Annotated in this window: 94 protein-coding genes and 1 tRNA gene; 34 read left to right on the top strand and 61 right to left on the bottom strand. The window is 63.1% G+C overall.

The window, feature by feature from the left end:
* A partial coding sequence (locus B5D38_RS18340) for a helix-turn-helix domain-containing protein (protein ID WP_131829941.1) occupies positions 1–247 on the bottom strand: 247 nt, incomplete at its 3' end.
* A gap of 96 nt (positions 248–343) precedes the next feature.
* Between B5D38_RS18340 and B5D38_RS18335 the strand changes: the two genes are divergently transcribed.
* The 4 genes from B5D38_RS18335 to mazG all read left to right on the top strand — a co-directional run bounded on the left by B5D38_RS18335 (position 344) and on the right by mazG (position 4,613).
* Positions 344–2,011 carry an ADP-ribosylglycohydrolase family protein gene (locus B5D38_RS18335; RefSeq protein WP_245319362.1) on the top strand — a complete coding sequence of 556 codons (1,668 nt, stop codon included), beginning with the start codon at positions 344–346 and terminating at the stop codon, positions 2,009–2,011.
* Positions 1,947–2,498, top strand: a complete 552-nt coding sequence (locus tag B5D38_RS22605; RefSeq protein WP_245319360.1) for a hypothetical protein — start codon at positions 1,947–1,949, stop codon at positions 2,496–2,498. The genes B5D38_RS18335 and B5D38_RS22605 overlap by 65 nt, the downstream gene beginning before the upstream one ends.
* A 120-nt stretch (positions 2,499–2,618) precedes the next feature.
* On the top strand, positions 2,619–3,671 hold the full coding sequence (locus tag B5D38_RS18330; RefSeq protein ID WP_078709892.1) for an ABC transporter ATP-binding protein: 1,053 nt from the start codon (positions 2,619–2,621) through the stop codon (positions 3,669–3,671).
* A 93-nt stretch (positions 3,672–3,764) separates the two neighbouring features.
* The gene (gene mazG, locus B5D38_RS18325; protein ID WP_078709891.1) at positions 3,765–4,613 is read left to right on the top strand and encodes a nucleoside triphosphate pyrophosphohydrolase; all 849 of its coding nucleotides are present in this window, start codon (positions 3,765–3,767) and stop codon (positions 4,611–4,613) included.
* A 36-nt stretch (positions 4,614–4,649) separates the two neighbouring features.
* Here mazG and hflX read toward each other — a convergent pair whose 3' ends face one another.
* The 8 genes from hflX to dusB form a co-directional block, all read right to left on the bottom strand.
* The gene (gene hflX, locus B5D38_RS18320; protein ID WP_116002829.1) at positions 4,650–6,035 is read right to left on the bottom strand and encodes a GTPase HflX; all 1,386 of its coding nucleotides are present in this window, start codon (positions 6,033–6,035) and stop codon (positions 4,650–4,652) included.
* Positions 6,036–6,281 carry an RNA chaperone Hfq gene (gene hfq, locus B5D38_RS18315; RefSeq protein WP_078709890.1) on the bottom strand — a complete coding sequence of 82 codons (246 nt, stop codon included), beginning with the start codon at positions 6,279–6,281 and terminating at the stop codon, positions 6,036–6,038.
* A 282-nt stretch (positions 6,282–6,563) separates the two neighbouring features.
* On the bottom strand, positions 6,564–7,940 hold the full coding sequence (gene trkA, locus B5D38_RS18310; RefSeq protein ID WP_078709889.1) for a Trk system potassium transporter TrkA: 1,377 nt from the start codon (positions 7,938–7,940) through the stop codon (positions 6,564–6,566).
* Positions 7,941–8,204: 264 nt separating this feature from the next.
* Positions 8,205–9,566, bottom strand: coding sequence for a nitrogen assimilation response regulator NtrX (gene ntrX, locus B5D38_RS18305; protein WP_078709887.1), 1,362 nt, complete (start codon positions 9,564–9,566; stop codon positions 8,205–8,207).
* Positions 9,556–11,814, bottom strand: coding sequence for a sensor histidine kinase NtrY-like (locus B5D38_RS18300; RefSeq protein ID WP_078709885.1), 2,259 nt, complete (start codon positions 11,812–11,814; stop codon positions 9,556–9,558). Before B5D38_RS18300 ends, ntrX begins: the two co-directional genes overlap by 11 nt.
* Before the next feature lie 74 nt (positions 11,815–11,888).
* A complete protein-coding gene (gene ntrC, locus B5D38_RS18295; RefSeq protein ID WP_078709883.1) occupies positions 11,889–13,337 on the bottom strand; it encodes a nitrogen regulation protein NR(I) in 1,449 nt (482 codons plus the stop codon).
* Positions 13,337–14,497, bottom strand: coding sequence for a two-component system sensor histidine kinase NtrB (locus B5D38_RS18290; protein WP_078709882.1), 1,161 nt, complete (start codon positions 14,495–14,497; stop codon positions 13,337–13,339). Before B5D38_RS18290 ends, ntrC begins: the two co-directional genes overlap by 1 nt.
* Positions 14,494–15,600, bottom strand: coding sequence for a tRNA dihydrouridine synthase DusB (gene dusB, locus B5D38_RS18285; RefSeq protein ID WP_245319358.1), 1,107 nt, complete (start codon positions 15,598–15,600; stop codon positions 14,494–14,496). The genes B5D38_RS18290 and dusB overlap by 4 nt, the downstream gene beginning before the upstream one ends.
* A 116-nt stretch (positions 15,601–15,716) precedes the next feature.
* Between dusB and B5D38_RS18280 the strand changes: the two genes are divergently transcribed.
* Both B5D38_RS18280 and B5D38_RS18275 read left to right on the top strand, forming a co-directional pair.
* Positions 15,717–16,898: a bifunctional 2-C-methyl-D-erythritol 4-phosphate cytidylyltransferase/2-C-methyl-D-erythritol 2,4-cyclodiphosphate synthase gene (locus tag B5D38_RS18280; protein WP_078709906.1), complete on the top strand. Its 1,182-nt coding sequence runs from the start codon at positions 15,717–15,719 to the stop codon at positions 16,896–16,898.
* The gene (locus B5D38_RS18275; protein ID WP_078709881.1) at positions 16,895–17,446 is read left to right on the top strand and encodes a CinA family protein; all 552 of its coding nucleotides are present in this window, start codon (positions 16,895–16,897) and stop codon (positions 17,444–17,446) included. The genes B5D38_RS18280 and B5D38_RS18275 overlap by 4 nt, the downstream gene beginning before the upstream one ends.
* Here B5D38_RS18275 and B5D38_RS18270 read toward each other — a convergent pair.
* From B5D38_RS18270 to B5D38_RS18230, 9 genes are all read right to left on the bottom strand, one after another.
* Positions 17,398–17,886 (bottom strand): type II toxin-antitoxin system RatA family toxin, encoded by a 489-nt coding sequence (locus B5D38_RS18270; RefSeq protein ID WP_078709880.1) that lies wholly within the window; start codon positions 17,884–17,886, stop codon positions 17,398–17,400. The genes B5D38_RS18275 and B5D38_RS18270 overlap by 49 nt on opposite strands.
* A 3-nt stretch (positions 17,887–17,889) precedes the next feature.
* A complete protein-coding gene (lipA, locus tag B5D38_RS18265) occupies positions 17,890–18,870 on the bottom strand; it encodes a lipoyl synthase (protein WP_078709879.1) in 981 nt (326 codons plus the stop codon).
* 35 nt (positions 18,871–18,905) lie between these two features.
* Positions 18,906–19,163 (bottom strand): GlsB/YeaQ/YmgE family stress response membrane protein, encoded by a 258-nt coding sequence (locus tag B5D38_RS18260; protein WP_078709878.1) that lies wholly within the window; start codon positions 19,161–19,163, stop codon positions 18,906–18,908.
* Positions 19,164–19,282: 119 nt separating this feature from the next.
* Positions 19,283–20,737, bottom strand: a complete 1,455-nt coding sequence (gene lpdA, locus B5D38_RS18255; RefSeq protein ID WP_078709877.1) for a dihydrolipoyl dehydrogenase — start codon at positions 20,735–20,737, stop codon at positions 19,283–19,285.
* Positions 20,738–20,788: 51 nt separating this feature from the next.
* Positions 20,789–21,424, bottom strand: coding sequence for an SGNH/GDSL hydrolase family protein (locus B5D38_RS18250; RefSeq protein ID WP_078709876.1), 636 nt, complete (start codon positions 21,422–21,424; stop codon positions 20,789–20,791).
* A gap of 6 nt (positions 21,425–21,430) precedes the next feature.
* Entirely contained in the window at positions 21,431–22,828 is a 1,398-nt protein-coding gene (locus B5D38_RS18245; RefSeq protein WP_078709875.1) for a pyruvate dehydrogenase complex dihydrolipoamide acetyltransferase, read from the bottom strand.
* A gap of 232 nt (positions 22,829–23,060) precedes the next feature.
* Positions 23,061–24,482, bottom strand: coding sequence for a pyruvate dehydrogenase complex E1 component subunit beta (locus tag B5D38_RS18240; RefSeq protein WP_078709874.1), 1,422 nt, complete (start codon positions 24,480–24,482; stop codon positions 23,061–23,063).
* Positions 24,483–24,494: 12 nt separating this feature from the next.
* A complete protein-coding gene (gene pdhA / locus B5D38_RS18235) occupies positions 24,495–25,589 on the bottom strand; it encodes a pyruvate dehydrogenase (acetyl-transferring) E1 component subunit alpha (RefSeq protein ID WP_078709873.1) in 1,095 nt (364 codons plus the stop codon).
* A gap of 162 nt (positions 25,590–25,751) precedes the next feature.
* Positions 25,752–26,060, bottom strand: a complete 309-nt coding sequence (locus tag B5D38_RS18230) for an FtsB family cell division protein (RefSeq protein WP_078709905.1) — start codon at positions 26,058–26,060, stop codon at positions 25,752–25,754.
* Between the two features lie 194 nt (positions 26,061–26,254).
* Between B5D38_RS18230 and B5D38_RS18225 the strand changes: the two genes are divergently transcribed.
* Positions 26,255–27,208, top strand: a complete 954-nt coding sequence (locus B5D38_RS18225) for a formate/nitrite transporter family protein (RefSeq protein ID WP_078709872.1) — start codon at positions 26,255–26,257, stop codon at positions 27,206–27,208.
* A 33-nt stretch (positions 27,209–27,241) separates the two neighbouring features.
* Here B5D38_RS18225 and eno read toward each other — a convergent pair whose 3' ends face one another.
* Positions 27,242–28,519 carry a phosphopyruvate hydratase gene (eno, locus tag B5D38_RS18220; protein ID WP_078709871.1) on the bottom strand — a complete coding sequence of 426 codons (1,278 nt, stop codon included), beginning with the start codon at positions 28,517–28,519 and terminating at the stop codon, positions 27,242–27,244.
* A gap of 432 nt (positions 28,520–28,951) precedes the next feature.
* Here eno and B5D38_RS18215 point away from each other — a divergent pair, with 432 nt between their 5' ends.
* On the top strand, positions 28,952–29,179 hold the full coding sequence (locus tag B5D38_RS18215; protein ID WP_078709870.1) for a hypothetical protein: 228 nt from the start codon (positions 28,952–28,954) through the stop codon (positions 29,177–29,179).
* Between the two features lie 183 nt (positions 29,180–29,362).
* Here B5D38_RS18215 and kdsA read toward each other — a convergent pair whose 3' ends face one another.
* The 4 genes from kdsA to tpiA all read right to left on the bottom strand — a co-directional run bounded on the left by kdsA (position 29,363) and on the right by tpiA (position 33,630).
* Positions 29,363–30,199, bottom strand: coding sequence for a 3-deoxy-8-phosphooctulonate synthase (gene kdsA, locus B5D38_RS18210; RefSeq protein WP_078709869.1), 837 nt, complete (start codon positions 30,197–30,199; stop codon positions 29,363–29,365).
* A 102-nt stretch (positions 30,200–30,301) separates the two neighbouring features.
* Positions 30,302–31,930 carry a CTP synthase gene (locus tag B5D38_RS18205; protein ID WP_078709868.1) on the bottom strand — a complete coding sequence of 543 codons (1,629 nt, stop codon included), beginning with the start codon at positions 31,928–31,930 and terminating at the stop codon, positions 30,302–30,304.
* Between the two features lie 179 nt (positions 31,931–32,109).
* On the bottom strand, positions 32,110–32,775 hold the full coding sequence (gene secG / locus B5D38_RS18200) for a preprotein translocase subunit SecG (RefSeq protein ID WP_078709867.1): 666 nt from the start codon (positions 32,773–32,775) through the stop codon (positions 32,110–32,112).
* A gap of 96 nt (positions 32,776–32,871) precedes the next feature.
* Entirely contained in the window at positions 32,872–33,630 is a 759-nt protein-coding gene (gene tpiA / locus B5D38_RS18195) for a triose-phosphate isomerase (protein WP_078709866.1), read from the bottom strand.
* A gap of 226 nt (positions 33,631–33,856) precedes the next feature.
* On the opposite strand from tpiA, the gene B5D38_RS18190 reads away from it, so the two are divergent.
* The 6 genes from B5D38_RS18190 to lexA all read left to right on the top strand — a co-directional run bounded on the left by B5D38_RS18190 (position 33,857) and on the right by lexA (position 40,106).
* On the top strand, positions 33,857–35,746 hold the full coding sequence (locus B5D38_RS18190) for a peptidylprolyl isomerase (protein ID WP_078709865.1): 1,890 nt from the start codon (positions 33,857–33,859) through the stop codon (positions 35,744–35,746).
* Positions 35,743–36,774 carry an anthranilate phosphoribosyltransferase gene (trpD, locus tag B5D38_RS18185; protein WP_078709864.1) on the top strand — a complete coding sequence of 344 codons (1,032 nt, stop codon included), beginning with the start codon at positions 35,743–35,745 and terminating at the stop codon, positions 36,772–36,774. The genes B5D38_RS18190 and trpD overlap by 4 nt, the downstream gene beginning before the upstream one ends.
* Positions 36,771–37,580, top strand: a complete 810-nt coding sequence (trpC, locus tag B5D38_RS18180; protein ID WP_078709863.1) for an indole-3-glycerol phosphate synthase TrpC — start codon at positions 36,771–36,773, stop codon at positions 37,578–37,580. Before trpD ends, trpC begins: the two co-directional genes overlap by 4 nt.
* Positions 37,577–38,074 carry a cyclic pyranopterin monophosphate synthase MoaC gene (moaC, locus tag B5D38_RS18175; RefSeq protein WP_078709862.1) on the top strand — a complete coding sequence of 166 codons (498 nt, stop codon included), beginning with the start codon at positions 37,577–37,579 and terminating at the stop codon, positions 38,072–38,074. The genes trpC and moaC overlap by 4 nt, the downstream gene beginning before the upstream one ends.
* Positions 38,071–39,273: a molybdopterin molybdotransferase MoeA gene (locus B5D38_RS18170; RefSeq protein ID WP_078709861.1), complete on the top strand. Its 1,203-nt coding sequence runs from the start codon at positions 38,071–38,073 to the stop codon at positions 39,271–39,273. Before moaC ends, B5D38_RS18170 begins: the two co-directional genes overlap by 4 nt.
* 86 nt (positions 39,274–39,359) lie before the next feature.
* Complete coding sequence (gene lexA, locus B5D38_RS18165; protein ID WP_078709860.1) at positions 39,360–40,106, top strand: transcriptional repressor LexA; 747 nt, start codon at positions 39,360–39,362, stop codon at positions 40,104–40,106.
* Positions 40,107–40,108: 2 nt separating this feature from the next.
* Here the strand turns inward: lexA and B5D38_RS18160 are convergent, their stop codons facing one another.
* A complete protein-coding gene (locus B5D38_RS18160; protein ID WP_078709859.1) occupies positions 40,109–42,469 on the bottom strand; it encodes a ComEC/Rec2 family competence protein in 2,361 nt (786 codons plus the stop codon).
* Positions 42,470–42,576: 107 nt separating this feature from the next.
* Between B5D38_RS18160 and gltX the strand changes: the two genes are divergently transcribed.
* Both gltX and gltA read left to right on the top strand, forming a co-directional pair.
* Positions 42,577–43,998, top strand: coding sequence for a glutamate--tRNA ligase (gltX, locus tag B5D38_RS18155; protein ID WP_078709858.1), 1,422 nt, complete (start codon positions 42,577–42,579; stop codon positions 43,996–43,998).
* 150 nt (positions 43,999–44,148) lie between these two features.
* The gene (gltA, locus tag B5D38_RS18150; RefSeq protein WP_078709857.1) at positions 44,149–45,438 is read left to right on the top strand and encodes a citrate synthase; all 1,290 of its coding nucleotides are present in this window, start codon (positions 44,149–44,151) and stop codon (positions 45,436–45,438) included.
* A 52-nt stretch (positions 45,439–45,490) separates the two neighbouring features.
* Here the strand turns inward: gltA and lpxB are convergent, their stop codons facing one another.
* The 14 genes from lpxB to B5D38_RS18080 form a co-directional block, all read right to left on the bottom strand.
* Complete coding sequence (lpxB, locus tag B5D38_RS18145; protein WP_078709856.1) at positions 45,491–46,657, bottom strand: lipid-A-disaccharide synthase; 1,167 nt, start codon at positions 46,655–46,657, stop codon at positions 45,491–45,493.
* Positions 46,654–47,571, bottom strand: a complete 918-nt coding sequence (locus tag B5D38_RS18140; RefSeq protein ID WP_078709855.1) for an LpxI family protein — start codon at positions 47,569–47,571, stop codon at positions 46,654–46,656. Before B5D38_RS18140 ends, lpxB begins: the two co-directional genes overlap by 4 nt.
* 66 nt (positions 47,572–47,637) lie before the next feature.
* Positions 47,638–48,447: an acyl-ACP--UDP-N-acetylglucosamine O-acyltransferase gene (lpxA, locus tag B5D38_RS18135; RefSeq protein WP_078709854.1), complete on the bottom strand. Its 810-nt coding sequence runs from the start codon at positions 48,445–48,447 to the stop codon at positions 47,638–47,640.
* A 6-nt stretch (positions 48,448–48,453) separates the two neighbouring features.
* Positions 48,454–48,918, bottom strand: a complete 465-nt coding sequence (gene fabZ / locus B5D38_RS18130) for a 3-hydroxyacyl-ACP dehydratase FabZ (protein ID WP_078709853.1) — start codon at positions 48,916–48,918, stop codon at positions 48,454–48,456.
* A complete protein-coding gene (gene lpxD, locus B5D38_RS18125; protein ID WP_078709852.1) occupies positions 48,911–49,969 on the bottom strand; it encodes a UDP-3-O-(3-hydroxymyristoyl)glucosamine N-acyltransferase in 1,059 nt (352 codons plus the stop codon). The genes fabZ and lpxD overlap by 8 nt, the downstream gene beginning before the upstream one ends.
* Positions 49,970–50,017: 48 nt before the next feature.
* Positions 50,018–52,456, bottom strand: a complete 2,439-nt coding sequence (bamA, locus tag B5D38_RS18120; RefSeq protein ID WP_078709851.1) for an outer membrane protein assembly factor BamA — start codon at positions 52,454–52,456, stop codon at positions 50,018–50,020.
* A 197-nt stretch (positions 52,457–52,653) separates the two neighbouring features.
* The gene (gene rseP / locus B5D38_RS18115) at positions 52,654–53,793 is read right to left on the bottom strand and encodes an RIP metalloprotease RseP (RefSeq protein ID WP_078709903.1); all 1,140 of its coding nucleotides are present in this window, start codon (positions 53,791–53,793) and stop codon (positions 52,654–52,656) included.
* Positions 53,794–53,898: 105 nt separating this feature from the next.
* Positions 53,899–54,750, bottom strand: coding sequence for a phosphatidate cytidylyltransferase (locus B5D38_RS18110; RefSeq protein WP_245319353.1), 852 nt, complete (start codon positions 54,748–54,750; stop codon positions 53,899–53,901).
* Between the two features lie 99 nt (positions 54,751–54,849).
* Positions 54,850–55,539 (bottom strand): isoprenyl transferase, encoded by a 690-nt coding sequence (locus B5D38_RS18105; protein ID WP_245319364.1) that lies wholly within the window; start codon positions 55,537–55,539, stop codon positions 54,850–54,852.
* Positions 55,540–55,754: 215 nt separating this feature from the next.
* Positions 55,755–56,312 (bottom strand): ribosome recycling factor, encoded by a 558-nt coding sequence (frr, locus tag B5D38_RS18100; RefSeq protein WP_078709849.1) that lies wholly within the window; start codon positions 56,310–56,312, stop codon positions 55,755–55,757.
* Between the two features lie 29 nt (positions 56,313–56,341).
* Positions 56,342–57,061 (bottom strand): UMP kinase, encoded by a 720-nt coding sequence (pyrH, locus tag B5D38_RS18095; protein WP_078709848.1) that lies wholly within the window; start codon positions 57,059–57,061, stop codon positions 56,342–56,344.
* Between the two features lie 89 nt (positions 57,062–57,150).
* Positions 57,151–58,077: a translation elongation factor Ts gene (gene tsf / locus B5D38_RS18090; RefSeq protein WP_078709847.1), complete on the bottom strand. Its 927-nt coding sequence runs from the start codon at positions 58,075–58,077 to the stop codon at positions 57,151–57,153.
* A 123-nt stretch (positions 58,078–58,200) separates the two neighbouring features.
* Positions 58,201–59,016: a 30S ribosomal protein S2 gene (rpsB, locus tag B5D38_RS18085; RefSeq protein WP_078709846.1), complete on the bottom strand. Its 816-nt coding sequence runs from the start codon at positions 59,014–59,016 to the stop codon at positions 58,201–58,203.
* 197 nt (positions 59,017–59,213) lie between these two features.
* On the bottom strand, positions 59,214–60,053 hold the full coding sequence (locus B5D38_RS18080) for an EipB family protein (protein WP_078709845.1): 840 nt from the start codon (positions 60,051–60,053) through the stop codon (positions 59,214–59,216).
* 98 nt (positions 60,054–60,151) lie between these two features.
* Here B5D38_RS18080 and B5D38_RS18075 point away from each other — a divergent pair, with 98 nt between their 5' ends.
* The 4 genes from B5D38_RS18075 (at position 60,152) to B5D38_RS18060 (ending at position 63,137) form a co-directional block, all read left to right on the top strand.
* Positions 60,152–60,616 (top strand): RidA family protein, encoded by a 465-nt coding sequence (locus B5D38_RS18075; RefSeq protein WP_078709844.1) that lies wholly within the window; start codon positions 60,152–60,154, stop codon positions 60,614–60,616.
* Between the two features lies 1 nt (position 60,617).
* Complete coding sequence (locus B5D38_RS18070; protein WP_078709843.1) at positions 60,618–61,352, top strand: glycerophosphodiester phosphodiesterase family protein; 735 nt, start codon at positions 60,618–60,620, stop codon at positions 61,350–61,352.
* A 60-nt stretch (positions 61,353–61,412) separates the two neighbouring features.
* Complete coding sequence (locus tag B5D38_RS18065) at positions 61,413–62,639, top strand: GNAT family N-acetyltransferase (protein WP_078709842.1); 1,227 nt, start codon at positions 61,413–61,415, stop codon at positions 62,637–62,639.
* 75 nt (positions 62,640–62,714) lie between these two features.
* Positions 62,715–63,137 carry an HIT family protein gene (locus B5D38_RS18060; protein ID WP_078709841.1) on the top strand — a complete coding sequence of 141 codons (423 nt, stop codon included), beginning with the start codon at positions 62,715–62,717 and terminating at the stop codon, positions 63,135–63,137.
* Between the two features lie 24 nt (positions 63,138–63,161).
* On the opposite strand, the gene B5D38_RS18055 is transcribed toward B5D38_RS18060, so the two are convergent.
* The 3 genes from B5D38_RS18055 to clpS form a co-directional block, all read right to left on the bottom strand.
* Positions 63,162–63,797 carry an NUDIX hydrolase gene (locus B5D38_RS18055; protein WP_078709840.1) on the bottom strand — a complete coding sequence of 212 codons (636 nt, stop codon included), beginning with the start codon at positions 63,795–63,797 and terminating at the stop codon, positions 63,162–63,164.
* Between the two features lie 108 nt (positions 63,798–63,905).
* Positions 63,906–66,392, bottom strand: a complete 2,487-nt coding sequence (gene clpA, locus B5D38_RS18050; RefSeq protein ID WP_078709839.1) for an ATP-dependent Clp protease ATP-binding subunit ClpA — start codon at positions 66,390–66,392, stop codon at positions 63,906–63,908.
* A gap of 8 nt (positions 66,393–66,400) precedes the next feature.
* On the bottom strand, positions 66,401–66,775 hold the full coding sequence (clpS, locus tag B5D38_RS18045) for an ATP-dependent Clp protease adapter ClpS (protein ID WP_078709901.1): 375 nt from the start codon (positions 66,773–66,775) through the stop codon (positions 66,401–66,403).
* 488 nt (positions 66,776–67,263) lie between these two features.
* On the opposite strand from clpS, the gene B5D38_RS18040 reads away from it, so the two are divergent.
* The gene (locus B5D38_RS18040) at positions 67,264–68,805 is read left to right on the top strand and encodes a D-alanyl-D-alanine carboxypeptidase (RefSeq protein ID WP_116002825.1); all 1,542 of its coding nucleotides are present in this window, start codon (positions 67,264–67,266) and stop codon (positions 68,803–68,805) included.
* 40 nt (positions 68,806–68,845) lie between these two features.
* Here the strand turns inward: B5D38_RS18040 and B5D38_RS22255 are convergent, their stop codons facing one another.
* The 4 genes from B5D38_RS22255 to B5D38_RS22760 all read right to left on the bottom strand — a co-directional run bounded on the left by B5D38_RS22255 (position 68,846) and on the right by B5D38_RS22760 (position 71,067).
* Positions 68,846–69,547 carry a DnaJ domain-containing protein gene (locus B5D38_RS22255; RefSeq protein WP_165690902.1) on the bottom strand — a complete coding sequence of 234 codons (702 nt, stop codon included), beginning with the start codon at positions 69,545–69,547 and terminating at the stop codon, positions 68,846–68,848.
* Complete coding sequence (locus B5D38_RS18025; protein WP_245319351.1) at positions 69,544–70,317, bottom strand: vWA domain-containing protein; 774 nt, start codon at positions 70,315–70,317, stop codon at positions 69,544–69,546. The genes B5D38_RS22255 and B5D38_RS18025 overlap by 4 nt, the downstream gene beginning before the upstream one ends.
* 22 nt (positions 70,318–70,339) lie before the next feature.
* Positions 70,340–70,777 (bottom strand): DUF1489 family protein, encoded by a 438-nt coding sequence (locus tag B5D38_RS18020; RefSeq protein ID WP_078709835.1) that lies wholly within the window; start codon positions 70,775–70,777, stop codon positions 70,340–70,342.
* Positions 70,778–70,938: 161 nt separating this feature from the next.
* Positions 70,939–71,067, bottom strand: coding sequence for a hypothetical protein (locus B5D38_RS22760; protein WP_280949402.1), 129 nt, complete (start codon positions 71,065–71,067; stop codon positions 70,939–70,941).
* 254 nt (positions 71,068–71,321) lie between these two features.
* Here B5D38_RS22760 and B5D38_RS18010 point away from each other — a divergent pair, with 254 nt between their 5' ends.
* The gene (locus tag B5D38_RS18010; protein ID WP_078709833.1) at positions 71,322–72,068 is read left to right on the top strand and encodes a DUF599 domain-containing protein; all 747 of its coding nucleotides are present in this window, start codon (positions 71,322–71,324) and stop codon (positions 72,066–72,068) included.
* A 4-nt stretch (positions 72,069–72,072) separates the two neighbouring features.
* On the opposite strand, the gene B5D38_RS18005 is transcribed toward B5D38_RS18010, so the two are convergent.
* The 3 genes from B5D38_RS18005 to B5D38_RS17995 all read right to left on the bottom strand — a co-directional run bounded on the left by B5D38_RS18005 (position 72,073) and on the right by B5D38_RS17995 (position 75,126).
* Positions 72,073–72,870, bottom strand: a complete 798-nt coding sequence (locus tag B5D38_RS18005; protein WP_078709898.1) for a YdcF family protein — start codon at positions 72,868–72,870, stop codon at positions 72,073–72,075.
* Between the two features lie 73 nt (positions 72,871–72,943).
* Positions 72,944–74,296, bottom strand: coding sequence for a mechanosensitive ion channel family protein (locus tag B5D38_RS18000; protein ID WP_078709832.1), 1,353 nt, complete (start codon positions 74,294–74,296; stop codon positions 72,944–72,946).
* Entirely contained in the window at positions 74,296–75,126 is an 831-nt protein-coding gene (locus B5D38_RS17995; RefSeq protein WP_078709831.1) for an aldo/keto reductase, read from the bottom strand. Before B5D38_RS17995 ends, B5D38_RS18000 begins: the two co-directional genes overlap by 1 nt.
* Positions 75,127–75,223: 97 nt before the next feature.
* Between B5D38_RS17995 and B5D38_RS17990 the strand changes: the two genes are divergently transcribed.
* Positions 75,224–76,186, top strand: coding sequence for an acetyltransferase domain-containing protein (locus tag B5D38_RS17990; protein ID WP_116002822.1), 963 nt, complete (start codon positions 75,224–75,226; stop codon positions 76,184–76,186).
* 17 nt (positions 76,187–76,203) lie between these two features.
* Here the strand turns inward: B5D38_RS17990 and mgtE are convergent, their stop codons facing one another.
* Both mgtE and B5D38_RS17980 read right to left on the bottom strand, forming a co-directional pair.
* Positions 76,204–77,616 (bottom strand): magnesium transporter, encoded by a 1,413-nt coding sequence (mgtE, locus tag B5D38_RS17985; protein WP_078709830.1) that lies wholly within the window; start codon positions 77,614–77,616, stop codon positions 76,204–76,206.
* Positions 77,617–77,804: 188 nt separating this feature from the next.
* Positions 77,805–77,889, bottom strand: a tRNA-Leu gene (locus B5D38_RS17980).
* 140 nt (positions 77,890–78,029) lie between these two features.
* Between B5D38_RS17980 and lipB the strand changes: the two genes are divergently transcribed.
* Together lipB and B5D38_RS17970 are read left to right on the top strand one after the other, a co-directional pair.
* Entirely contained in the window at positions 78,030–78,794 is a 765-nt protein-coding gene (lipB, locus tag B5D38_RS17975; RefSeq protein WP_078709829.1) for a lipoyl(octanoyl) transferase LipB, read from the top strand.
* 112 nt (positions 78,795–78,906) lie between these two features.
* On the top strand, positions 78,907–80,034 hold the full coding sequence (locus tag B5D38_RS17970; protein ID WP_078709828.1) for an S-(hydroxymethyl)glutathione dehydrogenase/class III alcohol dehydrogenase: 1,128 nt from the start codon (positions 78,907–78,909) through the stop codon (positions 80,032–80,034).
* A 28-nt stretch (positions 80,035–80,062) separates the two neighbouring features.
* On the opposite strand, the gene B5D38_RS17965 is transcribed toward B5D38_RS17970, so the two are convergent.
* Positions 80,063–81,028, bottom strand: a complete 966-nt coding sequence (locus B5D38_RS17965; RefSeq protein WP_165690901.1) for a DMT family transporter — start codon at positions 81,026–81,028, stop codon at positions 80,063–80,065.
* A 77-nt stretch (positions 81,029–81,105) separates the two neighbouring features.
* Between B5D38_RS17965 and B5D38_RS17960 the strand changes: the two genes are divergently transcribed.
* Positions 81,106–81,549, top strand: coding sequence for a YaiI/YqxD family protein (locus tag B5D38_RS17960; RefSeq protein WP_078709826.1), 444 nt, complete (start codon positions 81,106–81,108; stop codon positions 81,547–81,549).
* On the opposite strand, the gene B5D38_RS17955 is transcribed toward B5D38_RS17960, so the two are convergent.
* The 5 genes from B5D38_RS17955 to B5D38_RS17935 all read right to left on the bottom strand — a co-directional run bounded on the left by B5D38_RS17955 (position 81,533) and on the right by B5D38_RS17935 (position 84,771).
* Entirely contained in the window at positions 81,533–82,282 is a 750-nt protein-coding gene (locus B5D38_RS17955) for an ATP12 family chaperone protein (RefSeq protein ID WP_078709896.1), read from the bottom strand. The genes B5D38_RS17960 and B5D38_RS17955 overlap by 17 nt on opposite strands.
* A 65-nt stretch (positions 82,283–82,347) precedes the next feature.
* The gene (locus B5D38_RS17950) at positions 82,348–83,055 is read right to left on the bottom strand and encodes an HAD-IA family hydrolase (RefSeq protein WP_078709825.1); all 708 of its coding nucleotides are present in this window, start codon (positions 83,053–83,055) and stop codon (positions 82,348–82,350) included.
* Between the two features lie 7 nt (positions 83,056–83,062).
* Positions 83,063–84,049 carry an RluA family pseudouridine synthase gene (locus B5D38_RS17945; RefSeq protein WP_078709824.1) on the bottom strand — a complete coding sequence of 329 codons (987 nt, stop codon included), beginning with the start codon at positions 84,047–84,049 and terminating at the stop codon, positions 83,063–83,065.
* 25 nt (positions 84,050–84,074) lie between these two features.
* A complete protein-coding gene (gene crcB, locus B5D38_RS17940; RefSeq protein WP_078709823.1) occupies positions 84,075–84,452 on the bottom strand; it encodes a fluoride efflux transporter CrcB in 378 nt (125 codons plus the stop codon).
* Between the two features lie 91 nt (positions 84,453–84,543).
* A complete protein-coding gene (locus tag B5D38_RS17935; protein ID WP_078709822.1) occupies positions 84,544–84,771 on the bottom strand; it encodes a hypothetical protein in 228 nt (75 codons plus the stop codon).
* Positions 84,772–85,029: 258 nt separating this feature from the next.
* Here B5D38_RS17935 and B5D38_RS17930 point away from each other — a divergent pair, with 258 nt between their 5' ends.
* Positions 85,030–85,302: a hypothetical protein gene (locus tag B5D38_RS17930; protein WP_131829965.1), complete on the top strand. Its 273-nt coding sequence runs from the start codon at positions 85,030–85,032 to the stop codon at positions 85,300–85,302.
* A 36-nt stretch (positions 85,303–85,338) separates the two neighbouring features.
* Here B5D38_RS17930 and pcsA read toward each other — a convergent pair whose 3' ends face one another.
* Positions 85,339–86,061, bottom strand: coding sequence for a phosphatidylcholine synthase (gene pcsA, locus B5D38_RS17925; protein WP_425349340.1), 723 nt, complete (start codon positions 86,059–86,061; stop codon positions 85,339–85,341).
* 163 nt (positions 86,062–86,224) lie between these two features.
* On the opposite strand from pcsA, the gene B5D38_RS17920 reads away from it, so the two are divergent.
* Together B5D38_RS17920 and hspQ are read left to right on the top strand one after the other, a co-directional pair.
* On the top strand, positions 86,225–87,442 hold the full coding sequence (locus B5D38_RS17920) for a UbiH/UbiF family hydroxylase (RefSeq protein WP_078709819.1): 1,218 nt from the start codon (positions 86,225–86,227) through the stop codon (positions 87,440–87,442).
* Between the two features lie 5 nt (positions 87,443–87,447).
* Positions 87,448–87,783, top strand: coding sequence for a heat shock protein HspQ (gene hspQ / locus B5D38_RS17915; RefSeq protein WP_078709818.1), 336 nt, complete (start codon positions 87,448–87,450; stop codon positions 87,781–87,783).
* 82 nt (positions 87,784–87,865) lie between these two features.
* Here the strand turns inward: hspQ and B5D38_RS17910 are convergent, their stop codons facing one another.
* A complete protein-coding gene (locus B5D38_RS17910) occupies positions 87,866–88,447 on the bottom strand; it encodes an invasion associated locus B family protein (protein WP_078709895.1) in 582 nt (193 codons plus the stop codon).
* Positions 88,448–88,668: 221 nt separating this feature from the next.
* On the opposite strand from B5D38_RS17910, the gene B5D38_RS17905 reads away from it, so the two are divergent.
* A complete protein-coding gene (locus tag B5D38_RS17905) occupies positions 88,669–90,537 on the top strand; it encodes an extracellular solute-binding protein (protein WP_078709817.1) in 1,869 nt (622 codons plus the stop codon).
* Positions 90,538–90,716: 179 nt separating this feature from the next.
* On the top strand, positions 90,717–91,586 hold the full coding sequence (gene bla, locus B5D38_RS17900) for a class A beta-lactamase (protein ID WP_078709894.1): 870 nt from the start codon (positions 90,717–90,719) through the stop codon (positions 91,584–91,586).
* Between the two features lie 30 nt (positions 91,587–91,616).
* Here the strand turns inward: bla and mfd are convergent, their stop codons facing one another.
* Together mfd and B5D38_RS17890 are read right to left on the bottom strand one after the other, a co-directional pair.
* Positions 91,617–95,123, bottom strand: coding sequence for a transcription-repair coupling factor (gene mfd / locus B5D38_RS17895; RefSeq protein ID WP_078709816.1), 3,507 nt, complete (start codon positions 95,121–95,123; stop codon positions 91,617–91,619).
* Positions 95,120–95,416, bottom strand: a complete 297-nt coding sequence (locus tag B5D38_RS17890) for an FAD assembly factor SdhE (RefSeq protein WP_078709815.1) — start codon at positions 95,414–95,416, stop codon at positions 95,120–95,122. The genes mfd and B5D38_RS17890 overlap by 4 nt, the downstream gene beginning before the upstream one ends.
* Positions 95,417–95,510: 94 nt before the next feature.
* Between B5D38_RS17890 and recG the strand changes: the two genes are divergently transcribed.
* Positions 95,511–97,619 (top strand): ATP-dependent DNA helicase RecG, encoded by a 2,109-nt coding sequence (gene recG / locus B5D38_RS17885; RefSeq protein ID WP_078709814.1) that lies wholly within the window; start codon positions 95,511–95,513, stop codon positions 97,617–97,619.
* Between the two features lie 19 nt (positions 97,620–97,638).
* Here recG and B5D38_RS17880 read toward each other — a convergent pair whose 3' ends face one another.
* Positions 97,639–98,097 carry a DUF4126 domain-containing protein gene (locus B5D38_RS17880; protein WP_207552990.1) on the bottom strand — a complete coding sequence of 153 codons (459 nt, stop codon included), beginning with the start codon at positions 98,095–98,097 and terminating at the stop codon, positions 97,639–97,641.
* Positions 98,098–98,489: 392 nt separating this feature from the next.
* Between B5D38_RS17880 and B5D38_RS17875 the strand changes: the two genes are divergently transcribed.
* Both B5D38_RS17875 and B5D38_RS17870 read left to right on the top strand, forming a co-directional pair.
* Positions 98,490–100,433: a BCCT family transporter gene (locus B5D38_RS17875; protein ID WP_207552991.1), complete on the top strand. Its 1,944-nt coding sequence runs from the start codon at positions 98,490–98,492 to the stop codon at positions 100,431–100,433.
* Between the two features lie 3 nt (positions 100,434–100,436).
* Complete coding sequence (locus B5D38_RS17870; protein WP_078709812.1) at positions 100,437–100,634, top strand: hypothetical protein; 198 nt, start codon at positions 100,437–100,439, stop codon at positions 100,632–100,634.
* Positions 100,635–100,670 lie beyond the last annotated feature (36 nt).

Below are 100,670 nucleotides of genomic sequence, written 5' to 3'. Positions count from 1 at the left end.
GCGTGAAGGGCTTCTCCGTGCAGCGCCGGCGCAGCCACTCGGCATGCGCGCCGGCGATCTTCTTCGGCTTGTGCCCACCCATCTGGCCGGGCGCCACACTGCCCGTCTCATGGTGGCGCTGCAGCCATTTGACCGCCGTGCTCACCGCAACCCCGAAGCGCTCCGCCGCCTGATGGCGCGACAGCCCGCCCTCAAGCACCGCCGCAACCACCCGCTCGCGCAGATCCATCGAATAAGGTCGACCCATCCATGCTGGCCTCCGTCTCCAGCCAGCATGTTGAATCAGATTGGCGCCTCCGATGGAATCCTCTTCCGATTCTGCCGAACTTCATCCCGCTCTAAAGTGCAGATCCCCAACGACTATCTGGAGCGCGTCTATGCCGGCGTTCTTGGCAAGCTCATAGGCGTCTACCTGGGACGCCCCTTCGAGGGTTGGACCTACCAAAAGATCATGGAGAAGCTCGGCCCGATCGAGTACTTCGTCCATGATAGGCTGGGAGATCCCCTGGTGGTCACCGACGACGACGTCGCCGGCACTTTTACCTTCGTTCGGGCCCTTGAGGATTATGGCATCTCGCCCGACCTCACCGCAGAGGACATCGGGAAGGCCTGGCTCAACTACATTGTCGAGGAGCGCTCGATCCTGTGGTGGGGCGGCAACGGCAACTCCACCGAGCACACCGCTTGGCTCAACCTGCGTAAGGGCATCCCGGCGCCGGCCTCTGGCTCGATTGCCACCAACGGTCGAGCGGTCGCCGAGCAGATCGGCGCGCAGATCTTCATCGATGGTTGGGCGCTGGTCGCGCCAGGCCAGCCGCAGCTGGCAGCTCGTTTCGCCGAGCAGGCCGGCAAGGTCAGCCATGACGGCGAGTCCGTCTACGCAGCCATGCTGTGGGCGGCGATGGAAGCGGAAGCCTTCGTCTCCGCGGACATCGACCATCTGATCGACACTGGCATGTCCGTCATCCCCAGCGACTGCGAGATCGCCCAGCTGATCGGTGACATTCGCGCGTGGCACAAGGAGCATGAGGATTGGCGAGCCACCCGCGCCTTGATCGAGGAGCACTACGGCTACCACCGATATCCCGGCAATTGCCACGTCATGCCGAACCACGCGCTGATGATCATGGCCGTGCTCTACGCACCGGATGACTTTCAGAAGGCCCAGACGATCGTCAACACGTCCGGGTGGGACACCGACTGCAATGCCGGTAATGTCGGCTGTCTGCTGGGCGTCATGCACGGTCTGGAAGGGCTTGGCTCTGGTCCCGACTGGCGCGGCCCGATCGCCGACCGGCTGCTGATTTCTTCAGCCGATGGCGGCAATTCCATCAACGATGCGGTTCGCATCGCCTACTATCTCGCTAACCTCGGCTTGAAGTTGGCAGGCCGGCCGGAGATCGAGCCCCCGAAGGGCGGCGCCCGATTTCATTTCTCTCTGCCCGGCAGTCGGCAGGGGTTTCGCCCACAAGACGGCTTTGCCGCCAACCAGTCCGTGCGGCTTGATAACGTCGAGACCGCGGAGGGCCGGGCTCTGGCCATCGCGTTCGAGGCGCTGGCTCCAGGCCAGTTCGCAGCCGCGACCACGCCCGCCTTCGCGCCGCCCGAGACGTCCCGGATGCGGACCTATGCGCTGATGGCAACGCCGCTGGTCTATCCCGGCCAGACTATCCGCGCTCGCCTTCTCGCCCCCGCCGACAACGTTGGGAGCGTCCAGGCCGCGCTGCGCATTCGCACTTATGACGGCAATGACGAACTGGTGGATATGGATGGCGCTTCGCAGGTTCTAGAGCCCGGCCGCGACGCCATTCTGGAATGGCGCTTCGCAGGTTCTAGAGCCCGGCCGCGACGCCATTCTGGAATGGAAGCTTCCCGAGGTCGGAGGCCAGCCAATTGCCGAAGTCGGCATCGTGTTGACGGCGGCGGGACGCAAGGCCGATGGCCGTGTGCTTCTCGATTACCTTCGCTGGGAAGGCAGCCCCGCCCTGACGCTCAAGCGCCCGGAGGGTAACGGTGAATTCTGGCGCAAGGCGTGGGTCAACGGCGTCAGCTTCTTCTCCAAGAACTTCCCGACGAGCTTCCGGATCTCCCAATCCTCCGGCGAAGGCATCGTCATCCACGGCACTCGCGACTGGACAGACTATCGGGTGTCGACCGAACTGCGGGTTCATCTGGCCAATCACGCCGGGGTGGCGCTGCGAGTCCAAGGACTTACGCGCTACTACGCCGTCCGGTTCACCCGGCAGAATCGGCTCGAGATCGTCCGCGTTCGTGATCAGCGGACCGAGGTTCTGGCCGAAAAAGAGTTTCCCTTCGTCATGGAAGAGGCGATCCCCGTGGCGGCCAGCGTGACGGGCCGGACGATCCGGGCGACCGTCGGCGGCGTGGTGATCGAGGCGATGGACGACAGCGCCGACGCCATTGCTTGCGGCGGTATCGGCCTTCTCGTCCATGAGGGTGCCCTGTCGACCGATTCGGTCACGGTCGCTCCGGCCTAAGGCGACGGGCAGTCTTGCAGGCGGCGACCGCGCTGCGGTTTGCCGCCAATCGCATTCATCGTCCATTGCAGGTTCGGTGGTGGCTCGTGCCGGCCGCGCCTGCGCCAACGGGAGGCAGATATGGCCCCGGTCTCAATCAAAAACGTGAAAAAGAACTATGGCCGCGTCACCGTGATGGACGATGTCTCCATACCCATTGAGGATGGCGAATTCGTCGTCCTGGTTGGACCTTCGGGCTGCGGCAAGTCCACGCTGTTGCGCATGATCGCCGGCCTCGAGGACATCACCGGCGGGACGATTTCGATCGGCGACAGGGTGGTCAACGACCTGCCGCCGAAGGCTCGTGATATCTCGATGGTGTTTCAGAACTACGCGCTTTACCCGCATATGACGGTCGCTGAGAACATGGCGTTTTCGCTGACGCTGGCGAAGGCTTCAGCGGAAGAGAAGCGGCGCAAGGTCGCCGACGCGGCGGACATACTGGGGCTGACGCCGCTTCTCGACCGATACCCGCGGCAACTGTCCGGCGGCCAGCGCCAGCGCGTGGCGATGGGCCGCTCGATGGTACGCAACCCGCAGGTCTTCCTGTTTGACGAACCGCTCAGCAATCTCGACGCCAAGCTGCGTGTCGCAATGCGGGCGGAGATCAAGGCGCTGCACAGGCGCCTCGGCTCGACTATCATCTACGTCACCCATGATCAGGTCGAGGCGATGACCATGGCCGACAAAATCGTCGTGCTTCAAAACGGCCACGTGGAGCAGGTCGGCGCGCCTCTCGCTCTTTATGACAGCCCGGCGAATCGCTTCGTCGCCCAGTTCATCGGCTCACCGTCCATGAACCTGCTCAAGGCCCGGAGCCGCGGTGATCAGCTGCTTCTGGCCAATGGCGCGCCTTCCGGCCTGCCTCTGCCCGCGGGCCTGACCGAAGGCCGAGAGATCCTGGTAGGCAAGCGGCCGGAACACATGGCGCTGGCCGACGATGGGATCGAGGCACTGGTGAAGGTGGTTGAGCCGACCGGATCGGAACTCTTCGTCTCCGCCGATTGTGCCGGCTCGGAGATTACCTGCGTCTTCCGCGAGCGCCTGAATATTCGTGAAGGCGAGCATCTGCGGCTGAGCCTAGGCAGCGGTCCGACCTACTATTTCGATGCCGAGACTGGCGCCCGCCTTTAGGAGGCTGGTCCCATGATCATCGATCAGCGCACCCCTTGCGACGCGCCGCCTCTTGGGTCACCAAGAGACCGCGTCATTTAGGAGTCGCCACTCATGCAGCCGTCCCGAGACATCAGTCGTCTGATCGAGATCATGGTGGCGTTGCGCAATCCGTCCGGCGGCTGCCCATGGGATGTGGTCCAGACATTCGAGACCATAGCGCCTTTTACCATAGAGGAAGCCTATGAGGTTGCCGACGCCATTGAGCGAGGCAGCCCCGAGGATCTGCGCGAGGAACTCGGCGATCTTCTGCTCCAGGTCGTCTATCATGCGCGGATGGCGGAAGAAGCCGGTCTGTTTGCGTTCGGCGATGTCGTTGAAGCCGTCACCAAAAAAATGATCCGGCGCCATCCCCATGTCTTCGGTGATGTCGACGCCAGAAGCCCTGATCTCGCGCAGGAGCAGTGGGCGAGGATCAAGGCGGAGGAACGGGCGGAAAAGGTGGCGTTGCGCGCTGCGCGTCTTGCTGCGGAAGGCAGCAGCTCGTCTGAGGTCGACGATGGTCCCTCCTTGCTCGACACAGTCCCGCCCGCCCTCCCCGCCCTCACGCTGGCGCTGAAGATCCAGGAGAAGGCGGCGACCGTCGGCTTTGACTGGAAGGAAGCAGCGCCGATCCTGGACAAGCTGGACGAAGAGATGGAGGAATTTTCTCAGGCGGCCAAGGGCGGCGATCGCGACCGCGTCGAGGATGAGATGGGAGATCTGATCTTCAGCCTGGTCAATCTGTCACGCCATCACAGGGTCGACCCGGAAAAGGCGCTTCGCCGCTGTGTCCGCAAGTTCCGTGATCGCTTCGGTCACATCGAGAGAAGCCTGACGGCCGCTGGCCGCTCTCTCGATGAGGCATCCCTCGACGAGATGGAGGCTCTTTGGCAGGAGGCGAAGAAAGCCAAGAGAGGTTGAGCCTCCCTGGCTTCCGTTTGAACTGGACAGTCTCGGCTATTGAAGCCTCACCCCAGCGTAGCGGCGGGCTACCTCGCGCAATTCCGCCAGCGACTGGACGGTGATCTCGGCCGTCAGGGTCACCCCGCCGTCCTCACCGTCCTTGCGCGTTTCGACATTGGCGTGCTCGTACATCCAAGACACCAACGGCAGGCTTTCCGGCGATAGCTCGAGCGTCACATGGGCAAGCGTTCCCGCGATGCGTTGCTCGATGTCGGCGAGCAGTTCGGGTACGCCTTCGCCTGTCACGGCCGAGACGAGATGAACCCGCGCACGGTCGGAACGGGCGTCGGCCGCCGTCTCCAGATGCGCCCTTCCCGCCTCGTCGAGCCGATCGACCTTGTTCCAGATCTCGATGACCCGGCGCGCGTCAGCCGCATCGATCTCAAGATCGGCAAGAATCTTCCGAACATCCTCCGCCTGGGCCAGCGCGTCCGCGTCGGACATGTCGCGCACGTGGAGGATGAGATCGGCCTCGATCACCTCTTCCAGCGTTGCGCGGAATGCGGCGACAAGATGGGTCGGCAGATCGGAAATGAAACCGACCGTGTCGGAAAGGATGATTTCCGTGCCGTGCGGCAGCGCCACGCGCCGCAAGGTGGGGTCGAGCGTCGCGAACAGGAGATTCTTGGCGAAGACATCCGCACCGGTCAGCGCGTTGAAGAGGGTCGACTTGCCGGCGTTGGTGTAGCCGACTAGCGCCACGACCGGCTGCGGCACCTTCTTGCGCTTGGCACGATGGAGCGTACGGGTGCGACGAACCTGTTCCAGGTCCTTCTCGATCCGCTTGATCCGATCCTGAAGCTGGCGCCGGTCGGCTTCGATCTGGGTTTCGCCAGGACCGCCAAGGAAGCTGCCGCCGCCGCGCTGACGTTCGAGGTGGGTCCAGCTTCGAACGAGCCGGCCCCTTTGATAGTTGAGATGAGCCAGTTCCACCTGGAGGCGCCCCTCCTTGGTGCGAGCGCGCCGCCCGAATATCTCAAGAATTAGCCCGGTGCGGTCGAGCACCTTGGCGCCAAGCTCCTTCTCGAGATTACGCTGCTGGACCGGCGTCAAAGGGTGATCGAAGATGACGAGGTCTACTTCCTCGGCCTCCACCGCCTCCTTCAGTTCCTCCACCTTTCCCGTACCGATCAGCGTCGCCGAACGCGGCTTTCCGACCGGAATAATACCGGAAATGACGATGTCGAGATCGATCGCCGCTGCGAGTCCCAATGCCTCGGTAAGACGTTGCTCCTCGCCGCGCGGCGAAAACTCCGCCACGCCTCCCGCGTCATCGGTCGCCGGTCCCTGACGCAAAATGGGAACGAATACACCTGCCCGCGTCGGCGCCTGGCGGTGTTCAATGGGCCCTCTGGGCCCCGTCGAATTGCTTTCTTCCAATCAGGCTTTCCTGTCGTCTTCGCCTTCGTACATGTTCACCGGCTGCGACGGCATGATGGTCGAGATGGCATGCTTGTAGACCAGTTGGGAGTTGCCGTCTCGACGGAGCAGCACGCAGAAATTATCGAATGATGTCACCACACCCGTCAGCTTCACGCCGTTCACGAGAAAGATCGTGAGCGAGATCTTTTGCTTTCTGACCGTGTTGAGGAAGAGATCCTGAAGGTTTTGCAAGCGATCGGCCATAGCACGCTAGTCCTGATTTTATCCTATTGGCGGAGCCACGCCCTGACCATTCAGGGATGCCCCGCGTGTCGCATCCGGCACCGAGAAAGTCGATTGCCTCACCGGATACCAGCCGGAGATTGCACTCGCATGGACCATGAGAGCAAGGGAATATTCATTGCCGCCGACATTGATGTCTTTGCGTCAACGATTTTCCGCAGCGAACGCCCCTTCTCGCGGCGATTATGCGAGTTTCGCAAGGGGAAAGGCCTACTGCGGCTGAGTGCCACGGCAGCCGATACCTCAGAAAAATTCGAGACTGACGCGAAACATCTGTTCCACCTGCCGCACAGCCCCTGCTGCCGCAAAGATGACGACACGATCCTTGGCGCGAATTCGCGTCTGGCCATCCGGTTTAACATAGGCGCCGCCACGGTAGATGGCGCCGATTCGCAGATCGTCCGGCAGGTCGAGATCGCGCAGAGGCTGGCCAACCAGCGGCGATGTCTCAAGTGCTTCCGCCTCGATGATTTCTGCCGCACCGTCATGGATCGAATGAACCGCCCGGATGCGCCCGCGCCGCACGTGCTGGAGAACACGCGAGATCGTCACAGTGCGCGGATTGACGAATGCGTCGATCCCCAACGTACGAGTAAACGACTGATAGGTCGGGTTGTTGATAAGCGTCAGGTTCGACCGACAGCCCAGCCGCTTTCCCATGACGCTGGACAGGATGTTCACCTGGTCGTCATTGGTCAAGGCAACGAGCAGGTCTGCCTGGCGGATATCCGCTTCCGTCAGGATCGTCTGGTCCAACGCGCTCCCGTGGAGCACGATGGTCCGGTTGAGCCGGTCCGCGATATCCACCGCCCGCTCGCGGTTCGCCTCGATGATCCTGACCTTCGCCGAGATGTTTCGCCGCTCCATCTGCTGGGCGACGTAGAGACCGATGTTGCCGCCGCCCGCGATGACGATTCGCCGGGCATCCGGTTCTTCATGGCCGAAGAGCGCGAGCGTGCGCTTCACCTGGTTCTTCTCCGCGACGACATAGGCCATGTCGCCGACGGCCATTTGATCCGACGAGGATGGGACGAACAGGCGATCGTTGCGCAGAATACCGACGACCGTCGCGCCGAGGTTCGGAAAGAGCTCGGTCAGCTGCGACAGCGGGGTCTCAATGACCGGGCAGTCTTCTCGGCAATCGATCGCCACCATGATGATCGCCCCGTCCGCGAAGCGCACCGCGTCCATCGCGCCCGGCAGCGCGATACGCCGGAGCACCATCTCGCCAACTTCCAGCTCCGGCGAAATAATGACGTCGATCGGCATGTGCTCGCTTGAGAAGAGGTCCTGCCAGTGAGACTGAAGATAGGACTGAGAGCGCACACGGGCGATCTTGGTCGGCACGTTGAAGAGCGAGTGCGCCACCTGGCACGCCACCATGTTCACCTCGTCATGGAGGGTCACGGCGATGATCATATCCGCCTGCTCGGCGCCCGCCTCGGCGAGCACGTCCGGATGGGCGCCGTGGCCGACAAAGCCGCGCACGTCCAGATTATCGCGGATCACCTGCACGAGGGTCTGCGACGTGTCGATCACCGCCACGTCGTTCTTCTCCGATGACAGGCGCTCGGCAATGCCGTAGCCCACTTGCCCGGCGCCACAAATGATGACGCGCATAGATCAGGACCTCGCGAAAAGCGTCACGCTTGGCATGGCGGATCGTTTCAAGAATGCTCTCTCCATGTTGCCGCGATCGGCCACCGCTTGCCAATTGGGCGACATGCGCTTGCCTCGATGCGCACTCGCTCCAGCTGTTCCTTTGGGCCATGCCCATCTCGAGGCGCTATTGCCCCCTCGGTCGTCCTCTAGCGCAAGGTGCCGCACTCGCGCCAGCCCTCACCTAAACGGCAAGAGTCGCCGCGACCAGTTGATCCTCTTCCCTTACAGCCCCAGAGACTTCAGTTTGCGGTGAAGCGCCGAACGCTCCATGCCGACGAATTCGGCCGTCCGCGAGATGTTGCCGCCAAAGCGGTTGATCTGCGCCATGAGATATTCCTTCTCGAACACCTCGCGCGCATCGCGCAGCGGCAACGCCAGAATCTCGCCATTTGCCTGGCTAGGTGTGCGCGGCAGCATCTCGCCCACCTCATTTGGCAGCATATCAGCGGTGATCACCGAATTCGGATCGCCGCGCGCAAGAATCATCAAGCGCTCGACGTTGTTGCGCAACTGGCGAATGTTGCCGGGCCAATCGCTGGACTGAAGAATGGCCATCGCTTCGGGGCTGATCTCACGCGGCTTGATTCCGGTCTGTTCTCCGAGCTGCTTCATGAAGGCTTCGATCAGCAGCGGCACATCGGACCGCCTCTCGGAGAGCGGCGGGACAGAGATGGGCACGACCGCCAGACGATGAAAGAGATCCTCGCGGAAAAGCCCGTCGGCGATCATCGACTCGAGGTTCTGCGCCGTCGAAGAGATGATGCGGACATCAACTTTCACTTTCTTGGTGCCACCGACACGCTCGAACGTCTGCTCGGTCAGGACGCGCAGAATCTTGTTCTGCGTTTCGCGCGGCATGTCGGCGATTTCGTCGAGATAAAGAACGCCGCCATGGGCTTCCTCCAGCGCGCCGACCTTGCGCTCCACGCCCGGAGGCGCGTCGGTGCCGAAAAGCTCGATTTCCATCCGGTCGGGCGTGATCGCTGCGGCGTTGAGAGCGATGAAAGGACCACTGGACCGCGGCGAATGGGCGTGGATTGCTCGCGCCACCATCTCCTTGCCTGAGCCTGATGGCCCAAGGATCATGACGCGGCTGTTGGTCGGAGCGACACGTTCGATGGTGTTGCGAAGCTGGTTCATCGGCTGCGACTTGCCGATCAGCTCCGGGAAGTCGGATGAGCGGCGACGCAGCTCCGAGACCTCGCGCTTGAGCTTTGAGGTTTCCAGCGCGCGCTCGGCGATGAGAATCAGTCGGTCGGCCTTGAAGGGCTTCTCGATGTAATCATAGGCACCGCGGCGGATTGCCGATACCGCCGTCTCGATATTGCCGTGGCCCGAGATCATCACGACGGGCACGTCGGGATGCTGGGCCTTGATGGTATCGAGAAGATCGAGCCCATCGAGTTTGCTGCCTTGCAGCCAGATGTCGAGAAAGACCAGGCGCGGCACGCGATCGGCGATCGACTGTAGTGCCGCATCCGAGTCCGAGGCGGTGCGAGCCTCGTGCCCCTCGTCCTCCAGAATTCCCGCGACCAATTCGCGGATATCTGCCTCGTCATCGACGATGAGGATGTCAGACGCCATCGCTCTCACCCCCCTTTTCCATCAGGTCTCTTTCCGGCAGCGCATCGTTGCCTGGCCTTGATCCGGTTCCCGGAAGCGCGATGCGGACCAATGCTCCGCTCTCGCCGTCCGGTCGATCGTCCAGCTTTATTGTGCCGCCGTGATCTTCGATAATCTTGCGAACGATAGCGAGGCCGAGTCCCGTGCCCTTCTCGCGTGTCGTCATATAGGGCTCCAGAAGCCGTTCGCGACCCTCTTGCGGAAAACCGCGCCCATTGTCGAGCACGTCAATCAGATATTGACCGTCCACCGACGTTGCGGTGACGGAAATCCGCCCGCCCCCGCCTTCGTGGACATGTTCGACAGACTCGACGGCATTCTTGACCACGTTGCCGAACGCTTGGGAAAGAAGGCGGATGTCGAACAGACCAAGCAGCGGTTCTCCACCATAGTCGAAGGAAAACTCGATGCCATGGTCTCCCATTTCGCGCATGAAAACAGCCTCTCGCAACGCCTCTCGTAGGTCCTTCGGTTCCATTTTCGGTTTGGGCATTCGCGCGAAAGTCGAGAACTCGTCGACCATACGGCCGATGTCCGAGACCTGGCGGGTGATCGTCTCGATACAGCGGTCGAACACCTCCCGGTCATTCACGTCGATGCCCTTGCCGTAACGGCGGCGGATTCGCTCGGCGGAAAGTTGAATCGGCGTTAAGGGATTCTTGATTTCGTGAGCAATACGCCGGGCCACGTCCGCCCAGGCCGAGGAGCGCTGCGCCTCCATGAGATCGGTGATGTCGTCGATCGTGATGACACTGGACCGCGATCCTGCTTCGGTGTCGACCGACGTCACGCGAATGGCCATCACTCGTTCGCGCTCGGCGACCCGCACCTTCACCTGGTCCTGAAACTCCGGCTTTTTGGAAGTCGCTGCGGCAGCGTGGATGCCTGCGATGATCGGAAAGCGTTCGGCGAGGCGATGACTGACCACCTCGTCCGCATCGATGCCGAGGATGCGCTCCGCGGAAGGGTTCACCATGGTGACGACGCCATCGGCCTGTACGCCGACCACACCCACCGTGACGCCAGAAAGAACGGCTTCGGTAAAGCGGCGTCGCTCGTCGATGACATCCTTCGCATGGATCAGTTCGTCGCGCTGGCTCCTCAACTGCAGGATCATGTTGTTGAAGGTATTGGACAGCGATCCGACGTCACCATCCGAGGCTCGCACGGGCACCGAGACAGCAAGATTACCCTCGCTGACCTCGTCCGCCGCCGATATCAGCAGCCGGATCGGCCGCACCAGCCGGTCGGCCACGCCAATGCCGGTCCAGATCGCCGAGAGGAGCACGATGAGCGCGATGCCGAGGTAGAGAAGGGCGAAGGCGACCTGCAGGTTGAAGCGGTTGTTCTGCAGGCTGTTGTATTCGGCAGAGCGCTCCTCCATGGCGCGCAGGGCTGCGATCACCTCGGGGTCCACCGCCCGTACGGTGTAGAGAAGCGTATTGTCGATCTGTCGCAGTTTAACGATGGCCCCGACGAGATTGGTCACGCCCGGCGGGATGAGCACGAAGTTGTTTTCGCGCGCCTGCTGGAGAGCGTCCTCGGGTGGCAGCGGTAGCGGTTTGTCTACCGGGACGTCGGCCTTCAGGAAGGGCGTTCCGTCGAGATGAAGAAGCTGCGCACCGAGGAGAGAGCGCCCCCTCGCCTGCTCGGTCATCAACTCCTGAAATCCAGTACGGTCGAGTTCGAAAAGCCGGCGCTGGGAATCGAGATCGACGGCCATGGAGAGCGTCGTTCCCTGGAGGTTGCGCGAGTTCTCGTTGACATAGGCTCGTGCGACGCTGATGCCCGATGCGACGATGGCCTTCGTGCGGATCTCGAACCAGCGGTCGAGACCGAGGTCGAGGGTAATGCCCGCGACAATGGCCACCAGCACGGCCGGGAGCGCGGCGACGATCGAAAAGAGAACGACAATGCGAACGTGCAGCCGGGAGGCTGCCTTGCCGCGCGCCCGCGCATGGGCCATGCGCAGCACTTCGCGCCCGATGAGAACGCAAAGAGCCAGAACGAAGGCACCGTTGACGACCGTGGCGATCTGCACCACGCGATCGGTCGGCGCGATTGGCGTCAGCCCCATCAGGACGACGAAGGACACGGCGCCGGTGATCAGCGCGCCGGCCACGGTGACAATTCCCGGCACGAACATGAAGCGGCGCCGTTCCATAAGAAACGGGCCTTCGGTCGATGCGGGATAGGATTCGCTGGTCATGATTCGCCGTTGACTGATAGCTCGTTGCCAGATTGCAACGCTTTGCGTCAAAAATGCAACGACGAATGCCTTTTTCAGCGACTGGACCGAACGACCGACACGTCCAGATCGCGGATCTTCTTCCTCAACGTGTTGCGATTGACGCCGAGCAGATCCGCCGCCTTCACTTGGTTACCACGGGTCGCGGCAAGAGCGGCCGCAATCAGGGGATATTCCACCTCGCGCAAGATCCGGCTGTGAAGCCCCGGCGGCGGTAGCGCGTCGCCGAAAGATGCAAAATACTCGGAAAGATAGCGCTCGACCGCCGTGCCGAGGTCGATGCCCTTGGCGCCGCTCTGCTCGGGGTCGAGGGATTTGGTATAGTCGGAAGCGAGTTCATGCTCCACCAGCTCCGCCGTGATCTCTTCCTGCGGATAGAGAGCCGAAAGACGGCGGATGAGATTTTCCAGCTCGCGCACGTTGCCCGGCCAGCTATAGCGCCGCATGACGTCGAGAGCACCCTGGCTCAGGGTCTTGCGGGGGAGTCCGTCCTTTTGAACCTGCGCGAAGAAGTGACGCGCGAGATCGGGAATGTCTTCGATGCGCTCGCGCAAGGGGGGCAGGCGTAGCGGCACGACATTGAGCCGGTAGAACAGATCCTCGCGGAAGAGACCACGGGCGATGAGCTGGCGCAGATCCTTGTTGGTCGCAGCCACGATGCGAACGTCGGTGGCGATCGGCGTGCGTCCGCCGACGGCAGTGTATTCGCCCTGCTGCAGCACCCTGAGAAGCCGGGTTTGCGCCTCCATCGGCATGTCGCCGATCTCGTCGAGGAAGAGCGTGCCGCCATCGGCCTGCTCGAAACGGCCGCTGGCGCGGTTCTGTGCGCCGGTGAAGGCGCCCTTCTCATGGCCGAAGAGCTCGGACTCGATGAGATCGCGCGGGATCGCGGCCATGTTGATGGCGACGAATGGCCCTTTGCGGCGACGGCCATAATCGTGCAACGCACGCGCCACCAGCTCTTTTCCAGTGCCGGACTCGCCGGTGATCGTCACCGTCAGGTCGGTCTGCATCATGCGGGCGAGCGCCCGATAGATGTCCTGCATGGCCGGGGAACGGCCGACCAGCGGCATGTTGTCCTGCGCTTCGTCGAGGCCAGCGGGGCGCTGCCCCGCTTTCGGCTCGGCCAGCGCGCGACCGATGATGGCGACGAGCTCCGACAGGTCGAACGGCTTTGGAATGTAATCGTAGGCGCCGCTCTCCGAGGCGCGGATCGCCGTCATGAACGTGTTCTGCGCACTCATGACCACGACCGGCATGTCGGACCGCGTGTTCTTGATCCGCGGCAGCATGTCGAAGACGTTGCCGTCGGGCATCAGCACGTCGGTAATGACGAGATCGCCTTCGCCGGCCGCTATCCAGCGCCAAAGCGTCGCGATGTTCGACGTGGCCCGCACCTCATAGCCGGCGCGCATCAGCGCCTGCGAGATCACGGTGCGGATCGCCGCGTCATCGTCGGCGACGAGTATCTGCGCCGAGGCCATCAGCCATTCCTCCTACGATTGGTCCTGGCAGGCGAGAATCCTGTTCCGCCCTCGCCTTCTTGCCACGCCGGCATGAGAACGCGAAAAGCCGTTCGCCCCGGCTGGGAATCGCATTCGATGACGCCGCCATGGTCGCCGATGATCTTGGCCACGAGCGCAAGGCCGAGTCCCGAACCCGTCGGTTTCGTGGTCACGAACGGGTCGAAGATGTTCTCGCGGATATCTTCTGGCACGCCCGGGCCGTTATCCTCGACGGTGAATTCCAAGGGCAGGCTCACCCGCGTCTTCGTTCCTGGCACGGAAACACGCACGCCCGGTCGGAATGCGGTGGAGAGGCGTATTTCTCCGTCCTCGCGACCGGCAAGCGCATCGCTCGCATTCTTGAGAAGGTTGAGGAACACCTGCACGAGTTGGTCGCGGTTCGCGAAGACGGGCGGCAGCGAGGGGTCGTAGGCCTCGCTGATCCTCAGTTCGCGGGCAAACCCGCTCTTGGCCAGCATCTTCACGTGCTCGAGGACAGAATGGATATTGACGGCCGATCGCTCTATCGGGCGCTGGTCGGAGAACACCTCCATGCGATCGACGAGCTTGCCAATGCGCTCGCTCTCCTCCTGGATCAGTCGGGTCAGCGCGCGATCCTCGGCGCTTGCCGCATGCTCGAGAAGCTGCGCGGCTCCTTTGATACCCGAAAGCGGATTGCGGATTTCATGCGCCAGCATTCCCGCGAGCCCAGTGACGCTGCGGATGGCGGAACGGTGCGTGAGCTGGCGATCCATCTTGTCTGCGATCGAGCGAAGCTGGATCATCACGACGACACAGCTCGGGTCATCTGGAACGCTGGAGACGTAGAGGTCGACGACCCTTTCGGTGCCGAGCCGTGGGGAGGAAATGTCGACCCGATACTCGCTCATCCGGGACCGATCGCGGCGCGACTGATCGATCAGCGCGAACAGCGGACTGTCGGCAGGCACGAAGTCGGCAAGCCTTCTGCCGAGCAGATAGGGAGCCCCGGCGGAGAAGAACTGCTCGGCGTCGGAATTCACGAAGACGAATTCACCCTCGCCGTCGATCATCATCACCGGATGCGGCAGGGCATTAAGGATCGCTGCCAGGGAAACAGTCGCAGGGAGGGAGACGCCGGAATTCTCGGTCAAGATCATGCCGCCTTTCTTGGCACGCCGCACTGAACCGCCGATTCGGTTTCGGCCGCGGTCAAGTCGCCGAATGCTTGCTCAATTGCCTGGAAAACCTGTTCCGGCTGGGACGCCGTCAGCATCGTCGTCCGCGGCGCCCCGAGATCGCCCTGTCCGCAGAGCGATGCTCGATCGCAATAGGCGGCAAGGTGCTTGCGCGCTTGCCGAACGCCGATCTGCGAGCTGTAATGGGCCAGCATGTTTTCGTAATGGTCGCGCACAAGGTCCGCAAGCTTGATCCTCGTCAGGTCAGCCATGCGAATAGCGCCGGTCGTAAGCCCCGGAAACCAGGGCCGGCCGACAGCGCCGCGCCCCACCATCACGGCGTCGGCTCCGCTCGCCTGCCGCATCGCGGCTTCATCTTCGGGATGGACGAGATCGCCGTTCGCCACCACGGGAATCCCGACAGCGCGCTTCACCGCGGCGATCGCCCGCCAATCGGCGCGCCCTTCGTAAAACTGGTCGCGCGTGCGGCCATGCACCGTCACCATCCGCGCACCCGCTGCCTCGGCGCGGCTCGCAATATCCGGGGCGTTGATGGAATCGCTCGACCAGCCGAGCCGCATCTTGACCGTAACCGGAACGGCTCCGGCTCCCTCGACCACGGCCTCGATCAGGCGCAGCGCCAGATCGGGCTCGCGCATCAATGCGGCCCCCGACAAGCCGCCGACGACCTTCTTGGCCGGGCAGCCGAGGTTGATGTCGATGATATCGACGCCAAGGCCGACCAGTTGCTCTGCCGCCGCCTTCATCCACCCGGGATCGCGGCCGGCCAATTGCACGACATGAAGGCCTGCGCCGTCGCGCATGGCGCGCATGGCGCTCTCCTGATCGCCGCGCGCGAACTCGCCGCTCGCCACCATCTCGCTGACGACAAGGCCCGCGCCGAGGCGGCGCGCGAGGCGACGAAAGGGCACGTCCGTGATCCCCGACAGCGGCGCGAGAAAGCATCGGTTGCCCAGCTCCAGGCGACCGATATAGAGAGGCGAGCGGGCGCCTTCCCCAGGGAGAGGTGGCGGGTCGGCGCTCAAAACCTGAGCAGATTTGGCGTGTGTAGAAATCATGGTCATGCGCGCCCAATCTATCTGTGGCTGCTCAAAATTCAAGCAATCCATTGTCGCGGGGCAAAGGATATGGTGGATTTCGGCATCTTTTTTCGGAGGTCCTGGCGAAAGTGGCCGGAACAGTGAAAGCAGCCGCGGTGATCGTTGCCGCCGGCAAGGGCGAAAGGGCCCGCCAGACCGGCGGCCTGGCCAAGCAATATCAACGAATTGGCGATCACGCGGTAATTTGGTACGCGCTGGCCGCCTTCGTCGGCCACCAGGATATCGACACCGTGTCTGTCGTCATCAATGACGCAGGCGAGGAGGATTTCACGCGGGCTGCGGAGGCGTTCGCCGATCGAGTGCGGATCGTGCGCGGCGGCGCTTCCCGCCAAGCCTCGGTGCGCGCCGGGCTCTCCTCGCTTCGCGACGCGGCACCGGACTTCGTGCTCATCCATGATGGCGCGCGCCCTTTCGTGGACGAAGCGCTGATCGCGCGAGTTCTCGGCACTCTCGCCACGCATCCCGGCGCTGGGGCTTTGCCTGCCCTTCCCGTTTCCGACACCATCAAGCGCGAGCGGGATGGGCTGGTTGGCGAGACTCTCGACCGCGCCGGGCTTTTTGCGGCCCAGACGCCGCAGGGCTTTCCTTATCGCATGATCGCAGATGCCCATGACGCGGCCGCGGGGTTCGATCATTTCACGGACGACGCGGCGATCGCCGAATGGGCCGAGATTCCGGTGGTTTTGGTCGAGGGCAGCGCGGCCAACGTCAAGCTGACGACGGCGCAAGACATCGCTATCGCTGACCAGAAGCTGAAAAAGGCAGACGTGATGATCGATGTGCGGACCGGTAACGGCTATGACGTCCATGCCCTGGTGCCGGGAGACCATGTCACGCTGTGCGGCGTGGTGATCCCTCACACCCAGGCGCTATCCGGCCACTCCGATGCCGATGTCGGCCTTCACGCCCTCACCGATTCTCTACTGGCCACCTGCGGCGCCGGCGACATCGGCGACCATTTCCCGCCGAGCGATCCAAAGTGGAAGGGCGCTGCGTCGCACATTTTCGTCGAACATGCGGTGCGGATCGTACGAGAAAAGGGCGGGCGCATCGGCAACGCCGACATCACCCTGATCTGCGAGGCGCCGAAGATTGCGACCCATCGCGAGGCAATGCGCAGCGCCATCGCGGCCATGACCGGCCTGGATCTTGAGCGGGTTTCGGTGAAGGCAACGACCAACGAGAAGATCGGCTTTATCGGTCGCCGCGAAGGCATTGCGGCGATCGCCACCGCCAGCGTCGTTTATGGAGAAGGTCGATGATTCCGCCCGTCCAAGACAAACTGCGCCCAGCCGCCGAAACGCTGGTCGCGAGCTTTGCCGATGCGAAGCTCTCCATAGCCACGGCCGAATCCTGCACCGGCGGCATGATAGCGGCGAGCATCACAGACATACCGGGCTCCTCCGCAGTCTTCGATCGGGGCTTCGTCACCTATTCCAACCGTGCGAAGATCGAGATGCTCGGCGTCGAGCCGACGACGCTCGAAAAGCACGGCGCGGTTTCCGAAGCAGTTGCAAGGCAGATGGCCGAAGGCGCCCTGCGCCGCTCCACGGCCGATGTCACGATCGCAGTGACGGGCATTGCCGGTCCCGACGGTGGCTCGGCGGAGAAGCCCGTGGGGCTCGTCCACTTCGCCTGCGCCGATCGCCTGGGCGTCATCCATCGCAAGATGCAGTTCAGCGAGGGCAACCGCGACGAGATCCGTCGCGCCTGTGTCGCGACCGCGTTCATGCTGCTCGACGAGTGCCTGTGGCGGCTATCTCACGCCACCGGAGAGGCCGAAGGTACGCCGCCCTCATCGCGCCCGTAGATCTTGTCGGCGCGCTGCTCGAAAGCTGTCGAGAACCTGCGGAAGGCATAGTCGAACATCGAGCCCATCAGCATGCCGAGGGCGCGGTTTTTGAACTCGTACTCGATGAAGAAGTGGACATCGCACGATCCTTCATCGACGGGAGTGAAAGTCCACGTGTTCTCCAGAAACCGAAACGGGCCTTCCAGATAGGACACTTCGATTCGATGCTCGTCCGGTTTCAGAAGAACCTGCGTTGTCAGCGTTTCGCGGATCATCTTGTAGGCAACCGTCATGTCCGAGATGCACAGCGTCTTGCCGTTGCGCTCGCGAACCGAATGGACCTTAATGTCCGAACAGAGAGGAACGAACTCCGGATAGCTCTTCATGTCGGCGACCAGATCAAACATCTGGCCGGCGGAATGAGGAACGCGACGCGTCGTTTCGAACTTGTGCGACATCGTTCAGTCCGCCGCGATCTGTGCCTGGCGGGCGCGACGCGCTGCCTTCAATCGCTCGAAATCCTCGCCCGCGTGGTGTGAGGAGCGGGTGAAGGGGCTCGACGCAACGACTAAGAAGCCCTTGGTCAGCCCGATCGTCTCGAACGACTTGAACTCCTCCGGTGTCACATAACGCTTTACCGGATGGTGCTTTTTCGTCGGCTGGAGATACTGTCCGATAGTAAGGAAATCGACATCCGCGGTGCGCAGGTCGTCCATGAGCTGGAGGACCTCGTTACGCTCCTCGCCGAGCCCGACCATAATTCCAGACTTCGTGAACATCGTGGGGTCAAGCTCCTTGACCCGCTGCAGCAGCCGGATGGAGTGGAAGTAGCGGGCGCCGGGCCGCACCGTCAGATAGTTGGACGGCACGGTTTCCAGGTTGTGATTGAAGACGTCCGGCTTGGCCGCGACGACGATCTCGAGCGCGCCTGGCTTGCGCAGGAAATCCGGTGTGAGAACCTCGATCGTCGTTGCTGGGGCGGCGGCTCGGATGGCCTTGATTGTCGCGGCGAAGTGCGAGGCGCCGCCATCGGTCAGATCGTCACGATCGACCGAGGTGATGACTACATGGGAAAGTCCCATGGCGGCGACCGCCTTGCCGACGTTCTCCGGCTCTTGCGGATCGAGAGCATCGGGCCTGCCCGTCGCGACATTGCAGAACGCACAGGCGCGGGTACACACCCCGCCCATGATCATGAACGAAGCGTGCTTCTTCTCCCAACAACCACCGATATTGGGACAGCCAGCTTCCTCGCAGACCGTAACCAGGCGGTTGGACCGCACGATATCGCGTGTTGCGGCGTAGCCCTGTGACCCGGGTGCCTTCACCCTGATCCAGGCTGGCTTCGCCAGCGATTCGTTATCCGGCCGATGGGCTTTTTCCGGGTGGCGGGGCCGGAGCTTTACGCCCCCGGCGCCGCGTTGATCGAGTACGGTCACCATGACTTGCGTTTACGTCTCTCCCGAAGGGGATGCAATCACCGCACGCTGCGGCCCCGGAACATGCGGAACACCGCGATCAGCAGGCACGCGCCGATGAAGCCGACGATCAGATAGGCCCAAGACCACGTGCTCTCATAACCGACTACGTCGAAAGCCGCCAAGATCGCGTTAAGAACGATCGCTCCGATGATCCCCAAGATGATGTTCATGAAGACGCCCATGTCGCTCTTCATGAACTTCTCCGCGAGCCAGCCTGCCAAGCCGCCCACGATGATAGCACCCAACCAACCCATTCAACTCTCCTGACTACTGGGAACGCATGAGCAATTAGGTTGGACGCTCGTTTGCGAAAGCAAGGCGATTCGGCGGATAAAATCCGACGTTCCGCCCCGCTTCCGTGCGCCTATTCCGGTCAGGTGTGGATGACACGACCGAAGGCGTCCAGAACGCTCTCGTGCATCATCTCCGAGAGCGTCGGATGCGGGAAAACGGTGTGCATCAGATCTTCCTCGGTCGTCTCCAGGCCCATGGCCACGACGAAGCCCTGAATAAGCTCGGTCACTTCCGCGCCGACCATATGAGCCCCGAGAAGCTCGCCCGTGTCCGCATCGAAGATCGTCTTGACCAGACCGTCGGGTTCGCCCAACGCGATGGCCTTGCCATTGGCGGTGAAGGGGAAACGCCCGACCTTGATCTTGCGCCCACTATCCTTGGCCTTGGCTTCCGTGAGGCCGACGGAGGCGATCTGCGGCTGGCAGTAGGTACAGCCGGGAATCTGCGTCTTCTTCATCGGGTGCGGATGCAACCCCTTGATCGCCTCGACGCAGATCGTGCCCTCGTGCTCGGCCTTGTGAGCCAGCATGGGCGGCCCCGCGACGTCACCGATGGCATAGATGCCCTCAACGTTCGTTTGGCCGAACCCATCCGCCTTGATGATGCCGCGCTCGATCGTCACGCCGAGTGCCTCAAGGCCGAGATTCTCCGAGTTCGCCTGCACACCGACAGCGGAAATCAGACGCTCGGCCTTCAGCGTTTCGGTCTTGCCGCCCTTGGCCTCGACGGTGACGGCGAGGCCGTCGCCCGTCTTTTCGACCTTGGCGACCTTGGCGTCGGTCAGAATCTTGATGCCCTGCTTCTCGAAGCGCTTGCGGGCCAGCGCGGCGATTTCCGCATCCTCGACCGGCAGGATCTGCGGCAGCAGCTCGATGACAGTCACTTCCGCGCCCATGGTGCGATAGAAGGAAGCAAACTCTATGCCGATCGCGCCCGAGCCCATAACGATCAGCGACTTCGGCATCGCAGACGGTTTCATCGCCTCGAAATAGGTCCAGATGCGATCGCCGTCCGGCTCGATGCCGGGCAGGACGCGCGGGCGCGCGCCGGTCGCGACAATGACGTGCTTGGCCTTATAGGAGCCCTCGCCGAGGACGCCCTTGGGAACCGGATTCTGCGGCTGGACGGCGGGCTTCGACGGCTTGCCCACCAAAACCTCGACCGGGCCGCCCTTCCCGGCCTTGGTGATCTTCGCTTCGCCCCAGATCACATCGATCTTGTTCTTCTTCATGAGATAGGCGACGCCGCCGTTCAGCTGAGCCGAGACGCCGCGAGAGCGCTTCACCACATCGCCCACGTCGGCCTTGGGCTTGTCGATCACGAGGCCGTAGTTCTGGGCGTTCTCCGCGTAGTGGAAGATCTCGGCCGAACGCAGCAGCGCCTTGGTCGGGATGCATCCCCAGTTGAGGCAGATGCCGCCGAGATGCTCGCGCTCAACGACTGCCGTCTTGAAGCCGAGCTGGGCCGCGCGGATTGCCGCGACGTAGCCGCCGGGACCGCCGCCGATGACCAGGATGTCGTAAGTGTCAGCCATGATGTTCCTGCCTTGCCTCAGCCCGCTCACACGTAGCAAGCGGCGAAGCCGTCAATGAAGAATGTGCCGAACCACCGGCACGAGCGCATCGCCCAGCCGGCATGTGTTTTCCGTGTCGAGATGAATGCCGTCCACCGCCGTCGTCGCGCAGACATTGCCCGCGTCGAAGAAATGGCACCCGGCCTCCTCGGCCACCTCCCGGTACAATTGGGCGAGCCGTCGCGATTCATCGATGGCATGGCCCAGCATCTCCCTGCACTTGGGATCCGACGTCTCCGTCAGCGCCGGCGGTGCGATCACCAGCGTCTCCGGCCGCCCAAACTCGGTCCAAAACGGGTAGGTCTTCACGATCTCGACCAGCCGGGCCATGCCCTGCCTCGAAGAGGAAGCATATCCGCCGCCGGCGAAGCGCTTGAAGTCGTTGGTGCCGAGCATGATCACGACCAGATCGAGAGGCTGATGCGACCCAAGAAAGACCGGCAGCGTCCGCGCCCCGTTGCGATCCTCCATGACGCTGTGATCGTCGAACATGGTCGTTCGCCCGTTGAGCCCTTCCGCGATGACGCGGAAGCCCTCGCCGAGTCCCGCCGCCAGCCGGTTCGGCCAGCGGACGTCGAACGGATGACGCAGTCCTTCGGCGTCATATCCCCATGTGAGCGAGTCGCCGTAGCAGAGGATCGTCTTCATCGCCGGTCAGACCAGCATCGACATGGGGTTCTCGATGTACTGCTTGAAGGCCGAAAGAAGCTCGGCACCCAGCGCGCCATCAACTGCCCGATGATCAGTCGACAGCGTTGCGCTCATCACGGTGGCGATCGCCAGCGCGCCGCTCTTGACCACAGCCCGCTGTTCGCCCGCGCCGACCGCCAGGATCGTCGCGTGCGGCGGATTGATCACGGCCGAGAAATCCTTGATGCCGAACATGCCGAGATTGGAGACCGCTGTCGTGCCGCCCTGATACTCCTCGGGCTTGAGCTTGCGGGCCCTCGCTCGCGCGGCCAAGTCCTTCATCTCGTTGGAGATGGCCGAGAGCGACTTTTCGTCCGCCTTGCGGATGACGGGCGTGATCAGCCCGCCCTCGATCGAGACGGCAACGCCGACATCGGCGTTCTTGTGCTTCAGCATCGCCGCGTCGGTCCACGATACGTTGGCGTTCGGCACAGCCTTCAGGGCCATCGCCATGGCCTTGATCACCATGTCGTTGACGGAAATCTTGTAAGCGGGCTTCTCGCCGTGCTCGTTCTTCACCTTCGGCGACGCATCGTTGAGCTGCTTGCGCAAGGCCAACAGCGCGTCGATCTCGCAATCGAGCGTCAGATAGAAATGCGGGACGGTCTGCTTGGATTCCACGAGGCGGCGCGCGATGGTTTTGCGCATGCCGTCGTGAGGGATTTTTTCGTACGACCCTTCCGGGAAGAGCTTGAGAATGGATTCATCGCTCGAAGCCTTCGCCATCGGCGCAGCAGACGGGGCTGCCGAAGGAGACGCCTTGGCCTGGTCGCCAGCGGCTGCCGCCGGCTTCTTGCCCGCGCCCGTCTTGGCGGCTTCCTCGATGTCGGCCTTGACCACGCGACCGCGCGGCCCGGAGCCCTTCAGCGCGGAAAGATCGACGCCCTGCTCTTTCGCGAGCCGGCGCGCCAAAGGCGAGGCAAAGACACGTTCGCCTTCCGCGCCCTTGGCCGGGGTCGAAGCTTCGGGCGCACGTTCGCCCGCCCTTTTCGAAGCGTCTTTCGCGTCTTCCGTGCTTCCGACAGATGCGTTGTCCGCCGCGGGGTTTGGCGCGACTGCTCCCTCGCCCGACGGCTGGGACGATGCTCCGCCGCCTGACGCCGCATCCTCGACGCTTTCGCCCTCGGCCGCGAGAATGGCGATGAGAGCGTTCACCTTGACGCCTTCTGTGCCCTCGGGAACGACGATCTTGGCGACTGTTCCCTCGTCGACTGCCTCGACTTCCATCGACGCCTTGTCGGTTTCGATCTCGGCGATGACGTCTCCTGGCGAAACGCTGTCGCCCTCCTTGACATGCCACTTGGACAAATTGCCTTCCTCCATGGTCGGAGAGAGGGCTGGCATGGTGACGTTGATCGGCATCGAATGTCTCCGCGAACGGCTAGCGGGTCGGGTCAGCGCCCGCAATGCCCGGCGCACCAAGCGGCCGGAGCAGGGAGCGAAAGGGATTGAATGTGTAACGGCGGCGCCGACGTGAAGTCGACACCGCCTTCTGCGGCAGGAGCAGCGAGAAGCGTGGAGCCTGCACGGTCACCGGCCTGGAACCAGGCCGCGGGTGTGGCTCTTGAATTGCCATCCCTGCCCTGGGCCACGATCAGCCTCGATAGGTGACAGCTTTGACCGCGTCGATCACTTCCTTCACCGAGGGAAGTGCCAGCTTCTCGAGGTTCGCCGCATAGGGCATCGGAACGTCCTTGCCGGCCACCTTGATCACCGGCGCGTCGAGCCAGTCGAAGGCATGCATCATGATCTCGGAAGCGATATGCGCGCCGACCGAGCTCTGCGGGAAACCTTCCTCGACGGTGACGCAGCGGTTGGTCTTCTTGACCGAGGCGATGACGGTGTCGAGATCCATCGGGCGGATGGTGCGAAGATCGATGACCTCTGCGTCGATCCCCTCTTTCTCGAGCTCTTCCGCCGCCTTCACAGCATAGGTCATGCCCATGCCAAAGGAGACGATGGTCACGTCCTTACCCTTTCGATGGATTCGCGCCTTACCGATCGGCACTGTCCAATCGTCCAGCTTCGGCACATCGAACGAGTGACCGTAAAGGATCTCGTTTTCAAGGAAGATGACGGGGTTCGGATCGCGAATGGCCGACTTGAGAAGCCCCTTGGCATCCGCCGCTGTAAACGGCTGAACCACCTTCAGGCCGGGCACGTGGCTGTACCAGGCCGCGTAGTCCTGGCTATGCTGAGCGGCCACACGCGCCGCCGCGCCATTGGGACCACGGAAGACGATCGGGCACCCCATCTGGCCGCCAGCCATGTAGAGGGTCTTCGCCGCAGAATTGATGATCTGGTCGATCGCCTGCATGGCGAAGTTGAAGGTCATGAACTCGACGATCGGCCGAAGTCCGGCAAACGCCGCGCCGACGCCGAGGCCGGCAAAACCATGCTCCGTGATCGGCGTGTCCACCACGCGCCGGGCACCGAACTCATCGAGGAGACCCTGGCTGATCTTGTAGGCGCCCTGATACTCGGCAACTTCCTCGCCCATGAGGAAGACGTTTTCGTCCCGTCGCATCTCCTCGGCCATGGCTTCGCGCAGTGCTTCTCGCACCGTCATCGAAACCATTTCCGTGCCTTCGGGAATTTCCTGCTCGAAAGCGCCGACGGGATCCTTCGGCTCGGGATGCTTCATGCCTTGGGTCGGCACCTTCGCGTCGCCCGCCACCTTTTCCGAAGTCGCCTTTTCACCGGCCTGATCTTCGGCGCGGGATTCAGCTTTCTTCGGCTGTGCGCCGGCGGACTCGAGCGCGCTCTCATCCTCGCCCTCGGCGAGCAGAACCGCGATGGGTGCGTTCACCTTAACGCCCTCGGTTCCGGCAGGAACGAGGATCTTGCCAAGCGTTCCTTCATCGACCGCCTCGACCTCCATGGTCGCCTTGTCGGTCTCGATCTCCGCGATCACGTCGCCCGGCGCGACACTGTCGCCTTCCTGTTTGATCCACTTGGACAACGTGCCCTCTTCCATCGTGGGAGAGAGAGCCGGCATCAAAATTTCTGTCGCCATGGTGCGTTCTCTTTACTCGGCCGCCTGCGGAACGTCGTCGGCGTAGATATCGGTCCAAAGCTCGGAAACGTCCGGCTCGGCGTCGTTCTGGGCGAAATCGGCCGAGTCCTGCACGACGTCGCGCACTTCCTTGTCGACAGCCTTGAGTTCGTCCTCGGCGAAACCATGCTCCTCCATGAGCCGGCGCCGAACCTGTTCGATCGGGTCACGCTCGGAGCGCATCTGCTGCACCTCGTCGCGCGTCCTATACTTAGCCGGGTCGGACATCGAGTGACCACGATACCGGTACGTCATCATCTCCAGGATGATCGGCCCCTTGCCCTCACGGCAATGACCGGCAGCCAGATCGGCCGCTGCCTTGACGGCGCGCACATCCATGCCGTCGACCTGGATGCCGGGAATCTTGAAGGAGATGCCACGATGGGCGAAGTTCGTCTCGGCCGACGCGCGGTTCACTGACGTGCCCATGGCATAGCGATTGTTCTCGATCACGTAGATGACCGGGAGCTTCCACAGCGAGGCCATGTTGAAGCTCTCGTAAACTTGGCCCTGGTTCGCGGCACCGTCACCGAAATAGGTGACGGAGAGATTATCGTTGCCGCGATAGCGATTGGCGAAGGCGAGGCCTGTTCCAAGGGAGACCTGCGCGCCAACGATGCCGTGGCCGCCGTAGAAGTTCTTCTCCTTGGAAAACATGTGCATCGAGCCGCCCTTGCCCTTGGAGTAGCCAGAGCGGCGGCCGGTGAGCTCGGCCATGACGCCGCGCGCCTCCATGCCCGTGGCGAGCATGTGGCCGTGATCGCGGTAGCCGGTGATGACCTGATCGCCTTCCTTCAAGGCCAGCTGCATACCCGTCACCACGGCCTCCTGGCCAATATAGAGGTGACAGAAGCCGCCGATGAAGCCCATGCCATAAAGCTGACCGGCCTTCTCCTCGAAGCGCCGGATGAGCAGCATGTCTCGATAGGCCTTGAAGTCGTCGTCCTTCGAAAACGTTGCGGGCGGAGGAGCCTCGTAGTGCTGCAGCGTTTCGACGATTTGCGCCGTACCGGCATCGCTGTTTACCGGCGATGCCGTATCGGCCTTTTTCTGCTTGCCCGCGGCCATGTCGCCTCCGATCCGAAAAAGTCCGCCCGCTCTTCAGGGGCCGGCGTAACTATAGGGTTCGGAATGAAGCACGCAAGGGCTGGAATCTATTATAACTGGATGTGAGTTAATATAGTCTGGAACGGATATTTTAACTCACGTTGAGTTAATCAATGCGACCGATCAGCGCATGATGATGATCTCGTCCGGGGCAGCGTAATTCAGGGCCCGCCGCGCCTGCTCGTCGATCATGTCCCGGTCGAGCGTCCCGTCGTGAAGCAACTGGACCTTGGTCTCCAGACGCACGCGCTGGGCATGAACCTTCTGCGCCTCGGCGGTCCGGTCCGCGAGCCGTCGCAGCAACTCGTGCTTCGACTCGAGCCCGTATTGGCCGCTTTGGGCATGCATCGCGAAATAGGCTAGAAAGCTCGCGGTGATGGCGGGTACGATCAGACGACCTGCAACGCCGTGCTTCTTCTGCTTCGTCCACATGAGGCTATCCTGAAAGTATGCCGGCGTCTTTGCCGCTGTCGCAATCGCGATGACCTCACCCGCAGACATGCGGAAGACGCCGGACCCGCTCGCGGCTCCACGGCGTATCCGTAGCCATCATGAAGGAAAGACGGTTAACGGGGCCTTGCCGGACCGGACCGCATTCCCATCTCGTGGAAATGCCGGATCGACACATGGGCCAGAAACGGGATGTCTCCGAGGAGACCGCGGCGATTCGATCTGGATCGAGCGCCCCCTCCTCGACGTCCAAAGAAGTGGGCGGTTCAAAATCGGCTGATGAGAGAGAACTCGCGGTACTTTCCGATGAGGAACTCGGCCGGATCGACGAAAAGCTGAAGCTTCGCCCCCTGGCCATCTATGAGATCGTCAGGGAAGAAGGCGTACAAGAGCTGGCGCGGCCGGTGACAAGCCTGTGGTGGTCGGGGCTGACCGCCGGATTGTCGATCGGCTTCTCCATTCTGACGGAGGCCACGCTTCGCAGCGCCCTGCCCGACTCGACTTGGGCACCGCTGATCGCCAATTGGGGCTATTCCGTCGGCTTTTTGATCGTCATTCTCGGTCGCCAGCAGCTCTTTACAGAAATCACCCTCACAGCCGTCCTGCCCGTCCTGGCAAACCCGTCTCTTCGAGGCGTCTGGGCGGTCATGCGGCTATGGACGATCGTCCTTGCCGCCAATCTTGTCGGCACGATTGTGTTTGGTGCGGGCATCGCGCTTGACGTGATGCACCGTCCGGAGGTCACTCAGGCAGCGCTCGAACTGTCACGAGAGGCGATGGCCCATTCCTGGGTCACGATACTTCTGAGGGCGATGGCGGCGGGGTGGCTGATGGCGACCATCGGATGGCTTCTGCCTTCATCCGAGGGCAGCCCGATTTCGATCATTGTTCTCATGACCTACTTGATCGCGTTGCTCGGCCTCTCCCACATCGTGGCTGGGTCCGTCGAAGCTGTGGCGCTGGTCGTGGCCGGAGAGCAATCGCTTCGATCGATCATCCTAGGCTTCTACCTCCCCTGTCTTGCCGGGAACGCCATCGGAGGCTCGGCGCTGTTCGCTTTGATCTCCTACGCTCAGGTCAAGCGTGAGATAGAAGAAACGGCGGCCGAGGGCCGCCGTTCCGAAGGGTGATGTCCTGAATTAAGGGCCAGGATCGCTGGTCGATCAGCGGCGCTTAAGGATGCTCCGGCCGGCGTAGACCGCCGCGTCGCCTAGTTCTTCCTCGATGCGAAGAAGCTGGTTGTACTTGGCCAGTCGATCCGAGCGCGACAGCGAGCCCGTCTTGATCTGGCCGCAGTTGGTCGCAACCGCGAGATCGGCGATCGTCGAATCCTCGGTTTCGCCCGAGCGGTGCGACATGACAGCCGTGTAGCCGGCACGGTGCGCAACCTCGACGGCGTCGAGCGTCTCGGACAGCGAGCCGATCTGGTTGACCTTCACCAGCAGTGAGTTGGCGATGTGCTTCTCGATGCCCTGACGAAGGCGCTCGGAGTTGGTCACGAACAGGTCGTCGCCGACGAGCTGGCAGCGGTTGCCGATCTTGGCGGTGAGCGTCGCCCAGCCTTCCCAGTCATCCTCGGCCATGCCGTCCTCGATCGAGATGATCGGGTAGCTGGAGATGAGTTCGGCGAGATAGTCGGCCTCCTCAGCCGAGGAAAGCTTGCGGCCCTCGCCGGCGAGATCATAGACGCCGTCCTTGAAGAACTCGGACGAGGCGCAGTCGAGCGCGATGTAGACGTCGTCTCCGGGCTTGTAGCCGGCCTTCTCGATCGACTTCATGATGAAGTCGAGGCCTTCACGCGCCGAAGCGAGACCCGGCGCGAAGCCGCCTTCGTCACCGACGTTCGTGTTGTGGCCGGCGTCCTTCAGCATCTTCTTGAGCGAAGCGAACACCTCAGCGCCCATCCGCAGACCTTCCGCGAAGGTCGGCGCGCCGACGGGCATGATCATGAATTCCTGGAAGTCGATCGGGTTGTCGGCATGGACGCCGCCGTTGATGATATTCATCATCGGGACCGGCAGGACATGCGCGGCAGCGCCGCCCACATAGCGGTACAGAGGAAGCGCGGCAGCGTCGGCCGCGGCCTTCGCCACGGCGAGCGAGACGCCCAGGATGGCGTTGGCGCCAAGACGGCCTTTGTTCTTCGTGCCGTCGAGATCGATCATCATACGGTCGATCTTGAGCTGATTCTCGGCTTCCACGCCGATTAGCGCCTCGGCGATCTCGCTGTTGACGGCCTCGACGGCCTTCGTCACGCCCTTACCCGAATAACGCTTGTCGCCATCGCGCAGCTCGTGTGCCTCATGCACGCCCGTCGAAGCGCCCGAAGGGACAGCGGCACGCCCTTGCGAGCCGTCCTCAAGGACCACGTCGACCTCGACCGTGGGGTTGCCGCGGCTGTCGAGGATTTCACGTCCGGTGATATCGATAATGGCCGTCATGCGCGTCTTGCTCCTTCTATATCGATTAGAGCGCCTTCTAGAACCTCCGGAGGCCGGAGGGAAGCCGGCACAGCCTGCTTAGATCCCGCGTGAAAAGACCGCAGGTCGATGCGAGGGGGCCGAGGGCAGTTATACGAATTCCGCGGGGCGAAAAAGTCCCCATGCCGAAGTCCGAATCGCTGCCCCTCGCCTGTATGGAGCGAACGCCCGTCAACCTAGCATATACTCTTATTGACAACTTCAACGTGTTGCTGTCCATACATTCGCATTGGGTCATGAGCTCGGCAGCGCTTGGTTGCAGATGCGCGTCGGCGGCTGAAAAGCCTGAAGGGCTGAATGTTTGGATGTGTCTGCAACCCTGAACAGTGCAACGCCGTTTTAACGGTAATGGATCGATAAGCAGCCGGATTGTCCGGCAAGGGAGGTTCACCGATGTCGAAGAATATTGAATTCGAACGGCGCGGAGTCGAAGACGTTGTGCGTGTCGATGGCACGGTGATCGGTCGTATCACCGGCGGTCGCGGCCGTCGCAAGATGCTGTGGCGTTCGGCTCATCTCGTCGATGACGACAAGGTGGCGGATTTCGAGCGGCGTTTCGCGGCGAGCGACCAGTCGACGTCGGCGGCGGCGGAAGAGCTTCGGCGCGCCGGGCTCGTATGACGTTTTTTGCCTGAGCAGATGCGGGCTGCGGAGCAACTGCTCCGCAGCTTCAACGCCCGCCTCGCGGGCCTTTTTATTTGATGGGGGCGTCATAATGACGCAGAGCTAGACCTCGGCCGGGCGTCCCTTGCGGTTCGTAGACACCGCCGAACGTTCAAGCGGCTTTCCGGCTTTCCGGCGGCCTCAGCGCCAGGACTTGATGAGTCTATCGAGGGCAACCAGACGCTCGAGAAGTGCCGGCATTTGGTCGAGCGGCACCATGTTCGGGCCGTCGGAAGGGGCGGCATCGGGATTTTCGTGTGTCTCGATAAACACGCCCGCAACCCCGACCGCGACAGCCGCTTTCGCAAGAGTCTCCACGAAGCGCCTCTCGCCACCGGAAGAGCCGCCCTGCCCGCCTGGCTGTTGCACGGAATGGGTCGCGTCGAAGATCACCGGCGCGCCCGTTTCCGCCATGATCGGCAAGGCCCGCATATCAGAGACAAGGGTATTATAGCCGAAGGAGGCACCACGCTCGGTGAGAAGAACGTTGCCGTTGCCGCTCTCGGTGACCTTCGCGAGAACATTCTTCATGTCCCAGGGCGCCAGGAACTGCCCCTTCTTGACGTTGACGACGCGGCCCGTCTTCGCCGCTGCAATGAGCAGATCGGTCTGCCGGCAGAGAAATGCCGGTATCTGCAAAACGTCGCAGATCTTGCCGACAGCCTCGCACTGCTCTTCGGTGTGAACGTCCGTCAGAACCGGAATGCCGAACTTCGCCTTGATCTCTTCGAACACCGGCAAAGCCCCCTCTAGGCCAATGCCGCGCTGCCCCTTGAGGCTGGTCCGATTCGCCTTGTCGAAGCTCGCCTTGAAGACATAGCCGATCCCAAGCTCGCGTGTGATCGAAACCATCTTCTCCGCGATCATCATCGCGTGCTCGCGGCTCTCCATCTGGCAGGGGCCAGCGATCAGCGCGAAGGGCGCATCGTTGGCGAAGGTCACCGAGCCGGCTGAGACCGAGGTGTTGACTGCACTCATCGCGGATTCCTCTCCTGCCATTGTCCGGTTGTCGCAAGCGATGACGCCCGACCACGACCCCGCGACATTTAGCCGCGGAGCCCTTCACTTCGCCGCGTCACCCTAGACCAAGCGCGACTGTTCGACGGCCGCCTCGATGAAGGACGCGAACAGAGGGTGCGGAGCGAAGGGCCGAGATTTCAACTCGGGATGGTACTGCACGCCGATAAACCAGGGATGATCGGCGAACTCTACGGTTTCGGGCAGAAGGCCATCGGGCGACATGCCGGCGAACACCATGCCCTTCTCCTCCAGCTTTTCACGGTAGGAGCGGTTGACCTCGTAGCGGTGGCGGTGCCGCTCCGAAATCCGGGTTCCGCCGTAGATTTTCGCGATCTTCGAGCCTTCCTTCAGGACCGCGTCATAGGCGCCGAGACGCATGGTCCCGCCAAGATCGCCCTCGGCGGCGCGCTGCTCGAGCTCGTTGCCCTTCATCCATTCGGTCATCAGCCCGACCACCGGCTCGTCGGTTGGGCCGAACTCCGTCGAGCTGGCCTTTTCGATGCCGGCGAGCGCCCGCGCAGCCTCGATCACCGCCATCTGCATTCCAAAGCAGATGCCGAAATAGGGAACCTTGTGCTGGCGAGCGAAACGCGCGGCGAGCATCTTGCCCTCGGAGCCGCGCTCGCCGAATCCGCCGGGAACGAGAATGCCGTTCACCCGCTCCAGATACGGCGCCGGGTCTTCCTGCTCGAAAATCTCCGATTCGATCCAGTCGAGCTTCACCTTCACCCGGTTGGCGATGCCGCCGTGCTGAAGCGCCTCGATCAGCGATTTGTAGGCGTCCTTCAACCCCGTGTACTTGCCGACGATCGCAATCGTGACCTCGCCCTCGGGATTGCGGATGCCGTCGACAACGCTCGTCCACCGCTTGAGGTTCGGCTTGGGAGCCGGATCAATGCCGAAAGCGGCGAGAACTTCGTCGTCGAGACCCTGGTTGTGGTAGGCGATCGGAACATCGTAGATCGTCGCCACATCCAACGCCTGAATGACGGCTGAGGGTCGCACGTTGCAGAACTGCGAGAGCTTGCGCCGTTCTTCAGCCGGCACATTGCGGTCGGCCCGGACCATCAAAATGTCGGGCTGGATGCCGATGGCGCGCAGTTCGCGCACCGAATGCTGCGTCGGCTTGGTCTTCAACTCGCCCGCCGTCGGAATATACGGCATCAGCGTGAGGTGAATGTAGATTGCTCCATTGCGGGGCAGATCGTTGCCGAGCTGGCGGATCGCCTCGAAGAACGGCAGCGCCTCGATATCGCCCACCGTGCCGCCGATCTCGCAAAGAACGAAGTCGTAGTCCTCGTTTCCGTCGAGGATGAAGGCCTTGATCGCGTCGGTGACGTGCGGAATCACCTGGATCGTTGCGCCGAGATAATCGCCGCGACGCTCGCGAGCGATGATGTCCTTGTAGATGCGGCCGGTTGTGATGTTGTCCATCCGGTTCGCCGGACGGCCCGTGAAGCGCTCGTAGTGACCGAGATCGAGATCAGTTTCCGCGCCGTCGTCAGTGACGAACACCTCGCCGTGCTGCATCGGGCTCATCGTGCCCGGATCGACATTGAGATACGGATCGAGCTTTCGCAGTCGAACGCGGTAGCCCCGCGATTCGAGCAGGGCCCCAAGGGCCGCCGATGCAATGCCTTTTCCTAGCGAGGAAACCACGCCGCCGGTGATGAAGATATATCGCGCCATGGAGCTTCCCGATAACTGCTTCAGTTGGATTTGGCCACCCAAAAAACGGCCTTAACGAGAGCGGGGCGCCAAAGGCGCCCCGCATCCCCAATTTTCTTGAGCCCGTTTAGGCGAAACGAAGGGCGAGCCGATCGTTTCCTTTTCAGCCCAATGAACGCGGGCGGTGCCGAGTCGTCCGGCTACTGCTGTGTCGTGGGCGTGGAGCCCGAATCCTGCTCGACGTTGCCGCTGGAGGACTCGCTCGATCCGCCTGTTGGCGCCTCAGAAGAGGACGGCGTGTCTGTCGTGGCACGAGGCGCGGCCGGAGCAGGCTGCTCCGCAGGCGCGGTTCCTGTGTTCGGCTGATCCGTCGTCGTGGTCGGCGTCGGCGCACTCTCGCTGCGAGGCGCGCTGGGAGCCGTATTTGCAGGCGCCGCCGGTTCGTTGTTCGGGGTCGGCACGCCCGACGAGCTGGGCTCGGGGGCAGTCGTCGCCGGAGCGGCGGGGCTTGTCTGCGGCGTCGCGCCCGCCGGCACGTCCGACTGCTCCTGATCCTCCGGCAATCCGCCGAGCTGATCAAGAAGATTGCCGTCCGTATTCTGCTGTGATTCGGGCAGCCGATTGAGGACGTCGGTCGGCTTGCGGCCGTAACCGGCCAGGATGCCGAGAGCGATCGACGTCAGGAAGAAGCAGACCGCCAGGATGGCCGTGGTTCGTGTCAGGGCGTTCGCAGCGCCCCGAGCCGACATGAGGCCGCCGCCCCCGCCGCCGATGCCGAGAGCGCCGCCTTCCGAGCGCTGCAACAACACGACGACGACGAGCGCCAGGACGATCATCAGATGAACGATGATGAGAATGGTTTCCATGGGATCTTTGCAAACGCCGATCGAGAGGTCGCGCGCCTTTTATAGGACGCGGCCTCTCTTTCCAACCTTACTTCGCCAAATCGCTTGCGAATCGCCTCAGGCGGCCCGCGCTCCTTGGCAGATGGCAATAAAGTCCGCGGCCTTCAAGCTGGCGCCGCCGACGAGCGCGCCGTCGACATTGTCCACAGCGAGAAGTTCAGCCGCATTCGAGGGCTTCACGGAACCGCCGTAGAGGATGCGGATGGCTGCGCCCTCGGCCGCGCCGAAACGCTCGGTCACGGTCTTGCGAATGAAGGCGTGGGCCTCCGCCACGTCACCGACGGTCGGCGTCTTGCCGGTGCCGATGGCCCAGACAGGCTCATACGCGATCACGAGATTCTTGCCCGTACTCCCCTCGGGAAGCGAGCCTGCGAGCTGACGGCCGAGAACATCGAGGGTCTCGCCCGCGTCGCGCTCGGCCTCGACCTCACCGATACAAACGATGGCGACCAGCCCCGCCCGCCATGCCGCCTCGGCCTTCGCGCGCACCACTGCATCGCTCTCACCATGATCGGTGCGGCGCTCGGAATGACCTACGATCACATGGCTTGCGCCGGCATCGGCCAGCATCTCGGCAGAGACGTCGCCGGTGTGGGCGCCGGAGGCCTTCGCATGGCAATCTTGCCCGCCGATCGCGACAGCGGAGCCGGCGGCGCCGCCTGCTTCGCCGACGAGGGTTGCTGGAGGGCAGACCAGGATATCGCAGCGCTGGGCAAGGCCGCCCTTGGATGCTTCGACCAACTGCGTCAGCTCGCTCAATTGCGACTTCAGCCCGTTCATCTTCCAATTGCCGGCGATCAATTGACGTCCCGCCATTGTCTTGTCCTTTCCCTCGCCCAGAGTTCGAGGCAGAGGTAGCCCCCTCGCCTTGCGAAATCAATCGATCCGCCTTGCGTCCCATCGGCGCTTTTTCCTAATAGGATTGCTCCGGGCCGGGGGCGGCGATGCCCCAATGGTCCTGTTCCGGGTGCGGCGACCGCCGGCGTCCGAGTGCCGTGGTGCGGCGGCCGCCTTTCGGCCACCGCCAGGAGGGTTGATTAAGATGATGGACTCATTGCGCAAAGCCGCAGGAAGCTGGGTGGCCAAGCTGCTCCTTGGCCTTCTCGTGATCAGCTTCGGCGTCTGGGGAATTGCCGATGTGTTTCGCGGCACGACCCCGACGACGGTGATCTCGGCCGGCGACACCGAGGTGTCCATCCGCGACTATGTCTTCACCTACCAGCGCGCGCAGATGGCTCTTTCCCAGCAGATGGGACGACGTCTCACCAAGGAGGAGGCCCAGCAGGCGGGCGTCGATCAGCAGGTGCTCAGCCAGCTCGTGGCGGACGCCGTACTCAGCGAGCAGGCCCGACACCTCAATCTTGGTCTCTCCCAGGATCGCCTGGCCGATTTGATTGCCGAGGACCCCTCGTTCCACGATCAAAACGGCAATTTCTCTCGTGGCGCTTTCCGGCAGGTGTTGAATCAGCTGGGACTGAACGAGGACGCCTATATCGAGAACCGCGCCAAGGCGGCAGTCCGCAGCCAGATCGTCGACGTGATCGCAGAGGGGACCGCGGCGCCGTCGGTGATCGACACCGCGATCGGCCTCTATAACGGAGAGCGGCGCACGGTAGATTACCTGATGCTGCCCCCCTCGCTCGTCCAGCCGGTGGCGACTCCGGACGCGGATGCGCTGCACGCCTATTTCGAGGATCATAAGGCAAGCTATGCCGCGCCCGAATATCGCTCGATCGCCTACGCCGAACTGACGCCGGAGGCCATTGCCGATCCGGCCGCGGTCTCGTCCGAGCAGGTCCAGCAGGACTACGACAACAATCGTGCCCGCTTCACCACACCCGAGCGGCGCCATGTCCAGCAGCTGGTGTTTCCGAATGAGGACGCGGCCAAGGCGGCCAAGGCGAAAATTGACGCCGGCGCCTCATTTGAGGACGTCGCCAAAGAAGCGGGGCGTTCCCTGGCCGATACGGATCTCGGTCTGGTCGCCAAGGGCGACATTGCCGACAAGACGATCGCGGATGCCGCCTTCAACGTCGAATCGGGCAAGGTGAGTGATGTTGTCCCTGGCATCTTCGGTCCGGCTCTCGTCCGCGTGACTGAGGTTCAGCCGGAGGCGGTGCGCCCGCTCTCCGAAGTCGAGGACGCCATTCGTCGCGATCTCGCGCGCGAGGGCGCCTCGGATGCCGTTCTTCAGGCATACGACACCTATGAGGACGCGCGGGCCAGCGGAGCCACTTTTGAGGAAGCGACCAAGAAGGCCGGCATCGATTTCAAGACGGTGGCCGCCGTCGACCGCGCGGGCCGAGGCCCCGACGGCAAGCCGGTCGAGAAGCTGCCTGAGAGCGACGAGCTTTTGAAGGCCGCGTTCGACAGCGAGGTCGGACTCGATAACGCGCCAATCAACGTGCCCTCGGCATCGGGATACGTGTTCTACGACGTCAAGAGCGTCGAGCCGGCTCACGACAGAAGTCTCGAGGACGTCCACGACCAGGTGGTCGCGGATTGGCAGGAGCAGGAGACGCAGCGCCTGCTTGCCGAGCGTTCCAAGGCGTATCTTGAGCGTCTCCAAAAGGGTGACTCGCTGACCACGATAGCGGTCGAGGCCGGCCTTGTGACTTCGACCGCCACCGGCGTCTCGCGCCAATCGGCCGCCACCGATCTCGGACCGGCCGGCGCCAACGCGGCATTCTCCGGCAAAACCGGATATGTGGCCGAAGCCCCCGCGCCAAAAGACTCGCGCGTTCTCCTCAAGGTGACAGCCGTGAACCCGCCCGCAGATCCCGCGTCGAGCGTCACGGCTGAACAGCGCCAACGCATTGCCGAAATGATGAAGAACGATCTCTACCAAAGCTACATCGGCTTGATGCAGCAGGAGTACACGGTGCGGATGAACCCGAAGGCCGTCGAGCAGGCGCAGGTGGCTGTCCGATGAGCTCCCAGCTGAAGCCTCTCATCGGAAAGGTTGCTGCCGGTCAAGCGCTGACGCGCGAGGAGGCCGAACAGGCCTTCTCGATCTTGATGTCGGGCGAGGCCACGCCCTCGCAGATCGGCGGCTTCCTGATGGCGCTGCGGGTGCGCGGCGAGACAGTGGACGAGATCGCCGGCGCCGTTTCCGTCATGCGCGCCAACATGCTGCCGGTCTCGGCGCCGGCAAACGCGATGGATATCGTCGGAACGGGCGGCGATCACGCCGGCACCTTGAACGTCTCCACCTGTTCGGCGTTCGTCGTCGCCGGCGGGGGCGTGCCTGTCGCAAAGCACGGCAATCGCGCGCTCTCCTCCAAATCAGGCGCCGCCGATGTCCTGTCGGCGCTGGGCGTGAATGTCGAGCTGACGCCCGCCGCGATCACGCGCACCCTGAGCGAGGCGAACATCGGCTTCATGTTCGCTCCCAATCATCACAAGGCGATGCGCTTCGTCGGGCCGAGCCGCGTCGAACTCGGCACCCGCACCATCTTCAATCTCCTCGGACCTCTCGCCAATCCTGCCGGCGTGAAGCAGTTTCTCGTCGGCGTCTACTCGCCCGAATGGCTGGTTCCCATTGCGGAAACGCTGAAGGCGCTGGGGGCGAGCGCAGCATGGGTCGTCCATGGCGACGGGCTCGACGAGATGACCGTGTGCGGCCAGACGGAAGTGGCGGCGCTGCGCGACGGCGAGATCATCCGCTTCACCCTGGAACCCGAATCCCTTGGACTGGCTTGTCATCCGCTGGCAGCCATCAAGGGTGGCGACGCCAGGGAGAATGCCGCCGCGCTGATTTCGGTTCTGGAAGGCGCGGACAATGGCTATCGCGACATCGTTCTTCTCAACAGCGCGGGCGCCTTTGTCGTCGCGGGGGTTGCGGAGGATCTCTCGGAAGGGCTGGCGCTCGCTCGGCGCTCGATCGAAAGCGGCGCGGCCAGAGACGTTCTTGCCAAACTGGTTGCGGCCAGCAATCAGCCGATGGAGGGCGGAGCTTGAGCGACATCCTGAAGCGAATCGAGGCCTACAAGCGCAAAGAGATTGCGGCCGCAAAGACGCAGGTGCCGCTCTCCGAGATTGACGCGCGCGCCAAGGCACAAGCGCCGGTCCGTGGATTTACCGCCGCTCTGCGGCGCGCTTCGGCGGACGGATTCGCACTGATTGCGGAGGTCAAGAAGGCGAGCCCATCCAAAGGCTTGATCCGGCCCGACTTCGATCCCCCCGCCCTCGCGCGGCAGTACGAGGCGGGCGGTGCCGCCTGCTTGAGCGTCCTCACCGATGCGCCATCCTTTCAGGGAGCGCCAGAGTTCCTGACGGCCGCGCGCGAGGCAACCGGCCTGCCCGCGCTGCGCAAGGATTTCATGTTCGATCCGTATCAGGTGGTCGAGGCGCGCGCCTGGGGAGCCGACGCGATTCTCATCATCATGGCCGCGGTGGACGATCCCTGCGCCCATGAACTGGAGGCGGCGGCGATAGAATTTGGCATGGACGTTCTGCTGGAGGTCCACGACGCCGCCGAACTGGATCGCGCGCTGAAGCTGAAATCGCCGCTCGTCGGCATCAACAACCGCAACCTTCGCACCTTTGAGACATCGCTGGAAACGGCGGAGCAGCTCGCTGGGCGTGTTCCCGAGGATCGCCTCGTCGTCGGCGAGAGCGGCATCTTCACCCATGAGGACTGCCAGCGTCTGGCGCATGTCGGAATCCGAACGTTTCTGGTCGGCGAGAGCCTGATGCGCCAGGACGATGTGACGGCGGCAACCATCCGCCTTCTGAAGGACGAAGCCGGAGCCACAAACGCATGAGCCAGTCTGACAATCGCCTGACACACGTCGACGAGCGCGGCGAGGCCCGCATGGTCGACGTCGGAGCCAAGGCCGAAACCGATCGCGTCGCCCGCGCCGAGGGGCTCGTCCTGATGAAGCCGGAGACCCTGGCGCTCATTGTTTCCGGCGACGCGGCCAAGGGAGACGTTCTCGCGGCCGCCCGAATCGCCGGTATCATGGCGGCCAAGCGAACGTCGGATCTCATCCCGCTCTGCCATCCCCTGATGCTGACGTCGGTTAAGGTCGATCTCCTGCCGGAACCGGCACTGCCCGGCGTGCGCGTCACCGCAACGGCCAAGGTGTCCGGCAAGACCGGCATCGAAATGGAGGCGTTGACGGCCGTCTCCGTCGCTTGCCTCACCGTCTACGACATGGCGAAAGCCGTCGATCGAGGCATGAGCATCACCGGAATCCGCCTTCTGGAAAAAGCGGGTGGCAAATCAGGGCATTGGACTGCGGGACAAGACGAATGATCTCTGTCGATGAGGCATTGGAGCGGCTGCTCGAAGGCGTAGAACCGCTGGGCGGCGTCGATGACATTCCCTTGCACGAAGCGCTTGGGCGCGTTCTTGCGGAAGACTTGATCGCCAAGCGGACGCAACCGAGCTTCGACGCCTCGGCCATGGATGGCTACGCGCTCCGCGCCGAAGACCTTTCTGATCCTGGTAAATCCGTCGCCGTCGTTGGTGAGTCGGCCGCGGGACGCGCTTTCGAGCGCGCGATCGTTCCCGGCGAGGCCGTCCGCATCTTCACCGGAGCGCCCGTGCCGGCGGGCGCGGACACCATCCTCGTTCAGGAGGATGCCGAGCGCCTTCCCGATGGGAGACTAAAGGCGACGTCGGCGCTCCGGGCCAACCTTCATATCAGGCGCGCCGGAGCGGATTTTTCGGAAGGTCAGCTTCTCCTTTCCGCAGGAACTCTACTGCGCCCCGGAGCCCTCGCGCTTGCCGCGAGCGGCGGATACCCTGTCCTGCCGGTTCGCGAACGACCGCGCGTCGCGATTCTCGCCACGGGCGACGAGCTGGTGCCTCCCGGCGCGCCCGTTGGCCCATCCCAGATCGTCGCGTCCAACGGCTATGGCGTCGCCGCGATCGTGCGCGCGGCTGGCGGCGAGGCTCTCGACTACGGCATCGCGCCGGATGATCCCGAGGTCATCGGTCAGCGTGTTCAGCGCGGTCTCGACGAGGGTGTCGACATTCTCGTGACCATCGGCGGCGTCTCGGTCGGCGATCATGATCACATCGGCGAGGTCTATGCCGCCAAAGGCGTTGAATTGGGTTTCTGGAAGGTCGCCATGCGGCCGGGAAAACCGATCATGACCGGGCGCCTCGGTAAAACGCGGCTGATCGGCCTGCCGGGCAATCCTGCATCAAGCCTCGTTTCCTCGACGCTTTTCCTGAAGCCTCTCATCGAGCGGCTGGCCGGACGCTCCGCGCGGCAAGGCCTGCAGAAGGGGCGCCTCGGTGCGCCCGTCCGCGCCAACGGAGCCCGGTCGGACTTCATTCGTGCCACGACGACTGAAGTGGATGGCGAGGTCCGGGTCTTTCCACTGGACCGCCAGGACTCGTCGCTCCTTTCCGTCTACGCCGAAGCCTCCGCGCTGCTGATGAGGCCGATCTCGGCCGCCGCCGCCGAGGCCGGGGAGCCGTGCCTTTATCTGCCGCTCGATTGATCCCCTGAACCGCCGCGACTCTCTTGCGGAACACAACTGGAACAGCTAGATCTGTTCAGGTTTTGTTTCGCAAAGGATTCGCCGCGATGCTGACGCGCAAGCAGCACGACCTGCTGATGTTCATCCATCAGCGGTTGAAGGAGGAAGGCATCCCACCCTCGTTCGACGAGATGAAGGATGCACTCGATCTGCGGTCGAAATCCGGCATCCACCGGTTGATCACGGCCCTGGAGGAACGCGGCTTCATCCGCCGTCTGCCAAACCGAGCGCGCGCGCTGGAGGTTCTGAAGCTGCCGGACTCGATGCCGCCGGCGGCCAAAGCGCGGGCGGGGTTCACCCCAAGCGTGATCGAAGGCAGCCGCGATTCCCGGACCGAAGTGAGCGCCCCCGCGCCGCGGGTCGCTCCCCTCGCCGGGCGGCGCCCGGCCTTCGCCTCTGAAACCGAAAATGGCCCTGTCAGCATTCCGGTCATGGGCCGTATCGCCGCCGGCGTGCCGATCTCGGCGATCCAGCATCAGACCCACTCGATCCCTCTCCCGCCGGATATGGTCGGATCAGGAGAACATTACGCTCTCGAGGTGAAGGGCGATTCGATGGTGGAGGCGGGCATCCTCGACGGCGATACGGTGGTGATCCGCCGGACAGAGACCGCGACGCCGGGCGAGATCGTGGTGGCTCTGGTGGACGACGAAGAGGCGACGTTGAAGCGCTTTCGGCGGCGCGGCGACCGCATCGCTCTCGAAGCCGCCAACCCGGCCTATGAAACGCGCATCTTCGGCGCGGAGCGGGTGAAGGTTCAGGGCAGACTGGTGGGACTTATTCGGCGGTACTGAACCTAACGGTCCTGCTCCTGATCCGCTGTCGGCTCGCCCGGCGTTCGATTGCCCCTACCCGGCGCTTTGGATGGACTTGCATCGCTCCCGCCGTTCTCCGTGTCGCGAGACGGATGCTCCTCGTGAGGAACCGACGGGCCGGCGTCATCCTTGGATTGGCTTCGTTGCCAGCGCTCCGGCCACGGCGCCAGGCGGTGAGCGTTCCAGTCCGAAACCGGGTTCGTTATGGCGGGCGTAACGAGCGCCCTGCCCTTGGGTCCGTCCCGCGACACCGAAAGCGAGCCGCTCTCGCGCAAGGTCTTGAGTGTCGCCAGAGCCGCTCCCGAGCGACAAACCTTAAGGTTGATCGCTCTGGCGACGATCGCGACATCGCTTTCGTCGCAGGCGCGGCCGGTGAGCTTGTAGTCGTCGGTCCAAAAGACCCTCAGGCCGCTGCGAGTTTTTCCCTGACAGACATGGTCATCGCAGATGAACCCAGGCTCCCGCGTAGCCCCTTCGCCGCTCGCCAGCGCCTTGCGCCATTGGTCCGCAACGAATGTGTTGGGCCGCTTCTTGCGGAAGGAGAGCCCGCCGTCCTCGTCGACCAGCGCGATTTCCTTGCCGTCCTCGAAGATCAACAACTCCGGTGGCGGCGGTCCCGTTCGCGCGATGATCAAGCCCGTGAAAGCGAGCGGGATCGCGACGAGGCGCAGTCCGCTCACGAGCAGGCAGGCGGCGAGCAGCGAGGCCGTCAGCAACAGAAGCGTGAGCGGCGGAACAAGTCCGGTGTCGTAGGTCGGGATGGTGTCGGAGACCATCTGTGCCATGCGGAATACGAGTTCGAGGCCTTGTCCCACGAGGCGGAAGAACATCGCATCGAGACCGAACGGCATCGAGACCATGCCGAGGAGCGCAAGGGGCATGATCCAGAGGCTGAAGACCGGCAAAACGAGGAGATTGGCGATGAGGCCGAGCGGCACGATTCTCTGGAAGTGATAGGCTGAGTAAGGGGCGGTGGCGAGGCTGGCGAGGATCGACGATATGGCGATCCCGGCGAAGAATAGCACGACGGAATAGGATGCTTTGATCGCAATTCCGCGTCTTCCGGACGATCGGGAACGGTGCGTGAAGGTGCCGTAGGCCCCGACCAAAGCGATCGTCGCCGAGAAGGACATCTGGAAGCTTGCCGTCATCACGGCGTGCGGCGTCATCGCAACAACGATCATGGCGGCCAACGCGACATTGCGGGACGTGATCGCGGGCCGGTCGAAAAGCACGGCGAGAAGCATGATCGCGAGCATGACGAAAGCCCGCTGCGTCGCCACGTTCGCTCCTGATATGAGGAGGTAAAGACCGGCGACGATCAGGGCGACCCCGGCCGCCCACTTCTTGATGGGATGTCGTAGCGGCAGTCCCGGAATGGCGACCAGCGCCGCGCGCGTCAGCGTCAGGGCAAAACCTGCGACGAGAGCCATGTGCAGGCCGGAAATCGCCAACAGGTGAGACAGCCCGCTTTGGCGAAGCCAGTTGTCGACGCGATCGGAGATGCCGGATCGCTCGCCCGTGACGATGGCCGCTGCGACGCCGCCGGACTCGTCCGGCAGGATGGAGCGGATATGATCGGAGATCGCCAGGCGCAGACGAGTCAGTCGAAGCGCGAGGTCCAGTTCCGCATCTCCGGTTGGCGGCTCCGGAGCGCCCAAGGCGTAGCCATAGGCGCCGAGGCCTTCGAAGAAGGGCGTGAAGGCAAAATCATAGGAGCCCGGAAGCGCGGGGCCGGACGGGGGCTTGAGGCGCACCAGCCCGCGATAGGTCTGCCCGACCGCGAGCTCCGAATGCTTCGCCGCCACCAGGATCTGCGCCTCTTCCGGAGGGCGACTCAAGCGCGGTCGTTCCGTCGAGATGACACGCACCCGGTATCGGACGCGATCACGATCGTCGCGGTCGCGCCAGATCACCTTGCCCTCGATCCGGGTCGTAACCTCACCGGAAAGAACTGTCGTCTCGACCGTTGCGAGTTCGTGCACCGCAAGTCCGTTGCCCAGCATCATCGAGGCCGCGAGCGTGGCCAAGGTTCTGGCGAGCGGGCGTTGAAGCCTGTGGCTCAGGAGAAGGAGAGCCGCAGCGAGGGCGAAGCTGACGGCGTAGGGCCACCGCGGCATGCCGCAATAAGTTAGGAGGACCCCGAGGATCAGGCCGATCGGAAGGAGGAAGAAGCCACTGCGCGCCGCCGACTCGGCCTCCATCCAGCCGCCAAGCACCGCCGCCCAGCCCTGCCTGCCGTCACCCTCCTCATCAGACGAGCCACCGCGTGGCGCATAGCGGCGGGTGAAGATCGGTCGCCGATGCTCTGCCGCATGTCTTTGGGTTTCAGCGGTCCGCATCGGCTTCTGCTGCCTTGTGTCTTTCCGGGCCTATGATACACACCGCGACATCAAATCTGATCCGAGAAGATCGGATACGCTTTTCTCATTCAACTGGAGGTCTCGCGATGCCAGATCGCGTTGTGACCCGTTTTGCGCCCTCTCCGACTGGTTATCTGCACATCGGTGGTGCGCGTACCGCACTCTTCAACTGGCTTTATGCGCGTGGCAAGGGCGGCAAGATGCTGCTGCGCATCGAGGATACAGACCGCGAGCGCTATACGCCCGAGGCTGTTCAGGCGATCATCGACGGCCTCGCCTGGCTCGGGCTCGATGCGGACGAGGCGCCGATCTCGCAGTTCGAGCGCGCGCCGCGCCATCGCGAGGTGGCGGAAGAACTGGTTCGTCGTGGACGCGCCTACTACTGCTACGCCACCAGCGAGGAACTGGAAGAGATGCGCGAGCGGGCGCGGGCCGAGAAGCGGCCTCCCCGCTATGACGGACGCTGGCGCGACCGTGATCCGTCCGAGGCGCCAGAAGGCGTAAAGCCGGTTATTCGGCTCAAGGCGCCTCTCGACGGCGAAACCCATGTCCAGGACATGGTTCAGGGCGAGATTCGCTTCCCGAACAAGGATCTAGACGATCTGGTCCTGCTGCGTTCGGACGGCACGCCCACCTATATGTTGGCGGTCGTTGTGGACGATCATGACATGGGCGTGACCCACATCATCCGTGGCGACGACCATCTGACCAACGCCGCGCGCCAGACGCTCATCTATGACGCCATGAGTTGGCCGGTGCCGCAGATGGCCCACATCCCCCTCATCCACGGACCGGATGGCGCCAAACTGTCGAAGCGGCATGGCGCGCTGGGGGTCGAGGCCTATCGTGGGATGGGCTATCTGCCAGTGGCGCTGCGCAACTATCTCGCGCGCCTCGGCTGGAGCCACGGCGACGACGAGATCATGTCCACCGAGGACATGGTTTCATGGTTCGACATCGTGGATGTCAACAAGGGCGCGGCACGCTTCGACTTCGCCAAGCTGGAGGCGCTGAACGGTCACTGGATTCGCGCGTCGAGCGATACCGATCTTGTCGAGACGCTGATGGTCGAGCGGGATTTCCTACCCAACGGCGTTATCCTGAAAGGAAGGGACGACGCCTTCGTACGCGCCCAACTTCTGGCGGCGATGCCTGGGTTGAAAGACCGGGCGAAAACGCTGGTGGAACTCGCCGACGGTGCTGCCTTTTTGTTCGCGGAGCGGCCCCTGTCGCTCGACGAGAAGGCAGCGGCTCTTCTCACCGATGAGGGTCGCGCTCTGCTTGTCGAACTCGCTGCGGTTCTTGCTTCGGCATCGGACTGGTCTGCACCAACGCTGGAAGGCCTCGTTCGCGATTTCGCCGAGAAGAACGGGTTGAAGCTTGGCAAGGCGGCACAGCCGCTCCGGGCCGCGCTCACGGGCCGAACTACGTCGCCCGGGGTCTTCGATGTTCTAGCTGTTCTCGGACGCGAAGAAGCGCTCGGGCGTCTACACGATCAGATAAAGTGATCTAAATGTGAGCTTCGGCGCTCGCGGGCGCCGGCTCGTCTTGTGCGCTGCAAAACTTGTGACTTACAGCGCTTTGCGGTACCCAAAATCGGCAGCAAATCGCTCCGTTCCGCGGCCAGCCGGTCCCGGCTCTTGAAGAAGGGGAAACATATGCCGAAGCAATCAGCCACGCTGCAAGTTGGCGGGAAGAACGTCGAGTTTTCTATCCAGCAGGGGACCATCGGCCCGGACGTCATCGACATCACGACGCTGTATAAGGACACCGGGGCTTTTACCTTCGACCCCGGCTTTACGTCGACGGCTTCGTGCGAGTCGCAGATCACCTATATCGACGGCGAGAAGGGTGTTCTCCTTCATCGCGGCTACCCGATCGAACAACTCGCGGAAGAAGGGCATTACCTCGAAACCTGCTATCTCCTGCTGTACGGCGAGCTGCCCACCGCCCGTGAGATGGAAGACTTCGAATACCGTGTGACCCATCACACGATGATCCACGAGCAGATGTCGCGATTCTACAGCGGTTTCCGCCGGGATGCTCACCCGATGGCGGTGATGGTCGGTTCAGTCGGCGCGCTCTCGGCCTTCTATCATGACTCCATCGACATCTCCGATCCGCATCAGCGGATGGTGGCATCGCTCCGCATGATCGCCAAGATGCCGACCCTGGCTGCCATGGCCTACAAGTATCATATCGGCCAGCCCTTCGTTTACCCGCGCAATGAGCTGTCCTACGCCGAGAACTTCCTGCACATGTGCTTCTCGGTGCCGTGTGAGCCCTACAAGGTGAACCCGGTGCTGGCGCGCGCGATGGACCGGATCTTCATCCTTCACGCCGATCATGAGCAGAATGCCTCGACCTCGACCGTTCGCCTTGCAGGCTCTTCGGGCGCCAACCCCTTCGCGTGCATTGCCGCGGGCATCGCGTGCCTTTGGGGCCCCGCCCATGGCGGTGCCAACGAGGCCGCGCTCAACATGCTGATGGAGATCGGCACCAAGGATCGCATCCCGGAATACATCGCTCGGGCAAAGGACAAGAACGATCCCTTCCGCCTCATGGGCTTCGGCCACCGAGTCTATAAGAATTACGATCCGCGCGCCAAAATCATGCAGCAGACCTGTCATGAAGTGCTCGACGAACTAGGCATCAAGGACGATCCGCTTCTGGAAGTCGCGATGGAGCTGGAGCACATTGCCCTTCACGATGAGTACTTCGTCGAGAAGAAGCTCTATCCGAACGTTGACTTCTACTCGGGTATCACGCTGAAGGCACTCGGCTTCCCGACCAACATGTTCACCGTGCTCTTCGCGCTGGCACGTACCGTTGGCTGGATCGCACAGTGGAAGGAAATGATCGAGGACCCGCATCAGCGCATCGGACGTCCGCGCCAGCTCTACACCGGCGCTCCGCAGCGCGACTACGTGGCGGTGGAGAAGCGCTGACACGAGCGCTTCCGGCATACCCCCAACTGACGGGCGCCCTGGGCGCCCGTTTTTATTGGGGGCGCGACTGGTTTCTTTCGATGCAGTCGAGGACGATTTCCGCCGCCGCCTCGCCGGGAGGCCGCTCGACATGCATCCGCCGGCGAATCTCCGCAAATCCTGCGACCTGTGCGGCTCGCTCCGGTGTCGTCTCAATCAGGCGCATCAACCGGCGCGCCATGGTTTCAGGGCGCGCGAATTCATGAAAATGTTCCGGCACCAGAGGATGGCCGGCGATGAAGTTCGGAAGCGCAGCCGTCCAGGCTGTGACGAGATGCCGCAGATGATAGCCGACCGGGTCGAGGCGATACGCGAGGACCATCGGGACATCAGCCAGCGCGAGTTCCAGCGATACCGTACCGGATGCCGCCAGCGCCGCATCGGCATTGGCAAACGCTCGCCACTTGGCCTCCTCATCAATGACGATGGGCGGCTTGTACGGCCAATCAGAGATGGCTGTCTCGACCTCTTTTCGTCGGCGCGGCAAAGTCGGCAAAACCGCATCGAGGTCTGGGCGCCACGTTTTCACGAGGCTCAGGGTCTGGCCGAAGATCGCGCCGAGACGGCGGATTTCTCCGCGCCGCGAGCCGGGAAGGACGACGAGCCGCGGTGGAGATGCGGGAGCGCAGGGTCCTTCTCGCTCGACGCGAGCCGCGATCTCTTGCAGATGCGGCTCATAAACCAGTGGATGACCGACATAGGTCGCCGGCGGGCCGCCGAGCTCCGCGAGTACGGAAGGCTCGAAGGGCAGCGCACATATAGCGTGGTCGACATAGGGGCGCATCTTGGCCGCCCGTCTCGGCCGCCAGGCCCATACGGTCGGCGGCATGTAGTTGATGATGGGAATGCGCGGATTCCTCGCTCTCACCTGCCGCGCCACGCGGTGTGAAAAATCCGGACTGTCGATGATCACAAGCGCATCGGGCCGTTGTTCGACCACCCAGTCGGCAGTCTGTCGTATGCGGACCAGAAGCTGCGGCAAGCGGGCCAGAACTGCTCCGATGCCGATGATCGAGAGTTCGGAGATATCAAAAAGACTGGTCACTCCCTCCCCGGCCATCGCCTCGCCACCAAGCCCGATGGGACGAAAATCCGGTAGGCGGTGCCTGAGGGCACGAATGAGATCGGCCCCCAGGCGATCTCCCGATTCCTCGCCGACAATGAAGGCAATGGTGGTCATGCCGACGCTCCCGTTTCCGGCGGCAACGCCCGCCCAACGACGAACAATCCTTCAACCTCGGCTGCGGACAGCAGCCGGTCAGCCTCGATAATCAGCGCGCCCCCGGCAGAGACGCCGATGCCGCGCAAGCCGGCAGCCGCAGCCTCCGCAATGGTCGACGGCCCGATCGCAGGGAGGTCGAACCGGCGATCCTGCTGGGGTTTCACCGTTTTCACGAGTACGCACGGCTCCTTGTCGCCAATCCGGCCGCGAGCCCGGAGACCCCTGACGCGCTCAAGCATTTCCCGCGTGCCTTCAATGCCTTCGAGTGCGATGACGCGATCGGGCGACGCGACTGCCGCCTGTCCGACGTCGAGCTCCCCTAGCCGCCGCGCGGCTAGGAAGCCACGGACGAGTGCGAGCTCCTCGCGCTGCGATGGTTGCCGCCGCGTGAGTGTGCCCTCGCTCATGAGGAGTTTCGGCGCGATATCGTGAATGGCGACGAACTCAAAGCCCCGCCGGGCTACAGCCGTCGTGCAGGCCCTGAGCAGAGTGTCGTCGCCGCCCCGCATCGCCCTGAAGATGTCTGGGAGAAGCGAGAGTGTGCGAAAGCTCGGCACCATTGAACGAAAATCCGGCCTTACGGAAATCGTGCCGCCGATCGCGATTTTCTTGACACCGCTTGCGCGCAGAAACGAGAGCCCCTCGCCGACGTGACTCCAGGGGATAGACAGATGGGGCCACGGCGACCAGTCGCTGGCGCGTCCATCGGCGACCGCGACGATCACCGGAACCCATCCCTGCTTTGCCGCCTCTTGCGCGACAATCCTCGGCAAGGCCCCACCGCCGGCAATGATGCCCAGAGGTTCCGCCCTACCATTTTGGGCACGATCGGCCAGAATTTCTTCGCGGGGGTGTTCAACATCCGAGACCATGGCGGTTACCTATCATGGTCTAGGGAACGATTCATGCTTCGCCGCCGGAATCATCCGGCACCAGAATCAATGGGGGCGCAAGGCACGAAGTGGCGAGCACAGCGCACGATCGCCGCCGGACCGGATGAAGGCCAGGAGCTCCTGTACCAGGGGATCTTCAGGATATTCCGCCTGAACCTCCTCGATGTTCTCGCGGAACGTCAGGTCCTCGGAGAACAGCATGCGGTAGACTTTTCGCAGCGTACGGATCGCTTCACGCCCAATTCCCGCGCGCTTCATGCCGATGATGTTCAATCCCGACAAATAGGCGCGGTTGCCAAGAACCATGCCGTAGGGAATGACATCGCCCTCGACCGCAGCAAGGCCGCCGACATAGGAATGGTGGCCAATGCGAGTGAACTGGTGGATCCCCGACCCTCCGGCGAGGATCGCGTGGTCGCCCACCACACAATGGCCGGCAAGCATGACGTTGTTGATCAGCGTGACGTTCGCCCCGATGACACAGTCATGGGCGACGTGGGAGCCGGCGAAGAACGCACAATCGTCCCCGACAGTCGTCTCCGAGCGCCCCTGGACAGTCCCGGCATTCATCGTGACACCTTCGCGCACCAGGCAATTGCGCCCAATGACAAGGCGGGTGTCCTCACCACGATATTTCAGATGCTGCGGCGCATGCCCGAGTGAAGCAAAGGGCCAGATGTTGGCGCCCTCGCCCACGCTCGTATTGCCGGCGAGAACAACATGGGATCGAAGGCGAGATCCCGCACCGAGACGCACCTGCGACCCGATATAACAAAAAGGCCCAATTTCGACCCCCTCGCCGATCTCCGCTCCGTCTTCGACGATCGCCGAGGGATGAATCTTCGTATCAGCCATAAGCTCTCATGCTTTCTCCAACGGCACCAGCATGGCGCTGACGGTGGCCTCGGCCACCTTGATCCCGTCGACCTTTGCTTCGCACGCGAACTTCCAGATGTTCGCGCGCTTCTTGGTCTGCTGCACGTGATATTCAAGCCGGTCACCCGGAACGACCGGGCGGCGGAATTTCGCGCCATCGATCGTCATGAAATAAACGACGGAAGGCGCGCTGCCAGCCGAAAGCGAACAGATGGCGCCCGCGGTCTGCGCCATTCCCTCAATGATCAGCACTCCTGGCATAACGGGATTGCCTGGGAAATGGCCAAGGAAATGAGGTTCATTGGACGTAACGTTCTTGATGCCGATCGCCGAGCGATCACCGTCGATCTCAACGATCCGGTCCACCATCAGGAACGGATAGCGGTGTGGCAGAAGCTCAAGAATCTTCAGGATATCAGCGGCCTGGAGGGTCGTCGTTGTCTCACTCATCCTGTTTCCCTGGCACCCGCCTTGTACCCGACATCGATCGGACTGTGTTAAGTTCTCTCAACCATTCGCGCATGGGACGCGCCGGCACACCGCCCCAGCGCACGCCTGGAGGAACGTCGCCGGCGACGGCACTGATCGCCGCGATCTGTGCGCCGTCGCCCACAGTGGCGTGGCCATTGATGACGGTTTGGCCGCCAATCACGACGCCGTCGCCAATGGTCACGCTGCCGGCCACCGCAACCTGCGACACTAGAATGCAGTTGCGCCCGATCTCGACGTTGTGGCCGACCTGAACCTGATTGTCGATCTTGGTGTTCTCGCCGATCACCGTATCCCGTACGGAACCGCGATCGACAGTGGTGTTTGCGCCGAGCTCCACATCATCCTGGATCACGACCCGGCCAATCTGAACAACCTTGAGAAGACCTTCCGGTCCAGCGGAATAGCCAAAACCGTCCTGGCCGATCCGCACTCCAGGATGCAGGATAACGCGGTTGCCCAGGAGAGCATTGATAACCGTCGTCTGAGGGCCGATCCTGCAGTCGCGTCCGATCCGGCAGTCGGGCCCGACAACAGCGCCACAGCCGACGATGGTCCCGCGGCCTATCTCCGCCCGGGGCCCCACGACCGCGCCGGCCTCGACGATTACGCCGTCCTCGACCTGGGCGGAAATATCAACCGTCGCAGTTGGGGCAATACCGCCAGCACTTGTCAGCATCCCCGGACGCAGCGCCGCAGGAAAGAGCGCGCGCCCCGCCAGGGTGAACCCATGCGACGGATTTTTGACAACGATACCGACGACGCCGAAAGGCAGCAGAGGCGCGTGCTTGGCCGACAAGATCACGGCGCCGGCTTTGGTCGCGGCCAATCCGTCCCTATAGCGAGGATTGTCGAAAAGAGCGACGTCCTCTGGGCCAGCGTCCGGTAACGCCGCGATTCCGGTAACGCGCACGTCTCCCGACGCGGCAACGCTTAACGAGCCGCCGCAAATCTTGGCGAGTTCAGCAAGTGCGAGACCATCGCCTCTGGCGAAAAAGCTTGTCGACGTCATTGGCGCTGGGAGGCGGAGACGCTAGCGCCTCCGCCATCAAGTTGTGGATCAGAACTTGGTGGAAAGACCAAACGAGAACTCCTCCGTCTCATCGTGGTCCTCCTTCATGATCGGAAACGCATAGTTGACACGCAGCGGACCGAAAGGCGAAGCCCAGATCACGCCGACGCCTGCCGAGCTGCGCAGCGCGAAGTCGGTGCCGACCACGCCCGGCTCGTTGTCATATTCCGAGCCCCACAAGGAGCCGGCATCCGCGAAGACCGCGCCACGCAAGCCGAAATCGCGAGAAACGAGCGGCATCGGGAATGTCGCCTCGATCGAGGCATTGACGTAGTTTGTTCCACCGATGGCTTCGTAATCGTCACCGAACGAGCGCTGACGCGGGCCAAGCCCCTTCGAATCGAAGCCACGAACGATATCCTGGCCCTTGAAGAAATTGTCGAAGACACGAAGGTCTCCGCCAATCGCTGTCACGTTGCCAGCGCCGCCGCTTAGTTGACCGATGATGTCGCCTTCCTCGGAGATGGTCTTGAAATAGGACGCCCTGGCCGTCGACTTCATGTACTGCGCGTCGCCGCCAAGACCCGCGAACTCCTGCCCGGCCTGAGCGTAGATGCCCTCGCGCGGATTCTTCATGCTGTCGAGCGTATTGTAGACCAGCGAATAAGACACCGACGAGGTGATGTAGGGGCTGTCGCAGATCGCCTGGTTGATGATCTCCGAGTCGGTAAACGGCGGAGCCTTATAGCCCCTTGTGCCCTGGCCGTTGGGGCCATTCGGATGGCCGCAGCTGCTGACATAGCCGAGCGCAACGTCGTTTTCATCGTAGTTGACGCCGTTGCCGTCGCCGAACTTTTCCTGCTTGTAATTGTAGGCGACCTGGAAGGTTAGATCCTCGGTCAGCGGCGCCGCCAAGCGGATATCGCCGCCTGTGCGCTCGATGTCGTAGGACCCCTTCGTGTTCTTCGTCTGGTAGATATCGAAGCCGGCTGCCAGACGGCGGCCAAGGAAGTACGGCTCGGTGAACGACAGGTTATAGGTCTGCGTGTCGACGCCGAATCCGGCCGAAACCTTGATGAACTGACCGCGCCCAAGGAAATTGCGCTCAGTGACGCCCACTTCCGCGACCGGACCGGAGCCCTCGCTGCCGGTGGTGTAACCGCCGCCGACCGACAATTCACCCGTCGGCTTTTCCTTCAGATCGACGATAACGATGACCTTGTCCGGCTCCGTGCCCGGCGCCGTCGAGATCGAGACCGTATCGAAGAAGCCGAGGTTCTCCAGGCGCTGCTTGGCGCGCTGCACCAGAACCTGGTTGAACGCATCGCCTTCCGAGACATCGAACTCGCGGCGCACGACATAGTCGCGCGTCTTCGTGTTGCCGCGGATATCGATCCGCTCGATATAGGCGCGCGGGCCCTGGTCAATCACGTAGTCGACGGCGATCGTGTGATTGGTGAAGTCGCGATCGCCGCGCGGCGTCACTTGGGCGAACGCATAGCCCTGCTCCGCCACACGGTTGGTGAGATTGACCAGCGTGTCCTCGACGCGCTTGGCGCTATAGACATCGCCCGGCTGCGTCTTCAGCTCGGACTCGAGCGACTTCGAATCGACGCCGGGAATCGCGCTGTCGATCGTCACATTGCCGAATGCATAGCGCTCACCCTCATCGACCGTGAAGGTAACGAAGTACTGGTTCTTGGATTCGTCGAGGTCCGCCACGGATGAGACGATGCGGAAGTCGGCATAGCCGTGGTTATAGTAGAACCGGCGCAACGCCTCTTCGTCGGCGTGAAGGCGATCCTCATCATAAACGTCGTCACGCGAAATGAAGCTGAGCAGGCTGCTTTCGCGCAGCGAGATGACTTCCTTGAGTCGACGATCGCCAAAGGCCTTATTGCCGACGAAGCTGATCGTCTCGATCTTGGTCCGGTCGCCTTCCTGAATGTCGAAGACAACGTTGACACGCTTCCCCTCAACGGGGACCGCGCGATAGGTGACGACCGCGTCGCTCCGACCGATTTTGGCATAGGCTTGACGGATCGCGTCAACGTCCGCGTTGACGGTCTGCTCGGAGAAGGCGCCACGCGGCGTGGTCTGGACCGTGGCCTCGAGCTGGGCATCCTTGATCTTCGAATTGCCCTGGAACAGGACCTGATTGACGATCTGATTCTCGGAGACCTGGATCACCAGGGTTCCGCCGGACTGGCTGATCCGCACGTCGGAAAAGAGCCCGGTGGAGAAAAGACGTGTGACGGCCGCGTCGATCTGGGCGTCGTTGATGTTCTGACCCGTCTGGATCGAAGAGAAGGAACGGATCGTGTCGGCCTCGACACGTTCGTTGCCCCGCACATCGATACGCTGGACGACCGCCGCGGCGGCCGGTGTGGTCAGACTGATCGTGGCCCCGACCGATGTCACTGCCAGGATGGTCGTGGAGAGCGCGACCACCGACAGTGATTGAAGAAGCTTGGATCCAGCCGTCATTGGTCCTGTCACCTTTCGTCCATTCGATGCAACAGCTCTTCTGCCGTAGCATTGAGCATCGTACGCCTTTTATCGGGTTTCCATGCCCGTTCAAGCAAACTGAAGGCAAGCGGTTTAGGAATCGATAAACCGTTGCGCCATCGCCACTCATGCATTGCGAAGATGGTTAACGTCCCGCCCCCTGCGACGATCTCAGCTCAGGCTCGTCCTGAGAGATCGTTCCAAAAGGCGAATACCATGAGCAGCATGACCAAGGCGAGGCCTATGCGAAAACCAATTTCCTGAATCTTCTCGCTGAGCGGGCGCCCCCGCGCCGCCTCAATGGCATAGAACAAGAGGTGGCCCCCGTCGAGCATGGGAATTGGCAACAGGTTCAGAAGACCGATCGAAACCGATAGAAGAGCAGCAAGATGAAGCAGCGGAGCGAAGCCTAGCGTCGCCACCTGACTCGATACCTGGGCGATGCGGATTGGGCCGCCGATCTGATCCGCGCCATTAGCCCCGTCGAAGATACCGCCGATAAAGCTTACCGTCTGCGAGGTAACGAACCACGTCTGCGACACGCCATATTGGACCGACTGGATAAAGTTCAGCTTTTCCACGCGGAAATCGGCTCGAGCAGCATCCGTCACGAGGCCGATGACCGGCATCGTAATTTCGTTGCCGAAGCCGTCGGTCTGCTTTTCCTCCCGCGGCGTCACGGTCAGGGACTGCGGCTGACCGTCGCGCTCGACCACCACGGTCATCGCTTCATTCGCGTGAGTCGAGACGATCCGCTGAAGGTCGCTGAAATATTCTATCTTCGTGCCATTGGCGGAAACGACTCGGTCGCCGGGAAGGAAGCCGGCCATGGCAGCCGGAGAATCGGGCCGCACCGAAGCCACCACGGGATCGCCAACCATCCGACCCTGCGTGAACGCGACTCCTGCGAAGATGACAATAGCCAGAATGAAATTGGCGATGGGACCCGCCGCAACGGTGGCCGCTCGTGCGCCGACGCCCTTGGCGGGGAAAGCGCCGGCCTTCTCCTCCTCGCTCATGCGCGCCACAGCCTCCTGATCCGGAACGCTCGCGGCATTCTCGTCGCCGAGAAACTTCACGTAGCCACCGAGCGGAATGACGCACAACTTCCACCGCGTTCCCCTCCGATCGTTGAACCCGACGATCTCGGGGCCGAATCCGATCGAGAAGGCCAAAACCTTGATGCCGCACAGACGGCCGATCAAGAAATGACCGAGCTCGTGGAAAAAGACGATGATCGTCAGCACGAAGAGGAACGGCACGATCTTGATCAAGGCCGTGTCCCAGAGGGCGCCAAAACTCGCCGAAAGATCCATCGTCATATCCTTCCCGTCAGGCCTGCGTCGTCAGGCCTCGCCGCCCCGTCGGACCGACTCTCCAGACGCACGTTTATTGCTTCGAGGCTCCAGTGCTGCGCGGTGTCACAGAAACGCGGCAGCAGGATGATCAAGGCCGTTGCTGAGCGCGCCGATCAGCACGGCTACGGCGACAGCGACAACGAGGGCATCGATACGGTCGAGCAGCCCACCATGGCCTGGCAGGATACGCCCGGAATCCTTGACGCCAAAGCGACGTTTCACCCAGGATTCGAAAAGATCCCCCGCCTGCCCGACAATGGATAGAAGCGCCGCCAAAAGGGCGAGCCGGGTATCGACAGCACCGGTCACCAGCCAGAAGTAGACGGTCGCGACCAGGATACCGGCCAGAAGTCCGCCGAACGCGCCGGAGATTGTCTTCTTCGGGGAGACCTTCGGCATCAGCTTTGGGCCGCCAAAGGTGCGACCGGCGAAGTAGGCAAAGATATCGGTCGCCCAGACGACGCAGATGACGAAGCCAATCGATATCAGCCCGGCGTCGTCGCTCCCCCTCAAGATACCCGGACCCAGGGCCGTCGCGGCGGCATAGACCAGCCCGCCGATCGCCCAACGTCCTCTGCCCGTCCGATAATCGGCAATGACGGCGAACAGCAAAGCGGCCGCGAGCACCAGGAGAGCAATGCTAGAGAAGCCGGCAATGAAGAGCGCCAGGACAAGGACAAGTGCGCGTCTTGAAAAGCGATAAAGAAGCCCACCGTCCGCCTTTGCCCGTGTTATTCTCGTCCATTCCTGAAAGACGATCGCAGCCGCGACGACGCAAAGAAGCCGAAATGGCAGCCCGCCGAGAACGGTCAGGAACAGAACGACGGCACCGAGGATCAGCGCGGAACCCAGGCGCGTCCTTAAGTCGCTCCAGGACTGATTCTTGGAGGGAGGAGTGACGATTGGCGGCGTCACGACGGCAGTGCCCTCAACGCAGAACTCCCCACTCGGCCCCCGGGCGGCGCGCCCGCATCGTTCCACCGCGAAGGAGGACTATTCCCACGCAGGCTCCAATCAAGATGCGATATCGCATGGCGAAATGCCGCCATAGCGGCGATCTCGCGAGGCATATTCCTCGAGCGCTCCCTGGAAGGCCCTACGATCAAAATCGGGCCAAAGGCACGGCAGGAAGACGAACTCGGAATAGGCGGCTTGCCAAAGAAGGAAATTGGACAGCCGAAGCTCGCCACTGGTGCGGATGATGAGGTCAGGATCTGGAATGCCCGCCGTGTCGAGATGGGCGTCCACGCACTCCGCCGTCAGGGCTTCTGGCCTGATCTCGCCGGTCGCGAGCTTCTCGGCGATGCGTCGGAGTGCCCGCGCGACCTCGTCTCGCGCTCCATAGTTGAAGGCGACGACCAGCGTGAGCTTCTCGTTGTCGCGGGTCAGCGTCTCCGCTTCTTCGAGAAGCGAAAGAACGTCGGGCCGGAGATTGTCTCGCGCGCCAATGACCCGCACGCGAACCCCCTGCTGATGGAGATCGGCGAGATCGCGCCGAATGAACAGCTTGAGAAGGCCGAGCAATTCATCCACCTCCCTTTGCGGGCGGCGCCAGTTTTCCGACGAGAACGCAAAGATGGTCAGATACTTAATGCCGAATTCGCTGGCCGTTTTGACAGCCTCGCGCACGGCAGAAACACCGCGGCGATGCCCCATGCTCCGAGCCAGACCTCGGGCTTTTGCCCAGCGGCCGTTGCCATCCATGATGATGGCGACATGTTGAGGTGTCCGCACCTGAATCGCCCTCTCCTGCTCGACCGCCGCGATTTGTTGATGGATATGCCGCCGCGTTTCGGTCGCATATCCATCTGCTCATTTCCGTCGGCTCGGCCAAATGCCAAGCGTATTTGCTTCAGATTAAGTTCTGGTGGAAGGTATCCGACCACTTGCCATTGAAGGCAAGGTTGGTGGGATACCCACTAGACCTGCATGATCTCGCTTTCTTTTTCGGCGAGCGTCTTGTCCAACTCGGAGATGGTTTCGTCGGTCATCTTCTGGACCCGGTCGGACATCTGACGGCTGTCGTCCTGGCTCATTTCGCCGTCTTTTTCCAGCTTCTTCAACGTGTCCATGCCGTCGCGGCGGACATGGCGGACGGCGACACGAGCCTGCTCAGCATACTGATGAGCAACTTTTACCAATTCCTTGCGGCGTTCCTCGTTCAGCTCGGGAATCGGCACGCGTAGGGTCGTTCCGTCCGTGATGGGATTGAGGCCGAGGTTGGAATCGCGGATCGCGCGCTCCACCTTGCCGACCATCGACTTGTCCCACACCGATACCGAGATCATACGCGGCTCCGGCACGGAGATTGTCGCCACCTGGGTGATCGGCATGTTCGAGCCATAGGCCTCGACCGTGACCGGCTCGAGAAGGCTGGCCGAGGCGCGTCCGGTCCTCAGGCCTGAAAGACCCGCATGAAGAGAGGCAACAGCGCCATCCATCCTGCGCTTTAGCTCTTTGATGTCGAAACCGGCCATAGTGCTTCCTTCCCTTGATCGCTGCCCGTTCAATCCGAAACGATGGTCGCCCGACCGCCACCGGTCAGGATGCGGGCAAACTCTCCCTGGTGGTGAATCGAAAAGACCACAATGGGAATGCGATTCTCGCGCGCCAACGCGATCGCCGCAACATCCATGATGGCCAAGCCCTGTCGCAGCACGTCGTCATGCGTCAACTGATCGTAACGCTCGGCGTTGGGATTGATTTTCGGGTCTTCGCTGTAGATGCCGTCGACCTGGGTGCCCTTGAAAAGCGCGTCGGCGCCCATCTCCGCGGCGCGAAGAGCGGCGGCGGAATCGGTCGTGAAAAATGGATTGCCTGTGCCACCGGCGAAGATCACGACGCGGCCAGCCTCGGCATGCGCCAGAGCGACCCGTTGGGAAAAGCTCTCGCAGATTTCGGGCATGGCGATGGCCGAAAGCACGACCGTATCGACACCGAGCTTCATGAGCGACGTGCGAAGAGCCAGCGCGTTGATCACCGTGGCCAACATGCCCATGTGATCGCCCGTTACCCGATCGCCGCCCTTGGAAGCGACTGCGACGCCACGAAAAATGTTGCCTCCGCCGATGACGACCGAAATGTCGACACCCAATCGGCGGACGGCGGCGATATCGCCAGCGATGCGATCGGCCACGGCAACGTCGATGCCGAAACCTTGATCGCCCATCAGGGCTTCGCCTGAAACCTTAAGGAGAACGCGTTTGAAGCGGAGTTCGGCTGTCATGCCTTTCCTTGCCCGGTGCCGGCTTGCGATACAGTAAGGGCGCCCGAATGTCACGCGGGCGCCCTCGCGAAAACGTCGTGTGGCGACGGTTACTTCTTGCCGGCCGCCGCCGCAACCTCGGCTGCGAAATCCGACTCCTTCTTTTCGACGCCCTCACCGAGCGCGAAACGAATGAAGCCGGCAATCTTGGCCGGCGCGCCGAAGTCCTTGGAAGCCTCTTCCAGCGCCTTCTCGACCGTCAGATCGGGATTGACGACGAACGCCTGCTTGGTGAGGACGACTTCCTCATAGAACTTGCGCATGCGCCCTTCGACCATCTTCTCGATGATCGCGTCCGGCTTGCCGGAAGCGCGCGCCTGCTCGGCGAAGATCGCCTTCTCACGTTCGACGGTCGCCGCCGGAATTTCCTCGGCCGAAAGCGCCAGAGGGTTCGTCGCCGCAACGTGCATCGCCACCTGACGGCCGAACTGCGCGAGCGCGGCATGATCGCCGGTCGACTCCATGGCGACGAGAACGCCCATCTTGCCGAGGCCGTCGACGACCTGGTTGTGAACATAGGTGGCGACGACGCCGTTCTCGACCGTCAGCATGGCCGAGCGGCGCAGGCTCATGTTCTCACCGATGGTTGCGACGGCGTCGCGCACGGTATCGGTCACAGACTTCTCGCTGCCGGGATAGGCCGCGGCGCCGACGGCCTCGACGGAACCGTCCGTGGACAGGCCTGTTTCGGCGATGGCGCGCACCAGCGTCTGGAACGCCTCGTTGCGAGCAACGAAGTCGGTCTCCGAGTTGACCTCGACGACGATCGCCCGGCGATCTCCTGCCGCAACGCCGACGAGACCTTCCGCCGCGGTCCGGCCCGACTTCTTGTCAGCCTTGGCAATACCCTTCTTGCGCAGCCAGTCGACGGCCGCTTCCATGTCGCCGCCGGTCTCGGCCAGCGCCGTCTTGCAGTCCATCATGCCGGCGCCGGTCTTGTCGCGCAGCTCCTTAACGCTCGAAGCGGAAATGCTCATGGTCTGGGCCTCTCGTAAAATAGGGGAACGCGCCCCCGGGGGGCGCGTTGAAAGTGTCTTCAAGTTCCGCGCGTCGGCCAGAACCGCCCCTGCGCAAATACGGGAGCGGTTCGGCGCCTGTCGTCAGGCAGCCGGCGTTGCCGCAGCCTCGCCGGCCTCGGCGGTCTGTGCCGCCTCGCCCGCGCCCTCGTCCAGCGCCGTCTCGACGGGCGCCTCTTCGAGTTCGCCGATATCGACGCCAAGGGCGCCCTGCTGGCGAGCGATGCCGTCAATCGCCGCCTTGGCGATCAGGTCGCAGTACAGCGAGATGGCGCGCGACGCGTCGTCATTGCCCGGGATCGGGAAGTCGATGCGGTCGGGATCGCAGTTGGAATCGACAACCGCAACGACCGGGATGCGGAGACGCTTGGCCTCGTCGATCGCGATCTTCTCCTTGTTGGTGTCGACCACGAAGATCATGTCCGGCACGGAACCCATGTCGCGAATACCGCCCAGGGCCCGATCCAGCTTGTCGCGCTCGCGCTGCAGCGTCAGGCGCTCCTTCTTGGTGAAGCCCTGCGCCTCGCCGGCGAGCAGCTCGTCCAGCTTGCGAAGACGCTGAATGGAGTGAGAAATCGTCTTCCAGTTGGTCAGCATGCCGCCGAGCCAACGAGAGTTGACGTAATACTGGGCCGAGCGCTGAGCCGCATCGGCAACGATCTCCGAAGCCTGACGCTTGGTGCCGACGAAGAGAACGCGGCCGCCGCGCGAAACGGTGTCGGAGACAGCCTGCAGCGCCTGGTGCAGCATCGGCACAGTCTGCGTCAGGTCGAGAATGTGGATGTTGTTGCGCGCACCGAAGATGAACGGCGCCATCTTCGGGTTCCAACGGTGCGTCTGGTGACCGAAGTGAACACCCGCCTCGAGGAGCTGGCGCATGGAATAGTCGGGCAGAGCCATGAATTTCGTTCCTTTACCGGTTGAGCCTCCACGGACAGAAGCGGTTTCACCCGCCACCGGAGGAATCGGCATGATGTGCTCCGATCCCGCAAATCCGTGTGTGGAATGGCGCGGCCGATACACTATTGCGGCCGCTACGGCAAGTCGGTCGCTTGTTGAGGGCCCGATGCCGACCTCATAAATCGGATTTCCCGAGCCTATCTGCAAGGCTTTGGCTGGAGGTAGTCGAGCCGCGACAGGGAGCCCTTCAACGCATAGCTGCCGTAGTCCAGGACGATGTCGTCGGAAACACCGTTCTGATAAAGACGGTAGGTGCTGTGGAAGATCGGCATTCCATCGGCGTTGCTCTCCGAGGAATAGTAGGATTCATCGACGTACCAGGACTTGAGTCCGGCGAGCGAAGCCAGAACCTTCTCTCGCTTGGGTGTCTTCGCGCCGTCTTCCTCGTCTGAAGTCGTCGCAACGGGAGCCGGCAGGATGATCGCCGTACTTGTCAGCTTCTTCTGCGCGTCCTGATCTCCGTCGAAAATTGAGACCTGGACCACCTTCCCCCCGGCCTCCGCCGTCTCGATGAGATCGGCGGTGTGATTCATCGGAAAGACGGAGAGCGGCAGCTCGAACTCGCGTTCCGCGGGCTTCTCTAGCTTCACGCTCGTCGCGCTGGCGCTGTTTTGGGCCGTCCCCTTCACTTCCGATTGCGGAATGCCGTCGACCAGCGTCGAGGTTTCGAATTCAAAGCGGTCGCCGGAGACTCTCTCCTTGGAGGTGGTGCGCTGATCCGTCAGCGTCACCTCCTGCTCCTCGAAGAAACGGGCGACGAAACGATAGGTGAGATCGTAGTCGCCACATGCGTTGCGCAGCTCCATGACGATGCGCCCCTCGGCCGACCTCAACTCATCGCTGCGGGCGGCCAGTGAAAGGTCGTAGACCGCCCGGTGAGAAGCCAGGGCGGCTGTCGCCGAGGCCGCCGTCGGCACAAGCGCCGGAAGAAGGACCGCCATTGCGAGGGGAACAAGGGCGGAGCGATGCGGTGGCATGAAGAAGAATCCCCCAAAACTGAACGGTGATCGGGCGCGACTGGAGCCGAGGCATCGTGCTATCACGCAAATCCCTCCACTCAAACGAGGATGTGGTCATGACAGATAGCATCGAGGCGCGGCTCGCGGCGCGCGGTATCGCGCTTCCGGCGCCCGCGGCCCCCGCCGCCAATTACGTTTCCTGCGTCCGATTCGACTCCAGCCTTCAGATCTCCGGCCAGTTGCCCACGGAGAACGGCAAGCTTGCGGTTGCCGGCAAGCTCGGCGCGTCCGTATCGCTGGAGGATGGGCAGCGCGCAGCCCGGCTGTGCGCCGTCAATCTGCTGGCTCAGGCAAAGGCGACCACCGGCGACCTGGAAACCATCCTGCGCCTTCTCAAGCTTTCGGTCTTCGTGGCCAGTGATCCATCCTTCACCGACCAGCACAAGGTCGCCAACGGCGCTTCAGACTTCATGGTCGAGATTCTCGGCGAAAAGGGGCGTCATGCCCGCTCGGCAATCGGCGTTGCCTCGCTTCCTCTCGATGCAGCCGTGGAGATCGAAGCAGTTTTCGAGGTGGCATGAGATGAACACCGAAAGCACTTCTTCCCTCGACTTCATCACTCGGCAGCCCATCGCCCATCGCGGGCTTCACGACGGCAATCGGTCGGTCTTCGAGAACACAATGACCGCCTTCGCGGGAGCGCGCGACGCTGGATACGCCATCGAGTGCGACATTCATCTGGCGTCCGACGGCATCCCCGTCGTCTTCCACGACGACACGCTCGAGCGGCTGACGTCCGAAACCGGGCCGATCGGCGCGCGCACGTCAGCGGAGCTCGGGGCGATCAGCATCGGCGGCACCAAGGACGTCATCCCGCCTTTTACCGATCTTCTTGCGCTCGTTGACGGCAAAGTGCCGCTGATCGTGGAGCTGAAGGGAGACGGTCCGGCGGGCGACAAGGCCTTCGTTTCCGCACTGATGCCGATCGTGCGCGCCTATTCGGGGCCGCTTGCCCTGATGTCCTTCGAGGAAGGGCTCATCGCCGAGCTGCTCGCCGCTCAAGCGCCCTGCCCCGTTGGGCTGACGGCCGAAGGCACGGAGCCTCCAGAGCTGGCGCGCCACCGCCGCGTCTTCGAGCGCGGCTGCTCCTTTGCGTCCTACAATGTTCACCACCTTCCCAACCCATTCGTGACCTGGGTTCGGGACGAGAGGAAACTGCCTGTGATCTCCTGGACGGTCAGAACGCCACAGGAATCGGCGGTGAGCGAAGAGAACGTCGACCAGATGACATTCGAGCTGATGCGTCCCGGTGTCTGAGCGGTGCCGTGCAACAGCTTGTGACTTGCCCAGCGCTTCGGCGACGGTAGCTTGGCGGGAATGAACGAACGTTCTCTCCCGCCCCGCTCCGACCGTCCCGAAGCTCTTTCGCTGCGCATCGCCGATAAGATGTCGGCCATATCGCCCGAACTATGGGATGGCCTTGCCGATCCGCAACCGGTCGCATCCGACGAACAATCGTCAAGAATGCGCCCGGGCAACCCCTTTCTGACGCATGCCTTTCTCTCCGCGCTGGAGGAAAGCGGCTGTGTCGGGCGAAAGGCGGGCTGGCTGCCGCAGCACCTGATTCTCGAAGATCAGAGCGGCAAGATTCTCGCGGCCACTCCGGCCTATCTCAAGAGCCACAGCCAGGGCGAATATGTGTTTGACTGGGGCTGGGCGGACGCCTTCGAGCAGGCCGGCGGGCGTTACTATCCCAAGCTCCAGATTTCCGTGCCCTTCACCCCGGCGACCGGCCCCCGGCTTCTCGTCGGCGGCGGCGGCGAAGACGAAGAGTTCCGGCGACGCGCCCTTTGCGAGGGCATCAAGACCTTCACCGGTCAGTTCGGCCTTTCCTCCGCTCATGCGACGTTCCTCACGGCTGCCGATCTCGCCGCCCTGGAGGATTCCGGGTTCCTGCACCGGACCGACACGCAGTTCCATTTCGTCAATCGCGGCTATCAGTCCTACGATGACTTCCTTGCCACCCTCGCTTCACGGAAGCGCAAGGCGCTGAAGAAGGAGCGGCGCGAGGCCCTTGAAGATGGCATTACGGTGGAGTGGCTCACGGGCCGCGATCTGACGGAGGGCGCATGGGACGCCTTCTTCGAGTTCTACATGGACACCGGCAGCCGCAAGTGGGGTCGGCCCTATCTCAACCGACGATTCTTCAGCCTCGTCGGAGAGCGGATGGCAAATGATATCCTGCTCGTCATGGCGCGGCGGGAAGGCCGCTACATCGCGGGTGCGCTCAATTTCATCGGACGCGAGACGCTCTACGGCCGCTATTGGGGCTGCATCGAAAACCACCCCAATCTTCATTTCGAGCTCTGCTACCACCAGGCGATCGACTTCGCACTGGCGGAAAAGCTCGAGCTCGTCGAGGCCGGCGCCCAGGGCGAGCACAAGCTGGCGCGAGGCTACGAGCCGGTGACGACCCACTCCGCCCATTACATCGCTCACGAAGGACTGCGCCGGGCGGTGGAGGACTACCTGGAAACAGAGCGAGAGCACGTCGCCGAGGTTGGCGATCTGCTTGGCGAGCACACGCCCTACCGCAAGGGGTGACCCAGAAGCTCTGGCCTATGCCCGCCGGCTCGCTTAAGACACGCGGCAGCTTCCACTTGGCAGAGGATGAGTCCCATGCAGAGCTATGACGACGGCAACATCTTCGCGAAGATCCTGCGCGGCGAAATCCCAAGTCACAAACTCTACGAGGACGACAACGCCCTCGCCATCATGGATGTCATGCCGCAATCCAAGGGGCACTGCCTGGTCATCCCCAAGGCACCGTCGCGCAACATTCTCGACGCCTCCGACGAAACGTTGGCGAAAGTCATGCCTGTCGTCGCCAAGCTGGCGCGCGCAGCCAAGAAGGCGTTCGAGGCCGATGGCGTCTTCGTCTGTCAGTTCAACGAGGAGCCCGCCGGGCAGACGGTCTTCCACCTCCATTTCCACGTCATCCCGCGCTACGAAGGCGTGGAGATGAAGCGGCATTCGGACGGAATGGCCGACCAGGCGATGCTGGCCGAGCAAGCGGAGAAGATCAGGCAGGCGCTGGCCTGAACCTGAGAATACCGCGCGGCCCGATCAGTCGTAATCCGTCGGCAGATCGGGATTGCGCCAGTGCGCAAACATGCGCGCGATCTGGCCTGGCAGAACGCGGCCGAGCGACAGATCGTCAGGAATGGCATCCTCGGCGAACCAGCCGACCTCCGATGTCTCGAGGCTCGCCGACGGCGAGCCGCCGAGGAGCCGGCAGACGAAGAAGAACTTGCAGCAGGAAAAGGCCTTCGAGGGGTGCCCCTGCCGTGTGCGGTCCCAGACGGCCGCGAGCTTCGTCACCTCCGCCTCGTAGCCGCTTTCTTCGAAGACCTCCTTCACGGTGTTCTCGGCCGCAGTGAGATTCACGTCGGCCCAGCCGCCGGGCAGCGTCCAGCGGCCGCCATCCATCACCTCGCGGACCATCAGGATGCGCCCCTCAGCATCGAACGTCGCGCCGCGAACGTCGACCTTCGGCGTTGCATAACCTTCCTCGCCCGTAAAGAGCTGCTCGATTCGTTCAGCTGGGACGCCGGTGTGGCTCGACATGACACGGGACGCCAACGCCCGCAGCATCTCGTAGCGCTCCTTGTCATACGGGTCCTTCACATAGGCGAGACCCGATTGCGCGATCGCCTGGAGTTCGCGCGTCCACTTCAGCCAGTCCGGCTCGACGTTGCTCATCGCTTCTTTCCCGTAGAACGCGGACGATTATGTCCGAAAGCACTGGCAGACAGAGCAAAGCCCCGCCAGAGACCGGCGGGGCTTTGAGGATTTCACATCGGCGGGGCGCTATTGGTCCTTGCGCGGCACCTTGGGCACGGCGCCGGAGCGCTTCCGCCCAGCCGGTTTTGCCTCCGCCTTCGGCTCCTCGACCTCGTCGCTCTCCTCCGCGTCTGGCGCGTCGTCCTCGTCCAGATCGTCGGATCCGGATTCGGCCGCCACCGTCTCCATCTTCTTGCGCGACGACTTCTTGGGCTTGGCCGGCAGTTCGTCGGCGATCGCCTCCAGCGCCAGCGACTTGACGCCATCCGTCTCCGTCACGGAGACGCGGACCGTGCCACCGCGCTTCAACTTGCCGAAAAGGACCTCGTCGGCGAGCGGCTTCTTGATGTGCTCCTGGATCACACGACCCAGCGGACGCGCGCCCATGTGCTCATCGTAGCCCTTCTCGGCGAGCCAGGCGATCGCCTCGGGCGTCAGCTCGAACGTCACGCCGCGCTCCGAAAGCTGCGCCTCCAGCTGCATGACGAACTTCTCGACCACCTGATGGATGACCGGCGTCGGCAGCGGCGCGAACGGGATGATCGCGTCGAGGCGGTTGCGGAACTCCGGCGTGAACATCCGATTGATGGCTTCCTCGTCCGCGCCGACACGCTGCGAGGGCCCAAAGCCAATCGTTGCCTTGGCCATTTCGGCGGCGCCGGCATTGGTCGTCATGATCAGCACGACGTTGCGGAAATCGATCCGCTTGCCGTTGTGATCGGTCAGCTTGCCGTGGTCCATCACCTGCAGAAGAATGTTGAACAGGTCCGGATGAGCCTTTTCGATCTCGTCGAGCAGCAGCACGCAGTGCGGGTGCTGATCGACGCCATCGGTCAGCAGGCCGCCCTGGTCGAAGCCGACATAACCCGGAGGCGCGCCGATGAGCCGCGAGACCGTGTGCCGCTCCATGTATTCCGACATGTCGAAGCGCAGGAGTTCGACGCCGAGGCTCGCGGCGAGCTGCTTGGCAACCTCCGTCTTGCCGACGCCCGTCGGGCCGGAGAACAGATAGCTGCCGATCGGCTTCTCAGGCTCGCGAAGGCCGGCCCGCGCCAGCTTGATTGCCGAAGCGAGGGCCTCGATCGCCAAATCCTGACCATAGACAACGCGCTTCAGCTGCTCGCTCAGATTGGCGAGGACCTGCTCGTCGTCCTTCGACACCGTCTTTGGCGGAATGCGGGCCATGGTGGCGATGGTCGCCTCGATCTCCCTGACACCGATCTGCTTCTTGCGCCGGGACTCCGGCAAAAGCATTTGCGACGCGCCGGTTTCGTCGATCACGTCGATCGCCTTGTCGGGCAACTTGCGATCGTTGATGTAGCGCGACGAAAGCTCGACGGCCGAGCGGATCGCCTCGTTGGTGAACTTCACGTGATGGAAGTCCTCGAAATAGGGCTTCAGACCCTTGAGGATGGCCACCGCGTCCTCGAGGCTCGGCTCGTTGACGTCGATCTTCTGGAAGCGACGGACCAGCGCCCTGTCCTTCTCGAAGAACTGGCGGAACTCCTTGTAGGTTGTCGAGCCGATACAGCGGATCGTTCCCGAGGAAAGAGCCGGCTTCAGGAGGTTGGAGGCGTCCATTGCGCCGCCGGACGTAGCGCCGGCGCCGATCACCGTGTGGATCTCATCGATGAAAAGCACCGCGCCCGGATATTCCTCGAGCTCCTTGACGACCTGCTTCAGGCGCTCCTCGAAATCGCCGCGATACCGCGTGCCGGCCAGCAACGTGCCCATGTCGAGCGAAAAGATCGTCGCGTCGGCGAGCACTTCCGGCACGTCGCCCTCGACGATGCGCTTGGCCAGCCCCTCAGCGATTGCCGTCTTGCCCACGCCGGGATCACCCACGTAGAGCGGATTGTTCTTGGAGCGCCGGCAAAGCACCTGGATCGTGCGGTTGATCTCGTCGGCCCGCCCGATCAGCGGGTCGATCCGGCCGGACCGCGCCTTTTCATTGAGGTTGATACAGTAGGCGGTGAGCGCGTCCTGGGCGTTCTTGCGCCGCCCCTCCTCGTCGGAACCCACTGTCGACTGCTCCTCTTCGGCGCCTCGCAGTGGGCGGCTCTCGGATGCTCCGGGCCGCTTGGCGATACCGTGCGAAATGAAATTCACCGCATCGTAGCGCGTCATCTCCTGCTCCTGCAGGAAATAGGCCGCGTGGCTTTCGCGCTCGGCGAAGATCGCCACGAGAACGTTGGCCCCCGTCACCTCTTCGCGTCCGGAGGACTGGACGTGGATCACCGCGCGCTGGATCACGCGGTGGAAGCCAGCCGTCGGCTTGGACTCCTCCTCATGCCCGGTCACGAGATTGGCCAGTTCCGTATCGATGTATTCGGTGAGGTTCGCGCGCAGCACGTCGAGATCGACGCTACACCCGCGCATCACGGCTGCCGCGTCCTTGTCCTCGATCAGGGCCAGCAAAAGATGCTCGAGCGTCGCGAATTCCTGATGGCGCTCATTGGCATAGAGCAGGGCCTGATGGAGTGACTTTTCCAGACTTTGAGAAAATGTCGGCAAGCTTCACCTCAATTCTTTTCCATCACGCATTGCAGCGGATGCTGGTGCTGACGAGCGAAATCCATGACCTGCGTGACTTTGGTCTCCGCAACCTCGTACGTGAAGATCCCGCATTCGCCGACACCGTGATTGTGCACGTGCAGCATGATCCTCGTGGCCGCCTCGCGGTCCTTCTGAAAGAACCGCTCGAGCACGTGAATGACGAACTCCATCGGCGTGTAATCGTCGTTCAGAAGCAGAACCCTGTAAAGGCTCGGCTTCTTTGTCTTTGGGCGAGTCTTGGTGGCTACGGTCGTGCCGCGTTCCGGTCCAGAACCGCCGTTTTGGCCGGCTTGGGCGCGTACTGCCTCATGAAGTCTGCCAAGAGAGCCATCACCGTTCACTGCCACCACCTTTCCGCACCGCTTCCCGATGTAGGAACCGACGCACCTGAATTTAAGGCGTAAGCCGACCGGCGAAAAGCGGGCAAAGCCGCGAAGTTCCGGCAAGCGCCCTCTCTTCGCTGGACGCCTCTTTTCACCGACGAGCCATTCACCGGAAAGTGAAGCTGGATCAACCGCGATATCTCTCTTGGGCCACAGGATCGACACTTCGCCCAAGCCCATCGGGGAAATTCCCGTCCCTTCGGAAAGGGATTCGCCAAATGCCGAGCCTCTCTTGAAACCGTATCGTCATAACAAATCCTTCGACATCGTCGTACCGAGGCAACTCCTCGGCAACCATAAACAGATTGGTAAGGTCGTCGGCCTAGTCTGCCTGCAAGTTCAAGAAGCGCGGAAACGTCCCATGGGACGTCACCGCTGTCGACGGGGTGGAGCGTGCCTCCCCCTTCCCGAGGCGTCGTGAAATCATTGCAGGTATCCTAGTGCGCATGGCCTTTCCGAGACTGAAACTGGCAATCTCAGCTTTCTCCAAGATCGTCTGCACCGCCGCGCTCGGCACGGCCTTGCTTGTCGGCAGCCCGGGCGTTCCCACGGCGTTTGCCAAGGGGCGAGACATCCATTCCGCGTTCATCATCGACGTGAACACCGGCAAGGTGCTCTACTCGGAAGATGCCGACGAGCAGCGTTATCCGGCGTCGCTGACCAAGATGATGACGCTCTACCTGACCTTCTCGGCCATGCGCAGCGGACGCATCAATTGGCAGACCGAGATGCCCGTCTCCAGTTATGCGGCGGGACGACCGCCCTCAAAGCTGGGATTGAAGCCGGGCTCTACGCTGTCGGTCGAGGACGCCGTCTATTCGCTCGTCACCCGATCCGCCAACGACGCGGCCGTCGTTCTCGGCGAGTACATCGGCGGGTCGGAGTCGGCCTTCGCTGAGATGATGACCGCGAAGGCGCGTCAGTTGGGGATGCGCAACACGGTCTTCAAGAACGCCAACGGCCTGCCGAATTCGGGCCAGCACACCACGGCGCGCGACATGGCCACCCTCGGCATCGCGTTGAGGGCGCATTTCCCCGACTATTACAAGGTCTTCAGCACCCGTTCCTACACCTATCGCGGCCAGAAGATCGGCAATCACAACCGCGTTCTCGGGCGGATCGACGGCGCCGACGGCATCAAGACCGGCTACATCAACGCGTCCGGCTTCAACCTCGTCACATCGGTCCTGAAAGACGGAAAGAGCGTCGTCGGCGTCGTCATGGGCGGCCCCTCCACGCGCAGCCGTGACGACGAGATGGTGAAGCTGATCAACAAGTATCTGCCGCAGGCGAGCAGCGGCGGCCGTGGTCCGCTGGTGGCTTCGTACACGCCCTCCGCCGGAGTGGCCGCTGTCGCCCTGCCGCGCACCGGTCCGGTGCCGACCACGCGCTTCGCGGCCAAGTCGCCGGAGCCTCGGGCAGAGGAGCGCCAGCTGACGATCGAGCAGCGCATCGCCATGGCCTATGAGGAAGAGCAGGTCAGCCGTTCGGCCGCACCCGTTCCCTCGGAGCGCCCGCTTCTGAGCCGTGAGGCCCTGCGCCGCGCCCTGATCACGCCGGCCCGCGCTCAGCCCCGTCCGCAGCCGATGGCCCTTCCGACCGCTGTCGGCTATGCGCCGGCTCCTAAATCTTCCGGCCTTCCCGTTCCGCCGGCGGCCATTCCGGGAGGTCGCGATCTCGATCCCCGCACAACTGGATCTGTCGCCTCTGCCGCCCCGGCAAGTGCGGACGCGGCACCCACGTCGCCCTGGGTTGTGCAAATTGCCGCAGTGCCTGATCGCCAGGGTGCGATGAACATGCTCGCCGAGGCCAAGCGCCAGGTGGGTGGCGCCCTCGCCCACGCGGAGCCCTTCGCGGAATCGACGGTGAGCCGGTCCCAGGTCGTCTACCGCGCCCGCTTCGCCGGGTTCCAGACCAAGGACCAGGCATGGGATGCCTGCTCCGCGCTGAAGAAGCATTCCTACGCCTGCTATGCCGTCGCCAATTAATCAGTACCGTCCACTTTTACGGCTCTCGAGTTCCAAGGAGTTACCGATGTCGACCGATCAGAAGGGCTTTCGCCTCGTTGACCCGAGCGGCCAGAAAGTCGGTTCCTCCGTGGTCGGGATGCACCCGCTTCATCAAGCGGCGATGCGCATCGCGGACTTCCGCGACGGTCGCTCCCGACTGAAGCCCAAGGATCTCGTAAGCCTGCTCCTCTGTCATGGAGCCCGTGCTTGGCGCAGCGCCCAGCCCATCGCGAGACCCTCGGTTCGCGTCGTCTCGCCAGCCGGGAGAACGGCGGTCAAGATACGCTTCCAGTAAACGGACGCTGTCGTGATCGTCGCGCACCTCGCCGAAAAGCCGGAGAAGTTCGGCACGATTGAGGGAAGCGAGGCGGCTGCCGCGGCGACTGCCGGCGATGATATCGCCATCCAGGCGGCCGCTAGCATGATCGAGCGTCATTTTGAAATAGGCGCTGGTCACAGTCGAGGCGCGCGCTCCGCGACCGCCTCGACGGGCTGATGGACTTTTCTTGGCGCGCCGCCAACCAGCCATCCCGATGCCGAGGATCGGCAGTCCGATGATGCCGCGTCCGAGGAGCGTCAAAATTCCTCCCACTGCAATCAAGGCTAGCGGCCACGCCGACCGCGACCAGCGCGCGAGGACTTCGGGAGGCGTGTCGCGGAGAAGGCGCAGCCCCCATAGGGCAAACCCCAAGATCGCGAGCGCCGCGAAGAGAGCGATCATGAGGACGACGATCCCGACGATCGAAGCTGGCCGATAAGCAGGCGCCCTTCCCTGCTGTCTTCGGCCTCCAACGCCGTCAGCCCACCGGTGGCGTATGCGGCCACGGCGCGCAGGAGGCGGGCAAGCGCATCGGCCGAACCTTCGTCCAGCCGCAGATAGGCTCCGCCCGAAAGACGGGCGATCTCGCGGAACACCGCCTCGACGCCCGTGTTCGCACCTTCCTGGACCATGAAACACGGCAATCCCAGCACGCCGAGTTCGCCGGCCAGAACCGAAAGGTCGTCGGCATTTTCCTCCATCGCATCGCCGATGAAGACCAAGGCGTTGACCCGCTGATGCCCCATCTCCTTGCGCGCGTGGCCGAGCACCTTGGCGATCTGCGTATGGCCACCCTGGCAGGCGATGCGCATCATGAATCCGCGCAGTGTATCGGCGTCCAGCGCCCAGCGCGAGGCCCGACATTCGGACAAACCGCGATAATAGAGGAGTTGGACAGAGAGGCGGCCGGACGCCGCGACGGCGGAGAACATCTCGCCCTGAAGGCGACACGCCCGATCCCATGTTGGCTGGCGGCTCATCGTGGCGTCGAGCGCGAAGATCAGGCGGCCTTGCGCCGCTGGTGTCGTCTCGGCCTGCGAGAGAAAGCGGTCGATGTCCCCACGGGCCGAGCGAGGCGTGACGGGATGATCCCGATCGGTCGGCGAGCCGGTCGACATGGTCAGGCGTTCCTCCTTGTCGGCGAATGTGGGATCGTGTCGCAGCGCAAGCAAGGCTTGGCCATCGCTGCAGCTCTCACAGCAGTCCCAGGTCGGCGAGCTGGCGGCGCAGCGTGACGGGCAGCGCCATGACGTCGGCCTCGCCCGGATCGAGATCGGGCGGAGCATCCTCGCTCGTAAGGTAGCGCCACCCCTGGAAGGCCCTTCTGGGTTGCCAGCGGGTCGGGACGAGCTCGGGATGAAGCACGATGTGGCAGCGTTCGATACCCTGTGCATCGACCACAGGGCGCAGCTTAAGAATGGCTTGGCGGACCTGCACCTGTCCCTTGATCACCCAATAAAGCGAACCGCCGTCGAGAATCTCCGGCGCCCGCTTGGGAAACATGCGTGTCTGGTGGTGCTGTTCGAAGGTCGCCCCTTGGTCCTCGACCTGCCGGCGGCGTTCGTCGAGCCACGACTTCAGATCTTCGACGCTCTCGACGCCTACGCAGAGCTTGATGAGATGAAGAGCCATGTCGCGACTGTCGTGAGAAACGCCGCGACGTCAAGCCGCGGCGTTCAATGTTCTTGCGTCCATTCAGTTCTTGATCGCTTTCCATGTCTCTCCGCGTCCCGAGACGCCAAGATGGAATTCAATCCGAAATGGAAAGCTGCGGATCGCCCGCGTCCTGCCGGTCAACCGGCGGCGGCAACGGCGATCGGCTGGACGGAATCGAAGAGAAATGCAAGTGCGAGAATGGCCATGAAGGCTGCGACCGTCCAAAGGGTCACGCCCCAGCACGACTTTTGCACGCTGTCTTCCATGAAGAGAAACGTCCTAGCAAGATGCGCAAGCGAGTTCCTGATGATTGTCCCCTCGAACTCGCGAGCCGTTAAATATCTGTAAACCATCAGGCCCACAAGCCCCCGATATGGGTGGCGCATGGCAGCCATGCGCCAGATGGTTCGGTCGGGCGTAAACGATCGTGCGACAGCTTGCCGATCGTTGCCTTGAGCTTGCATGCGTTAACTTGCGCCAAACGTGCCAAGCGAAATTGTCGCTATCTCGGAGTTTCACCATGTGGATATTTGGCTGGATGGATCTGGCGGCGGTGCTGGTTTTCCTATGCGGCTGGCTGCTCTACAGCTGGATCAACGACTCAAGCCCGCTTCGCCGCCACAGCCTCAGCTTCCTCATGAACGAACAGCGACATCGCTGGATGGACGTGATGGCCAGCCGCGAGTTCCGGATGATCGACACCTCGATCATGAGCGGGCTTCAGCAGGGAACAGCCTTCTTCGCCTCGTCATGCATCTTCGTCATCGGCGGCTGTTTCGCGCTTCTCGGCTCGGCCGAGCGCGTCGCGGCGATATCGGCCGACCTGCCGTTCCATGGGCTTCTCGACAAGACCTTGGTGGAGACCAAGCTGCTGGGGCTTGTCGCGATCTTCGCTTTCGCCTTCTTCAAGTTCGGTTGGGCTTATCGGCTGTTCAACTACTGCACCATCCTCATCGGCGCCGTGCCGATGACCTCGGCGATCGAGGCCGATCCGGTTCCGGGACGCGGCGCGGTGGAACGAGCCGCCATGATGAACCGACTGGCCGGCCTGCACTTCAACGCGGGGCTTCGGGCCATTTTCTTCGGCATCGCCTATCTTGGCTGGTTTGTGGGGCCCGTCTTCCTCGTTCTGACGACGATGCTGACCGTCGTCATCCTGGCCAAGCGGCAGTATTTCTCACCGGCCCGCGCGGTCGTGGCACATCCGGGCGCCGCGCCCCATCTGACGCGCCGAGAATCGGCGAAAACCGGCGGAGGGGGATTCTGAGGCGTTAGCTTCGCGGCCCGGGCAGGACGCTGTCGATGCGTCCCGTCGCCCAGTACGCGACCAGCCCGATATATTCGCGCAGCGCGAGATCGACCTTCTCCACGTTGCGCGTGACCATCGACGACGGTCGCCAACGCACCGAGCCGGACGGCGTCCGAAAATCGACGGGATAGGGAACGACCTCGAAGCCCGCCTTGCGAAAGCAGCCGACAGAGCGCGGCATGTGGAAGGCGGACGTCACCAGGACCCACGTCTCGCCGGGCTTCGGATCTGCCAGCTTGCGGCTGAAGATGGCGTTCTCGATCGTGTTGCGCGATCGTGACTCGAGAATCAGGCGGTCGCGCGGCAGGCCCATGGCCGTAAAGAACTCTTCCGCCGGCTCCGACTCCGGAATGTCGTCTTCCAGAACCGCCGCGACTCCGCCGGTGAACAGCAGCTTGGCTTTGGGATAGCGCCGGGCAAGCTCGACGCCCGTAGTCATGCGGTCAGCTGCCTCGTTGAACTCCACTTCCCCTCTCGTGCGTCCGACGCGTGTGTCGAGCGCCCCTCCCAACACCACGATGCCCGTAACCTCGGCAGGCAGCTTCGGCTGTGGAAAGCGGTCCTCCAGCGTTCCCAGCATCAGCAGGCCTACGGGCGACAACGTGATGACTATGAGCGCGGCAAAGGACAGCGTCATCAAGGCAGTGCCTGTCGCTGTCAGCCCGAGCCAGCGCAGAAGCAGCCCGATAACGGCGAGAACGATGATGGCGGCCAGCGGCTGAAGAAGGAACCAAGCGATCTTGGAAACGATGAAGAACAAGGACAAGGCTCCGGGCGCGCGTGCAACGATCGAAGGAAGACCGCGACGTGATGAACGAGAAAGCGTCGCGGCGTCAGTCGGGCAGAGGCGGCGACATGGCCTCGCCCGTCGCCAGATTTGCAGCCTCGGCCCTATCGACCTTCAGCGGCGTTTTGAAGATCACTTCCCGATGCGGGAACGGAATATCGATGCCGTTCTCCTTGAAAGCGTCCCACAGGGCAAGCAGCACTTGTCCGCGAACATTGGCGATTCCGGCAGGGGGGTCCTTGATCCAGAAGCGTAAGACGAAATCGAGGGAAGAGTCCCCAAAGTCGGTCATCCAGCAGACGGGTTCCTTGTGGGAGACCACGCGCTCGGGCTTCTTCGCGGCTTCCTTGGCGACGCGGATCACGTCGTGGGGATTGGAATTGTAGGACACGCCGAACTTGACGTCGATGCGCACCAGTTCGTCGGTGAAGGACCAGTTCACCACCTGATTGGTGATGAAGTCCTCGTTCGGAATGAGATATTCCTTTCCGTCCCGCGTCACCACTGAGACGAAGCGCGCCCGCAGCTCGCGAATCCAGCCATAGGTCTCGCCGACAGTGATCGTGTCGCCGGGCTTGATGGACCGATCGAGCAGAATGATGATGCCCGATATGAAATTGGAGACGACCTTCTGAAGGCCGAAGCCCAGACCGAGGCCGATCGCGCCGGACAACACGGTGAGAGCCGTGAGGTCCACGCCGACGCCGGCGAGCGCCGCGGCGAGCGCAACCACGATCAGCCCGATTTTCAGGAGCTTGCCGATGAGGACCCGCAGGGTTGGCGTCAGCTCCTCGTAGCCTTGAACCCTGCGGTCGAGAAAACGGCCGACCACATTTGCAAGCCACAGCGCGAAGGCGATCACGGCGATCAGCTTGAGCACCAGCAGCGCCGAGATGCGCGCCGCGCCGATGTTGATGGCCGCAAGATCGAGGGCGTTGGCAACCGGCGTCGTGAGATCGAGGATAGACAGTGCGGCGATGATCCAAGCAACGGCGGTGATCATCCGGGCGACCACCCGGTTGCGCACGATCCGCGAGGCCACGGAAATGACGAGGTAGGCCAGAGAAAGGGACAGGGCGATGGAAACGAACCGCTGCGGCGCCATGCCGAGTGCCGCTTCCGCCAGCGTCGCCGCCCAGAGCAGGACGACGAAATAGACGGTGCGCAGACGCCGCATGAAGGCGACCACGATTCGTAGGATACCCGGAGCGCCCTTGATGCGCCGGGCCTGCTCCTCGAGCGCGGAGTGCGTCACTCGGGCGAGAAGCCAGGCCAGGAGGAACGCGCCGACGATGATGGCGATCTGAATGAGCGATCCGGGCTCGCCAACGAGATCCAGCGCGTTTTCCGCCTGGCGTTCGATGGAACGCCCCAGCCGCGAGACGTCCGCTTCGTCCATCAGGCGACGTCCCAATGCGGCGCGAAGGACGGATCGACCAGACGTCGCCGCCGCTTGGAGAGGGCAGTGATCGCCTTGTGCTCTTCCGCGTCAAGCGAGAAGTCGAAAATGTCGATGTTGCTCTTTAGCCGTTCCAGCTTCGAAGTCCGCGGAATCGCTCCGACGCGCGGCTGCTCGATCTCCCACCTCAGCGCGATCTGAGCCGGCGATTTGCCATGCCGCTCGGCGATCTGCGCAATGGTGGCGTCCTTGAGCACCTCTCCGCCTTGGCCGATGGGCGAATAGGCAACCAACGCCATGTCGTGGCGCTCCGCGCAGTCGAGCAGGGCGTTCTGCGAGAGATAGGGATGGTATTCGACCTGATTGCAGACGAGCGGCGCGCCCGACATGGCGTCGGCCTCGTCCACCAGGGCGGTCGGGAAGTTCGCGACGCCGATGTGACGCGCAAGCCCCTTCTCCTTGGCCCGATTGAGCGCGTCGATCGATTCCTCCAGCGGCACGTCGGCATTCGGCCAATGAATGAGAAGCAGATCGACATAATCCATGGCGAGGGCTTCCAGCGCCTCCTTCGCCGAACGAAGCAGCTTTTTCTCGCCGATGTCTGTCCACCAGATCTTGGTGGTGACGAACAGCTCTCCTCGATGGATGCCGCTCGCGCGGATCCCCTTGCCCACCTCGGCCTCGTTGCCGTACATGCGCGCGGTATCGATGTGGCGATAACCGACGTCGATGGCCCGGGCGACCATTTCTGTGCAGAGATCGCCCGTCAGGCGGTAGGTGCCCAGACCGATGGCCGGAATCCTTGCGCCACTTGCTTCGATGATCTTCATTGCTCTCCTCGATATGCCATCAACGCGCGGCTCCGTCGCGCTCGCCGCATCCAGAAGATAGGTCGCGGCGCTGCTTTTCCAGCCACGAGGCCACCGCGTGTCCGATCGCTCACCGCCCTCCTCCGACCGGCGCATCGTCGCGCTGGATGTCGTGCGCGGCATCGCGCTCCTCGCCATGGCCTCGTACCATGCGGGATGGGACTTCGAGTTCTTCGAGTATCTTTCCCAAGGAACGACGGGACACGGCGCGTGGAAGCTCTATGCCCGCGCGATCGCTTCGTCCTTTCTTTTGATCGCCGGGGCGAGCCTCGTTCTCGCCCACAGCCGAGGCATTCGCTGGCGCAGCTTTTGGCGCCGCGAGGCACAGGTCGCCGCCGGGGCGATCATCATCTCCGTCGCCACCTATTTCTTCACGCCCAACGCCTTCGTCTTTTTCGGCATCCTGCATCAGATGGCGGTGGGTGGGCTGATTGCCTTGGCGTTCATCAGGGCGCCCCTACCGGTGACGATCGCGGTTGGGCTCGGCCTGATCGCGCTGCCCTGGCTCTTCTCGACATCGATCACCGATCCGCGATGGCTCGCCTGGATCGGTCTTGCCGAGCATCCTCCGGTCTCCAGCGACCTCGTGCCGATCGCGCCCTGGACAGGCGTCATGCTGATCGGCCTAGCCGCAGGGCGCATCATGCTGATGAGCGGTGGATGGGAAGCGCTGCGCCGGCTCAACGACCGGCTTAAGCCGGCTTGGCCCCTCGCCCTCATCGGACGCCATTCCCTGCTGTTCTATCTCCTGCATCAGCCGATTCTCATCGCGCTGGTCTGGCTGCTCTCCCAGGTCGCGCCACCGGACCGCCTGGCTATCTTCGACAGGGAATGCCGCCAGACCTGTTCGGAGGTCCGTGACGAAGCCTTCTGCCGGAGCTATTGCGACTGCGCCAGGGATGGGATTGCCGCCGAGGGGCTGATCGAGCCTTTCCTGTCCGGCAACAACACGCCCGAGCAATCCACGCGGGTGAACGAGATTGCCGGCGCGTGCTCGGCCAAGATCGACATGGCGAGGTAGACTCCGAGAGGGAGGGCTTAGCCCATCCCGAACCACCAGGTGGCAAGGCCGAGAAATGCAAAGAACCCCGTGACGTCCGTCACGGTGGTCACGAAGACCGTCGACGCCACCGCCGGATCGACGCCGATCTTGTCGAGCAGCAGCGGAATGAGGATGCCCGCGAGCGCGGCGGCGAGCATGTTGATGATCATCGCCGCCGCGATGATCCCGCCAATCTGAGCGTTGCTGAACCACCAGCCGGCGACGACGCCGATCAGCATGGCGAAGACGACGCCGTTGATGAAGCCGACGCCCAACTCCCTGCGAATGATGCGGGCCGCGTTGTAGATATCGAGGTCGCGGGTCGCCAACGCGCGCACGGTGACGGTCATGGTCTGCGAGGCAGCGTTTCCGCCCATTCCCGCCACGATCGGCATCAGCACGGCAAGCGCCACGATCTGCTGGATCGTCGCGTCGAAGATCTGGATGACCGAAGCGGCGAGGAAGGCCGTCAAAAGGTTCACCAGGAGCCAGGGCACGCGGGAGCGCGAGGTCGTCAGGACGGTGTCGGACAGCTCTTCGTCGCCGACGCCGCCGAGGCGCCTGATGTCTTCCTCCGCCTCTTCCTGGATGACGTCGACGACGTCATCGATGGTGAGGATGCCCACCAGGCGTTCGTTCTCGTCCACCACGGCAGCCGATAGCAGATCGTACTGCTCGAAGATCTGCGCCGCCTCTTCCTGATCCATCGTGGCCGGAATGGCGTGTCGCGTCTCGTGCATGATGTCTTCGATCTTGCCGAGGCGCTTGGTGCGCAGGATCTGATCGAGGTCGACGGCGCCGAGCAGCTTGAACGAGGGATCGATGACGAAGACCTGGGAGAAGCGGTCGGGAAGCCCCTCCTCGTCGCGCATGTAGTCGATCGTCTGGCCGACCGTCCAAAACGGCGGGACGGCGACGAACTCCGTCTGCATTCGCCGACCGGCCGATTCCTCTGGATATTCCAGGGCGCGGCGGAAGCGGATCCGCTCGCGGAACGGCAGCTGGTCGAGGATCTCCTTGCGATCCTCCTCGTCGAGGTCTTCAAGGATGTAGACGGCGTCGTCCGAATCCAGCTCGCGGACCACCTCGGCGATCTGCTCGTTCGGCATCGCCTCGACGATCTCGAGTCGGATCGCCTCGTCCACCTCGGTGAGCGCGGTGAAGTCGAAGCTCGTGCCCATGAGGCGGATGAGCGCCTGGCGCTCTTCCGGGTCGAGGTGCTCGAGAAGATCACCCAGCTCGGATTCGTGAAGCTCGCCGACGTGCTCGCGAAGATAGTCGGTGTCATCGCGCTCGATGGCCGCGACAACGCCGTCCAGCCAGACCGACGACAACGCGCCGTCCTCGTCGTAGATCTCCGGGCGGACCTGACGATCGGGCGAATCATCGACTTGCTGTGAGTCAGCCATGATCGCCCTCCTCGCGTGGTGATGATGCTCGCTGGTCTTAGAGGAAATCAGGAGCGGGAGAAAGCGCGGGCAAGGGCTGCGCACCATTCATAAAGAACGGAATGAGCGAACCGTTATCGCCCACCGGCGCGTTTCAATATTCGCTCCAAGAAGGAACGTCACGCTCTGCTAAAAGCACCAAAGGAAAATGGTGCGGTCGAGAAGACTCGAACTTCCACGGGTTGCCCCACAGCGACCTCAACGCTGCGCGTCTACCAATTCCGCCACGACCGCAAGTGCCGATCTCGTCGGCGAGCGGGCATGTAACAAATGGTCGGAGGCGACACAAGGGGCTTCATCGCAAGTTCTCCAGGAAAAGTCAGATTTCCTCTGAAACGCTTTCCCGCAGCGCGCCGACGGCTTAAATCCCGGTCATGGATTCGCGCCCTTCTTCTCCCCTGCCTCCCTCGCCTCCACGCCTCAGCGTTTCGGCGGAACGCTTCCTGCCAGCCGAGCCGGCAAGGCCCGTCGAGTGGATCATCCATGACGGCCTCATGGATTACGACTCGGCCGTCCGGTTCATGGATGAGCGCACCGAGGCAATCAGGCGGGGAGAGGCAGACGAGGCGGTGCTTCTGGTCGAGCATCCCCCGCTCTATACTGCCGGCACCAGCGCGGAAGCCTCGGACCTCGTCGATCCCTCACGCTTTCCCGTCTTCAAGTCAGGCCGCGGCGGCGAGTACACCTATCATGGTCCCGGCCAGCGCGTGGCCTACACCATGCTCGACCTGAAGCGCCGCCGGCCCGATATCCGGGCATTCGTCGCGGCTCTGGAGGCATGGATCATCCTGACCCTGTCGGAATATCAGGTGAAGGGAGAACGGCGCGAGGACCGCGTCGGCGTGTGGGTTCGGCGGCCGGAGCGCCCTCTGGATGCGGACGGAAGCGTCGCGGAAGACAAGATCGCAGCCATCGGGATCCGCGTTCGCCATTGGGTGACGCTGCACGGCATCAGCCTCAACGTCGATCCCGATCTTGCGCATTTTTCCGGGATCGTGCCGTGCGGCATCCGCGACCATGGGGTGACAAGCCTCGTGGACCTCGGTCTTCCCATATCGATGCCCGAGGTCGACGGCGTACTGCGCCAGGCCTTCGAGGCGATCTTTGGGCCGACGACGGATGCTCCTTTCCCAAAATAGTGTCGCCATCACCCGCGAGGCTTGATCCTCTGGCTTGCCGGCCAATCTTGGCAGGATCGCCGAAGGCCGGCCTCGGCGCGGCGACTGCCGGAATTGCCAGGAGAAAACAGCCATGAAGACACGAGCCGCGGTCGCCTTCGAGGCGGGAAAGCCGCTGGAGATCGCCGAGGTCGACCTCGATGGCCCCAAGGAGGGCGAGGTTCTGATCGAGGTGAAGGCGACGGGCATCTGCCACACCGACGACTTCACGTTGTCCGGCGCCGACCCGGAAGGCATCTTTCCCTCGATCCTTGGCCACGAGGGCGCGGGTGTCGTCGTCGACGTTGGGCCGGGCGTGAGAACCCTGCGCAAGGGCGATCACGTCATCCCGCTCTATACGCCCGAGTGCCGCGAGTGCCCCTCGTGCCTGTCGCGCAAGACCAACCTCTGCACGGCGATCCGGTCGACGCAGGGCCAGGGGTTGATGCCGGACGGCACGTCCCGTTTCTCGCTCGATGGCAAGCCCATCCACCACTACATGGGCTGCTCCACCTTCTCCAACTTCACGGTGCTGCCCGAGATCGCCGTGGCGAAGATCCGGGACGACGCGCCCTTCGACAAGGTCTGCTATATCGGCTGCGGCGTGACCACCGGCGTCGGCGCGGTGATCAACACAGCAAAGGTGGAGCCGGGGGCGACCGCCATCGTCTTCGGCCTCGGCGGCATCGGCCTCAACGTCCTCCAGGGCCTGAGGCTCGCCGGCGCCGACATGATCATCGGCGTGGACCTCAACAACGACAAGAAGCCGTGGGGCGAGCGCTTCGGGATGACGCATTTCGTAAATCCAAGCGAGATCGACGGCGACCTCACCGCCCATCTCGTCAACATGACGAAGCGCGGCGCAGACACGATCGGCGGCGCGGACTACACCTTCGACTGCACGGGCAATACCAAGGTCATGCGCCAGGCGCTGGAGGCCTGCCATCGTGGCTGGGGCCAGTCCATCGTCATCGGCGTGGCAGCGGCGGGCGCGGAGATCGCGACGCGCCCCTTCCAGCTCGTCACCGGCAGGACATGGAAAGGCACCGCCTTCGGCGGAGCCAGAGGCCGTACCGACGTTCCCAAGATCGTCGAGTGGTACATGGAAGGGAAAATCGAGATCGACCCGATGATCACCCATACCCTTGCGCTCGAGGACATCAACAAGGGCTTCGAGCTGATGCACAAGGGCGAGTCGATCCGCAGCGTCGTCGTCTATTGACGCTCGCCTCTGGCAGGCGCCTGCCCGGTCAGGGCGCCTGCCAGGGCTTGTCGGGAATGGCTACGGGCTTTCGGCGCGCCACCTTCTGTTCGCGCCAGAAGAGATAGATGCCGGACGCGACGACAATGACGATGCCAAGCCAACTCAGCGCATTGGGCGCCTCTCCGAAGATCAGAAGACCGAGCAGCGTCGCGGAAATGATCTCGAGATATTGCAGCGGCGCCAGCAGCGAGGCCGGCGCAAGCTGGAAGGCAAAGGTCGCCAGAAAGTGGCTCACGAGCCCAGCCAAACCGACCGAGGCGAGCAGCAGCCAGATGACCGGCGTCTCGGGGACCGTGAACGTGAGCTCGCGCAGACCGGCCGCTGTGCCGAAAAGCATGATCACAAGAACCACGCCCGCCCCGCCAATCCCGGCATAAAGCTGCATGGCGAGAGCAGACCCGGACGTGCCCAGCTGCCGGCTCAGAAGAAGGTAGAAAGCAAAGAGCGTGGCGGTTCCCAGCGGGTACAGTGAAACCACCCCGAAGACGGCGAAGCTCGGTTGGATCACCAGCACCGCGCCGAAAAAACCCATGACCACCGACATCGAGCGATGCCAGCCAATCTTCTCCTTGAGAAAGATCGCCGAAAGAATGGTCAAAATGAACGGTTCGACGAAGAAGACGGCAATGGCGTCCGCCAATGGCATGAACTTCAGTGAGGCGAAGAAGAGAACGCTCCCCGCCCCGACAAAGCTGCCGCGAACGATGTTCATCAACGGCCGATCGATGCGAAAGCCCCTGGCTCCCTCGATGAGGAACAGGATCGGCACCGTCAGCATGGCCTGGAAGACGAACCGGCCGAGAGTGATCTCCGCAGCCGGGAAGTCGAAGAAGACGCCGAGCACCTTGGCCATCGAATCCATGACCGGCATCAGCAGCGTCGCCGCCGACATCACGATCAGGCCGCGTATTGGCTCAAAGCGGTTGTCGTCGATCGTCAGCGCGGATTTCATCGCGTCACCATCGCGGCGGTTCACAGAACCCACCATGTTTGGGAAAACAGAAAGACCATCAGCTGGAGAATGAACCGATGACGAGCATCCTTGTCGACGCGGATGCGTCACCCGTCAAGGACGAAACGCTGGAGATAGCACAGCGCTTCTCTGTCGCGGTCGTCATCGTTTCCAATGGCGGTCTACGGCCGTCCCGCTATCCCGGCGCGAGAATCGTCACGGTTTCGGCCGGCGCGGACGCGGCGGACGATTGGATCGTCGAGAACTCGGCTGCCGGCGATCTCGTTGTGACCGCCGATATTCCGCTCGCGGCGCGCGCGCTGGAAAAAGGGGTGGCGGTTCTCAATCCGGACGGGCGGGAGTTGACCGCCGAATCGATTGGAACCGCCCTCTCCTTCCGCGCCTTCAACCAGCATCTGCGCGAGACGGGCGAGTCGAAAAGCTTCAATCGGGCCTTTTCAGCGACCGACCGCGCACGCTTCCGCCAAAGCCTCGATCGCCTTCTCAGACGCTTGATTTGAGCCGGCGCGTCCTCGCCGCGGCGTGAAGCACGGCCGCGGCCCTCATGTCCTCGAAATGGCGCGCGCGGCGGGCGATTGCCTCCTCGTCCGCACCCCAGTGCTCGATCGTCCAATCCTCATCGAGATGGGCGAGCGCCCAGGCTTCATCGAGCGTTATACGCCCCTCGGCAACCGCAAGCGCGAGCAGTGCGGAACCGGTGAGGGTCGTCATCTGGTGGAAACCGGCCACCTCGAACGAATCGGTGAACGTCGCGAGCCTGTCGCGGACGGCGTCGACCGCAAATGTCGGCTGCGGCGTATGCATGACCCCTTCCGCCAAGACGAAGCGCACGCCGAGATCATCCTCATAGGCCTTCACGACCGGATTCCATCGCTCGGTTTGCCGGGCGACGAGGCGCTCCGGCCCGCCGGCGCGGTAGAAAAGAAGATCGGTCTCGATGTACCGGCAAGCATCCGCGATCACCCGCTCTCGTTCATGCGCCACGCCATCAATGGCCGTGTTGATCAGCCGCGTCATCGGCATCGTCGCGGGATCGACGACGTCTGACTGCGCGGTCCATTCGGCCGCTACGGTGTCAGCGACGTGGCGGTCTGGAACAACCAGACGCCGGCGCGCCGGCGTGTTGATCGGGCGGCCGTCGAGCAGAACCATGAAGCCGTCCGGGCAGTCGGCCACATCGACCTTTGTGTAGAATCGTTTGGGAAGCTCGGCTCGAGCGGTCGAACCCGTCATGCGATGCGCCTCGTCCGCAAATCGATGAAATTGATGAATGTCGTCAATCGGGAAGGAGGCCGCCCTCAGGCGGGAGCCACATCCTCCCTGGCGCAAACGTCGAGATGGCCTCCGTCGATCCATTGGGACAACAAAAAGCCAAGCTCGGCGGTATCACCCGCCACGGCGTCGGCCCCCGCTTCCCGCAGCATGGCCGGCGGCGTGACGCCCCATGCCACGCCGACGGCGCGCGCGCCGGCGGACACAGCCATGCGCATATCGAAGAGAGCATCCCCGACGACAACCGTCGATGATGGGGCTACGCCAACCTCGGCGCAGCACTCCTGAACCATCGCCGGATGAGGCTTCGACGGACAGTCGTCGGCTGTGCGGATCGGCAGGAAATGAGCGCGAAGGCCATGGGACGACAGGATCGCCTCGACGCCCCGGCGGGACTTGCCGGTGACGATCCCGAGCAGAACGTCTTCACGGGCCGCGAGGTCAGCCACGAGGTCCGCGATGCCGGGAAATAGCCGATCCGACACCTCGCCATTGTCCCTCATCGCCCACATCGTCTCGCGGTAGGTCTTGGCCAGATCCGCATACAGCTCGGCCGTACCGTGAGGCAGCAGCTGCTCCATCGCCTCGACCAGCGACAGCCCGATGATCGACATGGTGGCGGCGTCGCTCGGCGGCTTCAAGCCCGCCGTCACGAAGGCGCGGCGCATGGTTTCGCAGATGGTCCCGCAAGTGTCGGACAGTGTGCCGTCGCAGTCGAACAGGATGAGGTGCATCGGCGGGTCAATCCTCGCTGGTCGCTTCGTCGAAACCGAACAGATTAAAGGTTTGCACCATGTGCGGCGGCAAGGCAGCAACCTGGTCGATCATGCCGCCATCGGGATGGGGAATGAAGATGCGGCGCGCGTGAAGGTGCAGGCGCTTCTGCACACCGCCGGGGAACTCGAAGTTGGTGTCGGCTTCAAAATACTTCGGATCGCCCAGAATGGGATGGCCGATATGCGCGGCGTGAACGCGAAGCTGATGGGTCCGCCCGGTATGCGGCTCCATCTCGAGCCAGGCGAAGCGCTGCGCCGCCTGATCGATGACCCGATAGTGGGAGAGAGCATGATCGGCCCCCTCCTCGCCGTGCCGGGCGACGCGCATTCTGTCGCCGTCGGGCGTCGCCTCCTTCACGAGATAGGTGGAGATCCTGCCCGCGGCGGGGCTCGGTACTCCCTTGACGATCGCCCAGTAGACCTTGCGCGTGTCGCGCTTGCGAAAGGCGCGGGTTAGCGCCACGGCGGCCGAGCGGGTGCGCGCGACGACAAGAACGCCGGACGTATCGCGGTCGATGCGATGAACCAGGCGCGGCTTCTCGCCCCTGCGGTTGCGCCAGGCTTCGAGCATGTTATCGACATGGCGGGAAATGCCCGATCCGCCCTGGACGGCGAGGCCCGCGGGCTTGTTGAAGACGAACACCTTGTCGTCCTCGTAGATCAACATCTGGGAGAGAACGTCATCGTCCTGCCGGTTGCGGATCGTGTTTGGCGTCAAGCCCTGTCCGAGCGTCGGCGCGGTATCGGCAGCGATTGGCGGCACCCGCACGATCTGTCCCGCCTGAAGGCGCGAGTCGCTCTTGGCGCGCCCGCCATCGATGCGGATCTGCCCCGACCGCAACAGCTTCTGGAGGTGGCCGAATCCGAGGCCAGGATAATGCACCTTGAACCAGCGATCGAGCCGCATGCCGCTCTCGTCCGGCTCCACCCTCACCTGCGCGACTGTTGCCATGCCCTCGCCCTTTCCTAATCCGGTGTCAGACGAACATGCGCGCGAGCCCGAGCCCGGCGAACAGCGCCGCCAAGCCGATGCCCACGGAGCTGACGACGTAAAGCGCAGCCAATCCCATCGCGCCACGCTCGTAAAGCGCGATGGAATCCAGGGAGAACGTCGAGAATGTGGTGAAGCCGCCCAGGAGCCCCGTCGTCAGAAACAACCGAACCTCGGCCGGCGCGCTGAACCTTCGCGCAAGCAGCTCGACAAGCACACCCATGGCGAAGGAACCGATGACGTTGGCCGCCATCGTGCCATAGGGGAAATTGCTGCCGAGGGCGCGCAAGGCGCCCATATTGAGAAGATGGCGCAGGCATGCTCCGATGCCGCCACCCAGGGCCACGACGAAAAATTGCTTCATCGCTGCGCTCTATCCCGTGTGGGCGTCTCACGTAAAGGGCCGCGACGTTGGTCGCGGCCCTTTGCCTGCTCATTCGATGAGTGAAGCGGGATTAGCGCAGGCGCGGCTTCTTCGGCTCGAAAACGATGCGCTGGTGATAGCGGCACCAGCTCTTGCCGTCGGTCGGCGCGCCGCAGCACGTGGCACTGGCGCCGGGCTCGTCCAGGATGAAGCGGCAGGCAAAGCTGCCCACGCGGGCAAACGCGACGCGGTGGGCGGACGACGGCGGCGAGACGGGCTGGCCGGATGCCAGTTCCCACGTCTGAATGAGTTGGTTCATAATTGAATTCCGCTCCGCGCCAAGGCGAGCGGCCCTTATTGTTCTTCGATCACTGCTTGTTCTTGCGCATCCGCCGAGCAACCGGCTTTGGAGCCCCGGGCGGAACCGCGCGTGCTGGCTTTTCACGTAAGCGAAGTTGCTTCGCGAATCAAGTGATCCAGATCAAGTCAACAGGCCTCGTGGTGACGTTACCGTCTTTTTTTATACTCGAATTGACCGAAGCTTGCCGTCCGACGCGGTCAGGTGCGCGGTCGTGCCATGGCCAAGGCCGACACAAGGATGGGATCGTTATCTCGCCGCAGAGCAACCGACGAGGAACACAACGTCATGGCGCATGATTCCCTTGCGGAGAGGCGAGCCGGCTACTGGGAGGCAATGAGCATCGTTTCGAGTGTGCTGGAGCGACAGGAATATCGCGACTCGGATAAGCCGCAAGCCTTGGAAGCGCTTTACGACGTGCGCGCCGCGCTGCTCGACGAGACGTTCAGCAAGCGAATGCTCGCGCCCTCCGCCAGCAGGCGTTTCGGATAGATTTCCTATGAGGAGAGGTGCGCCAGCTCCTTTTCCTCAGACCGCCGACGGCGCCTTCCGGCGAGAGAGCCACGACGAGAGCTGCGTCGCGCCTCCGAAGCAATAGAGATAGATTGAGCTCGCCGCGATCCCCCACCTCATGGCCGTTGGCAGCTCGAATTCGAGAACGAGACAGGCGATCGCAAGAACCGACCACAGCGCGAAGACAAAGAGATTGAGCGCCCTCAGCCGCACCACCCGAACCGGGTGAAGGAATTTTATCGGCAGGAAGGTCGCCACGACTGAAACCAGCACGATCAGGAACGACACGGCTTCATGGAGCTTCAGCGCGAAGAGCGTGAAGACGAGCATGTTCCACGTCACCGGAAACCCGCGAAAGAAGTTGTCCTTCGTCTTCATCCGCAAGTCGGCGTAGTAGATGGCGCTCGAAAAGACGATGAGCGCACTGGAGATGAAGGAAAGGCGCGGTCCCATGAGCCCGGCCTGATACAGGGCGAAGGCCGGAATGATGACATAGGTCACGTAGTCGATGATCGAATCAAGGAGCTCGCCGGACCAGTTTGGCAGGACCTCCCGGATCGATATCCGCCGCGCGATCGGGCCGTCGATGCCATCGACGAAAAGAGCGAAGCCGAGCCATCCGAACATTGCGACCCATCGACCTTCCGCTGCCGCGATGATCGACAAGAAGGCCCAAAGCGCGCCGCTAGCCGTCAGAAGATGGACGCCGAAGGCGCGCCACTGGTCCCATTTGGTCATCATCTTCTCTTCTTCTTCGCGTCGGGCCGACGAATCGCACGAGGCCGGAACGCTCCCCCGATCGACAGGCATTGTTAAGCGCGCCGATCGAACGTATCTGCTCGGTTCGGAGGCTGGCCGCAAGCGCCAACCCATCTGCTACGATGCCGCAAGGGGAAATCGAGTGGTAGAGCACAGTTGCGAAGTTGTCGTCGTCGGGGGTGGGCTCGCCGGATTCGCCACCGCCCTCGGCATGGTGGAAGCAGGCTTCGAGACTATCCTTCTTGCTCCGGACCCGGAGCGCGCAGATCCTCGCACGACTGCGCTCCTCGGCCGATCTGTCGCGTTTCTCTCAAGCATCGGTGTTTTTCCGGATGCGGAGGCGCTGGGAGAAGCCATCGAAACCATCCGCATCATCGATGACACCGGGCGGTTGCTCCGCGCGCCGATGCTGGAGTTTCACGCCGGCGAGATCGGCCTGCGGGCCTTTGGCTTCAACGTGAAGAACGCCGATCTTCTGTCGGTGGCGAAGGGAAAGGCCGAGTCGCTTTCCGGGCTAAAACGGATCTCCGCCACGGCGGCGGCGGTCGAGGCAAAAGAAGATCGCGCTTTTATCACGCTCGACAATGGCGATTCTGTCAGCGTGCGCTTGGTGATCGGCGCGGATGGTGCGAAGTCGCTCGTCCGCCGCGAGGCCGGAATCGGCTTCTCGACCTGGTCCTACCCGCAGCAGGCGCTCGTCCTCGACTTCTCGCACGAAAAACCGCACGGTCAGGTTTCAACTGAATTCCATACGCCGGTCGGCCCGTTCACCCAGGTCCCCCTGCCCGGTCTTAGCTCGTCCCTTGTCTGGGTCGAGGAGCCAAAGCTTGGCGATGCCTATGTCGACCTGAAACCCGAGCGACTTTCGAGCGTGGTCGAGGAAAAGCTCCACTCCATCCTTGGAAGCGTCACGGTGGCTGGTCCGGTTGGCCGATTTCCGCTTAAAGGGGGAAGCGCTTCCCGCGTCGCAGCGGCCCGCTCAGCGCTCGTCGGTGAGGCCGCTCATGTCTTCCCGCCGATCGGCGCGCAAGGGCTCAACCTTGGGCTTCGCGACGCGGCGGCCATCATCGAGGCCGCGTCCGCGAACCGCCAGGACCCAGGCTCCGCGGCCGCGCTCGCGCGCTATTCGGCGCGACGGCGCGCCGACATCTGGAGCCGCACGGCAGGCGTCGATGCGTTGAACCGCTCGCTTCTGGCCGACCTTCTGCCGGTCCAGCTAGCAAGGACAGCGGGGCTCACGGCTCTCTCGGCCATTCCGCCGCTCAAGCGAATGGCGATGCGCGAGGGCCTGTCGCCGTTCGCGGGTCTCATGGGACTGCCGCGCACCGTGCGCGATGTCATTGGCACGAAGGCAGGTTGAGACCGATGACGGCTAAGTCCAACAACGCGTTGTTCGCGATCGGTCAGATTGTGCGCCACCGGAACTTACCCTTTCGCGGGGTCATCTTCGATGTTGATCCAGTCTTCGCCAACACCGAGGAATGGTACTCGTCCATCCCCGAGGACGTGCGGCCGCGCAAGGATCAACCCTTCTATCATCTCTTCGCAGAAAACTCCGAAGGCACCTATATCGCCTATGTTTCGGAGCAGAATCTGGTGGAGGATCAGAGCGGCGAGCCGGTCAATCACCCCCAGCTGGCGGAAATGTTCGATGGCCCGACGGAGGGCATCTATCGGCTGAGGCTGGCTCTTCGAAACTGAGCTGATCCTCCGGTCGCACCGGCCAAAAAAAGAGCGGCCCGGAGGCCGCTCAGTTGGATAGGACTTTGAATATATCCGCAGGCTATTTGCCTGCCGCGGCCTTGGCGTCGTCCTGAGCCTTTTCGAACTTCTCGCGCCGCTCCTCGGCCTGCTTCTTCAGCGCTTCATCGAGCTGCTTCTGCTTCTGCGCCAGCGCCGACTGGTCCTGGGGCGGACCGTCGAACGCCTGGGTGAAGCCCGACAGCGTCACCTTGACCGGGTTCGGCGTCCGTTGGAAGTTAATGGACGTCACAGTCATCTGGTTGCCCTTTTTCATGGCAGCCACCAGATCGTCCGTCAGCGGCGCCTCGGCGATACACCGGTCCGGGAAGCACACAGAGTATTCGAGCTTCTTCGGCGGGTTCGTGTCGACCTGAAGCTGGACGCCGGCGGGAATGACGCGTCCGATCGGGACCACGGTCTGAAGGATCGACTGCTTGACCTTGCCCTCGATCTGAATGAGGTTCACGGCCGTCAGCACCTGCCGGGTCGGGGCGATCAACGTGATCTGGGTGTTGCAGATCTTGTTATCGCCCTGGGTGGTGCAGGCCTTGAACCACTCCGTGGGAACCGCCGTCTGCGCCGCGGCGACCGCCGGCAAGGCGGCGACTGTCGCAAAGCCCATCAAACCGGCGACGAACGCCTTGTTGGCGGCATTGATCAAATGATGCTTCACGAGGATTGCATCCTTCTCGGACTATTGCAAAGAAAAGCGATGGCGTCTCATAACGGGCTTGTTGCTCTTTCGCAAATGCGGCCGTTTAGAGGCTTCGGCCGGCGTCTCTACCTGCAAACGGCTGAAGTGTTAAGCACTTCATGCTTGCGGTAAGCAATTTAGGTGAGTGAATGATCCGACAGCTTTCGAAGACGGCCCGCGCCCTGCTCGCGTTGGCGGCCCTGGCCGCGCTCGGAGCGGCTGGAACCCCGAACGAGGCTGGCGCGACGCCGTCCCACGGCATCGCAATGCAGGGAGAACCGGAGCTCCCTGCCGACTTCGATCATTTTCCCTATGCCAACCCGGATGCGCCCCAGGGCGGCCGCATGATCTATGGCGTCTTCGGCACCTTCGACAATCTGAATCCGATCACCGTCAAAAGCTCACTGACGACCGCTCGGGGCATCTGGGCCGATCCAGAATTCGGCAGTCTTGTCTTCGAATCACTGCTCCAGCGCTCGGCCGACGAGCCTTTCACGCTCTACGGTCTTCTGGCCGAGAGCGTCGAGACCGATCCCGACCGCTCCTTCGTCGAGTTCACGCTCAATCCGAAGGCGAAGTTCTCCGATGGAACGCCGGTCACGGTCGAGGACGTGCTCTACACGAGCGAGATGCTCAAGGACCACGGGCGCCCCTTCTACGGCATCCGCCTCAAGAAGGTCGCCAAGATCGAAAAGGTGGGGGAACGAGGTGTCCGCTTCACCTTCAATGATCAGGCCGATCGCGAGCTGCCGCTGCTGCTCGCGATGATGCCCATTTTACCCAAACATGCCTTTCCGCCGGAAGCCTTCGATGAGACCACGCTGCGCCCGGTGATCGGATCGGGACCGTATGTCATCGCAAACGTTCAGCCGGGCCAGAGCATCCTTTACCGCAAGGACCCCAACTACTGGGGCAAGGACCTGCCGGTGAAGCGCGGCATCGACAATTATGACGAGATCCGCATCGACTATTTCCGCGACATCAACACCCAGTTCGAGGCGTTCAAGAAGGGGCTGTTCTACGTCTACCTCGAGGGCAATCCGCGCCATTGGCAGACGGCTTACGATTTTCCCGCCGTCGCCGATGGGGACGTGATCAAGGAAGCTTTCAAGACGCAAATTCCCGCGCCGATTCGTGCCTTTGTCTTCAACACCCGGCGACCTGTCTTTTCGGACGTCCGGGTGCGCCGCGCGCTTTCCCTGCTGTTCGATTTCGAATGGGCAAACAAGAACCTCTACTATGGCGCCTATCAGCGAATTTCCGGCTTCTTCGACAATTCCGAACTCTCCAGCATCGGCAGGCCGGCGAGCGAAGCGGAGAAGGGCCTCCTTGGCGACGCGCTCAAGGAAGTCGATCGTGACGTTCTTGCCGGCACTTACCATGCGCCGGTGAGCGATGGTTCGGGCACGGACCGAGCGCTGTTGCGGCAGGCTATGGAGGAACTGAAGAAGGCGGGATATTCCTTCGAGGGCGGCAAGCTCGTGTCGCCCGAGGGGCAGCCGCTCGCCTTCGAGATCATGGCGCAGAGCGCCGACGAGGAGCGCCTCGCCCTCGCCTACGCCCGCACCCTCGCACGACTGGGCATCACGGCGACTGTGCGCCAGGTGGACGACTCCCAGTATCAGGCGCGAAAGCAGGCGTTCGATTATGACATGCTGCTCTTCACCTACACCTCGTCGCTCTCCCCCGGCGCCGAGCAGGTAAACCGTTGGGGCTCGCAATCCAGGGACGCGACTGGCTCCTTCAACTATGCCGGCGTTGCCGATCCTGCGGTGGATGCCTTGATCGAGCGGATCGTCAAGGCGCGCGATCGCGAGGAATTCGTCGACGCGGTGCGTGCCTATGACCGCCTGCTGATCTCGGGATACTATGTCGTGCCGCTGTTCTACCTGCCGGACAAATGGCTGGCGCGCTGGAGCTTCCTGAAGCATCCCGATGAGACGCCCGTCACCGGCTATTATCTCCCGGCTTTCTGGCTCGACCCGAAGAAGGGCGGTCAGGCCGCCGGGCAGCGGTAACGATTCGCAAACCTTGCCGGCGGCGTCCGTTGTGGATTGGACGTCTGAGAAACCTTGCGCCATCGAGTTGACGCCGTGCGCATGGAAAAAGCCGCTCCACGCTGCCGAAGCCTGCCCATAGGCGGCAGGCGGCAGCTTGTGAAACGGGGAATGGCTTCATGACAATTCGCTTCAAGGCGATGTTCGCATCATGCGCGATCATCCCGATGCTGCTCGGCAGCATGGACGGCGCGCTCGCCGAGGAATCGCAGTCGGATAAGGTCATCGCAACCGCCGTCGCGGAGGTCGAGCGCACGCTGGACGCGCGCGTCGGCGTCGCGGTGTTGGACACCGGCACGGGGCATCATTGGTCTCACCGGGGAGCCGAGCGCTTTCCGATGGCCAGCACCTCGAAGGCCTTTGCCTGCGCAACGCTGTTGAAGGAGGTCGACGCGGGGCGCAAATCGCTCGATGAGACCGTCGCCGTCGAGAAGGATGACATCCTCAGCTATGCGCCCGTCACGAAGGACAAGGTTGGCGAGAAGATGAGCCTCGGTGCTCTCTGCGAAGCCGCCACCGGTCAAAGCGACAACACGGCGATCAATCTCGCGCTCGAGGCAATCGGCGGGCCCGCGAAAGTGACCGCCTTCATACGTGAGATCGGCGACACCGAGACGCGGCTCGACCGCACCGAGCCGGAGTTGAACGAAGGCACTCCAGGCGATCCGCGAGATACGACGACGCCCGAAGCCGCGGTTGCCAGCCTGAAGGCGCTGGTGCTTGGCGACGCGCTTTCGGAGAAGTCACGCGCACAGCTCGAGACCTGGCTGGAAAACGACAAGGTGGCAGGACCGTTGCTACGCGCCAGCATCCCCACGGGCTGGCGCATCGCCGATCGCAGTGGAGCCGGTGGCCACGGCACGCGCGGCATCGTGGCGACGATCTGGCCGCCGAAGCGCTCCCCGGTCGTCGTCGCCGTTTATCTCACGGAAACGGACGCCGACATGGACAAGCGCAACGCGGCCATCGCGGCGATCGGCAGCGCCCTGGTCAAGAGCCTCGGCGACTGATCTCCCGCGCCCTACTCCAGGCGGTGGCGCTCACGCCGCCGCCTTCTCCGCCTCCGCCGCGAACTTGGCGAGCTGCGTGGCGATCACCGCAGCACCGTTGAGCCGCTTCTCCGCCGTCGGCCAATCGCGCTGAAGCACGATCGACTGATCGGGCCGGATCTTGGCCAGAACGCCCTGCTCGCCGATGTAGCGCACCAGGGCGGCCGGATTGGCGAACTGGCGCTCGCGGAACTGGATGACGACGCCCTTCGGCCCCGCGTCGAGCTTCTCGATGTTGGCCTTGCGGCACAGCGCCTTGATGAAGACGACCTTCAGGAGATGGTCCACCTCCGTCGGCAGCGGACCGAACCGGTCGATAAGCTCGGCACCAAAACCGTCGATTTCGCGCGGTTCCTTCAGCTCGGCCAAGCGGCGGTAAAGCCCCATGCGCAGCGGCAGATCGGGCACATAGTCCTCGGGAATCATAACCGCCGTGCCGACATTGATTTGCGGCGACCACTGGCCGTCCATCTCCGCCGGCTCGCCCTTCATCTCGGCGACCGCCTCCTCCAGCATCTGCTGGTAGAGCTCGAAGCCGACCTCTTTGATGTGGCCGCTCTGTTCCTCGCCGAGCAGGTTTCCCGCTCCGCGCTGGTCGAGATCGTGGCTGGCGAGCTGGAAGCCCGCGCCGAGCGTTTCCAGCGACTGGAGCACCTTGAGGCGTCGATCGGCGCCCGCCGTCGGCGTCTTGTTCGCCGGGATCGTGAGCAGCGCATAGGCCCGCTGCTTCGATCGGCCGACGCGCCCGCGCAGCTGATAGAGCTGGGCGAGGCCGAACATGTCGGCGCGGTGGACGATCATCGTGTTGGCGGACGGAATGTCGAGCCCCGATTCGACGATCGTCGTCGACAGAAGCACGTCGTACTGGCCCTCGTAAAAGGCGTTCATGACGTCGTCGAGCTCGCCCGGCGGCATCTGACCGTGCGCCACCGCGACCTTCAGCTCCGGCACGTGCTCGTCCAGAAAATCCTTGATGCCGGAAAGATCGCTGATGCGCGGGACGACGTAGAAGCTTTGGCCGCCACGATAGCGCTCGCGCAGAAGCGTTTCTCGCACCACCAGCGGATCGAAGGGCGCGACGAAGGTTCGCACCGCCATTCGGTCGACGGGCGGCGTGGTGATCAGCGACAGCTCCCTGACACCCGTCAGGGCGAGCTGAAGCGTGCGCGGGATCGGCGTCGCGGAAAGCGTCAGCACATGAACGTCCGACTTCAGTTCCTTGAGCCGCTCCTTGTGCTTGACGCCGAAATGCTGCTCCTCGTCGATGATGAGGAGCCCGAGGTTTTTGAACTCGACGCCCTTGCCCAAAAGCGCGTGCGTGCCGACGGCGATATCGACGAGGCCTTCCTTGATTCCCTTCCTGGTCGCCGTCAGCTCCTTGGGCGTGACGAGCCGCGACGCCTGGGCGATGTTGAGCGGAAGATCGCGAAACCGGTTGGCGAAGGTCTTGTAGTGCTGACGAGCGAGCAGCGTCGTCGGCACCACCACGGCCACCTGAAGGCCGTTCATCGCGGCGACGAAGGCGGCCCGGAGCGCCACTTCCGTCTTGCCGAAGCCGACATCGCCGCAGATGAGGCGATCCATTGGCCGCCCCTCGCCGAGGTCGTCGACGATCGCGTCGATGGCCGAAAGCTGATCCTCCGTCTCCTCGTAGGGGAAGCGCGCGGCGAATTCTCCCCACAACCCTTCGGGCGGCGTCAGCTTCGGCGCGCCGCGTGTCAGGCGCTGGGCAGCAAGACGAATGAGCCCCGCGGCCATGTCTAGAAGCTTCTTCTTGAGCTTGGCTTTCCTGGCCTGCCACGCACCGCCGCCGAGCTTGTCGAGCACGGTCTCCGAGCCCTCGCCGCCGTAGCGTGACAGAAGCTCGATGTTCTCGACTGGCAGGAAAAGACGATCGTCGCCGGCGTAATGAAGTTCCAGACAATCGCGCGGCGCGCCCGCCGCCTCGATCGTCTTCAAGCCGACGAAGCGCCCGATGCCGTGATCGACATGGACGACGATGTCGCCTTCGTTGAGGCCCGTGACCTCAGAGATGAAGTCGGCGCCGCGCTTCTTGCGCCGCCCCCGCCGCACGAGGCGGTCGCCGAGAATGTCCTGCTCTCCGACGACGACCAGATCGTCGGCCTCAAACCCGGACTCAATACCGAGGATCGCGGCCGCGATCAGGCTCTTTTCGAGCTTGCGCGCCTCGTCCAGGCTCTCGACGGTCTGAAGCCCGCCGAGGCCATGCTCCACCATCACCTGACAGAGTCGGTCGCGCGAGCCCTCCGACCACGCCGCCAAGACGACGCGCTTGCCTGCGGCCCGCAGGCGCGAGAGATGATCGACGGCGACTTCGAAGACGTTGACGTCTCCGGCGGAGCGCTCTCCGGCGAAATTCCGTCCGCGCGCGACGTCAAGGTTATAGACCCCGCTACTCCCGGCGTCGGTGATCGCATAGGCCGAGAGCCGAATCGGATCGGTGATAGCAAGGCCGCCGCGCAGCTCGTCTTCCGAAAGATAGAGCGCGTCCGGCTCCACCGGGTGATACGGCACCGCCTCGGCGCTCGCCTCGCCGACACTGCGCCTGCGCGCCTCGTAATGATCCTCGATCGCCTTGCGCCGCTCCCCGACAGCCTCGACGACGAGGTGATCCAGCACCAGCGGGAAACCGACGGTGTAGTCGAACAGGGTTTCCAGCCGCTCGTAGAACAGCGGCAGCCAGTGTTCCATTCCGGCGAAGCGCCGGCCCTCGCTGATGGAGGTATAGAGCGCGTCGGCCCGATCGGGCGCGCCGAACCGCTTCACATAGTTGGAGCGGAAGCGGCTGATGGTCTCGTCCTTGAGCGTGACCTCACTGACCGGCGTGAGCTCAAAGCTCTTGCGTTGGCCCGTGGTGCGCTGGCTTGCCGGATCGAACGCACGGATCGACTCCACCGTGTCGCCGAAGAAGTCGAGGCGCACCGGCTCCTCGGAACCCGGCGCGAACAGGTCCAGGATGCCGCCGCGAACGGCATATTCGCCACGCTCGCGAACCGTCGCCACGCGCTCGAACCCACCGCGCTGGAGCACTGCGACAATCGAATCCATTGGAATACGGTTGCCAGCGCGCGCGGCGATCGACTCCTCCTGGAGTTCCGCCAGCGGCGGCATCTTCTGGATGAGAGCGTTGGCGGTGGTCAGCACGATGGCGCGGTGCGGATCGCGCTTCAGCGCGCCGAGCGCCGCCATGGCCGAGAGCCGGCGCGCGGCCGCCTCGGAAGACGGCCCGACGCGGTCGTAGGGCAGACAGTCCCAGGCCGGCATCGCCAGAACCGGCAGCTCCGGCGCCACGAAACGCAGCGAATCCTCCAGCTCGCCCAGCCTGCTGCCGTCGCGCATGACGAAGACGACGGGCTTTTCCCCGACCAGTCTGGCGATCTCGGCGAGAAGGAAGGCGTCATATCCATCGGCGACATTGCCGATGCGAACACCTTCACCCCGCTGCAGCGTTTGGGAGAGCTTGGCGGGTAACGTCATCGTTCGACCGCGCGCCCCGTGGCGTAGAAGGCCTTGATGCGTTTGAAGACGGGAGTTTCGACCTCTTTCGGCGCCGGCGCGTCCTGGGCGAGCCAGGAGAACAGCGTAACGTCGGGGTGCTCCATCAGTTCTTCGTACTGGGTGAGTTCATCGTCGCTCAGCACCTCGAGCTCAGCGTCGGCAAAGCGGCCGAGCACAAGATCCATCTCGCGGGTGCCGCGATGCCAGGAGCGGAACAACGCCTTGCGCCGGCGAATGTCGAGGTTGCCCGAAGAGCGCTCTGTGCCAGTCATGATCGTCTCTTTTTTAGAAATGACGCCTCTATATAGGGCACGATCGCGCCTGTCAGCCTTGTCTATGGCCGCAGGAGGGGTAAACCTCGCGCCCATGCGTCCGACGATCCTCGACCAGCTGTTCGCTCCCGTCACCGCGCTTGAGGGCGTCGGTCCGCGCCTTGCCGCGCTCTTGAAGACGCTGCTGCCGCCATCGGGCGATATCGCGGAGCCGCGCGTGCGCGACCTCCTGTTCCACCTGCCGTCGGGCGTTATCGACCGCCGCCAGCGCGCCGAGATCGCCACCGCGCCGGAAGGGGCCATCGTCACCTTGACGGTGCGGATCGACCGTCATGCGCCGCCGGCGCGCGGCGCCAAGGGCGCGCCCTACCGCGTCTTCGCCGACGATGAGACCGGAGAACTCGCTCTCGTCTATTTCCGCGGGGAGCGGCAGTGGCTCGAAAAGTTGCTGCCGGAGGGCGAGACGATGCTCGTTTCCGGCCGGATCGAATGGTTCAACGGCCGACCGCAGATGGTTCATCCGGATTTCGTCTGCCGGCTGGCCGAGGCGGAAACCATGCCTCTGGTCGAGCCCGTCTATCCCATGACCGCCGGCCTCTCGCCAAAAGTCCTTCGCAAGGCGATCCTCTCTGCCCTGTCCCGCCTCCCCGAGCTTGACGAGTGGATCGACCAAAGCGTCGTCGCCCGCCACAAGCTGCCGCCGTTCGGAGAGGCACTGGCGCGCCTTCACCATCCCACAGATCCGCAAGCGGCCCAGCCCGAAAGCGCTACGTGGCGCCGCCTCGCCTATGACGAATTCCTGGCGGGCCAGCTCGCGCTCGCCCTCTCGCGTCAGCGCATGACCAAGGCGCGCGGGCGCAGCCTCGTCGGCGACGGCAGGCTGCCGCGCAAGATTCGCGCCGCGCTGCCTTTCTCACTCACCGAGGCCCAGAAGACAGCGATCGCCGAGATCGCCGAGGACATGGCCGCACCCGACCGGATGCTGCGGCTTCTTCAAGGCGATGTGGGGTCGGGCAAGACGATGGTGGCGCTTTTCGCCATGGCCGCGGCGGCCGAGAGCGGCGCCCAGTCTGCGCTTCTCGCACCGACCGAGATTCTCGCCCGGCAGCACGCCGCGACGCTGGAGCCGCTCTGCGCGGCGGTCGGTCTGCGCCTCGCCCTGCTGACCGGACGGGACAGCGGCAGGGCGCGCGCGGAAAAGCTGGCCGCGCTGGAAGCGGGCGAGATCGACATCGTCGTCGGCACGCATGCGCTCTTCCAAGACGACGTTTCCTATCGCGACCTCGCGCTGGTGGTGGTGGACGAGCAGCATCGCTTCGGCGTTCACCAGCGTCTGGCACTGTCGAGAAAAGGACGGGCGCCCGACCTCCTGGTGATGACGGCGACGCCGATCCCGCGCACGCTCGTGTTGGCTGCCTTCGGCGACATGGAAGTTTCGAGGCTCCACGGCAAGCCGCCGGGAAGGAAGCCGGTGACGACAGTCGCCGTGCCGGATAGCCGCATCGGCGAGATCGTCGGGCGCATCGGCGCGGCCCTCTCCAATGGCGAAAAAGCCTATTGGATCTGCCCCTTGGTGGAAGAGTCTGAAAAGTCGGATCTGACCGCGGCAGAAAACCGCTTCGCCGACCTTGAGGGCGCTTTCGGTCCACAGGTCGGCCTCGTTCACGGGCGCATGAGCGGCGAGGAGAAGGACGCCGCCATGTCCGCCTTCAAGGCGGGCGAAACGCGCCTCATCGTCGCGACGACGGTCATCGAGGTCGGCGTGGACGTGCCCGACGCCTCGATCATCGTCATCGAGCACGCCGAGCGCTTCGGGCTTGCGCAGCTGCACCAGTTGCGCGGACGCGTGGGGCGCGGCGAAAAGGCATCGTCGTGCGTCCTCCTCTATCGGACGCCGCTTGGCGAGGTGGCGAAAGCCCGGATCGCCGTCATGCGAGAGACGGAGGATGGCTTTCGTATTGCCGAAGAGGATTTGAAGCTTCGCGGCGAAGGCGACCTTCTCGGCACCAAGCAATCAGGCATACCCGGCTTTCGCGTCGCGCGCATCGATCACCATGCTGATCTGCTGGAGATCGCCCGCGACGATGCGCGAATGGTGCTCGCCCGCGACCCGGACCTCAAGACACCGCGAGGCGAAGCACTGCGCACCCTGCTCTATTTGTTCGGCCGCGATGAGGCTGTGCGCCTCCTGCGCTCGGGCTGAGGCGGAAAGAGCGGCCGCGTCAGCGGGAACGAGGATCAGCCTTGGCAATGAAATAGCCGCAGGCGAGAACCATTGCGTCCTCGACCAAGCCGGTCGAAACTTGGCCATAGCGCCGCATCGCACGCACACGCAGCGAAAATCCGACATAAGAAGCGGCAATAGCGGTCGCCGCCGTCAGCACGGCAGCGGTTTTCCGCTCATGCCTTGGCGCGAGAACCGCCCCCGCAAATGCCGCCGTCGCGATCCGGGCGAGAAGCCCCGGTAGGATGACCCGATCCGGCGCAGACGGCAGCTTGTCGCCGGCCATTTCACCCGTGGCGAGCGCCGCCGCTGCGATGCCGGCGGCGGGGTGGGCCAGGGCCCCACGCATCGGCGCATCATCCGGTAATGTTCCAAGCCGCGCCGCCTCTGCGACGACGGCAAGCGGTGTCATGGAGCGCTGACCGGCGACAATGCCCATGAGGATAGAACGAAGCATAGCCATCACCGAGCTGTTCGAGAGGTTGTTTGTGAACAACCCGCCGTGCGGCATTTGTTTCCACGGCTTCCTGAATCTCGCCTTGCCGCCTACCCCTCGGCGGATAGCAGCCTAAAACGTTGAACATGGCAGGCGAAACAGCGTTCGCGCGGCTCTCGCGATGACGCCTCGAAGGAAACCCGGCCCACCGGCGTTGCGCGGCTTTTGGTCCAAATCCAGCGGCGCGGGGTGGACGATCCGCAGACATTATCATAAGCCGCCAATCCAAATGGCAACAAGCGGAGGCGGTCTCCGTTCAACCGAAATAACTTCACGAGACGACGAAGGAAACCGCAGGGCGTATGAGTGACGCGACACCAGAGGAAATCACCATCTCCACTCGAAAGAGGTATATGGAGATCAATCCGCCGGTCTTTTATGTCTCGGCCGGCCTAACCCTCGCCTTCGCTCTGCTTGGCGCTTTATTCTCGAAGCAGACCGGTGAGCTGTTCGGCAGCGTCCAGGCGATGATCGTCCAGGACTTCGGCTGGTTTTATATCGTCGCGGTCGCGGGCTTTCTGGTCTTCGTCCTGTTCCTCATGCTCAGCCGGTACGGCGATGTGAAACTCGGTCCTGACGAGAGCGAACCCGAGTACAGCTACATTTCCTGGTTCGCGATGCTCTTCAGCGCGGGCATGGGCATCGGCATCATCTTCTTTGGTGTCGCCGAGCCGATTCAGCACTACGCGGAGCCGCCGCTCGGGCCGGGTTCGACGATCGCCTCCGCGCGCCAGGCCATGGTTCTCACCTTTTTCCACTGGGGCCTTCATGCCTGGGCCATCTATGTGGTGGTCGGTCTCGCCCTGGCATATTTCGCGTTTCGGAGGGGGCTGCCCCTCACCATTCGTTCCGCGCTTTACCCTCTGATCGGCAAACGCATCTACGGGCCGATCGGCCACGCGATCGATATCTTCGCCGTCCTCGGAACGATGTTCGGCGTCGCGACCTCGCTCGGCCTCGGCGTTCTCCAGGTGAACGCCGGCTTCAATTACCTGTTCGGCCTGGAGCCGAGCATCGTGCTTCAGTTGATCCTCATCACTGTCATCACCGGCATGGCGACGTTGTCCGTGGTCCTCGGCCTCGACAAGGGTGTGAAGCGGCTTTCGGAAATCAACATCATCCTCGCCGTCGCGCTGCTCGCCTTCGTTCTCGTGGCCGGATCGACAGTGTTTCTCCTCCAAGCCTTCGTTCAGAACATCGGCGCCTATCTCAGCGCGGTCGTCCAGCGCACGTTCCGCATGTATGCTTATGAGCCCAATCCCTGGCTCGGCACTTGGACTCTGTTCTACTGGGGCTGGTGGATCGCCTGGTCGCCCTTCGTCGGCATGTTCATCGCCCGCATTTCCCGTGGGCGTACGATCCGCGAGTTCGTGATGGGGGTGCTTCTCGTACCGGTCATTTTCACCTTCCTCTGGATGACGGTCTTCGGCAACACCGCGATCTCGCTCGATCTCTCCGGCGCCGCGCCGATCGCCGAGACGGTCAAGAACAACCTGCCGGTTGCCCTGTTCGAGACGCTTAACTCCCTTCCTCTCGCTACGGTGACGCAAGGCTTGGCGACGCTGCTCGTCATCACCTTCTTCGTGACGTCGGCGGACTCGGGCGCCCTCGTCATCGACATCATCACCTCGGGCGCAGCGGAGAATCCGCCGGTTTGGCAGCGCGTGTTCTGGGCCGTGTGTTCGGGCGCGGTGGCTGCGGTGCTGCTGATCGCGGGCGGCCTTCAGGCGCTCCAGACGGCCGCCATCGCCAGCGCGCTACCCTTCTCCGTCATCTTGGTCTTCATCTGCTACGGCTTGCTGCGCGCGTTGCAGACCGAGGGGCACGACGCGGCGATCGACCTTTCCATGGTGGCGGATGCGACGGCCGAGACGCCGAGCGGCGTCAGCTGGCAACAGCGGCTTTCGAGCATCACACGATTCCATGAGAAGCGGGAGATCGAGACGTTCCTCGCCGATGTCGCCCGTCCGGCCGTCGAAGCTGTCGCCGACCAGATGCGCATGAGCAATCTACAGCCGGAGGTCGGCTTGACCGACGAACGGATCGACCTCGTCATTCCACATGGGACGCAGCATTCCTTCCGCTATTCCATCCGCGTGAGGGGCTTCAGGGCACCCAGCTTTGCCTGGGCCGAAACGCGGCGGTCCCAGGACAAGGAGCGCCAGCACTATCGCGCGATGGCCCATAGCTCGGAGAGCGATCAGCCGCACGACATCACTGGTTATAGTAGCGACCAGCTGATCAACGACCTTCTGAACCGGTATGCGCGCTTCCGCCATGCCCGAAGGATCGCGTGATCGATGCGGGCGGTCTCGCCCCTCTATCTCGAGCACGCCCGCCAGCTCTTCCTGAGCGAGCGGGCGCGCCGGGAGACGATACGCTCCAGCCTGAGCACGCCGGTGGCGGCGATCTCCTTCGCCGTGTTTTCCTTCAGCAGCCTAGAGCGGGATGAAGTTCGGCAGAATCGGAAGAGGATTCCATCGGAGGCGCCAATCTGATTCAACATGCTGGCTGGAGACGGAGGCCAGCATGGA

It is taken from the genome of Consotaella salsifontis (assembly GCF_900167365.1).
GTDB classification, from domain to species: Bacteria; Pseudomonadota; Alphaproteobacteria; order Rhizobiales; family Rhizobiaceae; genus Consotaella; species Consotaella salsifontis.
This window is presented reverse-complemented; position numbering and strand designations above follow the sequence as displayed.

What these genes read in the sequence shown, in the direction of transcription:
- B5D38_RS18330 (WP_078709892.1), top strand. Translation starts at nt 2,619, where the DNA reads ATGGCCCCGGTCTCAATCAAAAACGTGAAAAAGAACTATGGCCGCGTC.
- mazG (WP_078709891.1), top strand. Translation starts at nt 3,765, where the DNA reads ATGCAGCCGTCCCGAGACATCAGTCGTCTGATCGAGATCATGGTGGCG.
- hfq (WP_078709890.1), bottom strand. Translation starts at nt 6,281, where the DNA reads ATGGCCGATCGCTTGCAAAACCTTCAGGATCTCTTCCTCAACACGGTC.
- trkA (WP_078709889.1), bottom strand. Translation starts at nt 7,940, where the DNA reads ATGCGCGTCATCATTTGTGGCGCCGGGCAAGTGGGCTACGGCATTGCC.
- ntrX (WP_078709887.1), bottom strand. Translation starts at nt 9,566, where the DNA reads ATGGCGTCTGACATCCTCATCGTCGATGACGAGGCAGATATCCGCGAA.
- B5D38_RS18300 (WP_078709885.1), bottom strand. Translation starts at nt 11,814, where the DNA reads ATGACCAGCGAATCCTATCCCGCATCGACCGAAGGCCCGTTTCTTATG.
- ntrC (WP_078709883.1), bottom strand. Translation starts at nt 13,337, where the DNA reads ATGGCCTCGGCGCAGATACTCGTCGCCGACGATGACGCGGCGATCCGC.
- B5D38_RS18290 (WP_078709882.1), bottom strand. Translation starts at nt 14,497, where the DNA reads ATGATCTTGACCGAGAATTCCGGCGTCTCCCTCCCTGCGACTGTTTCC.
- dusB (WP_245319358.1), bottom strand. Translation starts at nt 15,600, where the DNA reads ATGACCATGATTTCTACACACGCCAAATCTGCTCAGGTTTTGAGCGCC.
- B5D38_RS18275 (WP_078709881.1), top strand. Translation starts at nt 16,895, where the DNA reads ATGATTCCGCCCGTCCAAGACAAACTGCGCCCAGCCGCCGAAACGCTG.
- B5D38_RS18270 (WP_078709880.1), bottom strand. Translation starts at nt 17,886, where the DNA reads ATGTCGCACAAGTTCGAAACGACGCGTCGCGTTCCTCATTCCGCCGGC.
- lipA (WP_078709879.1), bottom strand. Translation starts at nt 18,870, where the DNA reads ATGGTGACCGTACTCGATCAACGCGGCGCCGGGGGCGTAAAGCTCCGG.
- B5D38_RS18260 (WP_078709878.1), bottom strand. Translation starts at nt 19,163, where the DNA reads ATGGGTTGGTTGGGTGCTATCATCGTGGGCGGCTTGGCAGGCTGGCTC.
- lpdA (WP_078709877.1), bottom strand. Translation starts at nt 20,737, where the DNA reads ATGGCTGACACTTACGACATCCTGGTCATCGGCGGCGGTCCCGGCGGC.
- B5D38_RS18250 (WP_078709876.1), bottom strand. Translation starts at nt 21,424, where the DNA reads ATGAAGACGATCCTCTGCTACGGCGACTCGCTCACATGGGGATATGAC.
- B5D38_RS18245 (WP_078709875.1), bottom strand. Translation starts at nt 22,828, where the DNA reads ATGCCGATCAACGTCACCATGCCAGCCCTCTCTCCGACCATGGAGGAA.
- B5D38_RS18240 (WP_078709874.1), bottom strand. Translation starts at nt 24,482, where the DNA reads ATGGCGACAGAAATTTTGATGCCGGCTCTCTCTCCCACGATGGAAGAG.
- pdhA (WP_078709873.1), bottom strand. Translation starts at nt 25,589, where the DNA reads ATGGCCGCGGGCAAGCAGAAAAAGGCCGATACGGCATCGCCGGTAAAC.
- B5D38_RS18230 (WP_078709905.1), bottom strand. Translation starts at nt 26,060, where the DNA reads ATGTGGACGAAGCAGAAGAAGCACGGCGTTGCAGGTCGTCTGATCGTA.
- B5D38_RS18225 (WP_078709872.1), top strand. Translation starts at nt 26,255, where the DNA reads ATGGGCCAGAAACGGGATGTCTCCGAGGAGACCGCGGCGATTCGATCT.
- eno (WP_078709871.1), bottom strand. Translation starts at nt 28,519, where the DNA reads ATGACGGCCATTATCGATATCACCGGACGTGAAATCCTCGACAGCCGC.
- B5D38_RS18215 (WP_078709870.1), top strand. Translation starts at nt 28,952, where the DNA reads ATGTCGAAGAATATTGAATTCGAACGGCGCGGAGTCGAAGACGTTGTG.
- kdsA (WP_078709869.1), bottom strand. Translation starts at nt 30,199, where the DNA reads ATGAGTGCAGTCAACACCTCGGTCTCAGCCGGCTCGGTGACCTTCGCC.
- B5D38_RS18205 (WP_078709868.1), bottom strand. Translation starts at nt 31,930, where the DNA reads ATGGCGCGATATATCTTCATCACCGGCGGCGTGGTTTCCTCGCTAGGA.
- secG (WP_078709867.1), bottom strand. Translation starts at nt 32,775, where the DNA reads ATGGAAACCATTCTCATCATCGTTCATCTGATGATCGTCCTGGCGCTC.
- tpiA (WP_078709866.1), bottom strand. Translation starts at nt 33,630, where the DNA reads ATGGCGGGACGTCAATTGATCGCCGGCAATTGGAAGATGAACGGGCTG.
- B5D38_RS18190 (WP_078709865.1), top strand. Translation starts at nt 33,857, where the DNA reads ATGATGGACTCATTGCGCAAAGCCGCAGGAAGCTGGGTGGCCAAGCTG.
- trpD (WP_078709864.1), top strand. Translation starts at nt 35,743, where the DNA reads ATGAGCTCCCAGCTGAAGCCTCTCATCGGAAAGGTTGCTGCCGGTCAA.
- moaC (WP_078709862.1), top strand. Translation starts at nt 37,577, where the DNA reads ATGAGCCAGTCTGACAATCGCCTGACACACGTCGACGAGCGCGGCGAG.
- B5D38_RS18170 (WP_078709861.1), top strand. Translation starts at nt 38,071, where the DNA reads ATGATCTCTGTCGATGAGGCATTGGAGCGGCTGCTCGAAGGCGTAGAA.
- lexA (WP_078709860.1), top strand. Translation starts at nt 39,360, where the DNA reads ATGCTGACGCGCAAGCAGCACGACCTGCTGATGTTCATCCATCAGCGG.
- B5D38_RS18160 (WP_078709859.1), bottom strand. Translation starts at nt 42,469, where the DNA reads ATGCGGACCGCTGAAACCCAAAGACATGCGGCAGAGCATCGGCGACCG.
- gltX (WP_078709858.1), top strand. Translation starts at nt 42,577, where the DNA reads ATGCCAGATCGCGTTGTGACCCGTTTTGCGCCCTCTCCGACTGGTTAT.
- gltA (WP_078709857.1), top strand. Translation starts at nt 44,149, where the DNA reads ATGCCGAAGCAATCAGCCACGCTGCAAGTTGGCGGGAAGAACGTCGAG.
- lpxB (WP_078709856.1), bottom strand. Translation starts at nt 46,657, where the DNA reads ATGACCACCATTGCCTTCATTGTCGGCGAGGAATCGGGAGATCGCCTG.
- B5D38_RS18140 (WP_078709855.1), bottom strand. Translation starts at nt 47,571, where the DNA reads ATGGTCTCGGATGTTGAACACCCCCGCGAAGAAATTCTGGCCGATCGT.
- lpxA (WP_078709854.1), bottom strand. Translation starts at nt 48,447, where the DNA reads ATGGCTGATACGAAGATTCATCCCTCGGCGATCGTCGAAGACGGAGCG.
- fabZ (WP_078709853.1), bottom strand. Translation starts at nt 48,918, where the DNA reads ATGAGTGAGACAACGACGACCCTCCAGGCCGCTGATATCCTGAAGATT.
- lpxD (WP_078709852.1), bottom strand. Translation starts at nt 49,969, where the DNA reads ATGACGTCGACAAGCTTTTTCGCCAGAGGCGATGGTCTCGCACTTGCT.
- bamA (WP_078709851.1), bottom strand. Translation starts at nt 52,456, where the DNA reads ATGACGGCTGGATCCAAGCTTCTTCAATCACTGTCGGTGGTCGCGCTC.
- rseP (WP_078709903.1), bottom strand. Translation starts at nt 53,793, where the DNA reads ATGGATCTTTCGGCGAGTTTTGGCGCCCTCTGGGACACGGCCTTGATC.
- B5D38_RS18105 (WP_245319364.1), bottom strand. Translation starts at nt 55,539, where the DNA reads ATGGATGGCAACGGCCGCTGGGCAAAAGCCCGAGGTCTGGCTCGGAGC.
- frr (WP_078709849.1), bottom strand. Translation starts at nt 56,312, where the DNA reads ATGGCCGGTTTCGACATCAAAGAGCTAAAGCGCAGGATGGATGGCGCT.
- pyrH (WP_078709848.1), bottom strand. Translation starts at nt 57,061, where the DNA reads ATGACAGCCGAACTCCGCTTCAAACGCGTTCTCCTTAAGGTTTCAGGC.
- tsf (WP_078709847.1), bottom strand. Translation starts at nt 58,077, where the DNA reads ATGAGCATTTCCGCTTCGAGCGTTAAGGAGCTGCGCGACAAGACCGGC.
- rpsB (WP_078709846.1), bottom strand. Translation starts at nt 59,016, where the DNA reads ATGGCTCTGCCCGACTATTCCATGCGCCAGCTCCTCGAGGCGGGTGTT.
- B5D38_RS18080 (WP_078709845.1), bottom strand. Translation starts at nt 60,053, where the DNA reads ATGCCACCGCATCGCTCCGCCCTTGTTCCCCTCGCAATGGCGGTCCTT.
- B5D38_RS18075 (WP_078709844.1), top strand. Translation starts at nt 60,152, where the DNA reads ATGACAGATAGCATCGAGGCGCGGCTCGCGGCGCGCGGTATCGCGCTT.
- B5D38_RS18070 (WP_078709843.1), top strand. Translation starts at nt 60,618, where the DNA reads ATGAACACCGAAAGCACTTCTTCCCTCGACTTCATCACTCGGCAGCCC.
- B5D38_RS18065 (WP_078709842.1), top strand. Translation starts at nt 61,413, where the DNA reads ATGAACGAACGTTCTCTCCCGCCCCGCTCCGACCGTCCCGAAGCTCTT.
- B5D38_RS18060 (WP_078709841.1), top strand. Translation starts at nt 62,715, where the DNA reads ATGCAGAGCTATGACGACGGCAACATCTTCGCGAAGATCCTGCGCGGC.
- B5D38_RS18055 (WP_078709840.1), bottom strand. Translation starts at nt 63,797, where the DNA reads ATGAGCAACGTCGAGCCGGACTGGCTGAAGTGGACGCGCGAACTCCAG.
- B5D38_RS18040 (WP_116002825.1), top strand. Translation starts at nt 67,264, where the DNA reads ATGGCCTTTCCGAGACTGAAACTGGCAATCTCAGCTTTCTCCAAGATC.
- B5D38_RS22255 (WP_165690902.1), bottom strand. Translation starts at nt 69,547, where the DNA reads ATGATCGCTCTCTTCGCGGCGCTCGCGATCTTGGGGTTTGCCCTATGG.
- B5D38_RS18020 (WP_078709835.1), bottom strand. Translation starts at nt 70,777, where the DNA reads ATGGCTCTTCATCTCATCAAGCTCTGCGTAGGCGTCGAGAGCGTCGAA.
- B5D38_RS22760 (WP_280949402.1), bottom strand. Translation starts at nt 71,067, where the DNA reads ATGGAAGACAGCGTGCAAAAGTCGTGCTGGGGCGTGACCCTTTGGACG.
- B5D38_RS18010 (WP_078709833.1), top strand. Translation starts at nt 71,322, where the DNA reads ATGTGGATATTTGGCTGGATGGATCTGGCGGCGGTGCTGGTTTTCCTA.
- B5D38_RS18000 (WP_078709832.1), bottom strand. Translation starts at nt 74,296, where the DNA reads ATGGACGAAGCGGACGTCTCGCGGCTGGGGCGTTCCATCGAACGCCAG.
- B5D38_RS17995 (WP_078709831.1), bottom strand. Translation starts at nt 75,126, where the DNA reads ATGAAGATCATCGAAGCAAGTGGCGCAAGGATTCCGGCCATCGGTCTG.
- mgtE (WP_078709830.1), bottom strand. Translation starts at nt 77,616, where the DNA reads ATGGCTGACTCACAGCAAGTCGATGATTCGCCCGATCGTCAGGTCCGC.
- lipB (WP_078709829.1), top strand. Translation starts at nt 78,030, where the DNA reads ATGGATTCGCGCCCTTCTTCTCCCCTGCCTCCCTCGCCTCCACGCCTC.
- B5D38_RS17970 (WP_078709828.1), top strand. Translation starts at nt 78,907, where the DNA reads ATGAAGACACGAGCCGCGGTCGCCTTCGAGGCGGGAAAGCCGCTGGAG.
- B5D38_RS17965 (WP_165690901.1), bottom strand. Translation starts at nt 81,028, where the DNA reads ATGAAATCCGCGCTGACGATCGACGACAACCGCTTTGAGCCAATACGC.
- B5D38_RS17960 (WP_078709826.1), top strand. Translation starts at nt 81,106, where the DNA reads ATGACGAGCATCCTTGTCGACGCGGATGCGTCACCCGTCAAGGACGAA.
- B5D38_RS17955 (WP_078709896.1), bottom strand. Translation starts at nt 82,282, where the DNA reads ATGACGGGTTCGACCGCTCGAGCCGAGCTTCCCAAACGATTCTACACA.
- B5D38_RS17950 (WP_078709825.1), bottom strand. Translation starts at nt 83,055, where the DNA reads ATGCACCTCATCCTGTTCGACTGCGACGGCACACTGTCCGACACTTGC.
- B5D38_RS17945 (WP_078709824.1), bottom strand. Translation starts at nt 84,049, where the DNA reads ATGGCAACAGTCGCGCAGGTGAGGGTGGAGCCGGACGAGAGCGGCATG.
- crcB (WP_078709823.1), bottom strand. Translation starts at nt 84,452, where the DNA reads ATGAAGCAATTTTTCGTCGTGGCCCTGGGTGGCGGCATCGGAGCATGC.
- B5D38_RS17935 (WP_078709822.1), bottom strand. Translation starts at nt 84,771, where the DNA reads ATGAACCAACTCATTCAGACGTGGGAACTGGCATCCGGCCAGCCCGTC.
- B5D38_RS17930 (WP_131829965.1), top strand. Translation starts at nt 85,030, where the DNA reads ATGGCCAAGGCCGACACAAGGATGGGATCGTTATCTCGCCGCAGAGCA.
- pcsA (WP_425349340.1), bottom strand. Translation starts at nt 86,061, where the DNA reads ATGACCAAATGGGACCAGTGGCGCGCCTTCGGCGTCCATCTTCTGACG.
- hspQ (WP_078709818.1), top strand. Translation starts at nt 87,448, where the DNA reads ATGACGGCTAAGTCCAACAACGCGTTGTTCGCGATCGGTCAGATTGTG.
- B5D38_RS17910 (WP_078709895.1), bottom strand. Translation starts at nt 88,447, where the DNA reads ATGGGCTTTGCGACAGTCGCCGCCTTGCCGGCGGTCGCCGCGGCGCAG.
- B5D38_RS17905 (WP_078709817.1), top strand. Translation starts at nt 88,669, where the DNA reads ATGATCCGACAGCTTTCGAAGACGGCCCGCGCCCTGCTCGCGTTGGCG.
- bla (WP_078709894.1), top strand. Translation starts at nt 90,717, where the DNA reads ATGTTCGCATCATGCGCGATCATCCCGATGCTGCTCGGCAGCATGGAC.
- mfd (WP_078709816.1), bottom strand. Translation starts at nt 95,123, where the DNA reads ATGACGTTACCCGCCAAGCTCTCCCAAACGCTGCAGCGGGGTGAAGGT.
- B5D38_RS17890 (WP_078709815.1), bottom strand. Translation starts at nt 95,416, where the DNA reads ATGACTGGCACAGAGCGCTCTTCGGGCAACCTCGACATTCGCCGGCGC.
- recG (WP_078709814.1), top strand. Translation starts at nt 95,511, where the DNA reads ATGCGTCCGACGATCCTCGACCAGCTGTTCGCTCCCGTCACCGCGCTT.
- B5D38_RS17880 (WP_207552990.1), bottom strand. Translation starts at nt 98,097, where the DNA reads ATGCTTCGTTCTATCCTCATGGGCATTGTCGCCGGTCAGCGCTCCATG.
- B5D38_RS17875 (WP_207552991.1), top strand. Translation starts at nt 98,490, where the DNA reads ATGGAGATCAATCCGCCGGTCTTTTATGTCTCGGCCGGCCTAACCCTC.
- B5D38_RS17870 (WP_078709812.1), top strand. Translation starts at nt 100,437, where the DNA reads ATGCGGGCGGTCTCGCCCCTCTATCTCGAGCACGCCCGCCAGCTCTTC.